Source organism: Acinetobacter sp. AC1-2 (genome assembly GCF_016124155.1).
GTDB classification, from domain to species: domain Bacteria; phylum Pseudomonadota; class Gammaproteobacteria; order Pseudomonadales; family Moraxellaceae; genus Acinetobacter; species Acinetobacter calcoaceticus.
The window spans coordinates 461,372-576,714 of record NZ_JABFFO010000001.1; the positions used below are offsets into that span (position 1 = coordinate 461,372).

Sequence of the window (115,343 nt, forward strand, 5' to 3'; positions counted from 1 at the left end):
TTGAAATTTCATATTAATAATCATTGGGTTGCCAGCCACCACCCAGTGATTTATAAACTGCTACGGCAGCAAGGGCTGAATCGGTTTGTGCCTGTACTTTTCTATCTGTGAATTGCAAAGTATTTGAATCTGCTTGTAATACTTCTATTCGACTGTTAATTCCTTTTTGATAGGCAATTAAAGCGATTTTCTGTGCATGGTGTAGCGCATTTTCACCATCTTGAAGTGCTACAAGTTGTTCTTGTCTTTTAGATAAAGTTGATAATGAGTTCTCTACATCTTCCGCTGCATGTAAGACGGCTAATTGGTAGGCTGCAAGTTTTTCGGCTTCTTGCCCCTTAGCTAAGCGAATTTCTGCATTAATTCGACCAAAATCAAATAAACGCCAACGTAAGCCTAATAAGCCAGCAGCCTGATTGGCACCACTTGAAAATAAGTTTCCACTTGCTGTGGTTGCGCTACCTATCAAACCGCCTAAAGAAACCTTTGGGTAATATTCTGCAATCGCACTGCCAATGCGTGCATTTGAAGCTGCCAGTTGCCTTTCAGCCATGATGAGATCTGGTCGTCTACGTAAAAGATCGCGGGGTGTTCCTGTTCCTGTTTCTGTAATGTTAGGAATAACAGGAATTGGTTTTAGTTCTGCTAGTTCAGCTCGGTGAGTTCCTGGTACGGTTCCAAGCATGACGTCAAGTGCATTCATGGCAATGTCTAGATTCATTCCAAGTGCGGGAACTACAGCTTGAATTTGAGCAACATTCGCTTTAGCTTGTTTGACCTGAAATTCAGATGCCAATCCTTTGCTATATAAAAGTTGAATAATTGAAAGAAGTTTTTGTTGCGTTTGTAATTGTTGCTGGGCAATGTCTAATCGAGATTGTAATCCTCGAATATTAATATAAAGATTTGCTGTTTGCGCTGCGACCATTAAACGAACTGCTGATGCTCCTGCATTCGAAGCCTGATAGTTTGCTAGAGCACTTTCACGGTCTCTTCGAAGGCCTCCGAAAATATCTAATTCCCAAGTGGCACTTAGGTTTGCCTCATAAGAACTACCATGTCGGTCAAAATTAGGTATTGAATTTAAAACTTGCCCCAGTGGAGTTTCAACGGATTGGTAAGCTTTAGCTGCTTGTGCGTCAACACTACCTATTGGGCGTAAAGAAGCATTGACTGCCGATAAGCCTGCTTGAGCTTGAGTCACACGGGTATATGCTTGGGTCAGATCCAGATTTTGTTTTAATGCTAATGTGACATATCGAGTAAGTTGGGGGTCATTAAAACTTTTCCACCATACTTCAATATCTGCTTTGGTTTCGTCACTTGGTGAGTTTAAGGGAGCGCCAAGATATTGCTCGGGTAGAGATATGCTAGGACGTTTATAATTAGGACCTACGGTACAAGCAGCAAGAATGCTGGTGAGTATTGGTAGGAGAACGATAGATCTAGATAACATATTTTCCCCAAGGCGAGATTTTGAACAATGGCTTAATTGTGACTATAATACAATTTAGTCACTTGTTGTCAATATCAGGGGTCAAGAGTTAAACTACAACTTTCACACAAAGGTTTAAATTGAAAATATGAGTAAAGAAAAAAGTAGTTATCCTGTTTCAAAGCGAGGACCGGAAGATCATGAGGTAAGGGACCAAATCGTGGTTGCTGCTACAGAGCATTTCAGCCGCTATGGTTATGAGAAAACTACAGTTTCTGATCTTGCAAAATCTATAGGCTTTTCTAAAGCTTATATTTATAAATTTTTTGAATCTAAACAGGCAATTGGCGAGATGATTTGTGCCAATTGTTTGCGTGAAATTGAAGATGAAGTTAATGCTGCCATTCAAGAAGCTGAATATCCTGCTGAAAAATTGAGAGTGCTTTTTAAAGTAATTGTGGAAGGGAGCCTTCGTTTATTTTCTCAAGATCGTAAGCTCTATGAAATTGCAGTTTCTGCAGCCTCTGAGAAATGGGATGCTGCGGTCGCTTATGAAAATCGAATTCTTAAAGTACTACAAAATATTATTCAAGAAGGTCGTCAAACTGGTGATTTTGAAAGAAAAACACCTATTGATGAAGCAGTTAAGGCTATTTATTTAGTTATGAGACCTTATCTACATCCATTACTTTTACAACATAGTATTTCATATAACGCTGATGCTCCAGTGTTGCTTTCTAGTCTTGTGCTGAGAAGTTTATCGCCATAATAAATTTGTGACTATTGACTAAATTGGTCACTTGATTAAAAATGAGTCTCCTGATTAATTTCTTCAAGGGGGGGACTCTAATATGCGTTATCGTCGCCTTATTCCATTTGCTGCAATATATTTATTTCCTTTTTTCTTGCTAGGTTGTGCTGAAAATACACAATCTGACCCCCGTACTTCGGCACCATTAGTACGAGTCGCAACTGTGCAAGAAGAAATTACTTCTGACTCAAGAGCATTTACAGGCACGATAGGCGCACGGGTAGAAAGTGATCTTGGTTTTCGTGTCTCTGGCAAAGTAATCAAACGGTTTGTTGAAGCCGGTCAGACGGTAAAACGCGGACAGTTACTGATGCGTATTGATCCGGTTGATTTGGAACTTGCTGCCAAAGCTCAGCAAGAAGCTGTAGGTGCAGCCAAAGCACGTGCTGAACAAGCAGAAAAAGACGAAGCTCGATATCGTGATTTGCGTGGAAGTGGGGCTATATCTGCTTCCGCCTATGATCAGATTAAGGCAGCAGCAGATACGGCGAGAGCACAACTAAGTTCAACGCAAGCTCAAGCTAAAGTCGCATTAAACGCCAGTCACTATGCCGACTTAACAGCCGATGGTGATGGCACAATTATGGAAACACTGGTTGAACCGGGGCAAGTCGTAAGCGCGGGTCAAACAGTAATTCGTTTAGCTCATTCTGGTCAAAGAGAAGCAGTTATTCAGCTTCCCGAGACTTTACGCCCTGCAATAGGAGCTATTGGTCAAGCCACTCTCTTTGGTAAAGAAAATATCAGTGTCCCAGCTAAGCTTAGACAGTTATCAAATACAGCAGATCAGCTCACTCGTACTTTTGAAGCACGTTTTGTATTAGACGGAGATTTGGCAAACGCTCCTTTAGGTTCAACCGTCACTGTACGTATTGGAGCTCAAAATCAGAGTTCACAACATTTTTTACAAGTACCGATAGGTTCACTACTTGATAAAGGAAAGGGAGCAGGAGTATGGGTAATTAATGGAAAAACTCAGAAAGTAACGTGGCGTTCTGTTGTTGTAAAACACGTTGATGATGAATATGCGTATGTAACTGGCAATATTCAGAGTGGAGATCAAATTGTTGCTCTAGGTGCACATTTACTTCGAGAAGGCGAGTTAGTCCGTATTGCATCACAGGCAAATAATCCTTCAATTGGAAATGAAGGAGGACAATCATGAGTGAGAAAGGTTTTAACCTGTCAGCTCTTGCTGTTCGTGAACGGGGTATCACTCTATTCCTGATTTTTCTAATTTCAATTGCAGGCGTTGTTGCATTTTTTAAATTAGGTCGAGCTGAAGACCCAGCCTTTACAGTTAAGGTCATGACCATTGTGACTGCTTGGCCCGGTGCAACTGCACAAGAAATGCAAGATCAAGTCGCTGAAAAAATCGAAAAACGGATGCAAGAGCTGCGTTGGTATGATCGAACAGAAACCTATACAAGGCCTGGGCTAGCTTTTACGACACTAACCTTACTTGATAGCACACCTCCATCTCAAGTTCAGGAGGAGTTTTATCAAGCGAGGAAGAAAGCAAATGATGAAATGAGTAATTTACCTTCAGGGGTAATTGGGCCACTTGTTAATGATGAATATGCGGATGTAACCTTTACTTTATATGCTTTGAAGGCAAAAAATGAAGCACAAAGATTGTTGGTGCGTGATGCAGAAACAATTAGACAGCAGCTACTTCATGTACCTGGGGTAAAAAAGGTCAATATTATTGGCGAGCAACCTGAACGTATCTATATTGAATTTTCACATGAGCGCTTGGCAACACTAGGCGTAAATCCACAAGATGTGTTTGCTGCACTTAATAATCAGAATGTACTTACTCCAGCTGGTTCTATTGAGACCAAAGGTCCTCAAGTTTTTGTCAGATTGGATGGTGCTTTTGATAAGTTACAAAAAATTCGAGACACACCTATAACTGCTCAAGGTCGTACCTTGAAATTGTCAGATATTGCGACTGTTAAACGTGGTTATGAAGATCCTGCAACATTCATTATTCGTAATGATGGAGAACCTGCTTTATTGCTAGGTGTAGTCATGCGTGAAGGGTGGAATGGATTAGATCTTGGTAAAGCATTAGAGAACGAAGTTGGCTCAATCAATGAAGATTTACCCCTTGGTATCAGCTTAAATAAGGTGACCGATCAAGCGGTAAATATTAGCTCGTCGGTAAATGAGTTCATGATTAAGTTCTTTGCAGCATTACTCGTGGTGATGTTTGTAAGCTTTATCAGCATGGGATGGCGAGTTGGACTTGTTGTTGCTATGGCTGTACCACTCACATTGGCTATTGTTTTTGTGGCGATGTTGGCAACGGGCAAAAACTTTGACCGAATTACACTGGGTTCTCTTATTCTTGCCTTAGGACTCTTGGTTGATGATGCCATTATTGCCATTGAAATGATGGTCGTCAAAATGGAAGAGGGCTTTAGTCGAATAGCTGCATCTGCTTATGCATGGAGCCACACCGCAGCACCTATGCTTTCTGGAACATTAGTCACAGCTGTTGGATTTATGCCAAATGGCTTTGCCCGATCTACGGCTGGTGAATATACCAGCAATATGTTTTGGATTGTCGGCATAGCCCTTATTGCTTCATGGATTGTTGCAGTCGTTTTTACACCTTATTTGGGTGTGAAGATGTTACCTGATTTTAAAAAAGTCGAAGGTGGACACCATGCAATTTATGACACACCAAGATATAACCGTTTCCGTCAAATTCTTGAACGTGTCATTGCACGTAAATGGCTTGTTGCTGGTAGTGTTATCGGATTATTTGTTTTGGCAATAGGCGGAATGACATTGGTGAAAAAACAATTTTTTCCAATCTCTGACCGACCTGAAGTACTTGTTGAAGTACAAATGCCTTACGGTACATCGATTACGCAAACTAGCGCTACTACAGCCAAAGTTGAAGCTTGGTTATCTAAGCAAAATGAAGCAAAGATTGTGACATCGTATATTGGCCAAGGCGCCCCTCGGTTTTATTTATCCATGGGACCTGAGTTACCAGACCCATCCTTTGCCAAGATTGTGATACGAACTGACAATCAAGAAGAACGAGAAGCCTTAAAACATCGTTTAAGACAAGCTGTTTCGAATGGGCTTGCTTCTGAGGCGCAGGTACGTGTCACACAACTAGTCTTTGGACCATATTCACCCTATCCAGTGGCTTACCGTGTTACAGGGCCAGACCTAGAAAAATTGCGTGTAATTGCAGCTCAGGTTCAGCATGTTATGAATGCTAGCCCAATGATGAGAACTGTAAATACCGATTGGGGAACTCGTACACCAGCCCTTCATTTCACATTACAGCAAGATCGCCTACAAGCAGTTGGTCTCACCTCAGCTTCAGTGGCACAGCAACTACAATTTTTGTTAACAGGTATTCCGATAACATCTGTGCGCGAAGATATTCGTACAGTACAAGTTGTTGCTCGTTCTGCGGGTGATATAAGACTGGATCCTGCAAAAATTGGTGATTTCACACTCACTGGGGCAAATGGACAACGTATTCCTCTGTCACAAATTGGCAAGATTGAAGTGCGGATGGAAGAGCCTGTCATACGCCGTCGAGATCGCGTACCAACAATAACCGTTCGTGGAGATATTGCTGAAGGATTGCAACCACCTGATGTATCTACAGCAATTACCAAACAGCTTCAGTCAGTTATAAAAAATCTACCGAAGGGCTATCGCATCGTTGAAGCGGGTTCTATTGAAGAGTCGGGTAAAGCCACTAAAGCTATGCTTCCTATTTTCCCGATCATGTTGGCAATGACTTTGCTCATTATCATTCTTCAGGTGAGATCTATAGCTGCAATGATTATGGTGTTTCTCACCAGCCCGTTGGGATTAATCGGTGTGGTACCGACGCTTCTATTATTCCAGCAGCCTTTTGGTATCAATGCCTTGGTTGGGTTGATTGCATTGTCTGGAATTTTAATGCGAAACACACTCATCTTGATTGGTCAAATTCAGCAAAACAAGCAAGCAGGACTCGATCCGTTGGATGCTGTTGTGGAAGCAACAGTACAACGTGCCAGACCCGTCATATTAACGGCTTTGGCAGCTATTTTGGCTTTTATTCCTCTGACTCATTCGGTGTTCTGGGGAACGCTAGCCTATACATTGATTGGTGGAACACTGGCTGGAACCATTTTAACTTTGGTTTTCTTGCCGGCTATGTACTCAATCTGGTTCAAAATCAGGGTCAAACCAACAGCTTAACCATCAGATTCTTAAGTTTAAAAATTATTCGGAGTTCATATGTCAAACTCACAAGTAGTGGTAATTACTGGTGTTTCATCAGGAATTGGTCAAGTCACAGCAGAAAAATTTGCTAAAAAAGGCCATAAAGTATTTGGAACAGTCAGAAATAAAGTCAAAGCCCAACCTATTGAAGGGGTTGAGCTCATTGAAATGGATGTGTCTGATGAGGACTCTGTCCAACTTGGGATTCATTCTATTATTGATAAGGCAGGGCGTATTGATATCTTAATTAATAATGCTGGAGCAAGCCTGACTGGGGCAATAGAAGAGACCTCTATAAAAGAAGCAGAATTTTTATTTAATACGAATGTATTTAGTATTCTCCGTACGATACAAGCGGTATTACCATATATGCGAATACAACATTATGGAAGAATCATAAATATTAGTTCGGTATTGGGTTTTCTTCCTTCACCTTATATGGGGGTATATTCTGCAACTAAACATGCAGTTGAAGGATTATCCGAATCTTTAGATCACGAGCTTCGTCAATTTGGCATTCGCGTGACATTGGTGCAACCTTCTTTCACCAAAACCAATCTAGATAAAAACGCACCTGTAGTAAGCTCTAAAATTCCTGAATATGACAATGAACGTAATTTAGCTGCACAGGCCATATCGAATCAGATTAATCATGCATCCCAACCGGATGGTGTTGCCGATACGATCGTTACGGCAGCATTGAATGATTGGCAAATGCGTCGTACACCATCTGGACAAGCGTCTTTGTTAAGTAAGTTACGTCGCTTCATGCCAAGTGGCCCTGTTGATAAAAGCATTAGAAAGACTTTCGGTTTGAAATAACTTATTTTTATCTTATAAAAACTAAGCATAAATTTTATGCTTAGTTTTTATTATTTTGAGTCGCTATTTAATTTTTGATTTTTAAATTCTGCCCATTCAATAAGTGCTTCCATTGAAGGACCAAGTGCTAATCCTATTTCACTAAGTTCATATTCAACTTTGGGGGGAACTTGTGGATAAACAGTACGCTTAATAATCCCATCTTGTTCTAATTGTTTAAGTTGCTGAATCAACATTTTCTGATTAACGCCTTCGATAAGTTTTTCTAATGCAGAGAAACGTAGGGGTTGTTTAGCTGCAAAAAGTTGACAAAGGATAATTATTTTCCATTTTCCTTCAATAGCTTTAAGGGCTTCAGAGGTGATTTTTGCCCATACTATCCGCTGTTGAGGATCTTCACAATTCCAGTCACGTGCTGCTTTCATACTTACCTTTTAGGAATATACTTACTTTTTTGTGTGTACTTCCTATTATCTCAGCTTGTCTTTAAACTTAAAAGTGTTAACTGTATTAAATTTCTCAAAAGGCTGATATATGAAAATAGGTATTGTTGGAGTTGGTAATATTGGAAAGACCCTTGCACGTCTTTTAAAAGAAGCAGGTCATACTATATATATTGCGAATTCTAGAGGTGTGGACGGTGTAAGAAAAATTGCGGATGAAATAAACGTAGAAGCAGTCGATATATATGGAGCTGTTAATTCTTCAGATGTTATTATTTTATCAATTCCTTTCCCAGCTATAAAAGAATTACCAACAGATTTATTTTACTCAGCAGCTACAGACAAAGTAATTATAGATACCAGTAATTATTATCCTGATTTCCGTGATCCGCATATTAAAGAAATTGATGATGGAATGACAGAAAGTGTTTGGGTATCCAAGCAGATTAATCGTCCTGTTATTAAAGCTTTTAATAATATTTTAGCTTATTCACTTGCAGAATTAGGCCAAGTTGAAGGAAGTAAAAATAGATTAGCGATAGCTGTTGCTGGAGATAGTGTACCTTCAAAAAATGTTGTTATGAGCCTTGTTAATGACATAGGTTTTGACTCTGTAGATGCCGGTAGTTTGGAGGATTCTTGGAGACAACAACCATGTACGCCAGCATATTGCTGTGATTATGATCAGCAAATGATGAGGAAAGGACTCGCTATTGCTCAAAAAGGAGAGGCCCAAAAAAAGCGTGATCGTTTACCTGAACTCTTCTCAAGCTTAGGGGCTAATCCAACGCATCAGGATATTGTTCAAATGAATCGAGATTTAAATCCAATACTCGATTAACTTTTAAAGATTATTTTCTAAAACTTAATTTTAAAAATATAAAGGGCTTATTTTTTATAATTATTAAATAAGCCTAATTGTTTGAATTAATAAAAATTCTCTATTTAATGGAGTCTGGTGGTAACTATCTAAGAATTAAAAATTTATTGGTGGTAAAGTTTTGAATAAATAAAGATTTTTTAAGAGGGCAGATTAATGCTTTTCGATTCATGATTCCATAAATTAAATATACATATTCTTGTGATGAACCAACTAATGCAAAAAGTTGATCTTGCTGATCAATACCAATAAGAATTTCATTGGTTAATTTTAACATATCAAAAGGTGAGGCATTTTTCTTGGCCTCAACAGATATATTGAAATTTTCAAAAGTTTTCTTGATATCAAGTAATGAATAATAGAAATTTTGCTGATTTCGTTGAGCTTGCAAATAAACAGCAATACGTTCTATATCTATTGGTTTATTGTGTTTTGCAGCAACTGCTGAAGCAAGAATAAAAGAAATGTTTGAAGTATTTGAGTCTATTGAGCCCACTTTAAGTTTAGAAATAGAACTCTGGATATTATCAGGTATATGTTTGACGGAAGCTGAGCACATATTTATTGACCTATAGACTGTGATAGCTTGGGCTGTATTCAGCCCTGCTAATAGTGGTATGAAAACCATGAGTTGTTTTAATTTAAGCGTCATATAAAAGCTTGTATGCAATTTTTACTTAGCAAAACTTTAAGTTCCCGTAGCAGTTTTTGATGCCTATCTGTCCAGAGTCAATAGGATTAATAATTAACTCTCTACCAACTAATCCTCCTAATGCCTCGCCAAGTCCTACATCGATCCGCTGTTGTGTTTCGATATCCGTGAGTAAAACTTTAGGTAAGGAAAGCCACCATCCTGGTTGAGCGGCAACTGTATTGTCGAAAGTTCCTGTACTTATTTTTTGCCAACGGATGGCCTCTTTTTGTAAGGATAGTGATGTGTCACTAGTAGGAATTGTTCCTGCTGCATCCTGAGCTAGTAAAATTTCATGGAAACCAGACAGCGGATAATCTTTTAATGTGGCATTACTGAGAGTTAAACCTAAAGGTAGATCTAAGAGACCTAATACTCTTAATGGACCAGTTTTAGCGACTACATTATCCAGCGTTGCTGTTGTAGAGCGGTTAAGAATAAGCGGTTTGTTATAATCATTAATATGTGCTTCTGTAGAGATCAATCCATTTTCAATCACTACATTCTTCAGAACAGTATTAGTAAGCGTTAAATTCAAATCACCAGATAAAGAGTTAATTCCTCCTGTGTCATCAGCTAATGTTGTTAAATCTGTATTTGATCCCAATCCAAGTTTGCCTAATATGCCTAATGCCCCAAGGCGAAAACCAACAATTTCTCGAGTAGAAGCACTGTCCGGCGATTTGATAGCAAACTCGATAAAAGGATTAGTAATAACGGCATCTGATCCTGCATAGCTACCATTTACGGGGAGGACACCTGCTAAACTAATATTTTCAATATCAATGTCACAACCCACTCCTTTAGTCCCACCGCAACCTAACTGTAAACTTTTAATATTTGCATTTAACTCTACTTGTGCTTCCATTCCGAGACGATAAAAACCTACATCTGTATTTGGATTACCATTTTGATTAGCTGCAATATTGGTTAGATTAAATAATGCTTGACCAGTTACACCAGATAAACTCTTATCATCTAAGAGGTTGAGTTCTGCTTTTACAAGTGAACTGACCAACATCAATGGTATTGTAAATAACAAAGCCTGTTTTATACTTCTAAAATTGTTCATATCAGTTCCTTTGCTTAAAGATGATTTAGCTCAAAGGAAAGTTTGCATTTCTTTATAAGCTCAATACTCTTTTGTTTTCATAGGCCTAGTATTATTAATGTCCTTTCCTAGGCAATATGGATATTTATAAGCAGCTCTATTGAACGGGAATTATGATTTGCTCTTTTGTGTGAATTAAACAACAATAAAGCATAATGTGTTCAGTGCACACATTATGCTTATAATATGTGCGCGGTGTCAACATGTCTTCTATACAATCTCAAAAATCAAATTATCATCATGGAAATGTGCGTGAAGAATTATTAGATGCAGGATTAGCTCACCTAAAAAATAGTGATGCCGAGAGCCTTAGTTTTCGAGAAATGGCGAGACAAATTGGGGTAAGCGGAAATGCGGTATACCGGCATTTCGAAAATAAAGAGAGCTTTTTAGCAGCATTGGCAGCCAAAGGATTTAAGCTCTTGCAAGAGGAGCAAAGCCAAACGTTGCAAGATGCTAATTCTCAGCCAGAGGCGTTAAAATTATTTGGTTTAGCCTATATTAACTTTGCAAAAAATAATCGAAATCTCTTTGCCTTGATGTTTAATCCTGACTTACAAAAGAATGAAGCACTTGAGTTAAAAGAGGCAGTGGGTAATACATATACTCAGTTACATCAATTAACTGCTTCAATATTGGGTGTGGATGAAAATGATGCTCAAGTTGAAGTATTAGCAATGTTGAGTTGTAGCCTTGTACATGGTCTATCTCATCTTTTATTAGAAGGGCGTTTGGCTGAATCAGAAGAAAAAGCGAATAATTTAGTCTTATTAATTATGAATTATGCTACGAGTTTGCTTACTGGAGCTGGCGTGGATAAGCATTAAAATATTAAATATAAATTTATTTTTGCCACCTAAAATTTCGGGGAGAAATGCCTTTCCAACGTTTAAAGGCTCTGGAAAATGCTGAAACTTCGGAATAGCCCAATTGAATGGCAACTTCTTCAACTGTTAAATTGGTGGTTTTGAGTAAGTCTTCGGCTAAGTCTTTACGAATGTCATCTATAAGCTGTTCATAGGTAACTCCTTCAATTGCGAGATGACGTTGTAATGTTCTGAGGTTGACCTGAAGATGGGCTGCCATTTCATCAATTCTGGGCATTTGTGAGGGTTGTTGGAGTAAAATATTTCTGACTTTTTGGCTATAGCTGCCTAGAGAACTTCTTCGCGTCCAAAGTTGTTGGCATTCTTCTTCATATCGTGCACGAATAAATGGGTCTGCTTGAGGTAATGGTAAATCAAGCAAACTGCTTTCAAAGATAATACAGCTACGTGGCTGATTAAATTGAATTGGATATCCTGTTAATTCGGGAAATTTATCGGCATACACAGGTGCAGGTAAGGCAATATTAATGCTCATTACAGGAAACTGTATAGGCAAGACATCTCGTTGAATTGATATAACAGTTATAAGATCTCTTTCAACCAGAAAACACGCTAAGTCATCAGGTAATTGACTATGATCAAAAATCAGTAATGTATATATATCTTCCTGAATAACTTCTAAATTGCAAAAAATGGAACTAAGTTGAAAGTATCGCATAGCAAAATGTAAAGCTTCTTTCATTGTCTGACTACTAAGAATGGCAAAACCCCATGCACCAAATGTGGTTGTATGGTGCCTTAGACCTGCTTCTATACTCAAGGGAAGTGTAGGATCTAGTAGTTTAAGTAAGTTTCGAATAACTAAAAATTCTTGTTCTGCTTTTACCTCAAAGTTAGGTTGCGATAAATCATTCAAAGAAATATGCGTGTTTTCTATACAAATTTCAGGTGTTAAACCATGTTGCTGACCTATCATAAGCAATATGCGAATAGCACTGATACTGCGAGGAAAATCCCAATATAATTGTATAGACATGCTTTATGTGTCATGAAATGTCAAGTTTGGTAGTATAAAGTCATTCTGCTAATGTTCAAAACTTTATATCTTTTCGGATAGGATTAAATCCGATAGGGATATATAAAATGCTAAATAATAAAGACGGCAAGCACGAAAGTTTAACGGCAGCTTTAAAAGCTTTATATGATCAAACTAAAGCAAAAGTTGGTGATGCAGACCTAGCACATATCAGAAATGTTGCCGCTTACTCTCAAGCGATTAAAGCGCGTAGTAATGAGTTGATCCAACAAGGTGGAAAACCTAATGCCATAATGCGTGGCGCGATATTAGGTGCATTGCATACATTACTTGAGTTTTCTGAACTTGGTCATAACATCATGCATGGTAGTTATGATCATTTGCCAAATGCAGAGTCTTTCCATTCTGAACGTTGGGTTTGGAATTTTATGGTGGATCCTTATGAATGGCGTGTGATGCACCATCAAAATCACCATCCTTTTACTAATATCGTTGGCGTAGACCATGATTTGGGATATTCCTTTTTACGTATTAAGCCAGGTCAGCCATGGTATGGTCACCATACTTTGCAACTTCCACTGTTGTGGGTTTTATTATTAACAACACCTAATCTTGTATTTTCTTTATTTACTGGAGCATCAGCTGCTAAAACAGAAGGGCGTAAAGTACTTAGTCGAACCACCATTGAACAAACCTTAAAACTGACAAAAAAATATATTACTCAGCATTTTTGGAAAGATCCTCTTTCGGTCTCTCCTCATCGGATATTGCCGACATTTTTGGGAAATTATCTGAGTACAGTTTTGGGCTATGATTTGACTGTTGCCGTCTTATTTCTGGAACACCATTCACCCAATGTTGAGTTATTTAGTGACCCGGGATTGAGTGAAACAGAAGAAGAATATTTTCGCCGTCAAATTTTAGCGACAAGTAATTTTACGCCTTATGCCCAACTTGATAATTATTTTAAAACATTGTTGGAAGAGGAAGTTGCATTCGATAATCCACCTGCATTTGATGTGTTTTATGGTGGATTGGACACCCACTTAGAGCATCATTTATTTCCAGACTTACCATGTAATCGCCAAAGAGAAATCCAGCCCTTTGTTAAAGAAATCTGTTTGCAGCATGGCTTACCTTACAATGTTATGTCTCTTGAAGATGTTGTGCCAGATATGATGGTCAATGTACTCAAATTGGCGAGTCCTGTAGGCGAGCAAGAAAGAGGAAATTTTTTTAAAATACTAAAAAATCCTAAGGAGTTATTACGCCGAGTTGTATATGGAGCCCAATATAAGCTGCCAGATAATATGACGTATTTAAATAAGCCTCTTTTTTATAATGTACCTGTTAAGGTCCTTGCTGTTTTTCCGCAAGCAGGAAATCAGGCATTAATGATACGTTTTGAAAAACCTCAAGGATGGGAGAGCGTAACTTGGGAAGCTGGTGCATTTATTTCCGTACGGGTGGAAGTCGAAGATGAAAGTCTGGTTCGACAATATAGTTTGTTAAGAGACAGTCACGAGGCTGATAATTGCTTGGAAATTGCTGTCAAACGTGTAGAGGGCGGACGTGTTTCGAATTATATCAATGATCATATTAAGAAAAATTCACATATGATTTTGGTAGGAGTACCGCAGGCCTCTCCCGATTTTATGATGAAAGAAGTACCTAAACAGATCGTTTTTCTTGCGGGTGGTGTTGGTATTACACCAATTTTGAGTATGTTACGTAAGGCACGACGTGAAGCTCCACATAGCCAAGTTAGGTTACTTTATTTTAACCGTAATGAGAGATCTATTATTTTTGAACATGAATTACGTGAAGTTGCCAACTTATCTGGTTTTGATGTGCATTTTATATGTAATGAGATAGACCCTAATTATCCAATTTCAGGGCAAATGTATCAGGCGAAACTAAGTGCTGAATTACTAGCTAAAGTTGTTCCCGATATAACAGCACATGAAGTGTATGTTTGTGCTCCACCAGGATTTATTACTGCCTCAAAATCTATATTACTGGATTTAGGATTACCTGAAATACAATTTCATACAGAGAGTTTCACTCCTCCGGTAGTAGAGCACCCAACAGATGGTAAAGATCATGTTATCCACTTTGCACGGAGTGGTATTGAGATTGTGGTTGATGGAGGGACAACGCTATTAGAAGCTGCACGTTTGGCTGGCGTTAATATTCCATCGGGATGTGAAAGAGGGTTATGCCGTGCTTGCGTCTGTAATAAGCTACAAGGTGTTACTACTTTAGATCAATATAAGGCACAACCAGATTTACGAATTACCACCTGCAACAGTTTGCCTCGTTCGGATAAGTTGGTACTGGATATTTAACATCTTTGAATATGGAATTATTAATTTTTACTTTAAAGCTTAAGAGTTAATCACCACAATAATAAAAACCAGCGTATGGCTTGCTAAGCTGGTTCCCAATATTGTTTAAACGAACTAACCTGAACGCTCAACTAACCAAGTACTTATTTCAGGCCAGACCGCTGTAGGTGCTTGGCTTCCGGAAACAACACCCATGTGTCCACCCGGTACGACCTTAAACGTTTTATCTTGGCTGCTAATTAAATCCATGAGTGGCTTAACAGCATCAGTGGTCACAATAATGTCCGTACTACCACCCAGTGCTAACACTGAACATTCAATATCTTTTAAATAGGCTGTAAGTTCACCGAATTTCACTACACCGTTGGATAATTCATTATCAATCCAGAAACGAAGGATGATGTCGCGCATGACTCCACCTGGATACGCCAGCATATTGTCGATAAATGAACTAGAAGTTGCGTGGTCAATAATAAATTCTCGGTTATCGAGGTTTTTAAAAAGTTCCCAATACGTTTTTAGATTTCCAATCGGGTCAGTTAATTTAAAGCCTAGTGTGTTTTGCCATCCATGAATATGAAATGCCTTACTTGGCACATGGTGGCGAATACGAAACGGCGTATGTTTGCGAACCCATTGTGCAGGTTTGGTTAAGCTGCCATAGAGTTTGCCCATATATCCGGCTTTATGCGTATCGATAGGGGAAGCTAAAATAATTAGGTTTTTAATATCTTTGTCTTTAAATAATGCGGTATAGCAGAGTGAAAGTGCACCGCCTAAACTCCAGCCATGTAAAGAAAGCTGTTGTTGACCACTGTGTACGCGGACCTGTTTTAACATTTCAGGCATAAAGACTTTAATGTAGGTGCCGAAATTGTATTTTGCTTGATGTCGGGTGGGTACACCCCAGTCAATTAAATAGACATCAAAACCTTGTGCTAAAAAGAAGCGGACAAAGCTGCGTGTAGGAAACAAATCATAAATGAACATGTTAACTGCTAGTGGCGGAACGATAACTAACGGTACGCGGTGTTTAGCTGTAGAGGTATTCATCTCATTTCTATAATGCCGTAAGCTAATAATTTCATGCTTATAAATCACGTCAAAGGGCGTTTTTCCTGACAACGCAATTTGAGGACCTCTAAAAAATAGATCCGATGCATTGATCAGCATGTGAGGTATTTTTTGACCAGCACGTGTCTGAAGAGATTTTTTAATGGACTGTAGCTGTGGAACGTTCTGTCGAACTTTAAGCAATAAACTCATTGAACATAAAACCTATAAAGATGTTGCCCAGAACAATAACGAGCTGGTCTTTTAAGGATATTAAAGGGAATGAGAGCTAAGTTCAGTGACTTAAAAGACAGGATTTTTTGCTTAAGGTATCAAAGCATAATTATTTTTAATTGAGAATATTTTTGGTTAAGATTTTGAAATTAAATGATTAAATTGATCTTGTGGGGTGATTTTGTATAAAATATTTAAAAATTTAAGTTTTTCTTAATAATGGTTGAGATTTAATGGTAGGGTAATTTTGTAAAGTTTGTTTGTGTTTTCTTTACATATTAAAAAATAAAATATAATTATTTTACAATCCGTTAGGAATGTAATTAGAAAGTAGTATATATGGAATTTGTTTTTAATGGTTTTTATACACTAATTTCGGCGGTCATCGTTCTATTGTTGGGCCGCTTTCTTGTCAATCGGATTGATTTTTTAAAACGCTACAATATTCCAGAACCTGTAGCAGGTGGTTTAGTTGCTGCGGTTATCTCGCTACTTGTCCATACCATATGGGGATATAGCATTGTTTTTAGTAGCGAATTACAAACCAGCTTTATGCTCGTATTCTTTGCTTCTATTGGTTTAAGTGCCAATTTTATGAAGCTTAAAGAAGGCGGTATGGCTTTGGTTATCTTCTTAGTCTGTGTAGCGTCTTTTATTGTTGTGCAAAATGCGGTGGGCATGAGTCTTGCGACGTTGCTTGGTCTTGACCCACTCATTGGCTTAATTGCGGGTTCAATTACCTTAACAGGTGGTCACGGTACAGCCGGAGCTTGGGGTGAAATTTTAGAAACTCAGCATGGTATTCAGGGTGCTCTAGCTTTAGGAATGGCGAGTGCGACTTTTGGTTTAATTATTGGTGGTGTGATTGGTGGCCCATTAGCAAAATTGCTTATCAATCGTTATAGCCTTGCTCAACCAAAAACTAATGCTGAAATCCAACAGCGTGATGGTCATCTTGAACAAAATTCGGATGATCTCGCACCGTTTGAAAACCCACATCAAGTACGTTTAATTACTGCCGATAATGCAATTACTACGCTAGGTATGTTTGCAGCGTGTTTGGCATTTGCTGAATTTATGACAGGCTTTAGTAAGGGTACTTGGTTTGAGTTACCAACCTTCGTTTGGGCATTGGGTGGCGGTGTAATTCTAAGAAATATCTTAGAAAGCGTGTTGAAAATTGATATTTTTGACCGTGCGATTGATGTTTTTGGTAATGCATCATTATCGCTTTATTTAGCAATGGCATTGCTTTCATTAAAGCTTTGGCAACTTGCAGATTTGGCTGGGCCACTTGTGGTGATTTTAGGTGCTCAAACCATTACGATGGCTTTGTATGCTGCTTTCGTGACCTTCCGTGTGATGGGCAAAAACTATGATGCAGCGGTGTTGTCAGCAGGGCATTGTGGTTTTGGTATGGGTGCAACGCCAACAGCAGTTGCTAATATGCAGGCGATTACTAACATGTATGGACCATCGCATAAGGCATTTTTAATTGTTCCGCTTTGTGGTGCATTCTTTGTCGACTTAATTAATGCGACAGTCATTCAGCTCATGTTGAAATTCGTTGTTTAATAAAAAAAAAGCCCGTAAGGGCTTTTTTTACGAGTGCTTATTTATGAATATTAAGATAAAGAGATATTTCGTTCGTATGTATCGGCTCAATTTTTATTTTCGGGTGATTTAAGTCATTTTATTTTTAGGATGCTTTTTCTCAAAAGTAATAATCGCCCTTAAACATAGTTTCACATAGAATAAATTGCAGATAAATAAAATGAGAAATGTATGAGCTCAGAAGCACATTCAATTAGCTTGGTTGCCCCTGTGGTTTTATTGGCAGCGGCTGTAATAGCAGTTCCTATTTTTAAACGTATTGGTTTAGGTTCAGTATTAGGTTATTTAATTGCAGGTCTGATTATTGGCCCATTCGGTTTTGCTTTTTTCCAAGATTCCACCGCAATTTTACATATTGCCGAGTTGGGAATTGTGATGTACCTATTTCTGATTGGTTTGGAAATGCAGCCGTCACATTTATGGAGCCTTAGACGCGAGATTTTTGGCCTTGGCACACTACAGATCATCATTTGTGCACTGGCTTTGACTGGTGTCGGACTGTTATTTGGTTTTACATGGCAAGTTGCTTTTATTGGTGCAGCAGGATTTGTACTAACGTCGACTGCTATTGTGATGCAGTTATTGGGCGATCGAGGTGACTTGACCCAATCTCGTGGGCAAAAAATTGTAGCCATCTTATTATTTGAAGATTTACTGATTGTACCATTGCTCGCTATTGTTGCTTTTATGGCACCTAATCATGTGGTCGAAAGCACGTCTGTACGTTTAGAAAATATAGGCATTGGTTTAATCGCAATTGCAGGTCTTATTGCGGCAGGTTATTGGTTACTTAACCCATTATTTAGACTCTTGGCTGCTGCTAAAGCCCGAGAAGTGATGACTGCCGCAGCATTATTGGTTGTGTTGGGTGCAGCGTTGCTCATGCAAGTCAGCGGTTTGTCTATGGCAATGGGTGCTTTCTTAGCGGGTGTGCTTTTATCTGAATCAACCTTTAGACATCAAATTGAAGCTGATATTGAACCATTCCGAGGAATCTTGCTGGGCCTGTTTTTCCTTGGGGTTGGCATGTCATTGGATTTATCAGTGGTTGCTCAAAACTGGCAGCTCATTGTCAGTGGTGTAATTGCCCTCATGCTTGCCAAAGCACTCATGATTTATATTGTCGCCCGAATAACGAAAAGCCCTCATACTGAAGCCTTGGACCGTGCCTTACTCATGGCTCAGGGCGGAGAGTTTGCCTTTGTACTTTTCTCTGCTGCATTAAGTGCCCAAGTCATTGACGGTACAATTAAATCTAATCTTACCGCTATTGTTGTGCTTTCAATGGTGTTGACTCCAATTGTAGGTATTATTTTTAAACGGTTTACTCAATTTAAAGCGAATGTTTCATTAGAAAACGTCAATATTGCCGAGGGTTTAAGCGGTAGCGTTTTAATGATTGGATTTGGGCGCTTTGGACAAGTCACCAGTCAATTATTATTGGCAAGAGGGGTAGATGTCACCATTATTGATAATAATACGGACATGATTCGAAACGCTGAAAAATTTGGTTTTAAAATTTATTATGGCGATGGCTGTCGCTTAGATATTCTACATGCTTCTGGTGCTGCAACAGCACAAGCGATTGTGGTGTGTGTAGACAGTAAAGAGACAACCAATAGAATTGTGGAACTCGTCACTCATGAATTTCCTTTAGCGAAATTATTAGTCCGTTCATATGACCGCGAGCACTCACTGCATTTAGTCAAACAAAAAGTAGACTTCATGATCCGTGAAACGTTTGAATCTGCGATTAAGTTTGGGGGAGTAATTTTACAAGAACTTGGTGTGGATGAAGACGAAGTAGAAAGAATTACCGAAGAAATTCGAGATCTTGATAATGAGCGCTTTGAAACTGAAATCGCAGCAGATGACGTAAATGCGGGAGTTGGTATGCAATATACACATACGCATCCCCGACCAACAGCACCATTGATTCGACCAAAACGGGAAGGGCGGATTTTAAATAAAGAAGGTAGCTCAGATAACGATTCTTGATGGGTAAAGAGTTCAGTAGAAGAACTTTTACTGAACAATAAACCTGATGCGCCTATCAATCAAACCATCTTAACTGAGTGAGATTAGATTTTTAGTCACATTATAAGCCTGACTACAAATGCTCTAAAGCTGTGCCTTTAACGGGGTTTCTACGCCAGTAATAAGGTTGCAAAAATCTAAGGAAAAGCTTCCACGGCGTGATCCAAGCGATACGTCGGTTGGCTTTTTTATTTTGAATAATTTGTTTTGCTAAATAAGCACAAACGACTTCAGGCGGATCAATCACAAAGAAAAATAACCGTTTCATCTTTTTCCAATTTTGGATGTTGCCATTGGTCCAAGAAGAAACTAACAGGTCTGTTGCAACCATGCCCGGGCTGAGTGTGCCGGTTAAAATAGCTGTCGATTTTGTCTCTTTATAAAGTGCTTTACTGAAATAACTTACGGCCCGTTTTGTGGTTGCATAAGGCGTCATGCCTGCACTCCATTCGCCGTTGCTTCCCCAACCTTCCATATTAAAGATTTGACCATAACCTTGTTTAAGCATTCCCTTTAAAGCCACTTGCGAGCCCAACATTGTGCCTAAAATATTAGTTGAAACAGCCGCGTTTAACTCTTCTGGCTGAAGGTCAACAAAGTCTTTGGTTGGATGACAGCTTCCTGCATTATTAATCCACACATCGACTTGCCCGAAGCGCTCAATTGCACCATCCCATAGGGTTTGCACATCAGAAATTTGAGTCACATCGCAACACAGGCCAATGAATTTTTCTTTATTGAAATGAGTATCTAAGTGGGTGAGGGCATGATTTAAGTGCTCAGCGTTACGTCCAGCAATCACAACTGAACATTCCAGCTTTAAAAAAGCTTCTGCGAGTGCTAAGCCAATACCCTTTGTACTTCCTGTAATGACCACACAGTAAACTTCAGTTTTGGGTAAACTCATTGCACTCTCTATATAAAATCTTTAAAAATAGTTAAATGAATGGCTGTAAGTTAATTTTGCTCACTTAATAAGATGAGATAGACAATAGATAAACTTATCATTGAAAGATTCATTACGATAGGGTTGTAGGGCAAGATAAGCGTAGAAGGTATTAAAAAACCAATTAAAAGAAGCAGCCCAAGCAAACCCAAAATACTTAAATAGTGAATATATTTATGTGCAGTAAAGAGAAAACATAAACCAAAAATTATTTCAGTAATACCACTCGCATGGCCTGCAAGTTTTGCATGTTCAAGTGAGAGCCCTAGCCATTGCCACACAAAGATTTCATCAGAATTAAGAAATAGAAATTTCGGAACGAGACCTTGATAGATCCATAAAAAGGCCAGCACAAGGTTTATAAATTTGAAGATATTAATATTTTTCATGCAAATTACTTTAAGAGTTTAAAATTTTCTTTAGATCAAGCTTATTATATTAACTCATCAGATATAGTATTGAAGTAATTCACTATAGAACAATTTAGAATATTTAGAAAAATAGTAGGGCTGAAGTATTTATAATGTCTTATTCCAATTCTTATTCGAGTAGGGCGGGCAATTGGTTCTTTTGGAGTAGTATTCAATAGGTGAGTTCAGATGTTTTTTAATTGAAATGTCATAAAGAAAGGTTAATTTAAACCCATAAGAAAAATTGATGAAAATTGTTGCGAACAATAAAATCAAAAACAATTTTTAAAGACGTGGTCATGAGGTAATTAGAGCTAATTCGAAAGAGTTGGCTTTTTTGTTTTAGTGCATTTGCTTAGATCAAGATGTCCTTTATTAACATTCAATTGCAAATTATCAAGTTCTAATATGGAACTTCATTTTTTAAGTAGATAAAAATAAAGGATCTTAAAAATGCTAATCTCAAGCCATAGATTACCGAAGAGTCTTAAAGACAAAGCCAATCAAAAAGTTGCTAAACTTTCAGGGTCATTGTTAGGAGCTGTTACACCAGAGCGGCAATCGGTATTGCCAAAAGAGTTTGAACTTACTCCTCATACTCTTTATAAACGCTTTGGGAGCACACATTACGGGATCATGGTACCTGACTTACCTGAACCATTTCGATATTTATCTTGGGCTTCAGTTTTAGGTTATGTAGGATTTACGATTACAGATACCAACTATCAAATGTCTAAGGATGGAAAAGGGGATACAGCTTCGTTAGTGCATGGAACAGCCTTATCGACAACTTCTGAAGCTTACAGAACATATTCAATTAAAAATGATATTAAATTTAGCCAAAATCCTTTTGCGATTAATTTTGACAATCAAACTATCATGCATGAGCAAGGCGATGGATTCTTACTCATTACTAAAAGAGAAGATTTAGAGCTAGAACTTTATTTAAAGCCCACAAAAGCTATTTCATGGTTTGCCTATAGTGGCCTGTATAAGCACTTTAGTGTGCTCATGCAATATGAAGGTCATATCAAACAAAAGGGAAATAGTGAAACCGTTCAAGGACTTTGCACGTTGGAGTCTTGGAAAGCTGTAGCTACCTCAATGCTCAAAAACAAATGGTTAGTTGAGAATATTCAACTTCCTGTAAAAGTCTTTAGCTATCAAGTTATTAATATTGACCACGAACAGCAGTTATTGCTGGCTTTTATTTGCTATGAAGGCCAACCCATTTTGACTTCTGTTTACTATCGTCATATTGATGGAACGTCAATTCAATATAATGGAGATATACTTTTTGAAGTAACGAGTCTTCAAGAAGAACCGCAGATTACTCCCGATAATTTTTCAATGAATGTACCAAATACTTTTCGCTGGGTTGCTTATCACAACAATCAAAAAGTTTTAGATATTTCAGCACATGTAGATACCCCGTATTGTTTCGGATTGGCAGCTGGTTTTGTTTCTTCATATGCATGGCAAGGTGAATTTCATGATCAGGCATTGGTTGGCAGAGGTTATCTTGAATATATAGACCGAAGATAAAATTACTTTAAAGCTTAATCTTTATCTAAGGCTTTAAGCGAATTGGGAAAATATCTGATTTATAAACCTAATTTAACAATAAGTTATTCATTATTTATCCTTACTTTTTAATGATCTATTTTAAAACAAATGTCATTTTGCATGCTTGACTGCAATAGGGTAGAGCACTATCCTTTGCCTGCTGACCTACATTGTCAGCCGGCTTTGACAGGCTGATTTAGACTGCATCAGAATTATTCCTTCTGAGGAATAGTTTTGTGTGTAAGCTCCTCGTCTCCTCCCGTTGCGGTAGGACGGGAGAGGGACACCCTCGGGTGTGCTGGCGTCTAACCAGTCTGTCAACCTTCTCTCGTTCTGCCACCATAATTATTTGACAGTAATTCGGTAGAACTTCTTTAGACATGAGGAGTCCTCTATGCATACTATTTCTTCTTATTTTTTGGCCTTTGCCAAGCTCTTTCTATCCATACCGCTCAACTGGTCTTTAAAACGGTTTAAACATTTATAGGTTTAGCCTTTAGATCGTTACGACTAAAAAATCATATCAACAATAAAGCTTGAGATAGGCTCGGGCACGGTTTCGTGCAACTGATTTGTCCGTTTTTATCGCTCATTTTAAGAGTGACGGCCTTTCTATCTCTTTTATATACAACAAAAAATTATCTTTGAGCAGAATGTTTATGCCAAATTTAGAAAATTCATTTAGAGCATTAAGAGTGCTCCACGCGGCAAGAGATCTATTTAATCAACATGGTTTTCATAATGTAGGTGTCGACCGAATTATTGCTGAAGCCAGAATTTCAAAATCCACTTTTTATAATGATTTTCACTCTAAAGAAAAGCTCATCGAGATGAGCCTAACTTTTCAAAAAGATGCATTAAAAGACGAGGTGTTTTCAATTATCCATTCATATCGTGAACTTATGTTGTTTGATAAGCTCAAGAAAATTTTCTATTTACATGCAGATTTAGAGGGCTTTTACCATTTGCCATTTAAAGCAATTTTTGAAATTGAAAAGCTTTATCCAAAGGCCTATAAGGTCGTGATTGACTATCGACACTGGTTAATTCAAGAAATTTATAAACTACTTTTAACGTTAAAAGTTACGGCTTCAATTGAAGATGCGCACCTGTTTTTATTTGTGATTGATGGCGCTATGGTTCAGCTTTTGGGGGAAAATCAAGTAGATGATCGAGATAGATTATTAAACTATTTTTTAACTATGGTTAATTAAGAATCGGCGAATGAAAAGCTCCTTATTTAAGGAGCTTTTTTAGATCTGAATTTATATATTTCATGAAAATATGCATTCGGCTTGTATTTATTTATGGTGAATTCAAGCTTTTCAAATAAAGATCAGCACGTTGTGCATGACCAAAGCACCAATCTTCTGCACTATTTTGCACAATCACAAACATGACATCTTGTTCTGGAACATCAAATTTTTGTTTAAGCTGTGCTGTAACATGCACCATTAAATCTGATTTTTGTTGCGCCGTTCGGGGCTTGCCTGAGGTGATATAAAGCAAGATGAACTTTTCAGTACGTGCAGTTTTAACCCAATAATCAGGGTCAACAAAAACCTGTCCTTGCGGTATTTGTTCAAAAATATGAAAACAATCATTTTTAGGCGTATCGAAATAGTTTTCCATACAAGATTGCACAACTTTAGATATTTGCGCTTTTTCTAAATCGGTATATGGATAGCTGGTTGTAAAACGAATCATGGGCATGACCATATCTCCTCTGGCATATGTTCAAGTGCTGAAATAGCGGTGGGCAGTCCTGCATAGAAAGCAAGATGGGTAGTAACCTCAATAATTTGTTCCTTAGAGATCCCTTGGCTTAGGGCATTTTTGATATGCCATTCGAGCTGTGAATAGCGACCCTGCAAAATAAGCGCCGAGATTGTAATGAAACAGCGTGTTTGAGTATCAAGGATTGGTCTTTGCCAGATATCTGCAAACAAATAATCCTTGCCGAGCTCATAAAGTTTGGGAGCGACAGTTTCTAAATTGTTGATATCAATTTTTCTAAACATCTTAAAACTCTGCGTTGGGGGATGTTGTAGTGACTATGGCAGTTTGTTATATTTTAAAAAATCAAAACTTTTTGAACCTATAGTTCAGTTTTTATGAATGATTATGCCAAAGTACCCACTAACCTTGACTTAGATGCCTTACGGGCATTTGTAAAAGGTATAGAGCTAGGCAGTTTTTATTTGGCTGCTCAAAATTTATGTCGGTCTCCGGCTGCGATTAGTGCTCAATTAAAAAAATTAGAGCAGCAGACTGGCTGCCAATTATTAAGAAAAAACGGAAGATTGTTAGAGTTAACGCCGAGCGGTGAATTATTATTTAGTCATGCAAAAAGTGTGTTGGCAATGAATGACAGGGTACTTCTACAACTTCATCAGACTCAAGCGACAGGGGTTATTCGCTTTGGATTACAAGAAGATTTTGCTGAAGGTACGCTCCAACAATTAATTGCTCAGTTCATGTTGCAATATCCTAAAGTGCAGTTTCAAATTCAGGTCGATCGAAATCTTAATTTATTAGAAAAAGTACAAAAACAAGAGCTGGATTTAGCGCTTATCTGGCAACAAGATGAAGCCCGTGAAAATTTTTATGAATTGCAGAATGTAGAAACAGAGTGGTTATTTTGTTCTCATCCACACATCCAGCAGCTTCTTGAAGCTGGAACTTCGATTCCATTAGTTGTTTTACAGCAGCCTTGTATTCTAAGACAAATGGCAATTCAGGCGCTTGAAGAGAAGGGCTTGGAATGGCACATTGCCTATGAGTGCAATTCTGTTCAAGCTTTGTGGCCTGCGGTACGTGCAGGCATTGGAATCAGTTTAAGGACATTATTTCAAATACCTTCAGATATCAAAATTTTAAAAAGTGCTGAATTGCCTCAACTTAAATCTTTATCGTTTGGGCTTTATTCCAATTCAAAATTAGAATCGGGTCATACTGTTCAGCAATTTCAAAAATATATTGAACAGCATCTTCAATAATTTTTCTGTCTAAAAAGTTGAATTTAATTAGATAGTCTTTGGTTTAATTTATATTTTCATTTAACTTGGTAGCAAAGAGATTCTCTATAAATTATTTTGGGTAGCAGTAAAATAATCAAAATTTTCATTTTTCTTCTATCTTTCTTAACTTGAATGTTGATATACCAATGCTATAAGTTAAATTTTTGGAATAATATTTGCGTGTTAGGAGTCATTGTTTTAGGTAAAACAAGCTCGTTGAAGGATGTAATACAAATTATAAATTTCAGAGTATCACTATGAAGCTTAAAGAATTAGCAGGTTGTGAGGAGTGCGATACAGTCTATCGTAGAGCTCCGCTTGCTTATGGAAAAAGGGCTTATTGTGTTTGCTGTGGCGCAGAACTCTATCGGCACACCAAAACTTTTTCAACATTGTTAGCTTTGATTTTAACTGCCTTAATTGTATTTATTATTGCCAATAGCTTTCCCATCGTAAAAATTGAATTACAAGGAAATACTTCCGAAACGACTTTACTCGGTGCTGTATGGGTCATGTTTCACTTTGATCGGGCATTCGTTGGTGTACTCATCTTAATTACCACTTTTATTGTGCCGCTTTCCTATCTTTTATTACTTAGCTATGTGCTCGGTACAGTGAGTATATTGAAAAAGAGGCCAACGTTTTTGGTGATGGCCTTACGCACACTTTTCTTTATGAGAGTGTGGGGAATGGTTGAGGTGTTCTTAATCGGAATTTTGGTCACGCTTGTAAAGTTGGTTGGAATGGTCTTGGTGATTCCCGAAATTGCTTTATGGGCATTTGCGATCTTAAGTGTATTGTTGGTCTATATTACTTCCATAAAGGTAAGTGATATATGGAACGAAATTGATAGGTCACTGCCATGAAAACAATAAAAAATGTGACCCAAGCAAAAAGCTCGCAACATGGATCGGTACTTAAGCAATATCCAAGAGCCAAAGATCTTTCATTAATTGTGTGCCATTGCTGTGGGGTCGTAAATTCTGCTCAAAATGAAAAAAGACGACGAGATAAAAGCCATCAAGTTTTACGTTGTATTCGCTGTAATAGCGTACTGCATTCACGTAAACCAGCGAGTTTAAATCGAACCTTTGCTTTGGTAGTTGCTGCAACAATTCTCTATATTCCAGCCAATGTACTTCCAATGACTGTGACTGACTCACTTTTAGGTAGCCAGCAAGATACGATCATGAGTGGGGTAATTTACTTCTGGCAAAGTGGAGACTATCTGGTTTCAGTCGTTATTTTCATGGCCAGTATTTTTATTCCCATGTTGAAACTGCTGATTTTGTATTTTTTATTATTTGCTGTATATCTACAGAAATCGGCAGGTTGGAAATTTTTACCCGAGCAATGCGTTAAATTATATCGAATTGTCGAGTTTATTGGGCGTTGGTCAATGATTGATGTTTTTGTGGTGGCACTTTTAACAGCCCTCATTCAGATTCAATCGCTTGCTACAATTTTAGCAGGGCCGGGTTCGATTGCTTTTGGCGCGGTTGTAGTGTTAACCATGTTCGCATCACTTAGTTTTGATCCACGTATTATTTGGGATAACTTCTATACATCTCAAAATACAAACAAACCGTCTTCTGTTGCTTCTGAAAAAACAACGATTATTCAGGCAGAACATCCGCCGTTGAATAATGATTCTATTAATCCCAGTCAATAAAAGAACAATGAGTATGTCTGAAAATGAAATAACCACTGGTAACTCAGATCGTCGTGATACAGATATTGAACTGGATAGCATGAATGATTTACCAGAGCCTCAAGAAAAGAAGAGTCGGTGGAAGCCTTTATTAATTTGGCTTATTCCATTGATCGCGCTTTTAATCGCACTGTCATTAGCTGTAAAAGCGCTATTGTCTCATGGCCCTACAATTGATGTGTCTTTTAGAACGGCTGAAGGGTTAGTCGCTGGTAAAACAACAGTCCGTTATAAACAGGTGGATATTGGTGTAGTACGGCAGATTGATCTTTCAGATGACCGTTCACACATTATTGCCAGAATTGATTTGCGTAAAGGTGCGAGTAACTTTGCAGCAAAAGATTCACGATTTTGGGTTGTGCGACCACGTATTGGGACGAGTGGAGTTTCAGGAATAGACACTTTATTGTCAGGTTCATATATTGAAGTGGATGGCGGTAAATCAGCAGAGGATAAGTTTGAATTTACTGGATTAGAAGTGCCGCCCGTCATATCTTCAGATGTTCCCGGAAAAGTATTTTTCTTAAATGCAGATGATCTTGGTTCGTTAGATATAGGTTCTCCAATTTATTATCGTCGAATTAATGTAGGGCAAATTACAGCCTATAAATTGTCCGATGACGGTAAAAATGTTGAACTACAAACGTTTATCCGTGCACCGTATGACAAGTTTGTAACCACCGATGCACGTTTTTGGCAGGCGAGTGGGATTGATGTGACCTTAAATGCTTCGGGCTTTAATTTAGATACTCAATCGTTGGCAAGTATTGTCGCAGGTGGTATTGCTTTTGGAATCCCTGAAAGCTCGCGTGCTACTACAGCGGCGAATCATAGTCGCTTTAATCTTTGGGACTCAAAAGGTGACGCATTAAAAGAACCTGATGGTCAACCACGTGGCGTGATTATGTATTTTGATCATTCATTACGCGGGCTTACTGTCGGTGCACCGATTGATTTTATGGGTATTGAAATTGGTAATGTTAAATCAGTAAATGCCGAGTTTTATGACCACTATAAACAGATTCGTATGCGTGTTGAGGCAGTCATCTATCCTTCACGAGTTGAAAATGGTCAAGCACTTAACCCAAACAGTGAAATTTTTAAAGATTTTATTGAACATGGATGGCGTGCTCAAATGAGAACAGGCAACCTTCTTACGGGACAAAACTATATTGCTCTAGACAAGTTCCCTAAAGCTAAACCAGCCACATTACAGATTCTAGGTGATAACCGTGTGGTGATTCCAACTACACCAACCGAACTGAGTGGCTTACAAGCACAAGTTTCTCAGATTGCAGACAAGTTAACGAAATTCCCGTTAGTTGAAATTGGGCAAGATGTGCGTAAAACGCTTAACAATATGAACACAGCGATTGAGTCTACCGACAAGCTGGTTAAGCAGTTAGATGGTAAAGTTGCACCTGGTTTACAAGCAACTTTAGACGATGTTCGTAAAACTGTAAGGTCATCTGAGTCTATTTTGTCGAGTGATGCGCCGTTGCAACAAGACGTACGTAAAGCATTACAGCAAATGACACGAGCTGCTGCCTCTTTACAGTTAATGTCAGACTATATTGAACAACACCCTGAATCAATTATTCGTGGTAAGACCCCAGAGGCCGATGATGAAAAATAAAAACAATCGATCTTTTCAACATTCTAAAGCAGCCAAATGGCTACTTGGGAGTGGCTTGTTTTTAACGGCAGTTGCTATGACAGCATGTTCGAGTTCACCAACGCCAAACTACTATACGCTTACACCTAAAGTCACTCCGGTCACCAACTCAACTGTGCAGGTGATTGAGGTGTTGCCAGTCGGGATTCCAGACCGCTTAGACCGTGCGCCTTTGGTGCTACAAGACAGTAGTGGTAAGTCTACGGTGCTAAACAACGAACGTTGGACATCGACCATGGGTACGCAATTACGCGATACCTTATCGGCGGGTTTACAACAAAAGCTAGGCGCAATTGACAGTTATAGCAGTGGGCTTGCTGGAAACAATCAACCATTATATCGAGTTTCTACGGACTTTTCTCATTTTGATATTGTAGATCATAGCAATATTAATATTGCTGTGTCTTGGGTCGTAAAGCGTCAAATACCACCCACTCAATTAGAGTCAGCTAATGCAAAAGTAATCACTAATAGAGGATCTCAGCTGAATTGCAGAATTGCTTTTAAGCAGCCAATTGATCAAAAAGCTAAAAAAATGGAAGCCATTGTAAGTGCATCAAGTGAGGCGATGACTCAAATTATTAATACGGTTTCTTCTTCAATCGTGGCGCTGGATTCAAATAAAAAATCGGTGATTAGCAATGGGGTTTGTTCGTAAACCAAATCGCTTTGAATTAACCCCTTTATTTGTGCAAAACAGATAAAGGGGTTTTTCTTTTAATTACCTCGATAGGTTGAATAACCATAAGGGCTAAGTAGTAGAGGAATATGGTAGTGATTTACGCTTCCATCCACTTTAAAAATAACGGGTACTTCGGCAAAAAAAGTTTGTTGTTTATTCTTTTTGAACCAGTCTTCAGTTTTAAAAGTAACTTTATAAACACCTTGTTCTAGTTTTTTATTTTCTGGATAGAGCGCATTAATACGACCATTTGAATCAGTCACTTGCTGGTTGAGTTTAACCCACTGGTTATTTGTGTTTTTTTCTAAAACGACTTCAACCTGAGAAGAGGGCAACCCCGTTTCTAGATTTAACACATGCACACTTAGCGGATTAGTTTGTGCAAATGTAGCTGAAGCTATAAATAAAGAAGATAAAGCAACAAATGATTTAGTCATGGTGAACTCCTTATGAATGAAAAATGGTTTCAATGGCTTTGCTTGCACATTGATTGTCATTTTGTGCGCCGCCAGCACCTGCAACACCAATCGCTCCGATCACTTGGTTCTCAAAACGAACAGGTACGCCACCACCTAACAAAAGTAAATTTGATACGGTAGTTAAATTTTTTGCATCGGGGTTTTGATTACTGTTTTGGCTTAAAACCAAGGTCGATGTTTTGGTAGATAGCGCCGTATAGGCCTTTTTTTCAGCCGCCATTAAATTATGTGGACCAACCAACTCATGCCGTTCGGCAGTTAAAGGGTTACCACCACGGTCAACAACAACGACCGCAATGTTTTGATTTAATTTTTTGCATGCCTCTTTAGCACTGTCTGCTAGTAGATGCGCAGTTTTAAGATCTAACGAATAGACTTGATTCAAAGCAGGGGGCTGTGCAAAAGTACTATTACCCAATAGCACGGCTGTTAGCATCAGCCATTTCAATTTGTTCATGATGATTGCCTCTATGTCGCTTTGAAAATCTTAAACAAATTGAATAATTTCAAGCATGACAATCACATTACAAAGTTGTCATCTTTCAAATGAGTTTCTAAAAAATGCGTATCCTTATTATTGAAGACGAGATCAAAATCGCCACTTATTTGGTCAAAGGATTAAAAGAGTCTGGATATCAAGCGGAGTGCGTTCATTTAGGGCTTCAAGGTTTGGAAATACTAAAGAGAGATCAATATGACTTGCTTATTCTTGACGTCATGTTGCCTGACATAGACGGCTGGAGCGTATTACAGGTCCTACGCCAGTTTTCAAAAATTCCGGTTATTTTCTTAACGGCAAAAGATCAGGTGATGGATAGAGTTAAAGGATTGGAATTGGGTGCAGATGATTACTTGGCTAAACCTTTTTCCTATATTGAACTGTTGGCACGTATTAAAAGCCTGTTAAGAAGACAGCAATATCTGCAAGAAAATGAACTTTCTATCAGTGATTTAAAAATGGACTTGGTCGGACATAAAGTATGGCGTAACGGAAACTTAATTGAGCTGAGCAAAACCGAATTTAATTTATTGCGCTATCTATTGATCAATAAAGAGCAAATCGTGACGCGCAGGCAAATTGGTTCCGAAGTTTGGAATATTAACTTTGATACCGATACCAACTTTATTGATGTCGCTGTACGCCGTTTACGAAGCAAAATTGATGAAGGATATGAATTAAAACTCATTCATACCATCCGTGGCTTGGGCTATAAAATTTCGGTTAGCTTATGAACTTTAAATTTCTACGTTCTCTTGAAGTCCGTATTACATTACTGGTCACGCTCTGTTCTGCCTTAATTTTATGTTCCGTCGGCTTTATGACCTATTTAGGTATTAACCAAATTTTATTAAAGCAGCAAGATAAAGCTTTAGCAGACAGAATTAACCGTTTGGAAATTTTGCTACAAGATAGCGAAAATGTAGAGCAAATTATTGCGCGGCCAAAGCTGTACCAAAACATGCTCGGCAACCAAGACAATTTGTTTCTGCTTATTCATAAAGACAAAGCTTTAATTAATATTAATCCGCTCCATATTCAGTTACCTGAGCTTGCACAGCGCAACAGTCTTCAATTTCAAGATTTAGCTAACAACCCATATCCAACGCGAATTGCTTGGAAAAGCATAAAAATTAATGACGAGCCTTATCTGCTCATTGCAGGTAAACAATGGTCAGAACGCATCAATATTCTTTTACCTTTTCAAGAAAGTCTCTTGATGTATGTGGTAGGAGGCGTGTTTGCAATCTTTGTGCTTTGCATTTTAGCGTGTCACCTAGGTTTAAGGTCGCTACAACAACTTCGCAAGCAAACTCATTCTATTAACGTAAATCAGCTACAGAAAAGATTAAATCTCTCAAATTCACCTTTAGAAGTTGAGCTACTTTCAAAAGATATAAATCACATGCTTGAGCGTATTGAAAAGGGTTATACGCAGCTCAACCGTTTTTCTGAGGATATTGCTCATGAGTTCCGTACGCCTTTAAATAATCTAATTGGGCAAACCGAAATTGCTTTAACTGGCGAACGCTCAGTTGAGCAATATGAAGATTTGCTGGTGTCTCATTTGGATGATTACCACAGATTAAAACGCATGATTGATAGCATGCTTTTTTTAGCAAGAGCCGATCAGAAAATGGTTCTTGTAAACAAACAAGAAATAAACGTCCAAGATGTTATAGATAGGCTAGGCCAGATTTTTGAATATCAGGCCGAGGAACAAGAGTGTCATTTTAGTTTTAACTTAGAAGCCCAAAAGCTATTTGCAGATCCAGAGTTATTTCAAAGAGCCGTTTACAACCTTGTTTTAAATGCGCTGGTTCACGGTGGAAATAACCGAATTATCTATATTTCAAGCCAACATAAGATGATTGAGCATAGGCAATGGGTCAGCCTGACTGTGGTAACGGGAGGTATTTCAATTGCTGAACATCAACTCGAATATGTCTTTGAAAGATTTTACCAATGCCACTCAAGTCGAAGTGATGAGAACCAGACAGGTGGATTAGGGTTATCGATTGTCGCTTCAATTATGGATCTACATCATGGCCTCTATCGAGTTTATAACACGGTCGAAGGTGTGTGCTTTGAGCTTGATTTTCCAATTGCAGGTGCCCCAAATAAATACAATTAAATCCTTATTAATGTTCTTTAATTTTTAAAATTCACACTTTGTTCACAACCCTCTGGCGTATGTTTAAACATATGAAATAAATAGAAGAGGGTCGTTATGAAATTATTATTTAAGTCACTTGTCATCAGCAGCAGTCTTGCAGCGGTTAGCTTAACGCTTCCTTTGAGTACCTTTGCCGACACAAATACGAAACCAGTGGCTGTTGAATCTATTGATATTAATAAATACGCAGGTAAGTGGTATGAGATTGCGCATTTACCTATGTTTTTTCAGCGTAATTGTGTAGCCAATACAACTGCAAACTATTCCATTAACGCGGACAAAACCGTTGGTGTTTTAAATAGTTGTACCAACAAAGATGGCAAAATGATTTCATCTGAAGGTGTGGCCTATTCGCAAAATGAGGGCAACAGTAAATTAAAAGTGAGCTTTTTGCCTTCAGGCCTAAGATGGATTCCTTTTACAAAAGGCGATTATTGGGTTTTAAGAGTTGACCAAGATTATCAGGTCGCTTTAGTGGGTGGCCCAAGCCAGAAATATTTATGGATTCTTTCTCGTAGTCCTCAAATTGATGAAGCGACATATCAGTCTTATCTGCAAACCGCAAAAAGCTATGGCTACGATGTTTCTAAACTCGTTAAGACAACACAGTCTAAATAGTGAAGTTGCTGGTTATGTAGATTCTTATATTTATCTCGTAATCGTGTGAACTTCACATAAAATTCATTGCGCATTTTCTAAATTAGAACCAAAAGAAATGCTTTAGATCAGGAAGAATCAATGTCTAAATTTTTTCTGCGCTGGATCGATAGCTGGTCAGATTCAGAAAATGCGCAAGTGGGTACTTCTGGCGAATATGTCATTGAAAAGAAAATTCAATGGTTAAGAATAATTCCTTTTATTTTATTGCATATCGCTTGTTTAGCTGTGTTTTGGGTGGGCGTATCTTGGTTTGCAGTTGTCTTCATGCTAGGTTTTTACGTTCTTCGCATGTTTGCAATTACTGCTTTTTTTCACCGCTATCTTTCACATAAAACTTTTCAAACATCACGTATTGTCCAGTTCATTTTTATACTGATCGGAACCATGAGTGCACAGCGTGGACCGTTATGGTGGGCAGCGCATCACCGTTATCATCATCACTTTACCGACACCGATCAGGACCCACATTCAGCGAAAGCAGGCTTTTGGTATTCCCATGTAGGCTGGTTTTTGAATGAGCAGAATTTTGCTATTCGAAAAAAAGTGATTAAAGACTGGTTGAAATATCCTGAGCTGATTTGGCTTGACCGATTTAGTTTGCCTATTGTGATTTTTACAGCTTTGGCAATTTATGGTTTTGGTTCGTGGCTTGCGCAACATTTCCCTGAGCTGGGAACTAATGGTTTACAGCTTTTGGTGTGGGGATTTGTGATTTCTACCGTTCTCTTAACGCATGCAACCTTATGTATTAATTCACTCGCGCATCGTTATGGTTCACGAGAGTTTAATACCCCAGATGACAGCCGTAATAACTTTTTACTTTCTTTAATTACCTTAGGTGAGGGATGGCACAACAACCATCACTTTTACGCGGGTAGTGTGCGTCAAGGTTTTTATTGGTGGCAGATTGATGTCACCTTTTATGTGCTCAAACTGATGTCTTTATTTGGTTTGGTGTGGGGACTAAAGCCAGTACCAGCGAAGGTGTATCAATATAAAAAGATTAAAGATCTACCGATAGAAAAAATTGAAAATGGGGAAGTGTTATGAAAATTGCCATTGTGGGTTCGGGTATATCGGGACTTTATGCTGCATGGAAATTGTCAAAACAACATCAAGTTACCGTATATGAAAAAAATAACTATTTTGGTGGTCATACTGACACTCATGAGTTGGATATAGAGGGTTCTAAAGTTTCGGTAGATAGTGGTTTTATTGTGTTTAATGACTACAACTATCCCTTATTTACCGACATGCTTAAAAATTTGGGAGTTGAAACTCAAAGCAGCGACATGAGTTTTTCGGTGAATAATCTGGTCAGTGGGCTTCAATATAACCCCTCAAAAAAATGGTCGCTCTTTGCCCGTCCGCAGAACTTTCTAAACCGTAAATTTCTACAAATGCTCTCAGATTTGCTACGTTTTTATGATGATAATAAAAATATTGATGTAGCAGATTTTGACCCTAATTTATCTATTGAAGACTATTTAGACCTACACAAATACAGCCATGAGTTTCGTTATGAGCATCTTTATCCGATGTGCGGGGCATTATGGTCGGCTCCGGTTGAGCAGGTAGGTCAGATTCCATATCGATTTGTCGTAAGTTTTTTTCAGCATCACCGCATGCTACAGCTAAAAGAGCGGCCACAATGGCAAACAGTCAAACACGGTTCAGCAAGTTACATTCGTGCTATTCAAAAGAATTGCCCATCCATTGAGTGGAAGTTTGCAGAAGTAAAAGCTGTGAGCCGTTCGCACGAAACAGTTTTGATCGAAACGGTTGAAGGGCAAACACAATATGACTGGGTGATTTTCGCAAGCCATGCGGACGATAGCCTAAGTTTAATTAAAGATGCTTCATCGCTTGAACGAGAAATACTAAGTCAATTTAGCTATCAAGATAATCACATGGTGGTTCACCGTGACACTTCAATTATGCCTAAAAGTCGTTTGCAGTGGGCAAGTTGGCATGTACATGTAACGCCAACATCGCAAGTTCAAAGCAATGAGTCCGACATACATTATGGTTTTACCTACTGGATGAATAATTTGCAGAATTTACCCTGCAATACTCAAGTTTTTTCTACTTTAAATCCGAATATGAAAATTAAAGCCGAAGACATATTGGTTGAACGCCAATATCGTCATCCTGTGTTTGATACTAAAGCGATTCAAACTCAATCTCGTTGGCAAGAAATTAACGGACAAAACAGAACTTCATTTTGTGGAGCGTATTGGGGCTGGGGTTTCCATGAGGATGGTGCTCGCAGTGCAGCACGTGTTGTAGAGCAAATTTTACACTTTTAAAAATAGGTAAGGAGCTTTTCAAATGTTATTAAATAAACTTGCTATAGCTCCTACACTTATTCGTCACCGACGCTATAGCCCCAAACAGCATCAATTCACATCGACCTTAAATTACTTATGGTTCGATCCAGATCAATTAAATGAGATTGCAAAAGATTGCTCACTTTGGTCAACCAATCATTGGAATGTCTTAGAACTATCCAAAAATGATTTTTTAAATATGTATCACGGTTCTATAAAGGAAAAAGTAGAAAAAGCGATACTGCAAAATAACAACTTACATATTAGGCCAGACTGGCAAATCAGAGTATTGGCTTTACCTCGTTGTTTGGGTTTTCGGTTTAATTCGGTCATCTTTTATTTTGTTTTAAATAAAGCCGGAAAACCACTATTTATTCTTAGTGAAATCACCAATACCCCATGGAATGAACGAAAAGTTTACATACACGACTGTATGAATCAACACTCCCATGTAGGCGGTTATGAAAGTTTTGATTTTAACTTTGAAAAATCATTTCACGTCTCGCCGTTTATGCCCATGCAGTTGACTTACCGTTGGCGATTTAGTTTTTCAGACCAGCAAAATGTCATTCACATGCAGCTCTTTGAAGAACAAAAACAAGTGTTTGATGCAACTATGCGGTTTGAACTTGTGCCCATCACATTTCCTTCACAGCAGTATCGATATGCTCTTATGAACAGCCTAGCCCCTTTTAAAATGTTGTTTTCAATATATTTAGAGGCATTTAAGTTGTGGCGAAAAAAAGTTCCATTTTATCGTCATCCTAAAAAGATCAAGGTAGATAAGACATGATAAAAACATTTCTTTATGGTGAAGATGACTCACTACCGTTACTGCTCAAGAGTCTTCTCAAACTACGTCATGGACAGATCACTTTTCAGGGCGCGTGGAGTGGTACGGTTGGCGAGGTTTCAGACTTACATGCTGTGATTGAAGTTCGCAATCCTTTGCTGATGGATCTCATTTTAAAAAATGGTGTTTTAGGAGCAGCTGAAGGCTATATCCGTGGTGATTGGAGCAGCGAACAACTTGTAGAGTTGGTTCAGATCTTGGCACGTAATCGAGATGTATTAGACCAGTTTAACCAGAATGTTATTGCACAGGCGAGCCAGTTTTTTCTGAAGGGTTGGTATAAAAATAGAAAAAATTCTATAAGCGGGAGCCGTAAAAATATTGCTGAGCACTATGACTTAAGTAATGACTTTTTTAAATTATTTTTAGACCCGTCTTTAATGTATTCGAGTGCTGTTTTTGAAAATGAAAACATGTCACTCGAAGACGCATCTGATTTAAAAAAAGAGCTCATCTGTAAAAAGTTAGATTTAAAACCAATGGATCATTTGGTTGAAATTGGAAGTGGGTGGGGCGGTTTTGCAATTTATGCAGCCCAACATTACGGCTGTAGAGTGACCACCATTACCATTTCACAAGCTCAATACGATGAAGCCGTTACTCGTGTAAGTGAAGCTGGGTTGGCACATCGAATTGATGTGCAATTAAAAGACTACCGCTTGCTCGAAGGAAAGTTCGATAAGTTGGTTTCAATTGAAATGGTTGAGGCCGTAGGTGCGCAGTATTTATCAACATATTTTGACCAATGTAAAGCGCTGTTAAAACCGAAAGGTTTGGCATTTATTCAAGCCATTACCATTGAAGATTTTCGTTATAAAAAAGCATTAAATACAGTCGATTATATTAAGCGTTATATTTTCCCTGGTAGCTTTATTCCTAGTGTGAGTGTATTGACTCAAACCGCCTCTGAAAGTGGTTTAAGGCTAAAGCATTTAAATGACATCGGTTTAAGTTATGCAAAAACAATTCATCACTGGCGAGCACGGTTTTTAATCGCGCGAGAGGAAGTATTAGCTCTGGGGTTCGATGAAAACTTCATTCGCATGTGGGATTTCTATTTATGTTATTGCGAAGGTGGTTTTAAAGAAGGCGTGATAAGCAATGTTCACTTGTTGTTTGAAAGTACCAGTTACTAACTCAAAACACATCAAGCAAGGAGACTGCTCATGTTTTGGAATTTACTGATTCTAGATTTAATGATCATGTTGTTGAGCTGGCTACTTGCCACAGCAAATGGTCGAGCTGGAATTGTAGATGCCGCATGGAGCTTCTGTCTGGCAGTAAACATTATTGTGTCTTCTTTACTCATTTCAGTTGTTCCAGTTGAAGTGCGACTTTTTGTCGGTATTTTTAGCGGCTTATGGTTTTTAAGATTATTTTGGCACCTGTTAAGACGTTATCAATCTGAACACAAAGAAGATGGTCGTTACGCGAACATGCGTCAAGCCATGGGTAAGTTCCAGCACGTTGGCTTTTTATTATTTTTTATTTTTCAAACCCTTTTGGTGCTTTTGTTCTTTTTTCCGATGTGGACGCTACTCAATGTAGAAGCAATTGAATGGAGTGGTGGATATAAAATCGCTTTAGTGATTGCTGCTGTCATCATGGTGATTGCCTTTATTGGAGAGCAGCTCGCTGATCAGCAGTTATACCGATTTAAATTAAATCCGGAACATCATGGCAAAACGATGGATCAGGGTTTATGGCGTTATTCACGTCACCCAAATTATTTTTTTGAATGGTTACACTGGTTTGCCTATCCAATCATTGGTTTAGCTGCGGGCCAATATTTATTGTGGATTTATCCGTTACTGATGTGGCTATTTTTATACTACGTCACGGGTATTCCATTTAGTGAAAAACAAGCAATTAAAAGCCGCGGCCAAAACTATCTTGATTATCAACAAAAAACATCAATGTTTATTCCGCGAAAACCCAAAAAATAGGTGCGCATATGGATTTTATTGTTCATCAGTCTTTAAAAATTGTTGAAAGTGGTGTGATTCCAGATCATGCAATTCGGGCAGCAATTCGTGCTTTAAGCAAAAAACGCTTAATTCAAGAAGGGCGTTATGACCCTGAACAAGGGGCACAGCGCTATATGGATGTGCTTAATATGCTGAAACGGAGCGAAATCGCCGTTGAAACGGACAAGGCAAATGAGCAGCACTATGAATTGCCGACTGAGTTTTTTCAGGCAGTGCTTGGAAAAAGACTCAAATACAGTGCTTGCTATTTTCCTACTAAAACAACAACTTTAGATCAGGCAGAGGAGCTCGCACTTCAGCTTTACTGTGAAAGAGCACAACTTAAAAACGGCCAACATATTTTAGAGCTAGGCTGTGGATGGGGTTCTCTAACATTATGGATGGCAGAAAACTATCCGCGCTCACAGATTACTGCTGTTTCAAACTCTGCAACCCAGAAAAAGCATATTCTTGGGCAAGCAAAGTTGAAGGGTTTAACGAATCTTGAAGTGCTCACATGTGATGTGAATGTGCTCGAATTAGACCAAGATCAGTTTGATCGGGTTGTATCGGTTGAAATGTTTGAACACGTTCGTAACTATCAACGTCTTTTTGAGAAAATTCAGGGATGGTTGAAGGCAGATGGGCTACTTTGGTGTCATATTTTTTGCCATCGCTTTTTACATTATCCTTTTGAAGTAAAATCAGATTATGATTGGATGTCCAAGTATTTCTTTACAGGCGGTTTAATGCCTGCGACATCAACTTTTTTGCATTTTCAAGAGCATTTAGAGTTGTCTCAACAGTGGCAGTGGTCGGGTGAACATTATATGAGAACTGCAAATGCTTGGCTTGATAATATGGATAATCAAGAAGTTGAATTGAAGCCTCTGTTTAAAAAAATCTATGGAAAAGATGCCAATATTTGGTGGCAACGTTGGCGTATTTTCTTCATGGCTTGTGCTGAGCTGTTTGGTTTTGAGCAAGGACAAGAATGGGTAATTGGTCACTTTTTATTTAGAAAGAGATCATTGTAATTTCTACAGCCTATCCCGGCGATAAAGATATGATAAGAACTCGACATGATGGCAAATCTAGTCATCCATTAGCCAAAATGTTCAATCGATATTATTGGTTGCAGATTGGTCTGATTGCATTATCGATCGTGGTCGGGTTGGCTTGTAGTGCATGGGTCATTAAAGGCTCTTTACTTAAAACCGCTTTAGAGCAGGAAATGGAGCATTACTGGTTACGCATAGAACGTGACCCAAATGCAGATTTACCGGATACGAAAAATTTATATGGATATCGGTGGAATACAGAGATTGCACCTCAACCATTTCGGGGCATGCATTTAGAAAGTGGGGTGCACCGAGTATTCGTTGATGGTAAAGAGCGAATGACAGTTTATGGTGAGCATAATGGTCAACATGTTCTGTTGGTATTTGGCGAGAGCAATGTCAATAAGCTGATCTGGCTATTTGGACTGGCTCCGCTCATGTTTAGTTTGTCTGTGCTATATAGCTTTTTATGGTGGTCAAATCGAAAAGCCAGACGCTATTTTTCCCCAATTACACGCTTGGCAAATGCTTTAGAAAATATCGATTGGGCACATCAAGATACCCAAGCATCTCCTTTTAGAGATATTAATACCAATGGCAACATGGAAGCAGAATATCTCAAGCAAGCCTTGGAAAAATATCATCAAGTTTTAAGTGATTTTATTCGACGCGAAAGGGAATTTACGGGAGATGTGAGCCATGAGCTGCGTACTCCGCTTACGATCTTGAAAGGTAATGTGCAACTTTGTCAGGCGAGATATGGAGATGATAAAGCCTTAATTCGTCTTCATAATACGATTGAGGATATGCAGTTATTAGTTGATACCTTACTGGCGATTGCACGTAATACAGTAAAAAGCTTACCGTCTGAGAAGAATTTTTTATCTAGAATTGTGAAGGATTTAGTCGAAAGTTTACAAGCAGTGAGTGAGAGTAAGGGAATACATATTCATATTCAACCCGACCTTTCTGAACAGCCGCGCTGGTTATATCCCTCTATGACTAAAATGGTTTTAAGCAATATTTTACGTAATGCGCTGAATTATTCTCAAGGCTCACAAATTGACATTATTCAACAAAAAAACAGCCTAATTATTGCTGATAATGGAATTGGAATTTCTCTACCTAATGATGTGAAAGTACAAGAGCTCAGTGACTCCCAACTTTCTTTAAAAGTTAAAGGCCACGGAATTGGTTTGCAATTGGTGCAAAAGCTTTGCAAACAATTAGGATGGCGAGTGGAGTTGTTTGATCGGCAGTACTATTTAACTACTCATCCTGAGTTGGACTTAGAACAGGCAACAGGTTTAATTGTTGTGGTCTATTTGAGCTAACTTGCAGAACTGTCTAAAGCAATTTTTAAACCGACGCCTGCCACTGTATGTAATAGCTTAGGGTCAAAAGGTTTATCAACCATTTTTCTTAAATTATAGATATGACTACGTAACGCATCACTTTCAGGTTCTTCATCGCCCCATAACTCCATCATCAGTTCTTGTTTGGTCACCACTTTTGGAGATTGACGCATCAAAATTTTTAATAATTTAAATTGAATAGGCGGCAATTCGATATTATTTCCGGCACGAATAACTGTTTGGGTTGCGCTATCAAGAATTAAATCATGAATCTGAATTTTATGGTGAGTAACTTCGCCAGCTGCTCTTTTAATTAATGCACGAATCCGCATGACTAATTCGTTAAAATCAAAGGGTTTAACCAAATAATCATCTGTTCCAGCGGTAAAGCCTTTAAGTTTGTCATCTAAAGTATCTCTTGCTGTCAGCATAAGGACAGGAATATCAACACCCTGTTCGGTGCGCAGCCAGTTGCACAGATCATAACCTGAACCATCGGGCAAATTTATATCAAGCAGCAAAAGATGATAATGCTGCGATTTGAGGAAAGTCCGTGCAGCATCTAAATTACGCGCATGATCGATGATATAACCATGCACTTCAAGAAATTCGCAGACGGTTGCTGCAAGTTCAAAATGGTCCTCAACCATGAGGATAAAATGATTACCCATAAGATTTTATTAAGCCATTAATTTAATAATTGTTGTTTTAATTTAGCATTAAATGGTTCGCTACCAAACCAGATTTTAAAATATTGATTTGCATTCGGATTGTTTAAAGAACCGAGTAGCTTCTGGTTTAATTTTAGTTCTAGTTTTTGATTTTCATGTTGGTAATACAAACTATATAAATCTCCATTTTTGATGGGTCTATAAAGTTCATTAATATGATTAAGCGGAGATTTTGCATCAAATCCACTAATATTCTTTTTCAAATAATGGGTTGCTGCACGTTTAAAAGCCCACTCGGGAATATCGCGGTTATAGCTAAAGTCCATTTTGATGCTTTGACTCTGCCAATTTTTTAAGCAATCTTCAGCAAAGTAACTGACATTTCCCACTTTCTTACTCGTTACCATCAAAGGTGCTGAACTACATTTTTTCAGTTCAGCCGCGTTAGCTTGAGATACGATCAAGATTCCCAGAAATATTAAGACTCGACTTTTTTGAACGGTAATATCCATTTATAGACTCCTCCAAAGATTGGTAAAGAACGGTAGAGACCATTCGCCGGATCCCAATAATCTTGCTGGAAAATAATTTTTTGCTGATCATTAATCTTAATTTGACTCATTCCATAAGAAGCCATGGTTTTAGAGCGGCCTAGCATTTTAAAGTCATAGGTCATGTACCAATGGATATAGGCTGTATCTTGGTGATGAGTTGCACTAATGAGTTTTACAGTGACATTACTTACTCGGGCATTCATGCCTTCAAAATGTTTGATCAGATCTGTTTTCTGAGAGAACTGCGAGAGTGTGTCATTGATATACAGCTGATCAGCGTAAAGTTTACTCGCGTTATTCACAAAAGAAGGGGTGCCAAGCGTATTAAATGCGGCAACAAAACGATTGCCAATATCTAGCGCTTGTTGGTCATTTAATTCTATTCCAGTAATTTTTTGTTCGGCTTTGCCGTAGTCACCTGAGTAGCTAGGCACACTTTTACACGCTGTTAAACCTATCAAGGTAATCAGCCCTAAGGCTGTAGTTATAATTTTCATGTCTATATCCGAGCCAACTTTATAAGATTAAATTAAAGAGCTGGTCGTGAAGTTTGCGTGAATTCTTATGTTTTATGATTTGGGGTTAATGGAGAGAGTTTTCTGTTTTGGAAATTTCATAAACTAGGTCTATATCAACTTAGAAATTTCTCTGGACGTCACAGCTTTTCATATTAATAAATAGAGTAAGCTAGAAAAAATTTAATAAAGCAATTTTATTCTAGCTGCACTTTACCCATAAGAGATATAGATTACATTTGAATAAATAGAAGGATTCAATAATGAAAACAATCGGCTTATTAGGTGGAATGAGTTGGGAATCTACAGCGCTTTATTATCAACAAATTAATAAAATGGTTCACGGTAAATTAGGAAAACTGCATTCTGCTAAAGTGATTATTAATAGTGTTGATTTTGAAGAAATAGCAGCCTTGCAAGCAAAAGGTTTGTGGCAAGAAGCGGGTGCATATTTAGCCGAGCAGGCGCTAAATTTAGAGAAAGCAGGGGCAGAGTGTATTTTAGTGTGTACCAACACCATGCATAAAATTGCACCGCAGATTGAGGCTGCTATTACGGTTCATTTTATACACATTGCCGATGCGACAGCAAAAGAAATTGTGAGTCAAGACATTGGTAAAGTCGCACTGTTGGGAACAGCTTTTACAATGGAGCAAGATTTTTATAAAGCTCGATTACAGGATCATGGAATTGACGTGATTATTCCAAATGAAGCCGACCGAAAGATAGTACATCGTATTATTTATGAAGAACTTTGTTTAGGTGTGACTAACCCAGATTCACAGCAAAAGTATATTGCTATTGTAGAGGCGCTGATAGCTGAAGGCGCAGAAGGAATTATCTTGGGTTGTACCGAAATTTGTATGTTGATTGGTGAGCTTAAATTCTCGGTTCCTTTATTTGATACGACTACCATTCATGCAAAAGAGGCGGTGAGTTTTAGCTTAAACGAAAATAAAAACTCTAAAAGCGCCAATCTACGCATGACTGCTGCGAATATTCTTTAGCAATATTTCAAATATCCTTTGTCATTAATCGTTAAGCCTGTGTCGTCAAATGTAAAGTGGCCCATATCCTTCTTATTGTAGTTTTAGTTATTGCTTTTATAGGCACTTAATAAAAAACCAAAATATGGGATAGGACATGACGTTGACGAAAGCTATACGTTTCTATGGAACAGGAACGCCAGAAGTAATGCGCTACGAAGATGTAGAAGTAGGAGATCCAAAAGCTGGAGAAGTACGCCTACGTCATGTGGCAGTCGGCCTAAATTATGCCGATACATATTTTCGTAATGGAACGTATAAAATTCCAATGCCTAATGGCATGGGCGTCGAAGCTTCAGGTGTCGTCGAAGCTTTAGGCGAAGGAGTGACTCAGCTTAAAGTAGGTGATCGAGTTACTTATACAGGTTTTTTAAATACGTTAGGTGCATATAGTACCCACCGTCTAATTCCAGCAAATGCTTTAATTAAATTACCCGAAGAAATTTCTTGTGAAACAGCGGCAGCCATGACCATGAGAGGGTTGACCGCTGCTTATCTAATGCGCCGTATTTATGACTTTAAAGCTGGCGACTCGATTTTATTACATGCAGCTGCAGGTGGAGTTGGGTTGATTGTTTCTCAGTGGGCTAAATTACTTGGCTTGACTGTTATCGGTACAACGTCTTCAGAAGAAAAAGCTGCTGTAGCAAGAGCTCATGGTTGTGATCATGTCATTAATTATAGCCATGAAAATGTTGCTGAACGTGTACGCGAGTTAACAGGGGGCGTTGGTGTAAATGTCGTTTTTGATAGTGTCGGTCAAGCCACTTTCATGAGTTCATTAGATTCCTTAAAACGCCGTGGTTTGCTGGTCTGTGTAGGAACTGCGTCTGGTCCAATTCCTGCTTTTGATCCGGTATTACTTGCTGTGAAAGGTTCATTGTTTGTGACTCGTCCAGCTTTGGCTGATTACATTGCAGATCCTGCTGAGAAAAGGGAACTGGCAAATGAATTATTTGAGCACGTTCGACATGGACGAATCAAAATTGAAATTAATCAGCGTTATGAGCTAAAGGATGCTGTACAAGCTCATCGTGATTTAGAAGCACGTAAAACAATAGGTTCATCAATTTTTGTAATTTGAAAGGATTCCTTATGCAAATTGAACAACTAACTTGCAATATTGGCGCGGAGCTTAGTGGGGTAAAACTCGCTGATGCAATTTATGACGATGGTTTATTTGCTGAAATTCGCACTCAACTGCTTAACCATCGTGTTTTGTTCTTGCGAGATCAACATTTAACCCGTCAGGATCATGTCGCATTTGCAGAAAGATTTGGGCAGTTAGAAGATCATCCAGCGGTTGGGAGTGATCCTGATCATCCGGGTTTAGTGCAGATTTACAAACATCCGGAAAGCCCAGTCAATCGTTATGAAAATGCTTGGCATAGCGATGCAAGCTGGCGCAAGGCCCCACCTATGGGATGTGTGCTGCATTGTGTTGAATGTCCGCCTGTAGGTGGAGATACGATGTGGACCAATATGGTCATGGCCTATGAGTCTTTACCTGAAGATATTAAGGATAAGATTGCTGACTTACGTGCTTACCACAGTATAGAAGCGAGTTTTGGTGCTGCGATGCCACTCGAAAAACGCTTGGACTTAAAAGCAAAGTTCCCCGATGCTGAGCACCCGGTGGTACGTACTCATCCTGAAACGGGCGAGAAAATTTTGTATGTAAATGCATTTACAACACACTTCAGTAACTATCACACCAAAGAACGTGTCAGGTTTGGACAAGATGCCAATCCGGGCTCAGCTGAACTACTACGTTACTTAATTTCTCAAGCCTATATTCCAGAGTTTCAAGTGCGCTGGCGTTGGAAGCCTAACAGTATTGCAATTTGGGATAACCGCAGTACACAACACTATGCCGTGATGGACTATCCGCCGTGTCATCGAAAAATGGAACGGGCAGGCATTATTGGTGACGCAACCTATTAAGGCTATAGGCTAAATCATTTTATCTATTTGAAAATTCTAAAAATATATAAGGAGATGCACATGCAATTCTTTGATGACTCATTGCACCCAGAAAATATGGAAAAAGTAGTCATTACCGTTGCGCCGTATGGTCCAGAGTGGATGCCTGAAGACTTTCCAGAAGATATTCCTGTGACCATGGATGAGCAAATACAAAAAGCGGTCGAATGCTATGAAGCGGGTGCTACGGTGTTGCATTTACATGTCCGTGAGCTTGATGGTAAAGGCTCTAAACGCCTCTCAAAATTTAATGAACTCATCGCAGGCGTTCGTGAAGCTGTACCTGACATGATTATTCAGGTGGGTGGTTCGATTTCATTTGCACCAGAGAGTGATGGTGAGGCGGCACTATGGTTAAGTGATGACACTCGACATATGTTGGCTGAACTTACACCAAAACCTGATCAGGTCACGGTGGCAATTAACACCACACAAATGAATATTATGGAGTTGCTCTATCCTGAATATTTAGAAGGAACTTCATTGGCACATCCGGCGACTCAGGCAGCATATGCAGAGATGACTGTGCCAGCCGGTCCTGCATGGGTAGCCGAACATCTTAAACGCTTATGTAAAAACAATATTCAACCGCACTTTCAATTAACGGGAATGCATGGTCTTGAAACCCTAGAACGTATGGTGCGTAAAGGGTTGTATATGGGGCCGTTAAACTTAACTTGGATTGGAATTGGTGGTGGTTTTGATGGTCCAAACCCATTTAATTTCTTTAATTTTATTCATCGTGTACCTGATGGATGTACTTTGACATCCGAATCTCTGCTCAAAAATGTATTGCCCTTTAACACCATGTCGATGGCAATGGGGTTACATGCTCGTGTTGGAAATGAAGACACGATCATTGATCATCACGGACGCCGTTTTTCCTCTGTAGAGCAAATTAAGCAAACCGTTCGAATTGCCCATGAACTAGGTCGTGAAATTGCATCAGGAAAAGAAGCCCGTGAAATTTACCGTATTGGGGTGCAATACAACAGTATTGAAGAAACCCTAATCGCAAATGGTATGGCACCCAACCGTCAAGCTGGGCAAAAAGGCATTCCCCAGCGTAAATAATGTGACAAGGTCTAACGGAGTTTAGACCTCAATTGTAGTGCAGCTTATTTGCTTTGATTTTAAAGACGCAATGCTGCACTAGCTAAATAGAAATTATAAAAAATACAAGGAGGTCTTATGAATGCGCATCAGTATTCAGATCAGATGAGCGATGTTGATACGTCAATCAGTATACCTCGTCGTTATGCATGGCTTGTTTTTGCTTTGACTTTTGGCTTGCTCATTTCCGATTACATGTCACGGCAGGTATTAAACGCTGTCTTTCCATTGCTTAAAACGGAATGGTTACTCAGTGACAGTCAGCTTGGTTTGCTCAGTGGCATTGTCGCCTTAATGGTAGGTTTATTGACTCTGCCGTTATCTTTATTAGCAGACCGTTTTGGACGAGTTAAAAGCTTAGCCATTATGGCGACATTATGGAGTTTGGCGACTTTAGGGTGTGCACTGGCTGAAAACTATGAGCAAATGTTTATTGCTCGTTTTATGGTTGGTGTGGGTGAGGCGGCCTATGGCAGTGTTGGTATCGCAGTGGTTGTTGCTGTTTTCCCTAGAGAAATGCGTGCAACACTCGCAAGTGCTTTTATGGCTGGCGGTGTATTCGGTTCATTTTTGGGTATGGCTCTAGGTGGTGTTCTGGCACAGCACTTTGGCTGGCGTTGGGCTTTTGGTGCCATTGCTTTATTTGGCCTCATTTTAGCTTTTCTATATCCAGTTCTGGTCAAAGAAAAAAGAATAGCTTCTTCACATCAAAATAAAAATCGTAGCAAAACCCTGCACATTCGAAGCCCTTTAAAAACTTTATATTCAAGTCGTTCAGTCATTGCTACTTATATTGGTAGTGGCTTGCAATTATTTGTTGGCGGCACAGTGATTGTCTGGATGCCGAGTTATCTCAATCGCTATTACGGCATGAGTACCGACACGGCTGGTGTAATGGCGGCGGTCATTGTGCTGTGTAGTGCGGTGGGCACAATTTTATGTGGCATGTTATGTGATTATTTGGGCCGTAATTGTCCTGATCGTAAGGTCAGTTTAGCTATTACATACTGCGTGGTTAGTTGTGTTCTTTTATTAATTGCTTTTGCTGTGCCTGCGGGACGTAACCAGTTGCTTCTCATTTGTCTTGGAATGTTTATTGCCTTAGGAACCAATGGTCCATCCAGTGCCATGGTGGCCAATCTCACACATAACTCAGTTCATGGCTCTGCTTTTGCAACGCTCACCTTGGCTAACAATTTTCTTGGCTTAGCTCTTGGTCCTCTGGTCGTTGGCAAAGTATCTGATGTGATTGGTTTACATAGCGCATTTCAACTGATGCCATTGGTCAGTATTTCAGCCGCTGCCGTATTTTTTTATGCCAAACGTCATTATCACAAAGATATTGCACGCTTTGAGCAGCAAGGAATGACTGAACTTAAAAATCATTCAGATAACCAAATACAAAAATGCAGGATGAATAATAAATGATGATTCGGCAATTACACATTGATGTATTTTTTGACTTTATTTGTCCTTGGTGTTTGATCGGCAAACGTCAGTTACTGATCGCTATAAATAGATTTTATCAGCTTCACCCTAGCGTCAAAGTTGTCGTGCATTGGCGAGGTGTTCAGCTCATACCGGACTTGGCAGCTGAAGGCGTACCTTTTCAAACGTTTTATTTGAAAAGATTAGGTAGCTTGACAGCAGTTCGCATGAGACAGGAACAAGTCAATAAAGCCGCAAATAAAGTTGGACTCAAGATCGATTTTGAACAAATTAAACGCATGCCAAACACGGCTAAGGCTCATCGCTTATTTGATAAAGCTTTAAAAATCGGCACTCCTGAGCAGTGCAATATGTTGTTAGAACAACTCTTTGCCGCATATTTTTATGATGGATTAGACATCGGAAATACCACCACTTTATACAAAATTGCAAAACGTTGTGGCTTCCCACCTGAGCTAATCAAAAACTTACTTATTCAAGATCATCAAGATTTTATCTCTGCAAGTACAGGCGGTAATGGTGTGCCTTACTTTATTTTTGATCGGGCTTCTGCATTAGTTGGAGCGCAATCAGCAGATTCACTTTATCAAGTAATGCATGAGGCCCTTGTTGTTCAGGGAGAATTAATGTGACTACTCGATTTGAAGTGCCCCTAGAAAAAATACCGAATGTAGGTGAACGGGCTTTTTTTAAAATTGGAGATAAAACTCTCGCGCTATTTAATATTGCGACTCAATTTTATGCAATTGATGACAGTTGTCCTCATCAGGGGGCATCGCTATTTAGCGGACGTTTGGAAGGACGAGTAATTCAGTGCTGTGCCCATGGTCTACGCTTTGATTTAACAAATGGCTGTTTACTTAATTCTTCTCAGCTCAAAGCTGCAATCTATCCCGTAGAAGTGATTGAGGAAAAAGTATTTATTGTGATGGGTTCTGGGGAAAATCATGACTAGCTTAGTTTTGAAAAATTTTACCCAGCGCACAAGAGAATTAGCACCGGGTTTTGTGGTCAGTTCGGTCGTTGCTGCGGCTGCCTGTTTTTTATCAGAGCACTATGGTGCCCCAGTCATGTTATTTGCCTTACTGCTAGGTATGAGCCTAAATTTTTTAGCAGCTGAGAGTAAATGTAAAGCAGGTATTGAATTCACCGCACGTACTGTGCTTCGAATGGGTATTGCCTTACTAGGCATGCGTATAACTTTAGGACAAATCACTGCACTAGGGTGGCAGCCTGTAGCCTTAGTCATAACTCTGGTTGTTGTAACAATCGCCGTCTCTGTGATTGCAGCTAAAATTTTAGGTTTCCAAAGACTATTTGGTATGTTGACCGGTGGATCAACCGCAATTTGTGGTGCTTCAGCTGCGCTAGCATTGTCAGCTGCCTTTCCGAATCATCCCCAAAAAGAAAAAGCGACCTTGTTTACAGTCATTGGGGTCTCTGCACTTTCAACATTAGCAATGATTGTCTATCCAATGATTGCGAAGTGGTTAGAACTATCGCCACAAGCTGCTGGTGTCTTTCTCGGAGCTACCATTCATGATGTAGCGCAAGTGGTGGGAGCTGGTTATAGCATGTCTACCGAAACAGGTGATACTGCGACTGTGGTTAAGCTCATGCGTGTGGCAATGTTGCTCCCAGTGATTGTTTGTGCAGCAATGATTACCCGCATGCAAGGTGCAGATTCAACGGGAGAACGACCACCATTACTGCCTTGGTTTGCAGTTGGCTTTTTAATACTCGCTTGTATTAACAGTACAGGATGGGTACCAGTAATGATTCAAAATGGAATAAACGATTTATCACGCTGGTTTTTAGTCATCGCAATTAGTGCTTTGGGTATGAAAACTCAGTTGAAAGAATTGGCATCTGTCGGGATTAAACCAATTCTTCTCATGGTCGGCGAAAGCATATTTTTAGTGGTATTAGTCTTAGCATTAATGCACTTTTGGTTTTAACTTAATCTTAAATCTTTAGAGGAGGTTTTGGGTTATTCACAAAACTTCTTCTTTTATTTAAAGCTGCGTTTGAATCAATTCATCTTCTTTACTCTAAATACACACGTGCTTAATTCAGTAGCGATTTGTTATGACTACGCCACATATTTGGTGACATCCCAAATTGACTAATGAACCAACGAGTAAAAGAACTCGGCATTGAATAACCTAAAATATCAGACACTTGAGCGAGTGAATAATTTAGATTTTTTAAATAGCGAAATACTAGATCTTTACGTACTTCATTGATTAAATCACTAAAACTCGTTTGTGCTTCTTCTAAGCGACGCTGTAAGGTCCGGACATGAATACCATGGGTTTGGGCCACTTGATCAATCGTAGCGCGGCCCATTGGTAAAAGAAGATAAATACTTTTACGAATATCAAAAATCATGGTCGATTCATTACTATTCTGCAAAATATCTAAATAACGCTGTGCATGGTTGGCCATAGCCAGATTTGCTTGAGGATTAGTTGTATCAAGTTCGGCCGCCGTACAAACAATGCCATTAAAGTCACTGCCAAATTCTAAGGCACAGCCAAAAATCCGCCGATGGAGGGTTAAATCGCTTGGTGGATTATGGGTGAAGTGAACACTTAATGGTCGCCATTTTTGCATCAGTAACGCTGCACAAAAACGATGGGTAATTCCTAAAGCAAGTTCAGTGGCTTGGCGACTATATCCGCAAGTTGTGGTCACCACCTCTTCTCGAATAACCACCGTATCGTCAACTTCCTCAATATAAATCTCAAGTGAGTTATTGAGTAAATTCCTATAACGAACAATCGTTTGTAAGGCATCTCGTAAAGTATGCTGATAATTTAACAAAAGGCTAATTTCACCAAAATCTGCAATTTCGCGTTGCTCTGCCATATGTAAACCGAAAACATCGCAACTACTCATTTGGGCTGAGTCTTCAAGCAAGGTAATGGCTTTATCTACAGGAATGCGTTGTTTAAGATCATTCAATTGAGTTTGGCTAAGCCCAACACGTGATAATAAATGGTAGGGGTTTAGATCTAATTGTTGAGCAACTGCCAAATAATTTTTTAAAGAGGCCGTATGCGCAAGAGGTACCATTTTATTATCTCCTTGTTCTTAATCAGCCATATTCCTTATGGCTCATCTTTACTTATAACCAAAATATACACATTACAAAAGCTTTTATTTAAGAGCTTAATTGTTAAGCACGCTTAAAGTGAAACTTCTTGTTTTAACTTAATTGTAATTACAAAAATTATTTTAATGAATTTAAGAAATTTTAAAAAGATGTGTCGTCAAATGAAAAGTCCGTGACGCCTTATGTACACCATTAACTGAAATGAGCCTTTATTGTGAGTGGAGTTTTATAAAAATTCTTATGCATCCTAGATGGCAAAGTTCACAGGCGTCGAAATGGAAAAAATACAAACCAGAGCAACAATTTTAATTATTCCGGGCTTACGCGACCATGTTCCCGAGCATTGGCAAACGATCTTAGAAACAAGACTAGCGAAGGTTCGCTCTGTACCACCTGTACAAACCAATAAACTCAATTGTGAAAATAGAGTTGCCGCAATACAAGCACAACTCGAACAAATAAACGGGCCTGTTATTTTGGTTGCACACAGCGCGGGTGTTCTGATGACTATACACTGGGCTGCTAAACATCAAAGACCAATTCAAGGTGCTCTACTTGTTGCTCCACCTGATTTAAACGAAAGTTGGCCTGAAAATTATCCGAGCCCAGCTGTACTTCATCAAGAAGGGTGGAGTCCTTTACCTAATCAAACACTACCTTTCCCTAGCATTTTGGCTGCAAGCACCAATGACCATTTAGCTCGCTATGAAGCTGTAAGTGAAATGGCAGAAAAATGGGGTAGCCAACTTGTAAATTTAGGTGCGGTGGGACATTTAAACCCTGCATCTGGCTTTGGGTATTGGCCTTTAGCTGAGCAATTTATTCAACAGTTAGATCAGGTGAAACAACCTGCATAGTACGAAAAAACATCTGCTTATATAAACCATTTAAAAGCCAATGGATGGCTTTGAGTAATAAGCAATAAATAAGAAAAATCATATTTATAGGGAGATAATATGATGAGTCATTACGTATATTTAAATCAAACAAACCAACATATTTTATATATTCAAAAAATAGGTGTTTCATTAAGTCTGATTTTATTTATGTCTAAAGTGAATGCAGTTAGTTTTGATGTTGATAAAGACTGGAAGTTCGATACAAAAACGACATTAAGCTTAGGTGCTAGTTGGAGTACACAAGATCCATCCGTTTCATTACTTTATCGGCCTGATGCAAACAAAATAGGGAAACAAGGCGCTAGCATTGATGTGAATGGTGATGATGGGCGAATGAATTTTAGTAAATATGATGCCATTTCACAGATTATCAGAGGCATAACTGAAGTTAAGTTAAATGGAAAACAGCAGGGTGCGGTCATTAGCACTAAATACTGGTATGACCATGCCTATGAGACAGGAGAAGGAGACTTTAAACCCTTTAATGATTCAGCGTGGCCAAGGCTCGCAAAGTTCAAAGGAATTGATTTATGGAATGCCTATATATGGAAAGATTTTGAACTTAACGATGGACGAACCATAAATTTAAAATTAGGCAAACAGACTTTAAATTGGGGGAAATCTCAGTTTTTTCAAAACGGTTTAAACTCGGTGAGTGCATTTGATTTTGCTGCAATCAACCGACCAGCTGGTGATGCAAAAGAAAGAATCATTCCAACTGAAATGTTTTCATTCGATACAAGCATTAATAAAAATTTGAAAATAGAAGGATTCTATCAATTTAAATTTAGGCCTTCAGTTGTTGATGGCAGCGGGACTTTCTTTGAGATTTCAGACTTTGTTCCCGAAAACGCGGGACCAGTTCTGATTGCTGGAGGGGGAGATAAGTTATCTGATACTGCAGTGCGTTTAGGTAGTTATATTCCACGTGCAGAAAGCAGAAAAGCAAAAGACAACGGTCAATATGGTATTGCTTTAAAACAGACATTATCAAATCTCAATAATGCCGAACTGGGTATTTACTATGCTAACTACCATAGTCGCAATGCAAACTTTGATGGCACAGCTGTAACAGCACGGGGGCCAGAGCACTTTAATACCGCAAGTTATTTTTCTATTTATCCTGAAAATATCAAAATGTTTGGATTAAGTCTGGCTGGTAAAGTTGGCACAACAACAGTTTTTAGTGAATTAACCCACAAGCCCAATCAACCTTTGCAATTAAATGGTACAGATATTGTCTATGCTCAAGTGTTATCGGAAGGCACACCATTTGCACCGCCGGGGGAAACTGCTGACTTAGGTCAATATATTCAAGGTTATGTACGCTTACCTGTAACACAATTTTCGCTCGGAGCAACTGACAGCATATTTAATATTTTGGGCGCAAATTCGATGACATGGTCTACAGAGTTTGCCTTAAATCATATCGCAGATATTGGTAATCATCGGATTGGTCGGACAGGAGCATTTGGCCGTAGTGAGCTTTCAACAGGGGCGTATAATCCAGAGACAGGAGCATTTAAATGTACGCCGTATGGTACAGCTCATCTTACAAATGCAGAAATTGACAACTTAAATGAACGTTTTTGTAATAAAAATGGATTTTTTAATGAATGGTCATTTGGTTACCGATTACGTGGCGCATTAAGCTATCAAGATATTTTACCTTCTACAGTGATTACTCCAAGTCTTAGTTTCCGACATGACGTTTATGGTTTTAGTCAAAACTTTCAAGAAGGGCAAATGAGTGTAAGTGCGGCGTTATCTATGACTTATCAGCAAAAATATACAACTGAGATTGCCTATAATAACTTTTTTGGTTCTAATGAGTTTAGTACTATAGATGATCGAGATTTTATATCTTTAACATTTAAAGCTAATTTTTAGTTCAATTATTTTCTTAAAAAAATTATAGAAAGACCCGTTATAAATGAAATTTTAGAATGGAGGATAACTTTTGAAATTTAGATCAAAAATTGATTGGTGGCTTTTATTAATATTTATTGTTACTACTGCCATCATTGTTATGAAAATTTATGAAGCAAATCATAATTATTCTTTAGCTTCAAATTTTCCGCATCTCATTATTTATAGTTTAATTATTTTTGTCATTTGGCTTCCAATTTTTAATACTTATTACGTAGTAGAAAACGACACATTAATTATTAAGAGCTTGGTATTCCGATGGAAAATTAATATTAATGATATTACTCAAATAGAACCTACTCATAATCCACTTTCATCTCCAGCGCTCTCATTAGATCGACTCAAAATTTATTATATGAAGAATGGAGAAATTACTTCAGTGATGATTTCACCAAAAGATAAAGAACGTTTTTTTCAAGCCATAAACAAAAGACTCCATTAAAGTTGCTTGTTTAATTGCAAACATAAATTACGCTATTTCCATGACGACAAAAAATAAATGGAGATAAACCATGCTTACACGTTTTTTACTGCCAATTTTCGGCACTACGGTTTTAATTACATTAGCTGGATGTGCTTCATCCTCTCAATCTCCTATTACCGAGAGCTATGGCCCTGAACCAAAACTGCCTGAGCCTAAATCAAGTTTATTTCCAACTGTGAATATAGCACCAGCAGAAGGCTGGCCGAGTGGTGTTATGCCAACACCAGCAGAAGGTTTGAAGGTAAAAGCATTTGCAAAAGGGCTTGAACACCCGCGTTGGCTTTATGTGTTACCCAATGGTGATGTATTGGTTGCTGAAACAGATGCCCCCCCTAAACCCGAAGACGGTAAAGGGATTAAGGGTAAAATTATGACTTTCGTGATGAGACGTGCAGGATCATCTCATCCGAGTGCCAATCGTATTAGTTTGCTTCGAGACACTAATGGAGACGGAATTGCCGATCAGAAAACGGTATTCCTTCAAAATTTGAATTCCCCATTTGGTATGGCATTGGTCGGTAATAACCTGTATGTCGCCAATACGGATGCACTTGTGCGTTTTCCTTATCAAGAGGGCGAAACTCAAATTACAGCAAGTGGAACCAAAGTATTGGACTTACCAGGCGGTCCTTTAAATCACCACTGGACCAAAAATGTGATCGCTAACCCAGCAGGAAGTAAGCTGTACATTACTGTCGGTTCTAACAGTAATGTTGCTGAAAATGGTATGGATAAAGAAAAAGGTCGAGCACAAATTATGGAGTTTGATATTGCAAGTGGTCAGTCACGTCCATTTGCAACGGGACTACGTAATCCGAATGGTATGGCTTGGCAACCTCAAAGCGGCAAACTTTGGACGGTTGTTAATGAGCGCGATGAAATTGGCAGTGATTTAGTACCTGACTATATGACTTCGGTTCAAGACGGTGCTTTTTATGGCTGGCCTTATAGCTACTATGGTCAACATGTGGATGTACGAGTAAAACCACAAAATCCAGCAATGGTTGCTCGTGCAATTAAACCTGACTATGCGCTAGGCAACCATACTGCTTCTTTAGGCCTCACATTTTATGCAGCAGAACTCATGCCGCAATTTAGAGGAGGGGCATTGATCGGTCAGCATGGTTCATGGAACCGTAAACCGCACAGTGGTTATAAAGTAGTTTATGTACCATTTAGAAGTGGTCAACCCTCTGGTCCTCCACAAGATGTTTTAACAGGGTTTTTAAGTGACAAAGGCAAAGCTTATGGGCGCCCTGTAGGTGTAGCAGTTGATTTTTCAGGTGCCGTGTTAGTTGCAGATGACGTGGGCAATACGATTTGGCGTGTTTCACCAGTTGCTGAAACGACTTATGAAGCTCCGATGAAATATGCTATTGGAACCCCGCCAGGCACACCATAAAGTATATTAACGATCATTTATTAGTATGGGCGGCCTTTAAGCTTTATAGAGGCTCGTCCAACTGGCTATTATTTAATTTTTAAATAATTGAACGAAAAAAATACTAATTGGACTTTATAAGCCAACTTCTCAAGAATGAATATGTGAAAACAACAATGATGTTTAAGGATAAAACACATGAATACACATATTCGAATTGCCGTGGTTGGTGGCGGTATTGCTGGTCTGGCATTGGCAAGTAATTTAAGTAAACACGCTCATTTAGATGTACAAATGTTTGAATCTGCACCTCAGTTTTCTGAAATTGGAGCTGGTATTTCTTTTGGTGCCAATGCAGTTAAAGCGATTGAACTGTTAGGTTTAGCCAATGAATATCATGCAATTGCAGACAAGGTATCTGCACCATTTCAAGATGTTTGGTTTCAATGGCGTAATGGTTATAACGATGAATATTTATCTGCATCGGTAGCGGCAGGTGTAGGGCAGTCTTGTGTTCATCGTGCAGACTTTCTAGATGCCATTATTCCTCACATGCCTACGCAAAATGTCCACTTTTCTAAACGACTTGAGTCTATTGAAGAACAAGAAAATCAAGTCATTTTACATTTCAATGATGGCAGTCGGCACGAATGTGATTATTTGATTGGGGCTGATGGTATTCGCTCTGTTGCTCGCCAATATGTTTTAGCTACTTATCATTTACCACCTGTTCATCCACGCTTTTCAGGAACTTGGGCATATCGTGGCATCATTTCATACGCCTCATTTAAAGAAGCTTTGCAGCAAATGCAAGGTGATACAGACCTAGCAGATATTCCACAAATGTTATTGGGTAAAGATAAGCATATTTTGACGTTCCCAATTCGTAAGGGGGAGCAAATCAATATTGTTGCCTTTTGCTCAAATCGTGAAGATACGGTACTACCAACAGATACACCATGGACACGTCCTGTCGATAAAGCTCAAATGCTTGCTGACTTTTCTGATTGGAGTGAGAGTTGTCAAAAGTTACTGGGTTTAATTGAGCAACCCACCATTTGGGCTTTACATGAAATTGAGGAGCTTTCGACTTATCAAAGTGCCTCGGGTCACGTGATTCTTATGGGTGATGCCGCACATGCTATGTTACCTCATCAAGGTGCCGGAGCAGGGCAAGGTCTCGAAGATGCTTTAATCCTTGCTGCCTTACTGGCGACAAAAAACTTACAAGTAGACCAGCTAACCGATGTGTCTTCAATTTATGAAAAGCTCCGTTTAAAACGAGCTTGCCGTGTTCAACAAACATCTCGTGAGTCTGGCGAAATTTATGAGTGCTATTCAACTCAGTACTCAACGTTTGCAGAAATTGGCGAGCACCTTGAACATCGTTTTGACTGGTTATGGCAACACGATTTAGAACAAGATGTGACGGATGCACAGCAACAATTAAAACAGCTAGGAATGGCGACTATTTAAATCATGTGATGCTTTATAAACAATTTGCTAAGGAAAGCAATTATGGAAAAACTAAATGCAAATCAACTCATTGATGAGGCAAAGTTAACGCCATTGCATTGGCGAGTGATTTTGCTGAGTGCACTTATTATTATTTTTGATGGATATGATCTGGTCATTTACGGTGTTGCATTGCCTAAGCTCATGCAGCACTGGCAGTTAGATAGTATGACTGCTGGGCTTTTAGGTAGTGTTGCACTATTTGGCATGATGTTTGGTGCAATGCTGTTTGGAAGTTTAGCGGACAAATTAGAATCTTATGGCTTTAGTCGTAAACGCCTTATTATGTTATGCATCATGATTTTCAGCGGTTTTACTGTGTTATGCGGTCTTGCCGATAGTCCAAAAGCGTTTGCAATTTACCGTTTCATTGCGGGTTTAGGTTTAGGCGGTGTAATGCCCAACGTTATTGCCCTAATGACAGAATATGCCCCAAAAAAGTTAAGATCTACCTTAGTTTCACTGATGTTTAGTGGTTACGCCATTGGTGGCATGGGTTCGGCACTTTTAGGCATGTGGTTGGTCCCTAATTTTGGTTGGCAAATCATGTTTATTTTGGCAGGCATTCCGTTGGTTCTATTACCGATTATTTGGAAATATTTACCCGAATCGATTGATTATCTAATTCGCCAGAAGAAGTGGGATGAAGTAAGACATTTACTTCAACAATTGGCCCCAGAACAAAATATAAGTGTCCAGACCAACATTGTTTTACATCAGGAAAACCAACAAGTTGCTGCTCGTCCTTTGGTTGCCTTGTTTACTGAAAATCGTGCTCTAGTGACCATCTTTTTTTGGCTCAGTGTCTTTATGGCTTTACTTATGGTGTATGCCCTAGGTAATTGGATACCAAAGTTAATGGTAGAAGCAGGCTACGATCTCTCAACCAGTTTAGTATTTTTACTGGCATTAAATTTAGGGGGAATGCTGGGCGCAATCGGTGGTGGTTTCTTTGCTGATCGTTTTCATTTAGGTAAAGTCATTTGTTCACTATTCTTAGCGGGTGCAATTTCACTTTACTTATTAAGCTATGCGTTACCTATGGTCATTTTATATCTCTGCATTGCTGTTGCAGGTGCAGCTTCTATTGGAGGGCAAATTTTATTACTGGCTTATATGGCTCAGTTTTATCCCTCACCAATTCGAAGTACAGGCATTGGTATGGCGTTAGGTGTGGGGCGTATTGGCGCTATTCTGGGACCGATTTTATGCGGCTGGCTTTTAAGTTTGCATTTACCAATTGAATATAATTTTATTGCTCTAGCCATTCCGTGTGTACTTGCCACATTGAGTGTTATCGCCATAAGTATTTGCAGTAAAACTAAACGAGTACTACTCAATTCAAGCATATCCCCATAAGTGTTAAGCATTTTTTATCCCGATAAAAGGAACTAAACTCTAAACAAAGAAGCTAAAGTCTTTGTTTAGAGTATTTAAAGGATCAGAACCATGGATTTAGGTTTGATTAAAGTTTTTGTCTGTATTTATGAGTCTCGTCATATTAGTAAAGCTGCCGATAAATTAAATTTAAGCCAGCCTTCGGTGACTTATAATTTGAACCGATTACGCCGTCAGTTAAATGATGAGTTATTTACCCGAAGTCGAGGAGGAGTGGAGCCAACAAAAGTCGCTCATGAACTCTATCCAATTTTCCATCAAGCGATTTTTAATATTGAATCGGCGATTGCTCAAGCACAGGAATTTCATCCTGAAAACTCGAATAAAACGTTCAGAATTGGACTGTCTGATGCAGGGGAAATTTGTCTTTTGCCTAGCCTTATGGCTTTTTTGCAAAAAGCAGCCCCACATATTCAAATTGAAATTGAAGAGATTCGATCAGATAAGGTTGAGCAGTGGCTCATTGATGGTTTTTTAGATCTGGCTGTCTTTAATAGTACGCAGACAATAATGCCGAAAATAGAAACACGTACTTTATTTGAAGAAAGATATGTATGTATTGCCAGAGCTGACCATCCGAGGCTACAACAGCAACTGACTTTAGAGCAATATTTGCAAGAAGACCATGTTGCCATTAAGTCATCGACAGGGCATATCCAAGTTGAGCAATATTTAAAAACAATGGATTTGAAGCGACGTATTCGTTTAGAAGTTCCACATTTTAGTGTTTTGCAAGGCGTTTTACAGAGTTCCGATATGTTGGTGACATTACCATCACGAGCAGCTCGACATTATCTCGCTCATGGTAATGTCCAAATGTTTGAATTACCTTTCGCTATGGATTCTTTTAAAGTGAGCTTGAACTGGTTTAATCGTAGTGATGATATTATTGCCAGAAAATGGCTCATTCAATCTGTCGGTCAAATATTTGAAGTTTTATAAAGCTATTAATATCTGTGTTGAAAATTATATTTAAAATTCAATTTTCAGGTTAATGGATCTGATCTGAGAAGTTAAAGTTCTTTCCAATTTATTATTAAATTTTGATAGCATTCGCGATATACACAATAAGAACTGTTGATACGAATTATGACCGATCAATTAAGAGCAAAATTTGAAAATTTAGAACTTAACGCAGGTTTAGGGAAAATTAGCGCCTTTATTTCAATGTCACTCAGCTTGCTTTGCTTATTTGGTGCTTTATGTTTTTTATTTCCCAGTGTATTAACCACCCCAGAACTTCGTCCTCTTTACGCAAAGCACTATAATCTTTTCTATTATGGCCTGATCACTGGCATTGTGATTAGTGCTGGTTTTGGTGCATTTAGCGCGATTGTTCGTCAAAACCGATATGGGTTCTATGGGCTATGCTTTTCACTTGTGGCAGCAGTTTTGGGTTGCGGTGTAATTGAAGCTCCCGTTTTACCAAATGTACCGTTTTATGCGGGTATCGATTATTTTGTACTAACCCTATTCATTTTAGCGTTTGTCTTTATTCCACTTGAAGGCTTTTTTGCTAAAAATCCTGAACAAAAAATATTAAGAGTCGGTTGGGTGACCGATATGAAATATTTCATGGTCAGCCATGTTGGGATTCAACTATTCAGCTTTTTAACGGTTATGCCAATTCAATATTGGATTACGCACCTGCCTGATAACCCGATTGTACCTTATGTACAAGCTCAACCAATTTGGCTTCAATTTATTGAGTTACTGATTGTGGTGGATTTTACGGTGTATTGGTTGCACCGTGCTATGCATGAGGTTAATTTCTTATGGCGTTTTCACGCGATTCATCATTCGACAGAATATATGGATTGGTTAGCATCTTCTCGTTTACACGTAATTGAAGTATTAATGACTCGCTTTATTGCGACTTTACCAATTTTCCTATTAGGTTTTCATACTTCAGCTGTTTTTGCTTATTTAGTTTTTATTTCGTTTCACGCTATTTTTATTCATTCCAATGTACGTTTTCGCTTTCCATATTTGCGCTGGATTATTGCAACACCAGAATTCCACCATTGGCATCACTCTTCAGAAAAACCAGCTATTGATAAAAATTACGCTGCTTTTATCCCACTCTATGATGTTATTTTTAAAACAGTCTATATGCCTAAACATTTGGCAAGTGTATATGGAACGGTTGGCTATAAAATTCCAAATAGTTTTGTAAAACAGTTTACTTGGCCTTTTAAAAAATATGTAAAGCGGTTTTTAAAACCTTGGCGTGATCAGTAAATCTTAAGTTTTAGCTTAATAAATGTAGAATGCTTAAATGACATGTTTAAGCATTCTTCTTCGCATCTGCCGCTGCAAAATGAGCCATTTGGTCAGCATATGCTTTTTGAAAAGAAGGACGTATAGTCGCTCTCTGAACATATGCGAGACAATGGGGGAATTCTGTCAACCCATCAAATTTATTCACCAAACGTAATACGTCAGCCATAACAATATCGGCAATAGAAAACGACTGAGCTAGCCATTCCCGTTCTGCAAGAAATGACTCCATATGTTGAAGGCGAGACTGAAGAAAGGCATCAAATTGTTTGTGTGCGGGAGTATCTGTCTGAGCATTAGAAAATCTTAATAAAGCCCAAGGAAGACTCGCCATTTCTACTGAATTAAGTGCTGCAAATAACCATTCTATAACTTCATTACGCTGTTTTGGATCTGTAGGTAAAAGTACACGACTACGTTCACCCAAATAAAATAAGATAGCGCCACTTTCAAAAATTGAAATATCACCATCTGTTAACCAAGGAACTTGCCCAAAAGGTTGGTGAGCAAAATGATCAGCTCCTCGCTCATAAAAAGATACGCTATTTATTTTATAGGGCATTTTTGCCTCTTCTAATGCCCATCTTATCCTTATATCTCTTACAAAACCTCGTGGTAATTCTGGAACCCAGTCAAAAGTTGTCAAAATGAAATTATTCATAATAAATTTCCTTATATTTTATAATGATAACTAAAACGTACTTTTGAGCCTGTTACTTATTTTCATCTAAATTCATCTTGCGATTGAATCTTGATATTAAAAATAGTCTAACGAATTTGAATAGATATGAATGTAGCAATCAGAAGCTAAATTATTTATTTAAGTATTATTTGTTTTTAATTGTTTAAGTCAGCTTCATTTGAGGCTGACTTTTTAACAAATCATTATTTGCTTTTAATATTTTTAAGAATCATTACAAGGGCAATCAGAGCAAGGCCAATAATTAAACTCATATAAATATTAGCACTGTTCATAAGTCCAATTTTACCCACAAAATAACCTGCAAGAATTGCCGGAATACTAAAAGCCAAATAGCTTTCAACAAAAAATGCAGCCATAAGACCTGCGCGTTCTTCTGGTAACGCAAGCGGCATGACTGTGCGAATTGCTCCCATAAAAGCGGTACCAAAACCTACTCCAGTAATAATAGAGCCTAAAAATAAAACCACTGCGCTTGTAAAATTAATCGCTAAAAATAAAACGGTTGCTCCAATAATGATGGATAAGGTACCCGTGAGCAAAATACGAAAATTTGTAGATTTTCTTAGGGTTAAAATGCCTGCTGCACCTGAAAGTGCAAGCGCCATAAACATAATCCCGTTTAACCATGCAGAAGAGGTTTGAAAAATCTTTGCGAGTAAAGAGGGCATAAGTGATAAGAAAAAACCACTGACCATCCAAAGTGCAATATTAATAGGACTAATACTTAGTAAAGCACTTCTCGCTTGATGAGGAATAGCCATGTTGGGTTTTAAAGAAGCAAGTGCACCCGATCTTTTTTGTGCAGTTTCAGGATTAAAAAAACTTAAAATGAGTTGAAATGCAAAGAGAACACATAAAAGCTCAAAAACGAGCTGCAAAGGTTGAGCTGAGAATTGCAAAATAGTACATGTAATAAAGATGCCAGCTGCCATGCCGACCATTGGAGCAATACTATTAATCAGGGATCCTTGATGCTTGCTGAAATCTAAAATTGCGGCTCCTATGGCAGAAACGGCAAGTCCGGTCGCGATGCCTTGCAGACCACGTGCAATAAATAGCATAGAAACATCTGAGGCAAAAAGGAAAAAGCTCATTGAAACAATTTGCAGAAAAATCGCTGAAAGAATGACAGGTCGACGTCCAATATAATCAGATAAAGAGCCAATAATGAGTAAAGAGGCAAGTAAGGTAAACGCGTAGGTCGCAAAAATTAAGGTTAATGTAACAGGCGAAAATTGCCATGCTTGCTGATACAAGCGATATAGAGGAGTTGGTGAGCTGGACGCGGCCATAAATGTCATGAGCGTGATCGTGTTTAAGGTCAACGCAACTCTTGAATCTAACCGAAAACCAGATCTAGACAGTTTCGAACTTGAATTGTTCATATAAGATGAATAACATAAAAGCGAATATTTAGCTTTTATACATTATTTTCACACTAAAGCAAATCCTTAGCTTTAGTGTATTTTGTATATGCAAATAATATTTTAATTATTTTTATTGAAGTAGAGCTGATTAATGGCAAAAGTTGTTACTGGGTTACGACCGGGCGGCCGTAGTGAAAGAATTCAAACTGCGGTACACCAAGCAGTCAAAGAGCTTCAAAAAACATTGGAGCAAAGCCAAATCACCATACCCATGATCGCTCATGAGGCAGGAGTAACACCTTCAACAATTTATCGCCGTTGGGGAGACATTAATCAGTTATTTTCAGACGTTGCTCTAAATGAACTCAAACCTGATATGGAGCCAAAAGATTTAGGTTCATTTCAACTTGATGTTACCGCTTGGGTCGAACAGTATTTTGAAGAGTATTCTTCTGAAGTGGGACAGGTCTTACTACGTGATGTGTTATATGCAGCTGAATCTTCAAATGCCCGACAATGCGAAACCTTAATTATTCAGCAACTCGATATTATTCAAGCTCGATCAAAACTACGTCATGAACCAACCATATCGAATCAAGAAATTATCGAAGCAGTCATTGCTCCAATGTTGTTTAGAATCTTATTCACTGACCGCACCTTATGCTTAGACTATGTCCATATTTTATTAGAGCGGTTATTTAAGGCTCACCCCAATTTTAGTTAATTTATAACGGCCTATTAGTCTAAATATTTAACAAGAAATAGACACGGTTTCTTATTAAAAAATCATATATCAGTTTTTCTTATTATTTTTAAAATAAATTTTCATAATTTATAATTCATATGTTTTACATAAAATCATTTATTTAATAAATGGTTGGCTTGGGGGGATAAACAAGTACCCATGGCGGGTTTTATCACTTTTTATGGTGTAAAATTTTAATATAAATAATAACTTATTTAAAAAATTAACTATTTTTATGATATTTAAAGCTTAAAAATAAAAAGTATTCTATACAATTTAATGCATGATTTTTGAATTTAACATTTTTTAAATTTATGACACAGGATGTTTTTTATTCTTTACAATGGCTTTTCCTTGTTAAAGCAGCTTGTGGTGCTTGCTTTATATTTTATTTTTTTATCCCCATCGAAAAGGTATTTAGATAATGGATTTCAATACCCTTGACCAAGAAGCAGTACAGAAAAAACAGAAATTTCACCAAATTTTGTATGTACAGGTCATTTTTGCAATTATTTTGGGCATTTTAATTGGTCATTTTTACCCAGAACTTGGCGAAAGTTTAAAACCACTTGGTGATGCATTCATCAAGATCGTTAAAATGATTATCGCTCCCGTCATCTTTTTAACTGTTGTTACAGGCATTGCCAGTATGACAAACATGAGCCGAGTCGGCCGTGTAACTGGTAAAGCTATGCTTTATTTCCTTACCTTCTCAAGCTTGGCGCTTGTGGTTGGTATGATTGTGGCAAATATTATCCAACCGGGTAAAGGCCTTAACATTGATCCAGCTACCTTAGTCAACGACAAAGTAAATACTTATGTTGAAAAGGCACATGCAACAAATATTACTGACTTCTTCATGAATATTATCCCGCAAACATTGGTCAGTCCTCTGGCTGGTGGCGAGATTTTACAGGTGTTATTTGTAGCGGTACTATTTGGTATTTCTTTGGCTGCTTTGGGTGACCGAGCACGTCCAATTACCGATTTTTTAAATAACTTAACAGCTCCAGTTTTCTACTTGGTTGGTATGTTAATGAAGCTTGCCCCAATCGGTGCTTTTGGTGCAATGGCTTTTACGATCGGTGCGTATGGAATCGAATCAATTGGTAATTTATTACTGTTAATCATGACGTTCTACATTACTGCTGTGTTATTTATTCTAGTAATTTTAGGTGCAGTAGCTCGTTATAACGGTTTTTCAATTATTCATTTAATTCGTTATATCAAAGATGAACTTTGGTTGGTTTTGGGAACAAGTTCTTCTGAAGCAGCTTTGCCATCTTTAATGGACAAAATGCAAAAAGCAGGTTGTGAAAAATCAGTTGTAGGTTTAGTCATTCCAACAGGTTATTCATTTAACCTTGATGGTACAAATATTTATATGACTATGGCGGCTCTGTTTATTGCACAAGCTTGTAATGTAGATTTATCAATTAGTGAGCAAATCGCATTGCTTTTAGTGGCAATGGTCAGTTCTAAAGGGGCAGCAGGGGTGACTGGTGCAGGCTTTATTACTCTAGCTGCAACTTTATCGGTTGTGCCAGCTGTTCCTGTCGCAGGTATGGCTTTAATTCTTGGTATTGACCGCTTTATGTCTGAGTGCCGTGCTTTAACAAATCTAGTGGGTAATGCATGTGCAACAATTGTTGTGGCACGTTGGGATAAGGCTTTAGATAAAGATCTTCTTGATAAAGCATTAAAGAACCCTAAAGCAGATTAACCTTACAAAAAAATCTGTAGCTAAGGGCAATTTGGGAGAGTAGCCCTGCTACAGATTTTTTTAATAACTAAAAAAATATATTTTAATTAAGCCATTCTAAAGTTCTGCAACATTACTTATCTTTCAATAAAGACCAGACAGTAATTTAAATCAAGCCGTGAAAAATTATGCTTTTAAGTGATCCTCAAACTCTTCACCTAATTGCATAGCTAATGAATTACCTGCTAACTCACAGGTCACCAAACCATATTCTTTTTTAAAACTAAAAGTAAAACCTTTCCCGTCAGCGAGATTTTTAACTGAATATCCTAACTTTTCTAACCAAATACGAAACGCAATCAAATTTTTAGCTTTAACAACCTTTTTCACGTGAGAACTCCTTCTATCCGTGGCATTACATCTTATTTATTAATAGGGTTTTAATTAGATTTTTTAAAGGGGAAAAACTTTTTTTTATTTTTCAACTTGTAAAAAAGTAAGAAAATATTTTATTTTTATAAAATGATAAGTGTGTTATGTAGCTAAAAAATAATAACTTTTTATTGAAAGAGCTATTTTCTTGAGTGTTTTTAAAAAATATAAATTCAACGTTGTTTTTAGAATAATGAGCAAATAAAAAACAGAGTAAATGTAAAAAATAATTACAGGCACAGGTAATAAGCAAAAAGATATAGTTCTTAAATGAAACCATATCTTCTTTGAAAGCTTAATTTTAGAAATTATCTTTAAGAGCACGCAGATGGGCGAAGTCTTCAACACTTTCTGCGCGAAGAAAGGGGTTGGTTGCTAATTCAAGTTCAATCGTGCTTGGTAGGGTGATTAATCCTTGTTTACGTAGCTCACGGACTTCTTCAGCTCGTTCTGATAAGGCATGGTTATGCGGTTCTACCGTTAAGGCAAATTCGGCATTTGAAAGCGTGTATTCGTGCGTGCAATATACTTTTGTATGGGTTGGTAATGCTGCTAAACGGCTCAGTGAGTGATACATTTGTTCAGCTGTGCCTTCAAATAATCGACCACATCCCATTGCAAATAAGGTATCACCGCAAAATACAGCCTCTAATTCTTCAATAAAATATACAATATGCCCTAAGGTATGACCTGGGGTTGCAATAATCTCTACTTTTAAATCATTAAATTTTAGATGATCGTCATGTTGTAAGGGGTGAGTAATTCCCGGAATTTTTGTGAGCTCATCACGTGGGCCATACACAGTAATATTTTGGGCAGCAGTTAAATCAGCAACACCACCGATATGGTCTTTATGCCAATGAGTAAGCCAAATTTGTTTTAAATTTAACTGATGGTTCTGACAAAATTGAGTTACCAGTTCTGCTTCTGTTGGGTCGACTGCAACAGCTTCTTGGGTTTCAGTATCTTCTAAAATCCAGATATAGTTTTGGAGGGCATTCTGCACATCAATAAAATGAATTCTATAACGCATTGTTTTATCCTGAAACTAAATCCAAAGAGTAAATGAATAATGACTAATTCTGATCATACCAGAAAATGGTATTGAGCCATGCTCTCAACTGTCTTTAAGAACAGGGTGATATAAAACAAAAAAAGCCCCCTAAACGAGAGCTTTTTTGTATGGATGATTTAACGGAGCTTGGCGAGCCAGTTTCCTAGCGTTTGTACAATCTGTACTAATAGCAATAGGATAATGACTGTTAAAATCACAACGCTAGTATCAAAACGTTGATAACCATAAGAAATCGCTAAATCACCAATACCACCTGCGCCAACTGCACCCGCCATGGCGGTTGCACCAATAAGACTGATTGTCGCTGTGGTAAGGTTTAAAATGAGTGAGCTGCGTGCTTCCGGCAAAATAAAGCGAGAGATAATTTGCCAAGGTGTAGCACCCATCGCTTGAGCAGATTCAATAATTCCTTCATTTACTTCAAGCAATGAAGTTTCAATCAGACGTCCCATATAGGGGCCGACGTAAATAGTCAATGGAACAATAGCTGCCCACGTACCAATTGAAGTACCTACTAATAGCTTAGTAAGAGGAATCACTGCAATGAGTAAAATAATAAAAGGAAGAGAGCGTAAAGCATTTACAATTGGATTAAGTAAATGATAAATCACTTTATTGGGTAAAATGCCTTCTGGACGGGTAACTAATAAAATAATTCCCTGAATAAATCCCCAAATGCCGCCAAACAAAAGTGCAAAGAAAACCATATGAAAGGTTTCTTGCAAAGCTGTAACGAACTGATCAATAGAAAGGGAACTGTGCCAGAAAGGTTGAGTAAGTTCAGTTAACCACTGTACGATTAAATCTCTCATACTTGATCTCCTGATTGAACTACACCTACTTCATTTTGTTCCAAAAACTCAATAGCCTGTTTAATGAGCTGAGGATCACCTAAAAGCTGCACAAACATTTGACCAATGACTGTGCCATTAATTTCAGTCATGTTGGCAAATAAAATATTTAAGCTAATATCGAATTTTTTAATCAATGACTGAATTACAGGCTCTTGAGCAGAACGCCCTAAAAACTGTAAACAGTAAATACTATGATGATGCTGGTTTTCGAGCTGATTTAAAATATTCACAGGCAACTGTTGATGTAAAACAGTTTGAATGAAGTTTTTAGTGGTTGGATGTTGAGGTTTACTAAAAATATCAATCGTTGAACCTTGTTCAATGACTTTACCTGCTTCCATCACGGCCACATGATCACAAATAGTTTCAATGACATCCATTTCATGGGTCACCATAACAATCGTGATTTTTTGCTCTTGATTAATTTTCTTGAGTAGTTCTAAAACTGACTTGGTTGTTTGCGGGTCTAGGGCAGAGGTTGCTTCATCACATAAAAGAATCTTTGGATGATTTGCCAAAGCACGGGCAATACCGACACGTTGCTTTTGTCCGCCAGAAAGTTCATCTGGATAAGCATCTTTTTTATGCTTAAGATCAATGAACTCCAACAACTCATTTAAGCGCTTTTCACGTTCTACTTTATTGTAATTCAGTAGTCGCATTGGCATTTCAATATTTTCAGCAACCGTCTTGGTTTGTAGCAGATTGAAGTGCTGAAAAATCATGCCAATACTTGCACGTTCCTGACGTAATGAGCGTGCATCCAAAGCGGTGAAATCTTTCTGATTAATAATGATTTGACCTTCTGTTGGTCGCTCAAGTAGGTTGATCAGGCGGATTAAGGTACTTTTACCTGCACCACTATAGCCAATGATGCCAAAAATACTGCCCTCTGGAATCTCTAAATTGATTTGGTCGAGTGCGCGTATGGTTTGACTTTTGAGCTGATAGTGCTTTGAAATGTTTTTAAATTGAATCATATCGTCAGAAGCTATGCTGGAAAGAAAAAACAGGCAAAGAGAGTTTGCCTGTTTCACGTTTCCGCTATTATATTACTATTTAGCTTCTGAGAGATAGCTGATTGGTTGATCTACGTCAACTTTTGTTCCACCAAAACGCTCTGTTACATACTTTTTAGCTGCTGCACTGTGATATAGCTGTCCAACTTTTTGCAAAACAGCATCATTTTTACGTGAATCAGCAGTTGCAAGAACGTTAACATTAAGTCGTGTGCTTTGATCAACAGGCTCATAGAAAATAGAATCTTTGAGTACGTTCAAACCACCTTCCATTGCTAAGGTGTTACCTAATACAACGGCATCAACTTCGTCTTTAATACGTAATGCAGTTGCCATTTGGATTGGTTTGATATCGATCTTTTTACTATTTTCGATGATATCGTTTGGACTGCCTTGAGCTGGGTTAAAATCAGCTTTAAGTTTGATTAAGCCAGCTGTTTGTAATAAAAGTAAAGCACGAGCTTCGTTGGCAGCATCATTTGGGATTGCAATAATTGCACCCTCTGCGAGCTCATCAATTTTTTTATGTTTACTTGAATAGATACCCATTGGTTCAAGATATGTGGTAGAAACCGGTGCAATTTTATCTTGGTTTGATTTGTTAAATGCAACAAGATAAGAATAAGATTGGAAAGCATTCAGATCTACTTCTTTGTTTGCAATGGCTGCATTCATAGAAACATAGTCTGTGAAGTTTTTCACTTCTAACTTTAAGCCAGCAGCTTGGGTTTCAGGCAAAGTTGCGATATAACGCCAAATATCAGCATCTGAACCTGTAGAGGCAATTACTACCGTTTGTAATTGGGAGCTATCATTGTTTTGGTTTGTTTGTGGAGCACTTTCTTGTTTACCACATGCTGCCAATAATACTACTGACATACTTAAAAAAAGACTGATCAGCTTTTTCATTTAAAAAAGTCCTGATTGAGGAGATATAGAAAAATAAGTATTGATCTATATCTATATGAAATGGGAGGAGTTGGAATTACAACTGGTTTAAACTCTGGTATCTTTTGGTGGGGTTTCATAATTTGCTTGCATATTTTGGCGGTAGGAGAGGGTAATTGTTTTATAAACAAAAACTGTTTCCCCAAACAGTTAATCCCCAAACATTAGCCAAACGAGTGTTCATAAACTTAGAACATTAAAAAACTCTCTACAGTTATAATGTGTAGAGCAAGTCGCTATGAAAATTATTAAAACAGCAGTGTTTATTGACAGTTCCAACGTTATGCTAATCATATCAATAAAAGTGTGCTTGATATAGGGGGCTTCTTTTTTATTTATTGATATCTTTAGAAATATAATAAAGATTTATACGATTTGCTTATATTGTGTCACATGATAGAAAAGCCTCTATATAGAGGCTTTTCATTAAAATTTTAAACTTGTGAAGTTTTTAAGCTTTTTCACGTGCAATTGCGCGGTAGCCAATGTCGCTACGATATTGCATACCCGTAAAGTTAACTTGTCCGCATACTTCTAGTGCGTTAATTTGTGCTTCCAGAACGCTGTCGCCTAATGCTGTTACACAAAGAACTCGACCACCAGAAGTCACGATGTGACCATCTTCACGAGTTGCAGTGCCTGCATGGAAAATTTTAGTATCTTCAGGTGATTGTCCGATACCTGAAATTACATCGCCTTTGCGTACACTATCAGGATAGCCTTCTGCTGCGAGTACAATACCGATTGACTTGCGTTCATCCCATTCAGCTTCTTTTGGTAAGTTACCAGCAATACCAGCTTCTACCAATTCAACAAGAGATGACTTTAAACGCATCATGATCGGTTGGGTTTCAGGGTCACCAAAACGACAGTTAAACTCGATCACACGTGGTTGACCTTGCTCATCAATCATTAAGCCAGCATATAAGAAACCAGTGTAAACATGTCCATCAGCAGCCATACCTTCTACGGTTGGGTGCATGATTTCAGACATAACGCGTTCGAAAATGTCAGAAGTTACAACTGGAGCAGGAGAGTAGGCACCCATACCGCCAGTGTTAGGACCTTGATCGCCTTCAAAAATACGCTTGTGATCTTGTGAAGTTGCCATTGGTAAAATATTTTTACCATCAATCATACAAATGAAAGAAGCTTCTTCACCTGCAAGGAACTGTTCAATCACAACGCGTGAACCAGCATCACCAAATTTGTTGCCAGCAAGCATGTCATCAATTGCTGCAAAAGCTTCTTCGTTGGTCATTGCAACGATTACACCTTTACCAGCAGCAAGGCCATCAGCTTTAATTACAATTGGTGCACCATTTTTTTCAACATAAGCTTTAGCTGCATCTACTTCAGTGAAAACGTCATAGAAAGCGGTCGGAATGTTGTGACGCTTTAAAAAGTGTTTGGCAAATGCTTTTGAGCCTTCAAGCTGTGCTGCATATTGAGTAGGTCCCCAAATTTTTAAACCTGCTTCACGTGCAGCATCTACCACACCATTAACTAATGGTGCTTCTGGACCAACAATAATAAGATCAACATTATTTTCTTTAGCAAAAGCAATGATTGCTGGGTTGTCTAAAATATCAAGTTGAACATTAAGACATTTGTCTTCTGTTGCAGTTCCAGCATTACCTGGTGCAACAAAAACTTGAGTAACATTGGTATCTTGCGCAATTTTCCATGCTAAAGCATGTTCACGACCACCACTACCTAAAACTAAAATATTCATTTTTAATTTGTTCCTTAACTTTAATCCTTTTTCATCCCCCTCTATCCCTCAAGGTGGAGAGTTAGCTCCATTATTGTGGAAAACCCTCCTGAATGAAAGGAGGGTTAGGGAGGACTAAATTTAAATTAGTGGCGGAAGTGGCGCATACCAGTGAAGACCATTGCAATACCAGCTTCATCAGCTGCCGCAATAACTTCCTCATCACGCATAGAGCCACCTGGTTGAATAATGCATTTAATGCCAGCTTTAGCCGCATTATCAATACCGTCACGGAACGGGAAGAATGCATCAGATGCCATTACAGCGCCTTCAACAACCAAACCAGCATGTTCAGCTTTAATGGCAGCGATACGAGCTGAGTTAACACGGCTCATTTGACCAGCACCTACACCAATAGTTTGGCGGTTTTTCGCATAAACAATTGCATTTGATTTTACATATTTCGCAACTTTCCAAGCAAAAATGAGGTCATCAATTTCTTGTTCAGTTGGTGCGCATTTGGTTACTACTTTAAGATCATCTTTAGTAATCATACCTAAGTCTTGATCTTGAACTAATAAACCGCCATTAACGCGTTTGTAGTCAAGTTGTGGTGCACGTGCGTCAATCGCAGGTAATTCGCCACAAACTAAAACACGTACGTTTTTCTTAGCGCCAGTAACTTCAAGCACGCCATCAGCAATACTTGGAGCAATGATTACTTCAACGAATTGACGCTCTACAATTGCTTGAGCAGTTGCAACATCTAACTCACGGTTAAATGCAATAATACCGCCGAAAGCAGATTCTGGGTCAGTCGCATAAGCTAAATCATAAGCAGCTTTAATGCCGTCTAAAGAAACAGCAACACCACAAGGATTAGCGTGTTTTACAATCACACAAGCAGGTTTTGCAAATGATTTCACACATTCAAGTGCGGCATCTGTATCTGCAATGTTGTTATAAGACAATTCTTTGCCTTGTAACTGTTTTGCCGTAGAAACTGACGCTTCTTTTGCATTTGCTTCAACGTAAAATGCAGCAGATTGATGTGGGTTTTCACCGTAACGTAAATCTTGTGCTTTGTTCAATTGAGTATTGAACGTACGAGGGAATAAGTCAGCTTCGCCTTCGGTCTTACCAACGCGAGCACCTAGGTAAGAAGCGATCATGCCGTCATATTGAGCTGTATGTTCAAATGCTTTAACAGCTAAATCGAAGCGTGTTTCATAAGAAAGTGAACCAGCAGCTTTTAATTCAGTAATAACTGTATCGTAATCTGAAGCATTTACAACAATACCGACAGAAGCGTGGTTTTTAGCAGCAGCACGAACCATTGTTGGACCGCCGATGTCGATATTTTCGATAGCATCAGCAAGTGAACAGTTAGGTTTTGCAACTGTTGCAGCGAATGGATAAAGGTTCACAACAACAAGATCAATCGGATCGATGTTGTGTTCTTCCATTACTGCTTCGTCTAAACCGCGGCGAGCGAGAATACCGCCATGAATTTTTGGATGTAATGTCTTAACACGACCATCCATCATTTCAGGGAAGCCAGTATGTTCAGATACTTCAACCACAGCGATATTATTATCTTTAAGCAACTTGTATGTGCCGCCTGTAGATAATAGTTCTACCCCTAAAGCCGCAAGGTTTTGAGCAAATTCGACAATTCCTGTCTTATCAGATACAGAAATCAAAGCACGTTTAATAGTCATGATGTTTAATTCAACAATTTCAAGTCTACGGATTAAAACCAATAAGCATAAAAAAATGCCCACGACGTCGTGAGCATTTTATCATTTATTCACTCATCAAACCGTGAGCTTTTAACTTTTTGCGTAAAGTGCCACGGTTGAGTCCAAGAATCTCTGCAGCACGGGTCTGATTACCACGTGTATATTCAAGAACTACAGATAAAAGAGGTTTCTCCATTTCTGCTAGCACCATGTCATATACCTGAGATGGCTGCTCACCTTGCAATTGTGCAAAATAATGACGAACTGCGCGATCCACGTGGATGCGAAGAGCAACATCAGATTGTGCAGTAAAAATAGGAGATTTGCTATTCATGCGAGTTAATCCGAAAATCAAATACTAGCTTGGATAAAGTAGTATATAAATGTGGTCTAAAAATACGGAGCCCTGTTTTAGATCCTAAAACAGTGACTCTAAAACATAAGAACAATTAGCTTGCCATATTTCTTCGTATTGAATAAAAAATAAGCGTAACAATAGTTAAATATTTGTTACAGCTCCCTCAAAAACAAAAAAAGTTAGGCTATGTGCTTAATGTAGAAAAGCACACATGCTTAACAGTATTTTTTTTGGATTGAGAGCGAGGAGTATACGAGTCAAAGCTTTCGTGGCGCGTATCATACCATTGTCTAGGAAAAAGTGAGCAAATTAACTGCATTTTTTTTTATTTTTTTTTCACTTTTTTTACATTTTAGGGGTGGACAATTTCTAATCGATAATTTAGTAGGCTTTTTTTGCTTCTGTTTAGCTCAAATTGGAATCGGAAAGGGGTATTCGAGGGAATGCGCTGGATACCTCGTAAGTTTTCAACAAGATACTGTTGAGGAGTCAATATAATTTCTTCTGTTTTGTTTGACTCTGTTGCGAAACTCAACTTTAAGTTAGGAAGTTCAATACTTTTATCATTCTGATTAAGCAATATGCCTGAAAATTGCGTATGACTTGTGTCAACTTTGCGGAGTTTTAACTTTTCTATATAAATAAGTTGATATTGTTCAGCTGACTTATTGCAGTGCAGTATTTCACATACATAATTAAATGCATGGCTGACGGTTGGGCTTGCATGCATGAGCTTAGGGTTAAACCAGAGAATTTGAAAAGTGAAGACTAAAATTAAAATAAGGTTGGCAGAGCTCCAAAGCGTGTAGTACAGCCAACTATGCTTTTTATTATTGTCTTGTTCTTGTGAAGATGCTTGTTCAGCTAAATTAAGATTTGGTAGAGCGTTAATAGGTTCGTTGTGAAAATAATTTAAGTTGTTGAGATAGGTTAAAAGATCAATATTCGAATTCTCAACTTTTTGATCAAAGATATCTAACACGTGAGAATGTGTCATATATCTAGTTTGCATTGAACCGTTGATTAATGTAGATGAGTTAACCATAACAGGCTGTTCAATATTAATCAGATGGGTGAGTGCATTAAAGCTCGAATCACATTTAGGGCAACAAACCATACCCTGAGCAACAGTTAATTGAGTAAGAGACACTTTATAGACTGTTAAGCATTTAGGGCAGCGGGTTTGTTTTTCATTCATGAGTTAAAAAATCTCAATTTATTGTTTTACGTTTTCCTGAAATGCGACACCAATTTTCTTCGCGTTTTTCGACATCTAATATATCAAAAAATTCAGAATAAACACGTGAAACATCAGCAACTTGCTCTTCAATTACACCTGCAAGTGCGAACTCACCGTCAGATTTAAGTAAATTTGCAAACTCCGGCGCAAGTGCCATTAATGGACCCGCTAAAATATTTGCAACTAAAACATCTGTCTGTTGAGGTTTGAACTCTTGATCAAATTCTTCAGGAAGACCTACATATAGTCGATCTAATACGCCATTAAGTTCAGCATTTTGTTTTGTTGCTAAAACAGCCTGAGGGTCAATATCAGTGGCATATACTTTTTTAGCGCCTAATAATAAAGCGGCTACACCTAAAATGCCTGAACCACAACCATAATCAATGACAATCTTATCTTTAACGTCAGTTTTACCTAACCATTGTAAACATAAGAATGTACTTGCGTGGTTACCTGTACCAAACGCAAGACCTGGGTCTAGCTTAATATTAGTTGCATCAGCTTCTGGTGGCTCTAGCCATTCAGGTACGATCCAGAACTTTTCCCCAATTTGAATTGGCTCGTAATAGTCCATCCAAGCGCGTTCCCACACTTGATCTTCAAGTTCTTCATGACGGATAGGAGCGTCTGGAAGTTGAGCTTTTAAGAAAGCTTCTAAAGTGTCGACATCAATAGGGTCTTGTTCGTCTTGTTGATAAATGCCTGTCACAATCACTTTATTCCATAAAGGTGTTTCACCTGGTAATGGTTCAAGTAAAGCCTGATCTTCAGCATCATCCAGAGTTACGCTTACCGCACCTAGAGACATTAAAAGTGTTTCTGTGAACTCAACTTGTGCTTGATCAACGGTAATGTGTATTTGTAACCACTTCACGAAAAGGACCTAAAAATTTTATTTAAAGGAGCATTGTAGCTGACTAGACAGTTTTAAAAAAGAAAGCGGCCCATCTTTAATGGACCGACTTTAAAAATACTGAGAGGGCATAGCGGAAAATAAATTGCTTCTTCTATACCTCATGTCGAAACAGATTAAGGAGCAGGGGCTTTAAATTGTAACTTACCATTTTCATTTGGTTGGCAAGTACCATTAAAGATTACGCCGTTATGGTTGTAAGCTACCCATTCACCTTGACTTTTTTTAGTACAAGCTCTCAGCTGTTTTTGCATCTCTGATTTGCTTGACTCAGCAGCATGATGAGCTGTTTTGCTTGATTTAGCCATATGAGTCGATTTAGCAGTATGATTAGTCGCAGCGTGGGTCAACGTTACGCCTGAAAAACAAAGTAGAGATGCGGTTAAGATTTTTAACATAGTCGTTTTCATTTTGTATTCCTTCTTGTTGCGTTAATTTTAAAGTTATAGAAGTGCTGTACATTTTTTATTCTAAGATGAATTTGTTTTAATAACATTCACTTTGTATTGAGTTCATGAAACAAAATGTCAAATCATGTGGCGTACCGTAAATTATGTGAAGATGATTTTGTAATTATGTACATCAATAGACAGATAATTTTGCTATAATGTTCCGTCTTTTTTTTTCTGGTGTTTTGTACTCATGCACTACCCTAAAGTTTATGATGTTATCGTTATCGGTGGCGGTCACGCAGGTACGGAAGCGGCCCTTGCTGCTGCGCGTATGGGACGACAGACTTTGCTTTTGACCCATAACATTGAGACTTTGGGTCAAATGAGTTGTAACCCAGCAATCGGTGGTATTGGTAAGTCACATTTAGTACGTGAAATTGATGCACTTGGTGGTGCAATGGCTTTAGCTGCTGATAAAGGTGGTATTCAGTTCCGTATTTTAAATTCACGTAAAGGTGCGGCAGTACGTGCAACACGTGCTCAAGCTGACCGAGTTCGCTATAAAGCTGCCATCCGCGATACTTTGGAAAATCAAGCAAATCTTGATATTTTCCAGCAAGCGGCTGATGACCTGGTTGTTGAAGGTGATACGGTTAAAGGTGTTGTTACCCAAATGGGGATTCGCTTTGACGCTAAAACTGTTGTGTTGACTACGGGTACATTCTTGGGTGGAGTAATCCACGTTGGTTTAGAAAAATCAAGCGGTGGTCGTGCAGGTGATCCTCCTTCAATTGCACTTGCTCAGCGTTTACGTGAATTAAAATTACCTGTGGGTCGTTTAAAAACGGGTACACCACCACGTATTGATGCACGTTCGGTTGATTTTTCAGTCATGATTCCACAGCCGGGTGATTTCCCATCTCCGGTTATGTCGTTCATGGGTGATGCTTCTATGCACCCTGAACAAGTAAATTGTTATATCACGCATACCAATGAAAAAACCCATGACATTATTCGTGGTGGTTTAGATCGTTCACCAATGTATACCGGTGTTATTGAAGGTGTAGGGCCACGTTACTGCCCATCAATCGAAGATAAAATTCACCGTTTCGCAGATAAAGATTCTCATCAGGTATTCTTGGAACCAGAAGGTTTAGATACACACGAACTTTATCCAAATGGTATTTCGACTTCGCTTCCATTTGATGTTCAGTTCGAGCTGGTTCGTTCTATTCGTGGTATGGAAAATGCGCATATTTTGCGTCCAGGCTATGCTATTGAATACGATTATTTCAATCCGCAAGCTTTGAAATTCACTCTTGAAACTAAAGCTATTAACGGGTTGTATTTTGCTGGCCAAATTAACGGTACAACAGGTTACGAAGAAGCAGGTGCTCAAGGTTTACTTGCTGGTTTAAATGCCGCACGCCGCGCGTGGGAGCAAGAAGAGTGGACACCTAAGCGTGACCAAGCTTACATGGGTGTATTGGTTGATGACCTCATTACTTTAGGTACTAAAGAACCATACCGTATGTTTACCTCACGTGCTGAATACCGTTTGATGTTGCGTGAAGACAATGCAGATCAGCGTTTAACGACTGTTGGGCGTGAACTTGGTTTGGTTGATGATGTGCGTTGGGCTGCTTATTGTGAAAAAATGGAAGCGGTTGAGCGTGAAACTTCTCGTTTACAACATTTGTGGGCAGCACCAAATAACCCTATGGGTAAAAAATTCGTTGAGATGACTGGTGCTGACTTAAGTAAAGAGTGTAGTGCGATTGATTTGCTTAAACGCCCTAATATTAACTTTGGTCAAATTGCAGAACTTACTCGTTCTGAAGTTTCTGAGCAAGTTGGTGAGCAAATCGAGATTGCTGTGAAATATGAAGGTTATATTAACCGTCAGCATGAAGATGTGGCTCAGTTAAAGCGTCTTGAAGAAACCAAAATTCCTACCGATTTTAATTATGATATTGTGTCTGGTTTATCTCGTGAAATTACCCAGAAATTAAAAACGGTTCTTCCGGAAACATTAGCTCAAGCAAGTCGTATTCCTGGTGTTACACCAGCAGCTGTTCAGCTTGTAATGATCACAATTCGTAAAAATAATATGATTAAGAAAACAGCTTAATCTTTTAAATGCAAAAAAGCCCAGTTAAGACTGGGCTTTTTTATTTTCTGTTCAAAAATATATGAAAACTTCCTAAGGAAGAAAATAGATTTCGCTTCCTTTTTTTCTTATTTCACATATTTCAAGCAGCCAGTTATATTAAATTCACGTTCAAACAAGAGGGCTTTAACCATGACAATGAAATCAATTCGCTACAATAGAGATGAAATGGCATGCCAATGCTTATGTTCAAAATAGCGCAAAAGAAAGAGCAGGTCAGTTTTGTAGGGGGAGAACACATTGATCTGAAAACAAGTATAAATATAAGAGCCAATATAAAATTAAGAAAATTATAATTCAAAATCCAAAGAGAACCTTATGGTTCTCTTTTTTATATCTATTTATTCTCAGACTCAATTTCTCGTACAGCATTGTGTACTTGAATAGGCTCGATATGCAGTAACTTCTTGCCAAAACTACGCAACCACCACACCAGTTGAGATGTAAAAGGTACGGTCGCCGTAACTTCTACGATATTTTCTTCAAGTGGAATTATAGTTTGGTCCTTACTTAACTGACTTTCATAGAAAGTTCTAGCAGTTTGCTCTGTCATGGTTAATGTGAGTTGAATTGACTCAGTTGGTTGCTTGTAGTCCACTCTAAAGCCTAAAGCGCCTGAATCGATATAATGATCAATATCAAAATTGACAGGATGCAGTGCTCGACTATCTAAGACTTTTGCTGATTTAAAACGGTGCAAGGCAAACGTTTGAACTTCAGTTTTATCATGTCGTGTGCAAATTAAATAAATTACCGCACCTTTTTGTACCAAAGCCAAAGGATTTAAAATATAAGTTTTATCCTCGCCCTGATTGACTCGTGCTCGATAAATACATTCTATTTGTTTGTCTTGGAGTAGACCTTCATAAATTGCTTGTTGGGCATTTCGGTCTACTACAGGAGGAATAAGAGGTTGGCTTGCTGGTACGATGCGTACTCGGTTAATCCACTGCCTAACATTATTTTGTGTAGAGAGACTGCGTTTAGCCAAATCAAACCAAGGCCCCATCTCATCAAGCAGACTTGGTGGAAGTAAGTGTTTAAGATGCTCCTCAACCATCATAAATGTTACTGCCTGAGAGCTAGTCATGTGCGGTAAGCTCTGAATAGGCGCATCGGATTGCCATCGCCAGCCCTGAGGTACGGCTTTATTGCTTTCAATTGGAAAGCGCTGAGCAATTTGATTTAAATCACGCTGAATTGTCCTTAAACTGATATCAATACCTTCACGTTCAAGCATTTCTTGTAACTCCCGCGTCCCGATCCACTTACCGGTAGGGAGGCGAGATAAAATCTGCCATTGGCGATATAAACTATTTGAAGTTTCTTTTTCTATTACAGACATAAGCGTAATACATCTATATCCAACTGCTTTGGTGTCAACACAATAAAAAATCTTTACACATTTAGCAAGTTTGTCAGATTCGGTTTATAGGTCCTTTTACAATCAATGTTAAGATTTAGAAGAAGAAAGTTATAACAAAGCACCGTAAAAATATTAAAGATATATAAATGGCACTGAAATTGCTTATTTAAAAATGAAATATAGATAAATGATAAGACGAGGTGGTTATGTCAGAACAAGAGCATGAATTACATATAGATAATGATTTTTTTATACAAGAGCAGTCAACTAAGGCGATCATTAACTCAACCTCTTTTTTAGAACATATTTCCGTACAAACCAATCTATTTGAGCAGCTAAAATCACAGTTTTTTAATGAGATGCTTGATGATGTAACATCAAATGGTGCGGCTTCTAAAAAAATTGAGCAATGGTTGAGTATCCGTACTTTAGATGAATTAAAAGAATTGAATGCTCAAGCGAAGCAACATTTTCTTTATCACGGCATTACTTTTAACGTATATGGTGATAAAGAAGGTGCAGAGCGAACAATTCCTTTTGATTTAATTCCAAGGGTCATTGAGAAAAAACAGTGGGAGAAAATAGCTTCGGGCTGTGCACAGCGCGTTAAAGCTTTAAATTACTTTTTAGATGATATTTATCATGGACAACATATTTTAAAAGAACAGCTCGTTCCCGAAGAGCAAATTATGGGAAATGATGCTTTTCAGCCACATATGCTTAAACATTCTCTGAAAGGTAAAATTTATTCACAAATTAGTGGAATTGATATTATCCGTGATGGTGACGGAGAATTTTTTGTATTAGAGGATAATTTAAGAACACCTTCTGGCGTGTCTTATATGATCGAAAGCCGAAAAATTAGCCAAGAATTGATGCCGGAGCTATGTGCAACCAATAATTTACAGGGAATTGAGCATTATCCAAAACTTTTAAAAGAAATATTGCAGGAGAATTCACCTGCGGACAGACCTTTTATTGTGGTGCTAACACCGGGACGTTTTAACAGTGCTTACTATGAGCATGCTTTTTTAGCACGTGAAATGGAGGTGCCACTGGTTACAAATCGGGATTTATTTGTAGAAAATGATCAAGTTTTTGTCAAAACCATTCGTGGGCGTCAAAAAGTAGACGTAATTTATCGCCGTTTAGATGATGATTTTCTGGATCCGTTAGCATTTCGACCAGACAGTGCTTTAGGTGTAGCAGGCCTTATGTCTGCTTATTTGCAAAAAAATGTTGTTATTGCAAATGCGCCTGGAACAGGTGTGGCTGATGATAAATCTATTTATCCTTATGTGGATCAAATGATTCAATATTATTTGGGTGAAACACCAATTCTAAAAAATGTACCTACTTACCAGTGCCGTAAAGATGAACACTTAGATTATGTACTTTCTAATCTGGACCAGTTAGTCGTTAAAGAAGCACAGGGTTCAGGTGGTTATGGCATGTTAATTGGGCCTAAAGCAAGTTCGTGTGAAATTGATGACTTTAGAAAAAAATTGATCGCCACACCTCATATGTACATTGCACAACCTACCTTGGCCTTATCTGTTGCTCCAACTTTAACTACATCTGGGGTAGCTGAACGTCATATTGACTTACGTCCATTTGTATTGAGTTCACCTTATCGTACAGAAATAGTGCCGGGTGGCTTAACGCGAGTGGCCATGCAGGCTGGCTCCTTAGTCGTAAATTCGTCCCAAGGTGGCGGCATAAAAGATACATGGGTTGTCGAAACATTACATTCCTAATTGTGGGTTAAAGAGGAACTTTATGGTTTTACTCAATTCGAGTGCGCATCAAATATATTGGTTGGGTCGATATTTAATGCGAGTTAAATTTGCAGCCTCTCATTTACCCTTTACACAAGATGAGAAAGCAACAAAATTTGCAGCAGCATTTGGTTTGGTAATAGAAAATGCTGAATTACTAAATCACTATATGTTAGACAAGAAGCAAACATTTTCATTACTGAACCAGCTCGTTATTGCTAAAGATAATATTCAGGAACTAAGAGGTATATTGTCATCAAATGCTTATGCAGAATTAAATAATGTTATTAACACGCTTCAAGCCCAACCTGAGGCTCTGAGAAAAGCTGTTGAACAATGTACTCATATACTAGAAGCGGAGAATGACGATGTTTGTTTATTTCTGCATTTAGGTCAAAAAATAGAGCAATTTGATATAGAACTACGTTTTGGGCAAGATTTATCAGGCCTTGTATCAGAGCTAGATGTTGTGGTGCAACAGCTTGTTAGCTTAGGTTGGGAGAATATAGATCAAAATTGGCAAGTACTAAAGCATCAGCTAACGTGGGACGCTTATTATACTTTTACACAGCAGCTGGAAAATATGTTTGAGGTCTGATTATGAAATTGATGGTTAATCATCAAACGCATTATAGCTATACTGAAACTGCTCAAAACAGTATTCAGTATATTAAAATGATGCCTCAAACATCACCGCATCAACATGTTATGAATTGGGCGATTAGCGTGCCGGGTGACAAAACGATAAAAAGGGACATATTTAACAATGTATGGATGACAGCTAGCCAGCGTTATCAATACCAACATCTTACATTTATGGCTCAAGGAATCATTGAACTTCAAAATGTAGAGCTAGGTTGTGTAAATCTATCTACACCGACAAATTTGTTTTTGCAGATGACAAGTGCAACCCGATGTGATTTGGCAATGTTGGACTTTGCTAAAAATATTGTGGTGGTCAAAGACCGACAGCATATTGCATTATTAAGTGAACATATTTTGCAGAAAATACTCTATCAGCCTGAAAGTACTTCGGTTCAGACAACTGCAACTGAAGCATTTCACGCTGGACAGGGTGTATGCCAAGATCATGCTCATGTTTTAATTGCGATGTGTCGTGCGCTACAATTACCGGCACGTTATGTTTCTGGTTATCTATTTGATCAAAACTATCCGCACCTTGCCAGTCACGCTTGGGCGGAAGTATTTTTAGAAAATCAGTGGTATTGTTTTGATGTAAGCAATCAGTTGTTTACACCCAAACATCATATCTACCTTGCAGTAGGCCGTGACTATCTTGATGTGGCACCAATTCGTGGTGTAAGAGAGCAAGGTGGGGTAGAAAACATGATGTCTGTGGTTCAGGTGTTGGCATGTTGAATGTAAAGAGAATGAAATGACCTATTGTTGTGCGCTTAGATTGGAACAAGGTTTAGTGTTTATTAGTGACACGAGAACTAATGCAGGAGTTGATCATATTTCTGTGTTCCGAAAATTGCATACTTTCGGCGTTACCGGAGAGCGTTTCATGGCCTTACAAACAGCAGGTAATTTGGCGACAACACAAGCTGTTATAGGTCATTTGCAAAATGCTCTCACTTTGCAGCAAGAACCTAACTTATATAGTGTCAATACGATGTTTGAGGCGGCTGAACTGATTGGTAAAACCTTAAAAAGTGTTTTAGAAGATATTAGTTCAGACACTCAAGAACAAATGAATTATGCGTGTAGTATTTTAATAGGTGGGCAAATTAAAGGCGGTGAAATGCAGCTTTATAATATTTATCCGCAAGGTAATTTTATTTGTGCAACTACGGATACACCCTATTTTCAAATAGGAGAAAGCAAATACGGAAAACCTATTTTGGATCGTGCTCTGTATTATGCGATGCCGCTAGATGATGCATTACGTTGTAGCCTGATTTCTTTTGATTCAACCTTGCGCTCAAATGTTTCTGTTGGCTTGCCGCTTGATGCATTGGTTTACAATAAAGATAGTTTCATTATTCCGGTGGGTAAACGAATTACCGAAGATGATCCGTATTTTTCACAAATTAGTAAACAATGGTCCGATACTTTACGCCGTGGTTTGCAAGAATTGCCAAAACCGACTGATGATTACTGGCGATAAAATTTTTAAAAGCTAAAAAAATCCAAGCATGCTTGGATTTTTTTATATTTTATTATTTAACTGCTTTTACGAATAGGGCGATTACTTAAGCGACAGAGTAATTCATATCCTATCGTTCCGTTTGCATCGGCGACATCATCAACTAAGCGGTGTGCTCCCCAAAGTTCGACTTGAGAACCTAATTTAACTTGAATAGCTGTAACGTCAATTGCAAGCATATCCATGCTGACTCTGCCGACTACAGGACATAATTGCCCATTAATCGCTACATAATTTTGTTTAATATAAGCTCTCGGGTATCCGTCACCATAGCCAATAGAAACTATTGCAATATCCATTTTTTGTTGCGCACAGAAGGTTGAACCATAACCTACATGTTCTCCAGCTTGAATATGATTCAATGCAATCACTTCTGCTGTAAAGGACATGACTGGTTTTAGGTCAAGATCATGTACTGTTTTATCTGCAAAAGGCGAAGCGCCGTAAAGCATAATGCCTGGGCGAACATAGTCAAAATGTAATTCTGGCCATTTATAAATAGCAGCAGAATTACAGCAAGATGCTAAAACTGGATCACAAGCTTGCTTAACCTGTAAAAATTGTTGTTTTTGTTGCTCGTTGAGGGGATGGTCCACATCTGCATTTGCGAAATGCATTGCCAGTACACAGGTAAAGCCTTCAGATTTTAAAGTTTTAATGACCTCAATAATTTCAGGAACTTTAAATCCTAAACGGTTCATGCCGCTATTGAGCTTAATCCAGACTTTTAGGCCTTGAGCGATGTATTCTTGCTTATGTTTAATTAACCATTCAAACTGCTGTTGATGGTGAATCACACATTCAAATTTTTGCTTAATTGCAATAGGCATTTCATCTTCAGAAAATGCCCCTTCAATTAAAGTAACAGGTTGTTGAAATCCAAGTTCGCGAATTTCTAAACCTTCTTGTAGGCAGGCGACACCAAAGGCATCTGAGGCATTTAAGGCTGCTAAACAGTCTTTGATTCCATGTCCGTAAGCATTAGCTTTCACCATACTTACAATTTTTGAATTTGCTGCGAGTTGTTTGACACGGTTTAAATTATATTGAAGCGCATGGCGATCAATATAAACTGTTGCTTGGCGCACCCTCATTTACTCCTTTGGGCTAGAGATAGAGTTTATTCTTCATCATCATATTGGCTGTAATACTCAGGAGAGAGATTACTAAATCGAGTATATTGACCTTCAAAGGCAAGACGAACTGAACCAATTGGACCGTTACGCTGTTTACCAATAATAATCTCTGCGGTACCGGCTTCTTTCGACTCTTTGTTATAAACCTCATCACGGTAAATAAACATAATCAAGTCGGCATCCTGCTCGATCGCACCAGATTCACGTAAGTCTGACATTACTGGGCGTTTATTTGGTCGGTTTTCCAGACTTCGGTTGAGCTGGGAAAGTGCGATAACAGGGCAGTGCATTTCTTTTGCTAAAGCTTTCAAGCTACGTGAAATTTCTGAAATCTCACCCACACGGTTATCACCCATGCCAGGAACTTTCATGAGCTGTAAATAATCGACCATGATACAGCCGATTTTACCATCATGCATTTTGGCAATGCGTCGAGCACGGGCACGAAGTTCCGTTGGAGGTAGGGCAGATGAGTCATCAATATACAAATGCATTTGTTGAAGCTGCAAAATTGTGCCAGTAACTTTGGTCCATTCATCCGCATCTAAGTTCCCCGAACGTAAATGTCCTTGGTGAACTTTACCCATTGCAGAAATAAGACGCATCGCAATTGAGTCTGCTGGCATCTCCATTGAGAATACCAGAGCGGGTAGCTTGTTATATTGTAGAACGCTTTCAACCAAATTCATGGCGAAAGTGGTTTTACCCATAGATGGACGTGCAGCAACAATAATTAAGTCACCAGCTTGCATACCAGATGTTTTATTATCAAGTTCTAAGAAGCCAGTGGTTAAACCAGTAATATTGCCATCAAGTTTTGAAAGCTCATCAAGTTTACTAATTACATCGGCAGTTACAGAGCTAATAGATTTAGGACCTGCATCTTTTTTATTGTTATTGTGCTGTTCTGCTAGAGAGAAAATACTGGTTTCTGCTAGATCTAGAATTTCACTAACACCTCGACCTTTCGTGTCATAAGCATTTTGTAAAATTTCAGTACTAACTTTGATCATACTACGAAGCGTAGAGAATTCTTTAATTTTGGTGGCATACGTTTCCAAGTTGTAGAAACTTGATGGTGAATCAGCCATAAGCTGCATTAAATATTCTTCGCCACCAATAGCATCAAGTAAATTTTGTTTTAAAAGCCAATCGTTAACTAAGACTGCATCATAAGGTGAATTTTCTTGTGCGAGTTTTTCGATCGCACGGTAAATATATTTATGGCGAGTCGCATAGAAATCATTTTCTTTTAACATGTCACTAACTTGCTCGAAAGATTCGGCAACTGTCATTAGTGCAGCAAGTACAGCTTGCTCAATGGCTAAATTGTGTGGGGGAGTGCGAAACTCTTTAAGTTGGCCTGATTCACTCGTCTTATTTTCTGTTGGAGATGAACGGGTTAAAGAACTGGCATTCGCCTGAGACATAATTAGACCTGATGATAAAGAAAGGTTACGCAAATAGCCTGTGAGGCCGAGAACTATCTTAAAACAAAATTAAATAAACTACCTAATTAAAAAACCAATTAAACTAAAGAACTGATCAGGAATTAATATATCTTATTTTAAAAATAGGGCACATAAAAAAAGAGCATGCAAAAGCATGCTCTTTTTTTGATGAGAAATTACTCAGATACGATAGTAACGAGAACTTCTGCAGCAACATCATGATGCAATTGGATTGCGATGTTGAATTCACCAGTGTGACGAAGCGCACCATTCGGTAAACGAACTTCTGCACGGTCAACTGTAAGACCAGCATTCGTTAAAGCGTCAGCGATGTCGCGAGTACCGATAGAACCGAAGAGTTTACCTTCGTCACCAGCTTTAGCAGTGATAACGATGTTAACTTCATTCAATTGTTCAGCACGTGCTTGAGCAGCAGCTAAAATTTCAGCTTCTTGCTTTTCAAGTTCAGCGCGACGAGCTTCGAAAGCAGCAGTGTTAGCTTCAGTAGCTGCAACTGCTTTACCTTGAGGGATAAGGAAGTTACGGCCGTAACCAGCTTTAACTGATACTTTATCGCCTAATTTACCAAGGTTTTTAATGCGTTGTAATAAGATAACGTCCACAGATCACCTCACTTATGGTTGTCAGTGTACGCAATCAAAGACAAGTAGCGAGCTTGCTTGATAGCAAGTGCTAATTGACGTTGATAACGAGCTTTAGTACCAGTGATACGGCTAGGAACAATCTTGCCGTTTTCAGTGATGTACTGTTTTAAAGTGTCGATATCTTTGTAGTCGATGTACACAACATTCTCAGCTGTAAAGCGGCAGAACTTGCGACGACGGTAAAAACGTGCCATTGATGTTCTCCTTATTCAGCTTCGTGAGTAACTTGCTGTGCTTCTTCGCGTTGAGCTTTACGCGCACGCTTTTCTTCAGCACTTTTAGCAAGCAATGACTCTTCAGTGATTGCGTGTTCACGACGGATGATAAGGTTACGAATGATCGCGTCGTTATAACGGAATAATTCTTCTAGCTCATCAAGCGTAGTTTGACCACATTCAACATTCATAAGAATGTAGTGTGCTTTGTGAATTTTGTTAATTGGGTAAGCCAATTGACGACGGCCCCAATCTTCTAAACGGTGAATTTGACCTTCAGCTTCTTTGATCTGAGAGATATAGCGTTCAACCATACCTACAACTTGATCGCTTTGATCTGGGTGTACTAAAAGTACGATTTCGTAATGACGCATTGTCAGCTCCTTACGGTTTAAACAGCCCCTAATAAATAAAAAATTAGAAGCAAGGAGTCATAACTTAATAAGTTATGTCGCAAAATTTGCGAAGGCTGAATTATAGGTAAAAATTCGACTAAAAACAAATTTTTTGATGAGAAAAGTAAAATTTCTTTACTATAAGGAGGAAATCCTCCCTTATTTAAAAGAGAGGAAGATTTGGAGCAGGGGATTGATAGGTAAAGCTAAAGCTCAAACTTAACAAGGTAATTAATATGACCGAGTAAAGGAAAAAACGTTTAGCCCAAAGTTGGTCATTTTCAGCTTTAAATCCAATAATTGATAAATATAACCAATATGCTGTTAATGCATTAAAGGTTACTAGAAAAAATATATTGGTATAGCCAAAACAATATAAACCATTCAATACGGCTGCAAACAACAGAATATAAATGACACACTCTACTTTCGTGCGATAAATAGAACGTGCAACTGGCAGAATGGGGATTCCCGCATTTTTGTAATCGTCAAAACGATAAATAGCAATTGCCCATGAATGTGGCATTTGCCATAGCGCATAAGCCAAAAACAAAAGTAAGGCGGCTACATCAAAATGATGAGTTACTGCTGTATAACCAATAACAGGAGGACTCGCTCCGGAAATACTACCAATTACGGTTTGATGGATTGAGGTACGTTTTGTCCACAAACTATAAAAACCGACATAGACAATAAAACCAATTATTGCAAACAAAAAAGCGTAAGCATTTACACCGAACCACAAAATACTAAAACCGATAAATCCCAGAACAAATGCATATATAAGTGCAACAGTAGGAGAGATGGTTTTTTTGACCAATGCACGGTTTTGCGTGCGCTGCATTTTGATATCGATATCTTGGTCTATAACATTATTTACAACACAACCAGAAGCTACAACTAAAGTTGTTCCAAGTAAGGTGAGTAGTAATAATAAGATGTCTATAGAGCCTTGGGCGGCTAAGAAAAAGCCGCCCAAGGTGGTAATGAAATTACCGAAGAGAATTCCTGGTTTAGTCAGGAATAGATATTTTTTCAACATGACAATCAGTTTAGATCATCATATTGTAGTGAAGGTAATTCATAATCCACACAGAACCGATTAAAAGTACAGCGATACATAAGATTGTGTAGATGAATGCAATCATATTCCAGCGTTGTTCAGATGATGTATTCATGTGTAGGAAGTACACAAGCTGTACAAGAACCTGAGCAACGGCAGCGATTGCAATTACTGTAACTAAGATGCCACGACTGAAACCACCCGCCATCACCATCCCGAACGGGATGATCGTGAGGATAACAGAAAGGATAAATCCAACAGTGTATTGCTTAAAGTTACCGTGTGACGCACCTGCAGCATTATGGTCATGACTACTCATTAGAGAACTCCCAGTAAGTAAACGACGCTGAATACACAGATCCAAACGATGTCAAGGAAGTGCCAGAACAAGCTTAAGCAAGCTAGACGACGTGTATTCGGTAATGTCAAACCTTTAGTTTTGATTTGATACATCAAGACCAACATCCACACTAAACCAGAAGTTACGTGGATACCGTGTGTACCAACCAAAGTAAAGAACGATGATAAGAATGCACTGTGAGTTGGACCATGACCTTCATGTACAAGGTGATGGAACTCATAAAGTTCCATTCCAATGAACGTTGCACCAAAAAGGAATGTAATAAATAACCAAGTGATGACTTGATTTACATTCTTTTTATAAGATGCAAGTACAGCAAAACCGAAAGTTACCGATGAAATCAATAAGGCAAATGTTTCAGTTAACACGTAGCCTAATGAGTCATGGAACAGGTCATATGCACTTGGAGTTCCTGGTGGAATATGACTGCTTAATACAGCGAACGCAATGAAGAGTGATCCGAAAAGAATCAAGTCACTCATCAAGTATGTCCAGAAACCAAAGACCGTTAAGTCGGTATCATCATGTTCATGATGACCATCGTGGCCGTGGTTGTCGTGATGAAGTACTTCAGCCATTTCCTTAGTCCTTCTTCAAGTGTTTTTCAAGTAAAGCATAGCGTTCGTTTTCAATACGCTCAACTTCAGCAGCCGGAACATAGTAATCAACATTCTTAGTGAATGAGCTTACGATCAAGCTAACAACAGCTGAAACGAATGAAACAACAACAAGCCACCAAATATGCCAAATGAGTGCAAAGCCAAGGATCGTAATGAACATTGCAATGACAAAACCAGCAGCACGATCAGTCGGCATGTGGATGTCTTCATATTTAGTGTTACGTGCGTATGCTACACCATTTTCTTTGTCAGTCCAGAAACGGTCAATACCGCTTGCATCTGGTTCATGCGCAAAGTTATAGAACGGAGCAGGGGAAGAAGTCGCCCATTCAAGCGTACGTGCATCCCATGGATCGCCTGTAAGGTCCATGTTGTCTTTGCGTTGTAAGAAACCAACAATGATTTGCATTAAGAAACATGCAATACCAATCGCAACGAGAACAGCACCAAATAATGCAATTGCAAGGTAAGGATCCCATTCTGGGTTGTCATATGTATTCAAACGACGAGTCATACCCATGAAACCAAGGATATAAAGTGGCATGAATGCAAAATAGAAACCGAAGAACCAGAACCAGAACGCAGCTTTACCCCATGCTTCATTGAGCTTCCAACCAAACATTTTTGGCCAGTAGTAAATGATGCCGGCAAACATACCAAACACCACACCGCCGATAATTACGTTATGGAAGTGAGCGATCAAGAATAATGAGTTGTGTACAAGGAAGTCCGCAGGTGGAACGGCCATAAGTACACCAGTTAAACCACCGATACCAAATGTTATAAGGAAGCCAAGCGTCCACAACATTGGAGTAGTAAAGGTGATGCGACCTTTATACATGGTGAATAACCAAGAGAAGATTTTCACACCAGTAGGAATCGCAATAACCATGGTCATGATACCGAAGAACGCGTTAACGTTCGCACCAGCACCCATGGTAAAGAAGTGGTGAAGCCATACAACGAACGCAAGAACAGTAATCGCGATAGTTGCATACACCATAGACTTGTAACCGAACAACGCTTTACGAGAGAAGGTTGCAACGATTTCTGAGTATAGACCAAATGCTGGTAATACTAAGATATATACTTCAGGGTGACCCCATGTCCAGATCAAGTTCACATAAAGCATTGGGCTACCGCCAAGCTCATTTGTGAAGAAATGGAAGCCGAAGTAACGGTCTAGAGTTAACATTGCAAGTGTACCTGTTAATACAGGGAACGATGCAATGATTAATACAGCCGTACAAAGTGAAGTCCACGTAAAAATAGGCATATCCATCAATTTCATGCCAGGTGCACGCATTTTGATGATGGTAACGAAGAAGTTAACACCAGATAAAAGCGTACCTAGACCAGAAACCTGAAGTGCCCAGATATAGTAGTCAACACCTACACCAGGAGAATATTGAATGCCAGACAGAGGAGGGTAAGCCATCCAGCCAGTCGCAGCAAATTCACCTAATACAAGTGAAAGCATCATCAAACCAGCAGCACCAGCGAATAACCAGAAGCTTAACGAGTTCAATAATGGGAATGCAACGTCACGAGCACCAATCTGTAAAGGTACAGAGATGTTCATCATACCAACAACGAGACCCATTGCTACGAAGAAGATCATGATTACACCGTGTGCGGTGAAGATCTGGTCGTAATGGTCTGGATGTAGATAACCTTCGCCGCCGCCTTTAGCGAGGAAAAGTTGTAGACGCATCATAATTGCATCGGCGAAACCACGCAAAAGCATGACCACAGATACAAGAATGTACATGATACCAATTTTTTTATGGTCTACCGTAATAAACCACTCATTCCACAAATATCCCCATTTTTTGAAATAGGTGATACCGCCAAGCACAACAATTGCACCAAGTGCCATAAGGACCATGGTGACAAGCACGATTGGCTCTGTCGGGATAGAGTCCCAACCCAGTTTACCAAAAATCATATCCATGTCTTATTCCCCTTGAGCAGCGTGTTCAGCTGTTGCATGCGCAGCAGAGTGGTCAACACCATGATAGTTACTCATATAATGGTTGATAATTGTTTCAAACAATTTTGGTTCAACTGAAGAGTAATAAGTCACAGGGTGTGGCTTAGTCGGGAACGGTTTCATAGCTTCAGCTTTAGCAAGCGCTTCTTCGTCACCAGCAGCTTTAGCACGATTTACTAAATGCTCGATTTGGTGCTTAGAACGATCGCCATCACGTAAGGTTGCTAATTCAGCTTGGTCAAGCGTAGTTTTTTGAACTGCTTCTGGATTAATAGTAGAACCATTACCTGCTTTTACAGCTGCTACCCATTCGTTGAACTGTTGCTCTGTAACACTATGCGCCTTGAAACGCATTTGAGAGAAACCGTAACCTGAGTAGTTAGAAGAGAAACCACGATATACGCCAGGTTCATTTGCTAACAAATGAAGATGAGTTTGCATACCTGCCATTGCATAAATCTGGCCGCCTAACTGTGGAATGAAGAATGAGTTCATTGTAAAGTTAGAAGTGATTTTAAAGCTTAACGGAGTTTTTTCAGGGAAACGTACTTCGTTAACTGTTGCAATGTTTTGTTCAGGATAAATAAAGATCCATTTAAACTGCTCAGCAACAACTTGAATAGTTAAAGGTGCTTTATCTGATTCTAAAGGACGGTATGGGTCATACTTGTGGGAACCCCACCAAGTTAACCAAGCTAAAATACCAATAATAATGACAGGGATACCCCATACTACAACTTCAATTGTAGTTGAGTGTGCCCATGTAGGTTTATAGTCTGCATCTTTATTTGACGCGCGATATTTCCAACCAAACCATAATGCCATGATGATTGAAGGAATCACCACAAGTAACATTAAATAGATCGCAGTCATCATAAGGTCACTTTGACCTTGACCAACTGGACCTTTAGAGTTTAGAAGTACCATATCACCACCACACCCAGTCAAAAGTGCGGCAAGCGTTGATAAAGACAATACAGCTAAAATCGTTTGTCTCATTTTACAACCTCGGTGAAGAGTCCCATTCCCTAATTAAATATGGGATAGCGATTAAAGTGTCGCATGATTGAGAACGCTAATCCTTAAATTTAGACTTCTCAATTATATGACACCGCTACGTTGTAGGGCATTATGCCTCATATCGACAAACTAAGCTATACATAAAGTAGCCTGAAATAATTGTTTTAAAACCCGATTTTTTTTGTAGGGTATCTAATCTCTATAGAGCTTTTATTTAAATATCAACTCTCTATAGAAAAAAGGAGGCGGGGTGCCTCCTTTTTTTTTAGACCTTAAATGAATGAGTCATTCGCTATCATTTGATCACTTTTGTTCTTGCAATTTTGTCATGTAGCGCTTGTCGCTTTTGCCCTAATGCAAAAGCATAGTCAATAATTGTACTAATAGGCATAAACAGCAAGTTGAGTATGATGAAAACAATGCTTCTTAATAAGAAGATGCGAGTTAAATTAACTTTACCATTGCTCTCGGCATCTACGATTTTAATTCCAACAATTTTCTTACCTATACTTTGCCCATATTTTGTTAAAAGAAAGGCTTGAATTGCAAGCATGATTACGACGTAAACAAGCATAGAATGCCAAGCTTCAATAGGAATTAAAGTAAAAAGTTGATGTTGTAGCTCTGCTGCTTTAGTTGAAGCAACTTCAGTTGATTGCATTTGTTTTTGCAACTCAAATAATTGCTTATACTGAGATTCATTAAAGAAAAAAGAAGGAATCGCAGCTATTGGTAACCAAAGTAATAAATCAATAATTTTTGCCAAAGCTCGAGATTGAATAGAGGCAAGTTCGTGAATTTTAGGCTCTACACGAATTTGACGAATCGTTTCATTAGGTGAGCTGTTGGTGTTTATGACAGGTGCAGAATAACCGATAGGTTGATATACAAGTTTACCTTGGGTTAATTCTCCTAAAGCTTTCCATTCTGTCATGCCTTCATGCCAAGCTAAATCAGTTAACAAAATTTGTTGGCTAGCCAACATTTGATTTACTTGCTCTAAGGTGTAAGGCCCAGCTTGTTGATTATTACGTGCCAAGTAAATTTGCATAAATAAAAATTCTCTGTTCTAAAGATGAAAAAAGACCCACGGATGGGCCTTTTTTTATAACATATTAGATTTGTTTGATTTTTTCTTCAGCAAGGAAGAACCATGTATCTAAAACTGAGTCTGGGTTAAGAGAAACAGACTCAATACCTTGTTCCATTAACCATTTTGCAAGATCGGGGTGATCTGAAGGACCTTGACCACAGATACCTACATATTTACCCGCTTTACGGCAGGCATGGATTGCCATTGAAAGAAGTGCTTTAACTGCTGCATCACGCTCATCGAATAGGTGTGAAACAATACCTGAGTCACGGTCAAGACCTAGTGTTAACTGAGTTAAATCATTCGAACCGATAGAGAAACCATCGAAATGCTCTAGGAATTGTTCAGCTAACAGGGCGTTAGTTGGTAATTCACACATCATGATTACTTTTAAGCCGTTCTCACCACGTCTCAAACCATTTTGTGCTAGTAACTCAATAACGCGTTTTGCTTCAGATACAGTACGTACAAAAGGAATCATGATTTGAATATTGGTTAGACCCATTTCATCACGAGCTTTCTTAAGTGCACGGCATTCTAATTCGAAACAGTCACGGAAGTTATCAGATACATAACGGCTTGCACCACGGAAACCGAGCATTGGGTTTTCTTCTTCAGGCTCGTATAACTTACCGCCAATCAAGTTTGCATATTCATTTGATTTGAAGTCAGACATACGAACAATAACTGGCTTGTCACCAAATGCAGCAGCAAGAGTCGCAATACCTTCAACCAATTTTTCAACATAGAAATCTACAGGTGAAGCATAACCAGCAGTACGAGTCAGAACTGCAGCACGAGTTTCACGAGGTAGGCTATCAATGTTGAGTAGCGCTTTAGGATGCACGCCGATCATACGGTTAATAATGAACTCAAGACGAGCAAGACCAATACCTTCATTTGGAATTTGAGCAAAGTCAAACGCGCGGTCTGGGTTACCTACGTTCATCATAATTTTGAACGAAAGCTTAGGCATAGATTCAATTGAGTTACGTTGAACTTCGAAATCTAAAGCGCCTTCGTAAATGAAGCCAGTGTCACCTTCAGCACAAGAAACAGTTACTTCTTGACCATCAGTCAATACTTCTGTTGCGTTACCACAGCCTACAATAGCGGGTACACCAAGTTCACGTGCAATAATTGCCGCGTGACATGTACGGCCACCACGGTTAGTAATAATTGCCGCGGCACGTTTCATTACCGGTTCCCAATCAGGGTCGGTCATATCTGATACAAGAACGTCGCCTTCTTGAACTTTGTCCATTTCTTTAATTGAGCTAATAATGCGGACTTTACCAGAACCAATACGTTGACCAATTGAACGACCTTCACAAAGAACAGTGCCTCTTTGTTTAAGAAGATAGCGCTCCATTGTGCCTACATTTTGACGGCTTTTTACAGTTTCAGGACGAGCTTGAACAATATAAATTTGACCATCATCGCCATCTTTTGCCCATTCGATATCCATTGGCGCACCGTAGTGCTGCTCAATAATAAGCGCTTGTTTAGCTAGCTCTTGTAACTCATGATCATTTAAAGCAAATTGTTGGCGCTCTTGTTTCTCAACATCAACAACTACAACAGATTTACCAGCAGAACCTTCTTCACCATAAATCATTTTCTGGTGTTTTGAACCAAGGTTACGGCGTAAAACTGAATGTCTACCTGCATTTAATAGTGGTTTAGATAAGTAAAATTCATCTGGGTTAACTGCACCCTGTACAACCATTTCACCTAAACCATAAGATGCTGTGATAAACACAACTTCGCGGAAACCAGACTCGGTATCAAGTGTAAACATTACACCCGCAGCGCCAGTTTCAGAGCGAACCATACGCTGAACGCCTGCAGAAAGTGCAACGACGTCATGATCAAAACCTTGATGTACACGGTAAGAAATTGCACGGTCATTATATAAAGAAGCAAATACTTCTTTAATCGCAATAAGAACGTTATCAATACCGCGAATATTCAAGAAAGTTTCTTGCTGACCTGCGAATGAAGCATCTGGTAAATCTTCAGCAGTTGCAGATGAACGAACGGCAACCGCGATTTCTGGGTTGCCGTTAGAAAGTGTTGTAAAAGCGGCGCGAATTTCTTGTTCTAGGCTTGCAGTGAGTGGAGTCTCTACAATCCATTGACGAATTTTAGCACCTGTTTCTGCAAGAGCATTTACGTCATCAACATTGAGTTGAGCAAGTTCTGCTTGAATTCGAGCGTTAAGACCGCTTTGATCTAAGAACTCACGATAGGCATCAGCAGTAGTTGCAAAACCGCCTGGTACCGATACACCAGCATTTGCTAAATGACTGATCATTTCACCCAAAGATGAGTTTTTCCCACCTACGAGTTCGACATCGTGTTTCCCTAATTTTTCTAGACCGATTACGCGCGCTTCCAAAGTTTTCACTCCACTTTTGCAGTATTAATGTCTATCTTGGCATGAAATTATAAAAATAAAGTGCTTAGTTGAGAATTATACTAAGCGACAGTCATGTAAGATCAGTTTACTATAAAGATTATATAGTACTAAGACAAATGTTTAAGGAGAATTTTAATGTCAGAAAGTAAACAATTTAAGCGAAGCGTTTTTTTTATTTCTGATGGAACTGCAATTACTGCAGAGACTCTTGGACATTCGTTATTAGCACAATTTCCCAATGTAGATTTTGATATTCATATCATGCCGTATATTGCAACCGAAGAGGCTGCAATGGAGATTGTAGTCGAGATTAATCGATGTCAAACCAAAGATGGTTGTCTGCCTTTAGTATTTGATACTTTAGTTGATCCACATGTGCGAGAAATCATTAATACTGCTAAAGCAGTTAATCTTGATGTATTTGAAGGTTTAATCAGTAAATTAGAACAAGAACTAGGTACGCCACCCACCACATTAGTTGGACAGACACATGCCGTGACTGATTCTGAGTCTTATAAAGCCCGTATTGATGCTGTTCATTTTGCGCTTGATAATGATGATGGAGCGCGTACTCGCCATTACGATAAAGCCGATTTAATCTTAATTGGAGTTTCTCGTTCGGGTAAAACGCCGACCTCTATTTACTTGTCTCTTCAATTCGGTATCCGTGTTGCAAACTATCCATTAACAGAAGAAGATTTGGATGATAACCGTTTACCAGCAGTACTAAGACCACATCGTAATAAATTGTTTGGTTTAATGATTGATGCTGAGCGATTAGTTGCGATTCGTAGTGAGCGTAAGGCTAATAGTCGTTATGCAAGTTTTAGTCAATGCCAAATGGAACTTAGAGCAATTGAAGGAATCTATATTTCAGAAGGGATTAAATATTTAAATGTGACTGAAATGTCGATTGAAGAAATTTCAACGCGTGTTTTGCAGATGACAGGATTAAAACGTCGTATTGGTTAATTTAATCAACTGCTTATTTTAACCATTCGATTTATGTATATTAATTTATAAATAAATTGAGTGGTTTTTAAAAATATAAATACAATAAAAATAAAAGTTTTAAATATAAAACCAAACATTATTAAATGTTTTTATTGGTTACAAACCTGTACTTATTTTGCAATTCATTTGTAAATTTAAATAATACTATTGAAAAGAAGTGTATGTATTTTATTGTGCTGAAAAATAGTAATTATTTAATTTTACTAAATATTTTTAAAAAACAATCAAAAAAAATCCATAATTCAAAAATGTTAACTAGATCACACTATTTTGCTGTTGTGTGATTATTTATTTATTTTTAATTATACTTTCCCACCTCGATATGGGACTATCCGATTATCAAAATGCTAAAAAAATGTGTTTTTTCATTGGTATACATCTTGCCTCTCAATTTATATGCTGCTCAAGTGGATGAATTGAGAGAGCAGGCTATTCACACTTATAAAACTGGACAAACTCACCAAGCAATATTTCAACTGGATCAATTGCTAAAAACTTATCCGCATGATCAAAAATTGCTAGCTGATTATTTAGTTGTAATGTCAAATGAAAAAAAAGATCTAGTAACTTTTTCTCAGCATTTAGCCAATATTAATTCGGTTACTTTTCCACAATATGGACAGTTACCTTTAATACGTAATTTTCGTGATTTTAAACACTTTAAAAATGCGATTGATTGGTCGAATAAATTTAATATTCAAAAAACACTTGATGGGCAGATTTTGTTAGCTGTTTTATACGCTGAAGCTCAGGATGTTGTAAATGCCAAAGCACAGTTAGCAAAAATTAATAGTAAAAATCTGAAGACTGATCAGCTGGTGCAAATAGCTTACGCCTATCGTCTTATCAATTTACCTGTAGATGCTTTATCTGCAATTGAACAAGCATATAAGCAGCAGCCCAAGTCTTTCGTAGTTTTGCAAGAATACAGTTATGACTTAGCGGCTATGGGGGCTTATAACAAGGCTCAGCAGTTATTGCTTGCCAGTGATAAAAATGCAGAAATAGAATCGTTACAACACTGGCTACAAGTCAGTGAGTTTTCTCAACGTGTAAATAACGCAATTGCTCGCTATAAATATTTAAATCGAGAAGGCATGTCAGATAGCGAAGGCTTTGCTGAGCTTGATGCTGTGTTGAAGCAAGGCGAGCAAATGCAGCCTTTGATTCAACCGTCAGATCCTAATTATTTAAGATTCCATTATGACTATATATATGCGTTAGATTTCCGTGGGCGTACTCGTACAGTCCTGGATCAATTTACTAAATTAAATATACCTTTAGAAAAACTACCTGCCTATATTCGCCATGCAATAGCTGATAGTTATTTAGCTGAAAGACAGCCACAGCAAGCTGAACTTGCCTTTAAAACCTTGCTTACGGAAAAAAACTATCCAGATATGACGGTATATACTGGACTGTACTATTCATATATTGAACAAGAAAAATATAAACAAGCTGAACAATTTTTGAGTGAGGTTGATCGACTTGTTCCAATGTATAAATATAGTCAGGCAAAAGGGGTAGACAAAACAAGTCATCCCGACCGTGATGACTATATTACTTTACAGGGTATGCACTTAGCTTATGCAAATCATCTTGATCAAGCAGAAAAGCATTTTCAAAAACAAGTAGATCTTGCACCTGCCAATGAAGGTCTAATTAATAATCTGGCTCGTGTTGAGCGTTGGAGAGATAAACCTCTACAGTCCAAGCAAACTATTTCTCGTTTAAATGGTTTAACACCAGTTGCCAAAGACACCCGAATTAACCAGATGCAAAATGCTCAGGCTTTAGGGGATATTCCAGAATGGCGTAAAAATACAGAAAGTCTTTTGGAATATTACCCTGAAGATGGTGGAGTAATTAAAAGTCGAAAAGAGTTAGATGACCGCAATAGACCGACAATTTCTCACTCAACTACTTGGGGGCAAAGTAAGGCAGATAGTAGTAGCGATTCTGTGAGTGGTCAGAATGGTTTAAAAGATCGTGAAATGGAAACTCGTCTTAATAGCCCATGGATCAAAGATAATTATCGCCTATTTGCGTGGCATCAAGATCGTTACGGAGAGTACCGTTTTGGTGATGTGCATGACCAACGTTATGGTGTTGGTGCTGAGTGGCAAGCAAACCGTAAGGCGTTGTCGGCGATTTTGTCGCAAAGTACAGATGGTGGGCAAGCAGGTGTTCGTCTTGATTGGTCGCAATGGTTAAATGACCACTGGCAGTATCAATTGCAATATGACAGCCAAGCTAATATTCCATTACAAGCAATTGATGCTGGTGAAGATGGACAAGCCTACCGTGCTGCTTTGACATGGCAAAAAGATGAGTCACGACAAATTGGGGCGAGTTATGGCCTAACTGATATTAGTGATGGTAATAAACAACAAGAATTTTCAACTTTTTGGCGCGAACGATTATTTGATGCGCCGCACCATATCACCTACGGAACCGTTCGTGGATTTTATGGCAGCAATAGCCAAGATCAGACTGCCTACTTTAGCCCCAGCAACCATTACAGTGCTGAGCTTAATTTAAGTCATGACTGGGTAACTTGGCGAGAATATGAGCGCTCATTTAAGCAGCATTTTGAAGCTGGAGTGGGACTTTATAAACAAGCAGATTACTCGGCTAGACCAACTTACTCTCTGCAATATCAGCATCAATGGCAGCTCTCGCGGACTTGGCAACTTAATTATGGAATTGGTTGGCAATATCACCCATACGATGGTCATGATGAACAGCATACCTATGGTATTTTCGGATTTGAAGGGCGTTTTTAATGAATAATATGATGTCAAAAATGTTGAGCTGTGTGTTTGCTTCAACATTATTACCCGTACAATTTTCCCATGCCCGCATTGAAACTGAACTACCAAAAAATCATACGGTTTCTTTAACTTTTCATGACGTACGAGATGATGTACTAAAGGAGGGAGATCGAGATGTTTATGCAATTCAGACAAATAATCTGGCACAGTTTCTAGATTGGCTGAGTCAATCTGACTGGAAGCCGATTCGTTTAAAAGACATTGAGGAAGCTCGTAAGCAAGGTAAAGAATTGCCTCATAACTCTATTCTACTTACTTTTGATGATGGAGCTTTGAGTAGTTATAGCCGAGTATTTCCATTACTTAAGCAATATCAGATTCCGGCAGTTTTTGCTCTTCCAACCAGTTGGATAAATGGCAATACACAGGCAGGTTATGAAGCTTATGGTCAGGGTAACTTGATGAACTGGGCTCAAGTGCGCGAAATGCAAGCGTCAGGTTTGGCCGAATTTGCAAGTCATAGTGACGATTTACATCATGGCATATTGGCCAATCCTCAAGGCAATGAGCAACCTGCTGCGACTTCGTATGCATATTTAAAATCGCAATCACATTATGAAACGGATGCAGAATATCAACAACGTATTTTGCAAGATTTGAAAAAATCCTACGCAGTTTTGAAAAAAGAAGTCGGTGTTAATCCCAAAGCAATTATCTGGCCTTATGGCGCCGTGAATGAGCAATTGGAAAAACTAGCGCAGCAGGCAGGTTTTGAGTTTTCTTTCAGTTTGGGTCGTGATGGTATGAATCGGGTGAGTGATTCAACTTTTAAACGAAGCTTGGTTATAAATAACCCTACAGCTGAACAGCTCACCGAAGGCATGTTAAATATTTTGAACTTTGAAGAGTCAGATTTATTTAAACAGCCTCGTCACTTTGTGAGTATGGATTTAAAGCAGTTAGCAGCCCCACAAAACACCCAAACAGATGAAAAATTAGGGCAGCTATTATCAAAACTGTATAGCTTAAAAAACAATGCTTTAATCTTAAAACCTTTGCAAGACAAAGATGAAGATGGGCAATATGATGTTGCTTATTTCCCTACAGATAAAATGTCTGTTCAACAAGATATTTTAAACCGTAGTTTATGGCAGGCTCAAACTCGTGCGGGTCAAGCGGTAATATTAGAGTTACCTGCTTATCCTCAGAAAGATAAGCCATTTTTAGCAGTAGATTTGGCTAAAGATATTGCACGCTTAAATAGTAATTTAAGTGGTATTCAGCTTAATGCGGGCACATCTTTAAATTGCGAAATGCAAACAGTAACTGCGCAAGAGAATAGCTGTATTGAACAATCAAAACATCTAGCTCAACTCAGCCAGCTTACTAAAAAAGCTGTAAAGCCTTATTTAAATATGAGTAACCAAGGGCAATTTATTTTATTGCTTACTCCTGATTTAGATCGTGTAGAAAATCTACCAGCGCTTTTAAAAACACTTTTATCGCAACATGATTTAGTCAATTTAAAGTTCGACATGATTGGCAAGAAAAAGCAATTTAATCAGTTGTTAGCACTTTTAAACACGCTTGATGAAAAAGATAAGCAAAGAATTATGCTGACTTTAGTGTTGCCGGAAAATGCTTCAAAGACGAGTTGGGAAGAAGTACAGCAAGGGCTCTTTTCGATTCAGCGTATAGGGATTCAGAAGTTCGGTATAGATGGTTATAGTTTTGAAAAATCAAAAGATGTACATCAGTATTTATATAATCCACTTAGTTTGAATTATAGCCCTGTCATGTATCAGCCTTTTGCTGGATTAGTAGAGGGGAAAAAGTAATGAGAGTATTACTCGATATTCTATTTGCTTTTGCCTTTTTATATCCTTTACTCATGGCTTGGACATGGATGGTAGGAGGACTTTGGTTCTTTTTTAAAAGGGAATATCGCGAACAGACTCTTCCTGAACCAACGAGTGAAGGGTGCAGTATCATTATTCCGTGTTTTAACGAAGAAGCTCAAGTACGTCAAACGATTCGTTATGCACTGCAAACTAAATATCCTAATTTTGAAGTGATTGCCGTCAATGATGGAAGTAGTGATAGAACAGCTGAAATCCTTGATGAATTGGCAGCGCAAGATTCACGACTTCGGGTTGTACACTTAGCAGAAAATCAGGGTAAAGCCGTAGCGTTAAGATCGGGAGTACTGGTCAGTAAATACGAATATCTTGTTTGTATTGATGGGGATGCATTGTTACATCCGCATGCTGTACTTTGGTTAATGCAACCATTTATTAACTTCCCGCGAATTGGTGCTGTAACGGGGAATCCACGAATTTTAAACCGATCTAGTATTTTAGGAAAATTACAGGTTGGCGAATTTTCTTCGATTATTGGTTTAATTAAACGTGCACAGCGTACATATGGTCGTATTTTTACAGTGTCTGGTGTTATTGCAGCATTCCGTAAAACAGCGCTCGTTCGCGTTGGGTTTTGGTCTGATGATAAAATTACCGAAGATATTGATATTTCATGGAAGCTACAACTGGACCATTGGGATATCCAGTATATTCCACAAGCGCTTTGCTATATCTATATGCCCGAGACATTTAAAGGCCTATGGAAACAACGCCTTCGCTGGGCACAAGGTGGGGTAGAGGTTCTTTTAGAATATATTCCACAAATGTTCAAATTACGCGTACGTCGTATGTGGCCAGTCATGCTTGAGGCTCTAGTCAGTATTATCTGGTCTTATGTGATGATTATGATCTTCACTCTGTTTTTTGTGGGATTGTTTGTTGACTTACCTCTGCAATGGCAGATCAAAACGCTTATGCCACAGTGGTATGGCGTGATATTAGGCGGAACCTGTCTGATACAGTTTTTGGTTAGTTTGTGGATTGATCAGCGTTATGACCGTGGTCGCTTCTTTAGAAACTATTTCTGGGTTATTTGGTACCCGTTGTTTTTCTGGTTACTTACTTTATTTACAAGTGTTGTCGCGGTACCAAAAACTTTATTTAACACTAAAAAACGTGCTCGCTGGGTGAGCCCAGACCGAGGCTTCCGTGGAGATAACCCATGAAACCTGAAGAAAATAAGGATATAGAGCCTTTAGATATCCCCGAATATATTGACCAGCCGGAATACGTCAAAAATAAAACAGCAAACTATACCTTACAAACCATTGGTTGGTTTTGTTTGATGTGGTTGCTATTTCCGTTGGTTTCACTGTTTCTATGGGTTTTTGAAGGGCACCTAATTTATGATTATGTCTGGGTCGATCATTTATCAGAAGTTAAGACCTTACTTCATTTAGCATTATTAATCGGGATTAGCGCGCTCATTTTAATTTTGTGGGCGAGTTATAACTGGATTCGGTTCAGTGGTGAAGACCGACGCGCTAAAGCGCCGAATAGTTCTGTTGAACTGTTAGCAGCGCAATTTTCGGTTAGTCCCGAGATCTTAAGTGAATTGCAAAAAAAACAACGCATCATTTTGCATTACGACGATCACGGCAATTTGCAAAAATATGAGTAAATGAGAAAAAGCATGGTCTAAAACCATGCTTTTTATTTTTATGCCGTTATTCTGATAATGATGTCGATTGGTTGTTCTATACCATCCATGCTGTGAATTGATGTATTGGTAACTTTAACAATGGGCCAAGTTTGTAATTTACAGTTGGCTTTTTGGAGTGCAGCATAATAACTATCAGATTTAAAAAATACTTTTTTAGTCGTTGCAGTATTGGGTGTTAAAAGGCGTTTAAGCCATGTTTCATTTACTTGAGTCTCAAGAAAACGTAAGGCCAAAAGACTTTTTACACGATTGTTAAATAATCTCCGGTTTTTAATAATGAGTGGATGCGTAATTAACTTGTGTGTGCCCATTTGACTATGGGGCAAAATAAAGTGAGGTGTAATTTGAAATACAGTCACAAATTTTGCTTGTTGGCAGATTTTTTCAAGATGGGTCACAGTATCTTGATTTGTACCAATAATCGCGACAGATGAATGTGAAAAATCAAACTCTTTAATTGAGGTTGACGGAATAACTTGACCAGCAAAGTCTTCAAAATCTTGAGCTGTATTTTGAAAAATTACTGATTTTGAAGCGTTATTTTTAATATTAATACTCATTTTCCAAAAGTCCTTTTGGTTTTTCAATCATGATGTTTTTATCGTTTTAATATAAATAACCAAGCAGGAAGTTGGGGTAAAGTCTTTTCAGATAGATGGTCACCCCATACTCGAAATCCATTCAAGTATGGGAAAGTGAAGCAGAGTTTTAATGTTCTGTTTTTACATTCATGAGTTGCGTAAAACTGTCTAGACGCTTCGCTGTATCGTATATATCACATGTAAAAATAAACTCATCAACATCGTATGTCGTTAAAAGTTTTTGTAAACCAGTGCGAACAGTCTCAACCGAGCCAATCTGTGCCATTGCATAGAAGTTTTCAACGGAAAGCTGTTCTGCTGTATTCCAGAGTCCCTGCATTGATTCAACTGGTGGTTTCAGCTTTAAGCTTTCACCACGAATTAAGCCTAATACACGTTGGTATGCACTTGTTGCTAAAAACTGTGCTTCTTCATCAGTCTCTGCTACAACAACAGGTACACCCATAGAAACGTAAGGTTTATCTAAATAAGCAGAAGGCTCAAAGTTCTCACGATAGAGTTGGATGGCTTGACCTAACATACGTGGTGCAAAATGCGACGCAAATGAGTAGGGTAGACCAAGTTTTGCAGCCAATTGCGCACTAAAAAGGCTAGATCCAAGTAACCAAACAGGCACATGTGTATTTTGCCCTGGCGTTGCAATAATTTTTTGTCCTGCTTGCGGTACATCAAAATATTTTAGGATTTCGACAACATCTCTTGGAAATTGATCTTCTGTTTCTTGATGCCCACGACGTAAAGCTCGCATAGTGAGTTGATCTGTACCAGGAGCACGACCTAAACCCAGTTCAATACGATTTGGATATAAAGTAGCAAGTGTTCCAAATTGTTCTGCGACAACTAAAGGAGCGTGGTTAGGAAGCATAATGCCGCCTGAACCTAAGCGAATATGCTGTGTATGTGCTGCAATAAAACCGAGTAAGACAGCCGTAGCAGAGCTCGCGATTCCATCCATGTTGTGATGTTCTGCAAGCCAGAAACGTTCATAACCTAGTTTTTCTGCATGTTGTGCTAATTCTAATGCGTGACGTAACGAAAATTCGATGGTTTTATCATTACGAATAGGAGCAAGTTCCAAAATTGAAAACTTGGTATCTTGAAGTGATCGCATGCGATATTCTCGAATAAGGGTATATCGAAATACTACGATATATAGGGATTAATGTATATCGTTTTTTTTCGATATTGGGTTTTATCTCTCAATAAAAAAGCACCCGAAGGTGCTCTTTTGATTCATATATGAATTAGCGGTTTTTGTACCAGCCGCGATGTAAACCATTGTCATGACGGCGATGGCCACCTTTACTATAGTAACGACGGTCGCCATCGTCATATCTACGATCATCTCGATCATAACGACTACCACGATCATAGCGATCATTGTAGTTACGATCTTCAGAAACTTTACGACCTAGCGCTGAACCACCCGCAGCACCTACCGCAGCACCAATGTAACCACCGTTGGTACCGCCCATGTTTTTACCGACTGTATAACCAGCTCCACCACCTAAAGCACCACCAATCGCAGCTTCTGTACGATTGCGACGGTCACTCGCTGCGGCTGCACCACCAGCACCACCTAAAGCCGCACCAATTGTAGCGCCTGTTGTGCCACCCATGCTTTTACCAATTGCTGTACCAACCACACTACCTAACGCAGAGGTTGCAGCAACACGGGTACCATTATCTGCATGTGCAACTGTCACCATAGACGATGTTGCAATTAATGCACTAGCTAACCAAATATTCATTTTCATCTTGCAGCTCCATGTCCTTTTTACTGAGAAGGACAGTATTTTTATCTTGAGATAAATGTAATCAAAAATTTCGTGATAATTATGGAGAACCCCAAAGGCGATACGCTAGTTTTGTGTCTGTTTGTATTGTTTCTATTAATTTGTGGATAAATCCTGAGCAAAAGAGAGATGGTGAATATTTGTTGATCCTAATAAAAAAGCACCCGAAGGTGCTTAGTAACGTTTCATCAAATTTGATTAGTGATGACGACGGTGTTTTTTCTTCCAGTGCTTAGAAGATCTGTCAGCATCACGGTCTTTAGAAATCTTATTACCTAGAGCAGAACCACCCGCAGCACCTAACGCAGCGCCAACGTAACCACCATTTGTACCGCCCATGCTTCTACCAACGGTATAACCAGCACCACCACCTAAACCACCGCCAATTGCAGATTCTGTGCGGTGACGACGGTCACTTGCAACTGCTGCACCACCAGCACCACCTAAAGCAGCACCAATTGTTGCGCCAGATGTACCACCCATGCTTTTACCAATTGCAGTACCAGCGACACTGCCTAAAGCAGAAGCGGCTGCTACATGTGTTGTATTGTCAGCATGAGCTACAGTAACCATAGAAGTTGCTAAAACAGCGCTACATAACCAAGCATTTAATTTCATTTTTTACTCCGTGTCCTTAGCAGCAGGACCCTATATCTTTTGTTACGGCAAATGTAACAAAACACGTTTCTTAAAATATGGAGAACCATCAATTCATTATTGTAGTTTAGTGTCAGGTTTGTATGTTTTCTATTAAAATAGAATGTTTAATACTCATATAGATAAATATGAGTCTCATTTAGTTTTAATGAGTTCATTATTCGCCATCTGAACAGAGAAAATTGATCAAAGCTCTTGTAGCAGAAGACATATGTTTATGTTGTGCGTACAGTAAAGAGAAGGGACGTGTGTGACCTGCATAAGCCTCGAGTAAAGGTTGTAATTTTCCTTGTCGAATTTTTTCATTAACAATAAAGCTATAACTCTGACATATCCCTAATCCACTTTCAGCAAGAGAAACTACGCCTAAAATATCTTCTTTTACTAAAATCCGATTTGTTGGTGTCCACTGAATTTCTTGATCTACATCTTTAAATAACCATGGGGTTATCTTGCCACTACTTGGTAATTCAAAAGCGATACATTGGTGATGATTTAATTCTTCCAAAGTTTGAGGAATACCCATACGTTTTAAATAATTAGGTGAAGCAACAAGTTGAAGAGGGGCAAGTTCCAGCGGTCTGGCTACAAGAGAGCTATTAGGAAGATGGCCTTGGCGAATTGCTAAATCGAAACCTTCAGCAATTAAATCAACATTTCGGTTAGAGATGCTGATTTCAATATGAATGTCAGGATATTGCAAAAGAAATTTTTCTAATAAGGGTGGTAAACGATAGTGTCCATAAGTTGTAGGAACACTTAATTTGATTTTCCCAGAAATTTGCAGTTGTTCGCCTTGAATTACACGTTCTGCATGGTCGATTAACTGAAAAGCGTGCTGCATTTTCTCATAATAAAGTTGACCTGCTTCAGTCAAGCTCAGATGTCGAGTTGTTCTTCTAAAAAACTGGATACCCAATTTTTTTTCTAAACGTGTAATTGTTCTACTAATGACTGAAGGCGTTGTGGACAAATAAATTGCAGCTGCACTAATAGAAAGCTTTTCAGCCACAATTAAAAACACTTCAACATCGGCAAGATGGTCAAATTGACGAGACATTTTGTCCTCAAACGCAAAAAAGATTTGTAAATGTGGTTATTTTTCTACCTTGCTGGCAAAAATAGAATATATCCATCCTAGTTATAAATCCAGCATAAGGCTGGAATGAAGGTTGAATAATGAAATCTCTAAATAAAATAATGCTTGCAGTAGTGACCGCTTCAGCAGCATTAAGTGCAAATGCTGCTCATGTATTAGTTATATTGTCTGATGAAGGGCAGTTAGAGCTGAAAAATGGTCATATTTTTAAAACAGGCTTTTATTTAAATGAGTTGATGCAGCCTACAAAAATGCTTTTAGATGCAGGGCACACAGTAACTTTCGCTACACCAAAAGGAAAAGCCCCGACGTTAGATGAGTCATCAAATAGTGCGATGTACTTTAATCAAGACGAAAAAGCATTAAAGCAATATGCGGGTTTATTGCATGATCTAAAGTTAACATCGCCTCAAGATTCTCCAGTTTTGAGTTTGTCGCGTATTGAGCAAATTGGTATTGATCAGTTTGATGCTATTTATATTCCAGGTGGGCATGCACCTATGCAAGATCTATTAAAAGATAAACAGCTTGGGACAGTTTTGACGGCTTTTCATAAAGCTAAAAAACCTACAGCACTAGTTTGTCATGGTCCTATAGCTTTGATGTCAACATTACCTAATGCTTCTGAAGTCGTTCAGCAACTTGAGCAAGGCAAAACCGTAAAAACTGGAGAGTGGATTTATAAGAACTATCGGATGACTGTGATTAGTAACCAAGAAGAAGAACAAGCGAAGGCTCTGTTAAAAGGTGGTGAAATGAAGTTCTATCCACAAACGGCATTACAGTCAATTGGTGGTAAATATCAAAGTAATACGAATGCTTGGACTCCAAATGTAGTGGTGGATCGTGAACTTATTACGGGACAAAATCCAGCCTCAGCTGTTCTGGTGGGTAAAACATTATTAGAAAAATTAAAATAAATAGACATGGTAAAGAGGTTTTATGAATAAAGCCTCTATTGCCGGATTGGGTGAAAAAGGTGACGTATTAATTTCTATAAAAAAGCTAAATTATAGGCGAGTAAATAAATCTCATCTGAAATCATTATATTTATAAGTTGCCACTTACTGTGAAAGTTGATGAATTGGCTGATTATATATGTCATTTGAGCGGCATAATCTGTAAACTATGCGCTATTTTTACGATTTTGCTTATCTTCTATATTTACATAGCGTTCGATAAGCTTTTTGGACTTTTGAGATATTTCCTCTTATGAAAGCGTCACTCCGTTTACGACTTGATCAACTCTGTGATCGACATGAAGAACTTACCGCGTTGCTTGCAGATGTGGAAGTCATCTCCGATAACAAACGTTTCCGTAAATTGTCTCGTGAACATAGTGATTTATCTGAAATTACCGAAGTTTGGGGCAAATACCGTCAAGCAGAAGAAGATATTGAAACTGCTGAATTGATGAAGTCTGACCCTGACTTTAAAGATATGGCAGAAGAAGAAATTCAAGCGAATAAAGAGTTGCTTGGAGAATTAGAAAGCCAGCTCAATATTTTGATGATTCCAAAAGACCCAAATGATTCTAATGCGGCTTATTTAGAAATCCGCGCCGGAACAGGTGGTGATGAGGCTGCAATTTTCTCTGGTGACTTATTCCGTATGTACAGTAAATATGCCGAAACACAAAATTGGCGTATAGAAGTACTTTCTGAAAATGAAGGTGAGCATGGTGGCTTTAAAGAAGTCATTTGCCGTGTGGACGGTGATGGAGTATACGGTCGCCTAAAATTTGAAAGTGGTGCACATCGTGTGCAACGTGTGCCTGCAACTGAGTCACAAGGTCGTGTGCATACATCGGCTTGTACAGTTGCGATCTTGCCTGAGATTGATGTTGATACAAATGTCGAGATTAATCCAGCAGATTTGCGTATTGATACTTACCGTGCATCTGGTGCAGGTGGTCAGCACATTAACAAAACGGATTCGGCGGTACGTATTACCCACATTCCAACAGGTACAGTTGTTGAATGCCAAGAAGAACGTTCACAGCATAAAAACAAAGCCAAAGCGATGGCATTGCTTGTGTCACGTTTAGAAAATGCGAAACGTGCGGCGGCGGATGCAGCGACTTCTGAAATGCGTCGTGACTTAGTGGGGTCTGGTGACCGTTCTGAACGTATTCGTACTTATAACTACCCACAAGGGCGTATGACGGATCACCGTATTAACCTCACTTTATATAAGTTAGATGCCATTATGGAAGGTGATTTAACTGAATTACTTGATAGCTTACATCGTGAATATCAGGCAGATCAGCTTGCAATGCTTGCACAGGAAAATGGCGGCTAATGAATATTGCTCAAGCGCTTGCAATTCGTGGTGAGCCTGACAGTTATGAACGTCAGGAAAATGCTTGGTTACTTGAGCATTTTCTAAAAATCAATTCGCTTGAATTAAAGTTTAAACTTGAGCAAGAGTTAACAGTTCAACAAGAGCAAGACTACTTGGCTGGGCTTGAACGTATTCAAAATGGTGAACCTTTAGCTTATGTAACAGGTTCACAGCCATTTTGGACACTCGACTTAAAAGTGACTTCCGATACTTTAGTTCCACGTCCGGATACTGAGGTTTTGGTTGAAACCGTTTTAAATCTAAATTTGCCAAAGAATGCGGATATTGTTGATTTGGGAACGGGCACAGGTGCGATTGCACTTGCATTAGCGAGTGAACGCCCAGATTGGCAAGTAACGGCAACTGATATTTATGCACCTACTTTAGAAGTTGCAAAAGAAAATGCGCAAACCCATGGATTACAACAAGTAAAATTTGCTTGCGGTCCTTGGTTTGATGCACTGGAACCACAGAATTTTGATTTAATTGTTTCTAATCCGCCATACATTGACCCTGAAGATGAACACATGCAGGCATTGGCAACAGAACCACGCCGTGCATTGGTCGCAGATCAGCAGGGTCTAGCTGATATTGAAATTATTATTACTCAAGGCAAAAACTGGTTAAAACCACAAGGTTGGATTGCACTTGAACATGGTTATGATCAGGGACAGGCCGTTCGAAATATATTTGCTGAGCATGGTTTTAGTGAAATTAAAACCATTCAAGACTACGGCCAAAATGATCGAGTCACTTTGGCGTGCTGGATTTAAAGTTATTTTTGTAGCGTATCTCGCCAACGTAATAACCAGTTTTCTATAAGTTTCATTAAGCTATCCGTTACTTTACCCAATAGGGCTAATAAAATAATCGCAATAATGACAATATCAGGGCGGGATGTTTCTCGACCATCACTTAATAAATAACCGATTCCTTGAGTGGCTGCAATCAGTTCAGCTGCAATCATAAACATCCACGATAAGCTTAAGCTGTTGCGTAAACCGGTTAAAATTCCCGGAGATGCTGCCGGCAAAATAATAGATACAATACGTTGAAAAGCATTGAGCCGATAAACTTTTCCAACTTCAATGAGCTTTCTATCTACGTTATGAATTGCTGCAACTGTATTGGTATAGGTTGGAAAAAATGCGCCGATTGCAATTAGCGTAATTTTAGAACCTTCATCAATTCCTAACCAAAGTAATAACAAAGGAATCCATGCAAGACTTGGAATTGATTTAATTGCTGAAAAAGTTGGTTCCAAATAAGCTTCGGCCTCTTTACTTAATCCAACCCAAATTGCAAAAATTAACCCTAAACCACTCCCTACAATGAAACCTACTAAAACACGCCATGTACTAATATAAATATGGGCAAAAAGATCACTGTGAGCTAAATCCAAAAAAGATTGCCACAAACTACTTGGCGCGGGTAGTAAATAAGCATCGATATAGCCATTTCTGACTAAAAACTCACAACCTACTAAAAAGATTACGGGAATGAGCAGTGCTTTAAACCAACGTGTAAATTTATTGTTTAAATGCTTTTTCTGAGATTTTAAAGCTTGCTGAGCTAAGAAATGATTTAGCTCAGCTTTGTTAAATGAATCACTCATATATTATTTCACGACTTTTTGAGCAAAACGTGGGTCTAACAACTGGTCAACCACTTGATTGACGTTGGTGCCTTTTCTAACCAAGTCTTCTTCTGTCAAAATTTTCCCCGAACGTTTCAGTGCTTGTGCTTGAGTTGCCGATGGAATGCTTTGATCAAAGTTGGTTCGGCTCAATTGTAGTTTAGCCACAGGTAGGGGAAGTTTTGATTCTTGAGCTAAAAGTGCTGCCACTTTATCAGGATTAGCTTTTGCCCATTTTCGGGCTTGTTCATAGGCTTTAAGCACTGCTTCAACCGCTTCAGGACTTTGCTTTGCAAAATCTTCTTTAACACTCAGTACGCTATAGCTGTTAAATCCAACATTACGATAAAGTAATTTGGCGCCTGATTGTATTTGAGCCGCAGCCATTAACGGATCAAGCCCAGCCCAAGCATCTACTTGACCACGTTCTAATGCAGTTTTTCCGTCAGGATGTTGTAAATGAACCAGTTGTACATCGCGTTTACTTAGGCCTACTGTGTCTAGCGCTTGTAGTGTAAATAAGAATGGATCGGTTCCTTTGGTGGCTGCAATTTTCTTACCTTTTAAGTCTTTTAGATTTTTGATTGGTGAGTCTTTTGCTACCACAAGAGCGGTCCATTCTGGCTGGCTTTGTACATAAACAGTTTTAATTGGGCTGCCATTCGCTCGACTTAATACAGCTGCTAACCCAGCGGTAGACGCAAAATCGATACTATTACTGTTGAGATACTCTAATGAACGGTTACTGCCTTGGCTAAAAACCCATTTAATTTGAGTATTTGGTAGTGCTTTCTCGAGAAGTTTTTGATCTTTTACGACTAAGCTGGTTGGTGCATAGTAGGCATAATCAAGTTTAAGTGTGGTCGGAACTGCTGCAAAGGCAGATGATGCAAATACAAGCCCCAATGTTGATGCCAACAAAGTCTTTGATAGAGATAATTTTGATTTTAAAGACATAATAAAAATAGAACCAGAATAAATAATAGATCATCCTTCCATGGGTTTGATAGCTTACAAACTTAGTTATTTTGATTTATAAATCAGATTGAAAGATAAAAGTTTAGATAAAATTATAACTCACTGTTTTTATAGTAATTGTTGAATTTAAAATAATGTGCTTATCTGAAATATTGAATTTAAAAGATATAAATATCATAAGCTTAAGCATTATTTTTTAAGCTTGTGATATTTATATTATTGCTTGTGTGAAGTTAAATTATTTCGATAAGCGCCTGGGCTGACGCCAGTCCATTTTTTAAAGGCACGGTGAAACGCGCTTGGATCTTGGAAGCTTAAGTCTTCACTAATATCTTGAATTGAATCGTTAGTTTTACTTAAACGTTCAACAGCAATATCACAGCGAATTTCATTTTTAATTTGCTGGTAGCTGACGCCTTCATGTTTCAGTCGGCGTTGAACTGTAGCTTCAGAAATATTGAGCTGTTGTGCAACATCTTTAAGTTCGGGCCATTGTGCGGGATGAAGTTTCAATAAATGACGACGAATAAGAAGGCTCAGTGCATTTTCATTTTTAAAGCGAACTAAAAGATTTTGCGGTGTTTGCTCTAAGAAATCATAAAGTGCTTTTTTATCTTTTTTAATTTTAATATCTAAATAGTGAGCATCGAATTCAACTTGATTTATCTCGGCATTAAATTTTATATCTTCACCAAAACGTACGAAATAGTCCTGAATATCTTGGGGTTTAGGACAACGTAGCGATATATTATTCAAGCCAATTCGCTGATCTACCAACCAGCACATGAGTCCATGCACTAACATTAAAAAGGTCGCGTAGGTAAACATACGTTTGGGTTGTTCACGATCACGAATGACTAAATAGGCTTTTTGCTGGTCCCGAATTAATTCACCCTGTAGATCATCTAAAATAAAGTTAAAAAATTTCAAAATATCGTAAAGCGCCTTTTCTAAAGTTTCCGCCGTACTGACGAGTTTAGCGAGTAATTTATAGCTACCACGACGCATAGGGTGGCTATCCATACCAAAAAACTCATCGTTCATGGTATTGGCAAGTTCTATCCACAGTTGCGCATATGTCGTAACAGGCACACGTGCCTTGGGAGACATCAGTAATTCGGCAGGAATTCCCGCTTTATTTAGAATTAGTTGAGTATTTAGCCCTTTGGTATAAGCAGCACCTAGTGCTTCATGTACCAGTGCAATCGAAATAGTTCCTTTACTTAAAGAAGATTGGACAACCATGTCAAAGACTCATATTTTTTTCATATATTTCAAGTGAAATATTTCATATTTAAAATTTGGATTGATCAAAAGCTGCAAACATTTTGAGGCTTTTTGAAATTGTATCGGAAAACAACAACTTTTACTCTCACTACTAAGTTTAAAGAACATTTCTATAGGACGTTACATAATGAAAATTCAAGGGAAACATTTCGTGATTACAGGTGGTGGCTCTGGTTTAGGTGCTGCAACAGCTGAATATTTAGTAAAGCAAGGTGCCTCTGTCACATTGGTAGACATGAATGTAGAAGCAGGTGAACAGCAAGCAAAACAATTAGGATCAAAAGCTGACTTTGTAAAACTTGATGTAACCGATGAAGCTGCTGCTGAACAGTTATTTAAGGATGTTTTGGTCAAACATGGCAGTTTGCATGGTTTGGTTAACTGTGCTGGTATTGGCCCTTCGGCTAAAGTGGTTGGCCGTGAAGGTGTCCATGATTTGGCGTTATTTTCAAAGACTCTGCAAATTAATGTCACTGGTACATTTAACATGCTGCGCTTTGCGGCAGATGCGATGAGTAAAAATACAGTTGAAGCAGGGGACGAGGACCGAGGTGTAATTGTAAACACAGCCTCAGTTGCAGCATTTGATGGTCAAATTGGTCAGGCAGCTTATTCAGCATCTAAAGGCGCTATTGTTGCCATGACATTGCCAATTGCTCGTGAGCTTGCGCGACATGGCATTCGAATTATGACGATTGCACCGGGAATTATGGAAACTCCGATGCTTAAAGGTATGCCACAAAATGTTCAGGACGCTTTGGGACAAATGGTGCCGTATCCGTCTCGTTTAGGAAAACCCGAAGAGTTTGCTCGTTTAGTTGGGCATATTGCTGAAAATTCATATTTAAATGGTGAAGTCATCCGTTTGGATGGTGCAATTCGTATGGCAGCAAAATAATAAAAATAAGGATGTTGAAATGATTTTAAGTGCTGAACAAAGTATGGTTCAGGAGATGATGCGTGATTATGCGCAAAATCAGTTAAAACCTACAGCTGCTCATCGGGATAAAACCCATGAGTTTCCTGCTCAGGAATTAAAAGATTTAGGTGCTTTGGGGGCAATGGGTATGACCGTTCCAGATGAATGGGGTGGTGCAGGAATGGATTATGTATCTTTAGTGCTCGCAATTGA

The 115,343-nt window shown here is 38.5% G+C and carries 109 protein-coding genes (1 of these 109 cut by a window edge); 59 read left to right on the forward strand and 50 right to left on the reverse strand.

Going from position 1 to position 115,343, the window contains the following annotated elements; translation table 11 throughout:
• Positions 1 to 13 precede the first annotated feature (13 nt).
• A complete protein-coding gene (locus HL290_RS02125; protein WP_198495450.1) occupies positions 14 to 1,456 on the reverse strand; it encodes an efflux transporter outer membrane subunit in 1,443 nt (480 codons plus the stop codon).
• A 127-nt stretch (positions 1,457 to 1,583) separates the two neighbouring features.
• Here HL290_RS02125 and HL290_RS02130 point away from each other — a divergent pair, with 127 nt between their 5' ends.
• From HL290_RS02130 to HL290_RS02145, 4 genes are all read left to right on the forward strand, one after another.
• Positions 1,584 to 2,204: a TetR/AcrR family transcriptional regulator gene (locus HL290_RS02130; protein WP_198495451.1), complete on the forward strand. Its 621-nt coding sequence runs from the start codon at positions 1,584 to 1,586 to the stop codon at positions 2,202 to 2,204.
• Positions 2,205 to 2,286: 82 nt separating this feature from the next.
• Positions 2,287 to 3,411 carry an efflux RND transporter periplasmic adaptor subunit gene (locus HL290_RS02135; RefSeq protein WP_198495452.1) on the forward strand — a complete coding sequence of 375 codons (1,125 nt, stop codon included), beginning with the start codon at positions 2,287 to 2,289 and terminating at the stop codon, positions 3,409 to 3,411.
• Positions 3,408 to 6,473: an efflux RND transporter permease subunit gene (locus HL290_RS02140; RefSeq protein WP_198495453.1), complete on the forward strand. Its 3,066-nt coding sequence runs from the start codon at positions 3,408 to 3,410 to the stop codon at positions 6,471 to 6,473. Before HL290_RS02135 ends, HL290_RS02140 begins: the two co-directional genes overlap by 4 nt.
• Before the next feature lie 39 nt (positions 6,474 to 6,512).
• Positions 6,513 to 7,319: an oxidoreductase gene (locus HL290_RS02145; RefSeq protein ID WP_198495454.1), complete on the forward strand. Its 807-nt coding sequence runs from the start codon at positions 6,513 to 6,515 to the stop codon at positions 7,317 to 7,319.
• 50 nt (positions 7,320 to 7,369) lie between these two features.
• Here the strand turns inward: HL290_RS02145 and HL290_RS02150 are convergent, their stop codons facing one another.
• Positions 7,370 to 7,744: a winged helix-turn-helix transcriptional regulator gene (locus HL290_RS02150; protein WP_013197269.1), complete on the reverse strand. Its 375-nt coding sequence runs from the start codon at positions 7,742 to 7,744 to the stop codon at positions 7,370 to 7,372.
• A gap of 109 nt (positions 7,745 to 7,853) precedes the next feature.
• Between HL290_RS02150 and HL290_RS02155 the strand changes: the two genes are divergently transcribed.
• Complete coding sequence (locus HL290_RS02155) at positions 7,854 to 8,603, forward strand: NADPH-dependent F420 reductase (protein WP_198495455.1); 750 nt, start codon at positions 7,854 to 7,856, stop codon at positions 8,601 to 8,603.
• Between the two features lie 124 nt (positions 8,604 to 8,727).
• Here HL290_RS02155 and HL290_RS02160 read toward each other — a convergent pair whose 3' ends face one another.
• Together HL290_RS02160 and HL290_RS02165 are read right to left on the reverse strand one after the other, a co-directional pair.
• Positions 8,728 to 9,201: a hypothetical protein gene (locus tag HL290_RS02160; protein ID WP_004643411.1), complete on the reverse strand. Its 474-nt coding sequence runs from the start codon at positions 9,199 to 9,201 to the stop codon at positions 8,728 to 8,730.
• Positions 9,202 to 9,319: 118 nt separating this feature from the next.
• Positions 9,320 to 10,405, reverse strand: coding sequence for a hypothetical protein (locus HL290_RS02165; RefSeq protein ID WP_198495456.1), 1,086 nt, complete (start codon positions 10,403 to 10,405; stop codon positions 9,320 to 9,322).
• Positions 10,406 to 10,647: 242 nt separating this feature from the next.
• Between HL290_RS02165 and HL290_RS02170 the strand changes: the two genes are divergently transcribed.
• On the forward strand, positions 10,648 to 11,271 hold the full coding sequence (locus HL290_RS02170) for a TetR/AcrR family transcriptional regulator (RefSeq protein ID WP_080027453.1): 624 nt from the start codon (positions 10,648 to 10,650) through the stop codon (positions 11,269 to 11,271).
• Between the two features lie 16 nt (positions 11,272 to 11,287).
• Here HL290_RS02170 and HL290_RS02175 read toward each other — a convergent pair whose 3' ends face one another.
• Positions 11,288 to 12,307: an AraC family transcriptional regulator gene (locus HL290_RS02175; protein WP_198495457.1), complete on the reverse strand. Its 1,020-nt coding sequence runs from the start codon at positions 12,305 to 12,307 to the stop codon at positions 11,288 to 11,290.
• Positions 12,308 to 12,414: 107 nt separating this feature from the next.
• Between HL290_RS02175 and HL290_RS02180 the strand changes: the two genes are divergently transcribed.
• Entirely contained in the window at positions 12,415 to 14,655 is a 2,241-nt protein-coding gene (locus HL290_RS02180; protein ID WP_198495458.1) for a fatty acid desaturase, read from the forward strand.
• A 114-nt stretch (positions 14,656 to 14,769) separates the two neighbouring features.
• Here HL290_RS02180 and HL290_RS02185 read toward each other — a convergent pair whose 3' ends face one another.
• The gene (locus HL290_RS02185; RefSeq protein ID WP_198495459.1) at positions 14,770 to 15,921 is read right to left on the reverse strand and encodes an alpha/beta fold hydrolase; all 1,152 of its coding nucleotides are present in this window, start codon (positions 15,919 to 15,921) and stop codon (positions 14,770 to 14,772) included.
• 360 nt (positions 15,922 to 16,281) lie between these two features.
• On the opposite strand from HL290_RS02185, the gene gltS reads away from it, so the two are divergent.
• Both gltS and HL290_RS02195 read left to right on the forward strand, forming a co-directional pair.
• Positions 16,282 to 17,517 carry a sodium/glutamate symporter gene (gene gltS / locus HL290_RS02190; RefSeq protein ID WP_198495460.1) on the forward strand — a complete coding sequence of 412 codons (1,236 nt, stop codon included), beginning with the start codon at positions 16,282 to 16,284 and terminating at the stop codon, positions 17,515 to 17,517.
• Positions 17,518 to 17,727: 210 nt separating this feature from the next.
• Complete coding sequence (locus tag HL290_RS02195) at positions 17,728 to 19,554, forward strand: monovalent cation:proton antiporter-2 (CPA2) family protein (protein WP_198495461.1); 1,827 nt, start codon at positions 17,728 to 17,730, stop codon at positions 19,552 to 19,554.
• A gap of 112 nt (positions 19,555 to 19,666) precedes the next feature.
• Here HL290_RS02195 and HL290_RS02200 read toward each other — a convergent pair whose 3' ends face one another.
• Together HL290_RS02200 and HL290_RS02205 are read right to left on the reverse strand one after the other, a co-directional pair.
• The gene (locus HL290_RS02200) at positions 19,667 to 20,500 is read right to left on the reverse strand and encodes an SDR family NAD(P)-dependent oxidoreductase (RefSeq protein ID WP_198495462.1); all 834 of its coding nucleotides are present in this window, start codon (positions 20,498 to 20,500) and stop codon (positions 19,667 to 19,669) included.
• A gap of 50 nt (positions 20,501 to 20,550) precedes the next feature.
• Positions 20,551 to 20,928: a DoxX-like family protein gene (locus HL290_RS02205; RefSeq protein ID WP_198495463.1), complete on the reverse strand. Its 378-nt coding sequence runs from the start codon at positions 20,926 to 20,928 to the stop codon at positions 20,551 to 20,553.
• A 474-nt stretch (positions 20,929 to 21,402) separates the two neighbouring features.
• Here HL290_RS02205 and HL290_RS02210 point away from each other — a divergent pair, with 474 nt between their 5' ends.
• Complete coding sequence (locus tag HL290_RS02210) at positions 21,403 to 22,494, forward strand: DUF6670 family protein (RefSeq protein ID WP_198495464.1); 1,092 nt, start codon at positions 21,403 to 21,405, stop codon at positions 22,492 to 22,494.
• Between the two features lie 680 nt (positions 22,495 to 23,174).
• Complete coding sequence (locus HL290_RS02215) at positions 23,175 to 23,729, forward strand: TetR/AcrR family transcriptional regulator (RefSeq protein ID WP_198495465.1); 555 nt, start codon at positions 23,175 to 23,177, stop codon at positions 23,727 to 23,729.
• Positions 23,730 to 23,820: 91 nt separating this feature from the next.
• Here the strand turns inward: HL290_RS02215 and HL290_RS02220 are convergent, their stop codons facing one another.
• Positions 23,821 to 24,228, reverse strand: coding sequence for a tautomerase family protein (locus HL290_RS02220; RefSeq protein ID WP_198495466.1), 408 nt, complete (start codon positions 24,226 to 24,228; stop codon positions 23,821 to 23,823).
• Complete coding sequence (locus tag HL290_RS02225) at positions 24,219 to 24,536, reverse strand: carboxymuconolactone decarboxylase family protein (protein WP_004643395.1); 318 nt, start codon at positions 24,534 to 24,536, stop codon at positions 24,219 to 24,221. Before HL290_RS02225 ends, HL290_RS02220 begins: the two co-directional genes overlap by 10 nt.
• A 93-nt stretch (positions 24,537 to 24,629) precedes the next feature.
• Between HL290_RS02225 and HL290_RS02230 the strand changes: the two genes are divergently transcribed.
• From HL290_RS02230 to HL290_RS02250, 5 genes are all read left to right on the forward strand, one after another.
• On the forward strand, positions 24,630 to 25,514 hold the full coding sequence (locus tag HL290_RS02230) for a LysR substrate-binding domain-containing protein (protein WP_198495467.1): 885 nt from the start codon (positions 24,630 to 24,632) through the stop codon (positions 25,512 to 25,514).
• 278 nt (positions 25,515 to 25,792) lie between these two features.
• Positions 25,793 to 26,401, forward strand: coding sequence for a paraquat-inducible protein A (locus tag HL290_RS02235; protein ID WP_056481073.1), 609 nt, complete (start codon positions 25,793 to 25,795; stop codon positions 26,399 to 26,401).
• The gene (locus tag HL290_RS02240; protein ID WP_005039492.1) at positions 26,398 to 27,207 is read left to right on the forward strand and encodes a paraquat-inducible protein A; all 810 of its coding nucleotides are present in this window, start codon (positions 26,398 to 26,400) and stop codon (positions 27,205 to 27,207) included. Before HL290_RS02235 ends, HL290_RS02240 begins: the two co-directional genes overlap by 4 nt.
• A 7-nt stretch (positions 27,208 to 27,214) precedes the next feature.
• Positions 27,215 to 28,882, forward strand: coding sequence for an intermembrane transport protein PqiB (locus tag HL290_RS02245; protein WP_198495468.1), 1,668 nt, complete (start codon positions 27,215 to 27,217; stop codon positions 28,880 to 28,882).
• Positions 28,872 to 29,579: a membrane integrity-associated transporter subunit PqiC gene (locus tag HL290_RS02250; RefSeq protein ID WP_198496370.1), complete on the forward strand. Its 708-nt coding sequence runs from the start codon at positions 28,872 to 28,874 to the stop codon at positions 29,577 to 29,579. Before HL290_RS02245 ends, HL290_RS02250 begins: the two co-directional genes overlap by 11 nt.
• Before the next feature lie 59 nt (positions 29,580 to 29,638).
• Here HL290_RS02250 and uraH read toward each other — a convergent pair whose 3' ends face one another.
• Together uraH and HL290_RS02260 are read right to left on the reverse strand one after the other, a co-directional pair.
• Positions 29,639 to 30,040: a hydroxyisourate hydrolase gene (uraH, locus tag HL290_RS02255; protein ID WP_198495469.1), complete on the reverse strand. Its 402-nt coding sequence runs from the start codon at positions 30,038 to 30,040 to the stop codon at positions 29,639 to 29,641.
• 10 nt (positions 30,041 to 30,050) lie between these two features.
• Positions 30,051 to 30,518, reverse strand: coding sequence for a GlcG/HbpS family heme-binding protein (locus HL290_RS02260; protein WP_198496371.1), 468 nt, complete (start codon positions 30,516 to 30,518; stop codon positions 30,051 to 30,053).
• 125 nt (positions 30,519 to 30,643) lie between these two features.
• Here HL290_RS02260 and HL290_RS02265 point away from each other — a divergent pair, with 125 nt between their 5' ends.
• The 10 genes from HL290_RS02265 (at position 30,644) to HL290_RS02310 (ending at position 40,962) form a co-directional block, all read left to right on the forward strand.
• Positions 30,644 to 31,315 carry a heavy metal response regulator transcription factor gene (locus tag HL290_RS02265; RefSeq protein WP_198495470.1) on the forward strand — a complete coding sequence of 224 codons (672 nt, stop codon included), beginning with the start codon at positions 30,644 to 30,646 and terminating at the stop codon, positions 31,313 to 31,315.
• On the forward strand, positions 31,312 to 32,715 hold the full coding sequence (locus HL290_RS02270) for a heavy metal sensor histidine kinase (protein WP_198495471.1): 1,404 nt from the start codon (positions 31,312 to 31,314) through the stop codon (positions 32,713 to 32,715). Before HL290_RS02265 ends, HL290_RS02270 begins: the two co-directional genes overlap by 4 nt.
• 96 nt (positions 32,716 to 32,811) lie before the next feature.
• Positions 32,812 to 33,375 carry a lipocalin family protein gene (locus HL290_RS02275; RefSeq protein WP_004643384.1) on the forward strand — a complete coding sequence of 188 codons (564 nt, stop codon included), beginning with the start codon at positions 32,812 to 32,814 and terminating at the stop codon, positions 33,373 to 33,375.
• 120 nt (positions 33,376 to 33,495) lie between these two features.
• Positions 33,496 to 34,467 (forward strand): acyl-CoA desaturase, encoded by a 972-nt coding sequence (locus HL290_RS02280; RefSeq protein ID WP_198495472.1) that lies wholly within the window; start codon positions 33,496 to 33,498, stop codon positions 34,465 to 34,467.
• Complete coding sequence (locus HL290_RS02285; protein WP_198495473.1) at positions 34,464 to 35,726, forward strand: NAD(P)/FAD-dependent oxidoreductase; 1,263 nt, start codon at positions 34,464 to 34,466, stop codon at positions 35,724 to 35,726. Before HL290_RS02280 ends, HL290_RS02285 begins: the two co-directional genes overlap by 4 nt.
• Positions 35,727 to 35,748: 22 nt before the next feature.
• A complete protein-coding gene (locus HL290_RS02290) occupies positions 35,749 to 36,540 on the forward strand; it encodes a DUF1365 domain-containing protein (RefSeq protein WP_198495474.1) in 792 nt (263 codons plus the stop codon).
• The gene (locus tag HL290_RS02295) at positions 36,537 to 37,736 is read left to right on the forward strand and encodes an SAM-dependent methyltransferase (RefSeq protein ID WP_005039510.1); all 1,200 of its coding nucleotides are present in this window, start codon (positions 36,537 to 36,539) and stop codon (positions 37,734 to 37,736) included. Before HL290_RS02290 ends, HL290_RS02295 begins: the two co-directional genes overlap by 4 nt.
• 30 nt (positions 37,737 to 37,766) lie before the next feature.
• The gene (locus tag HL290_RS02300) at positions 37,767 to 38,546 is read left to right on the forward strand and encodes a DUF1295 domain-containing protein (RefSeq protein ID WP_198495475.1); all 780 of its coding nucleotides are present in this window, start codon (positions 37,767 to 37,769) and stop codon (positions 38,544 to 38,546) included.
• An 8-nt stretch (positions 38,547 to 38,554) separates the two neighbouring features.
• The gene (locus tag HL290_RS02305) at positions 38,555 to 39,604 is read left to right on the forward strand and encodes an SAM-dependent methyltransferase (protein WP_198495476.1); all 1,050 of its coding nucleotides are present in this window, start codon (positions 38,555 to 38,557) and stop codon (positions 39,602 to 39,604) included.
• 29 nt (positions 39,605 to 39,633) lie between these two features.
• Positions 39,634 to 40,962 (forward strand): sensor histidine kinase, encoded by a 1,329-nt coding sequence (locus HL290_RS02310; RefSeq protein ID WP_198495477.1) that lies wholly within the window; start codon positions 39,634 to 39,636, stop codon positions 40,960 to 40,962.
• Here HL290_RS02310 and HL290_RS02315 read toward each other — a convergent pair.
• The 3 genes from HL290_RS02315 to HL290_RS02325 are packed head-to-tail and all read right to left on the reverse strand — an operon-like array spanning position 40,959 to position 42,705.
• Positions 40,959 to 41,654, reverse strand: coding sequence for a response regulator transcription factor (locus HL290_RS02315; protein WP_003652559.1), 696 nt, complete (start codon positions 41,652 to 41,654; stop codon positions 40,959 to 40,961). The genes HL290_RS02310 and HL290_RS02315 overlap by 4 nt on opposite strands.
• 17 nt (positions 41,655 to 41,671) lie before the next feature.
• Positions 41,672 to 42,166, reverse strand: a complete 495-nt coding sequence (locus HL290_RS02320) for a chalcone isomerase family protein (RefSeq protein ID WP_004643374.1) — start codon at positions 42,164 to 42,166, stop codon at positions 41,672 to 41,674.
• Complete coding sequence (locus tag HL290_RS02325) at positions 42,133 to 42,705, reverse strand: nuclear transport factor 2 family protein (protein ID WP_198495478.1); 573 nt, start codon at positions 42,703 to 42,705, stop codon at positions 42,133 to 42,135. Before HL290_RS02325 ends, HL290_RS02320 begins: the two co-directional genes overlap by 34 nt.
• Before the next feature lie 281 nt (positions 42,706 to 42,986).
• Between HL290_RS02325 and HL290_RS02330 the strand changes: the two genes are divergently transcribed.
• The 8 genes from HL290_RS02330 to HL290_RS02365 all read left to right on the forward strand — a co-directional run bounded on the left by HL290_RS02330 (position 42,987) and on the right by HL290_RS02365 (position 50,272).
• Entirely contained in the window at positions 42,987 to 43,730 is a 744-nt protein-coding gene (locus HL290_RS02330) for an aspartate/glutamate racemase family protein (protein WP_198495479.1), read from the forward strand.
• A 136-nt stretch (positions 43,731 to 43,866) separates the two neighbouring features.
• Positions 43,867 to 44,853: a quinone oxidoreductase family protein gene (locus HL290_RS02335; RefSeq protein ID WP_005046238.1), complete on the forward strand. Its 987-nt coding sequence runs from the start codon at positions 43,867 to 43,869 to the stop codon at positions 44,851 to 44,853.
• 11 nt (positions 44,854 to 44,864) lie between these two features.
• Positions 44,865 to 45,713, forward strand: coding sequence for a TauD/TfdA dioxygenase family protein (locus tag HL290_RS02340; RefSeq protein ID WP_005046240.1), 849 nt, complete (start codon positions 44,865 to 44,867; stop codon positions 45,711 to 45,713).
• A 60-nt stretch (positions 45,714 to 45,773) separates the two neighbouring features.
• Positions 45,774 to 46,826 carry a 3-keto-5-aminohexanoate cleavage protein gene (locus tag HL290_RS02345; protein ID WP_198495480.1) on the forward strand — a complete coding sequence of 351 codons (1,053 nt, stop codon included), beginning with the start codon at positions 45,774 to 45,776 and terminating at the stop codon, positions 46,824 to 46,826.
• A gap of 117 nt (positions 46,827 to 46,943) precedes the next feature.
• The gene (locus tag HL290_RS02350; protein WP_198495481.1) at positions 46,944 to 48,293 is read left to right on the forward strand and encodes an MFS transporter; all 1,350 of its coding nucleotides are present in this window, start codon (positions 46,944 to 46,946) and stop codon (positions 48,291 to 48,293) included.
• On the forward strand, positions 48,290 to 48,946 hold the full coding sequence (locus tag HL290_RS02355) for a DsbA family oxidoreductase (RefSeq protein ID WP_198495482.1): 657 nt from the start codon (positions 48,290 to 48,292) through the stop codon (positions 48,944 to 48,946). Before HL290_RS02350 ends, HL290_RS02355 begins: the two co-directional genes overlap by 4 nt.
• Before the next feature lie 14 nt (positions 48,947 to 48,960).
• Complete coding sequence (locus tag HL290_RS02360) at positions 48,961 to 49,269, forward strand: Rieske (2Fe-2S) protein (RefSeq protein WP_198496372.1); 309 nt, start codon at positions 48,961 to 48,963, stop codon at positions 49,267 to 49,269.
• Positions 49,262 to 50,272: a YeiH family protein gene (locus tag HL290_RS02365; protein WP_198495483.1), complete on the forward strand. Its 1,011-nt coding sequence runs from the start codon at positions 49,262 to 49,264 to the stop codon at positions 50,270 to 50,272. The genes HL290_RS02360 and HL290_RS02365 overlap by 8 nt, the downstream gene beginning before the upstream one ends.
• Positions 50,273 to 50,381: 109 nt before the next feature.
• On the opposite strand, the gene HL290_RS02370 is transcribed toward HL290_RS02365, so the two are convergent.
• Positions 50,382 to 51,392, reverse strand: a complete 1,011-nt coding sequence (locus tag HL290_RS02370) for an AraC family transcriptional regulator (RefSeq protein ID WP_045430413.1) — start codon at positions 51,390 to 51,392, stop codon at positions 50,382 to 50,384.
• Between the two features lie 291 nt (positions 51,393 to 51,683).
• Here HL290_RS02370 and HL290_RS02375 point away from each other — a divergent pair, with 291 nt between their 5' ends.
• The 8 genes from HL290_RS02375 (at position 51,684) to HL290_RS02410 (ending at position 61,279) form a co-directional block, all read left to right on the forward strand.
• On the forward strand, positions 51,684 to 52,289 hold the full coding sequence (locus HL290_RS02375; RefSeq protein WP_198495484.1) for an RBBP9/YdeN family alpha/beta hydrolase: 606 nt from the start codon (positions 51,684 to 51,686) through the stop codon (positions 52,287 to 52,289).
• 102 nt (positions 52,290 to 52,391) lie between these two features.
• Positions 52,392 to 54,221, forward strand: coding sequence for a DUF1302 domain-containing protein (locus tag HL290_RS02380; protein ID WP_198496373.1), 1,830 nt, complete (start codon positions 52,392 to 52,394; stop codon positions 54,219 to 54,221).
• Positions 54,222 to 54,291: 70 nt separating this feature from the next.
• The gene (locus HL290_RS02385) at positions 54,292 to 54,702 is read left to right on the forward strand and encodes a PH domain-containing protein (protein ID WP_198495485.1); all 411 of its coding nucleotides are present in this window, start codon (positions 54,292 to 54,294) and stop codon (positions 54,700 to 54,702) included.
• 70 nt (positions 54,703 to 54,772) lie between these two features.
• The gene (locus HL290_RS02390) at positions 54,773 to 56,146 is read left to right on the forward strand and encodes a PQQ-dependent sugar dehydrogenase (protein ID WP_198495486.1); all 1,374 of its coding nucleotides are present in this window, start codon (positions 54,773 to 54,775) and stop codon (positions 56,144 to 56,146) included.
• Between the two features lie 177 nt (positions 56,147 to 56,323).
• Positions 56,324 to 57,601, forward strand: a complete 1,278-nt coding sequence (salA, locus tag HL290_RS02395) for a salicylate 1-monooxygenase (RefSeq protein ID WP_198495487.1) — start codon at positions 56,324 to 56,326, stop codon at positions 57,599 to 57,601.
• A 42-nt stretch (positions 57,602 to 57,643) separates the two neighbouring features.
• Entirely contained in the window at positions 57,644 to 58,999 is a 1,356-nt protein-coding gene (locus tag HL290_RS02400; protein WP_004643351.1) for an MFS transporter, read from the forward strand.
• A gap of 90 nt (positions 59,000 to 59,089) precedes the next feature.
• Positions 59,090 to 59,980: a LysR family transcriptional regulator gene (locus HL290_RS02405; RefSeq protein ID WP_003652524.1), complete on the forward strand. Its 891-nt coding sequence runs from the start codon at positions 59,090 to 59,092 to the stop codon at positions 59,978 to 59,980.
• A 147-nt stretch (positions 59,981 to 60,127) separates the two neighbouring features.
• The gene (locus HL290_RS02410) at positions 60,128 to 61,279 is read left to right on the forward strand and encodes a sterol desaturase family protein (protein ID WP_198495488.1); all 1,152 of its coding nucleotides are present in this window, start codon (positions 60,128 to 60,130) and stop codon (positions 61,277 to 61,279) included.
• A 46-nt stretch (positions 61,280 to 61,325) separates the two neighbouring features.
• Here HL290_RS02410 and HL290_RS02415 read toward each other — a convergent pair whose 3' ends face one another.
• Both HL290_RS02415 and HL290_RS02420 read right to left on the reverse strand, forming a co-directional pair.
• Positions 61,326 to 61,979: a glutathione S-transferase family protein gene (locus HL290_RS02415; protein ID WP_045430435.1), complete on the reverse strand. Its 654-nt coding sequence runs from the start codon at positions 61,977 to 61,979 to the stop codon at positions 61,326 to 61,328.
• A 224-nt stretch (positions 61,980 to 62,203) separates the two neighbouring features.
• On the reverse strand, positions 62,204 to 63,406 hold the full coding sequence (locus HL290_RS02420) for an MFS transporter (protein ID WP_198495489.1): 1,203 nt from the start codon (positions 63,404 to 63,406) through the stop codon (positions 62,204 to 62,206).
• Between the two features lie 133 nt (positions 63,407 to 63,539).
• Between HL290_RS02420 and HL290_RS02425 the strand changes: the two genes are divergently transcribed.
• Together HL290_RS02425 and HL290_RS02430 are read left to right on the forward strand one after the other, a co-directional pair.
• Complete coding sequence (locus HL290_RS02425; protein ID WP_045125675.1) at positions 63,540 to 64,112, forward strand: TetR/AcrR family transcriptional regulator; 573 nt, start codon at positions 63,540 to 63,542, stop codon at positions 64,110 to 64,112.
• A gap of 445 nt (positions 64,113 to 64,557) precedes the next feature.
• Positions 64,558 to 65,856, forward strand: coding sequence for a dicarboxylate/amino acid:cation symporter (locus tag HL290_RS02430; protein ID WP_003652519.1), 1,299 nt, complete (start codon positions 64,558 to 64,560; stop codon positions 65,854 to 65,856).
• A gap of 165 nt (positions 65,857 to 66,021) precedes the next feature.
• Here the strand turns inward: HL290_RS02430 and HL290_RS02435 are convergent, their stop codons facing one another.
• The 11 genes from HL290_RS02435 to HL290_RS02485 all read right to left on the reverse strand — a co-directional run bounded on the left by HL290_RS02435 (position 66,022) and on the right by HL290_RS02485 (position 76,543).
• Entirely contained in the window at positions 66,022 to 66,225 is a 204-nt protein-coding gene (locus tag HL290_RS02435) for a hypothetical protein (RefSeq protein WP_003652518.1), read from the reverse strand.
• A 343-nt stretch (positions 66,226 to 66,568) separates the two neighbouring features.
• Entirely contained in the window at positions 66,569 to 67,300 is a 732-nt protein-coding gene (gloB, locus tag HL290_RS02440; RefSeq protein ID WP_017392059.1) for a hydroxyacylglutathione hydrolase, read from the reverse strand.
• A gap of 158 nt (positions 67,301 to 67,458) precedes the next feature.
• Entirely contained in the window at positions 67,459 to 68,154 is a 696-nt protein-coding gene (locus HL290_RS02445; protein WP_003652516.1) for a methionine ABC transporter permease, read from the reverse strand.
• Positions 68,151 to 69,176, reverse strand: a complete 1,026-nt coding sequence (locus tag HL290_RS02450) for a methionine ABC transporter ATP-binding protein (protein ID WP_003652515.1) — start codon at positions 69,174 to 69,176, stop codon at positions 68,151 to 68,153. The genes HL290_RS02445 and HL290_RS02450 overlap by 4 nt, the downstream gene beginning before the upstream one ends.
• 75 nt (positions 69,177 to 69,251) lie before the next feature.
• Positions 69,252 to 70,124 carry a MetQ/NlpA family ABC transporter substrate-binding protein gene (locus tag HL290_RS02455; RefSeq protein WP_005039576.1) on the reverse strand — a complete coding sequence of 291 codons (873 nt, stop codon included), beginning with the start codon at positions 70,122 to 70,124 and terminating at the stop codon, positions 69,252 to 69,254.
• 490 nt (positions 70,125 to 70,614) lie between these two features.
• The gene (gene purD, locus HL290_RS02460; RefSeq protein WP_003652511.1) at positions 70,615 to 71,898 is read right to left on the reverse strand and encodes a phosphoribosylamine--glycine ligase; all 1,284 of its coding nucleotides are present in this window, start codon (positions 71,896 to 71,898) and stop codon (positions 70,615 to 70,617) included.
• A 125-nt stretch (positions 71,899 to 72,023) separates the two neighbouring features.
• Positions 72,024 to 73,598 (reverse strand): bifunctional phosphoribosylaminoimidazolecarboxamide formyltransferase/IMP cyclohydrolase, encoded by a 1,575-nt coding sequence (purH, locus tag HL290_RS02465; protein ID WP_035361157.1) that lies wholly within the window; start codon positions 73,596 to 73,598, stop codon positions 72,024 to 72,026.
• A gap of 85 nt (positions 73,599 to 73,683) precedes the next feature.
• Positions 73,684 to 73,953: a DNA-binding transcriptional regulator Fis gene (gene fis, locus HL290_RS02470; protein WP_001086304.1), complete on the reverse strand. Its 270-nt coding sequence runs from the start codon at positions 73,951 to 73,953 to the stop codon at positions 73,684 to 73,686.
• A gap of 376 nt (positions 73,954 to 74,329) precedes the next feature.
• Positions 74,330 to 75,175 (reverse strand): zinc-ribbon and DUF3426 domain-containing protein, encoded by an 846-nt coding sequence (locus tag HL290_RS02475; protein WP_198495490.1) that lies wholly within the window; start codon positions 75,173 to 75,175, stop codon positions 74,330 to 74,332.
• 13 nt (positions 75,176 to 75,188) lie between these two features.
• Positions 75,189 to 76,094, reverse strand: a complete 906-nt coding sequence (gene prmA, locus HL290_RS02480; protein ID WP_004643339.1) for a 50S ribosomal protein L11 methyltransferase — start codon at positions 76,092 to 76,094, stop codon at positions 75,189 to 75,191.
• Between the two features lie 155 nt (positions 76,095 to 76,249).
• On the reverse strand, positions 76,250 to 76,543 hold the full coding sequence (locus HL290_RS02485; RefSeq protein WP_198495491.1) for a hypothetical protein: 294 nt from the start codon (positions 76,541 to 76,543) through the stop codon (positions 76,250 to 76,252).
• A gap of 232 nt (positions 76,544 to 76,775) precedes the next feature.
• Between HL290_RS02485 and mnmG the strand changes: the two genes are divergently transcribed.
• On the forward strand, positions 76,776 to 78,656 hold the full coding sequence (mnmG, locus tag HL290_RS02490) for a tRNA uridine-5-carboxymethylaminomethyl(34) synthesis enzyme MnmG (protein ID WP_198495492.1): 1,881 nt from the start codon (positions 76,776 to 76,778) through the stop codon (positions 78,654 to 78,656).
• Positions 78,657 to 79,032: 376 nt separating this feature from the next.
• Here mnmG and HL290_RS02495 read toward each other — a convergent pair whose 3' ends face one another.
• Complete coding sequence (locus tag HL290_RS02495) at positions 79,033 to 80,040, reverse strand: helix-turn-helix transcriptional regulator (RefSeq protein WP_003652496.1); 1,008 nt, start codon at positions 80,038 to 80,040, stop codon at positions 79,033 to 79,035.
• A 227-nt stretch (positions 80,041 to 80,267) separates the two neighbouring features.
• Between HL290_RS02495 and HL290_RS02500 the strand changes: the two genes are divergently transcribed.
• From HL290_RS02500 to HL290_RS02515, 4 genes are read left to right on the forward strand one after another with little or no spacing between them, the layout of a single operon-like run.
• Positions 80,268 to 81,818: a circularly permuted type 2 ATP-grasp protein gene (locus tag HL290_RS02500; RefSeq protein ID WP_198495493.1), complete on the forward strand. Its 1,551-nt coding sequence runs from the start codon at positions 80,268 to 80,270 to the stop codon at positions 81,816 to 81,818.
• A gap of 22 nt (positions 81,819 to 81,840) precedes the next feature.
• Entirely contained in the window at positions 81,841 to 82,437 is a 597-nt protein-coding gene (locus tag HL290_RS02505) for an alpha-E domain-containing protein (RefSeq protein WP_004643332.1), read from the forward strand.
• Positions 82,438 to 82,439: 2 nt separating this feature from the next.
• Complete coding sequence (locus HL290_RS02510; RefSeq protein ID WP_004643331.1) at positions 82,440 to 83,219, forward strand: transglutaminase family protein; 780 nt, start codon at positions 82,440 to 82,442, stop codon at positions 83,217 to 83,219.
• Positions 83,220 to 83,235: 16 nt separating this feature from the next.
• Complete coding sequence (locus HL290_RS02515; protein ID WP_004643330.1) at positions 83,236 to 83,970, forward strand: proteasome-type protease; 735 nt, start codon at positions 83,236 to 83,238, stop codon at positions 83,968 to 83,970.
• 56 nt (positions 83,971 to 84,026) lie between these two features.
• Here the strand turns inward: HL290_RS02515 and alr are convergent, their stop codons facing one another.
• The 12 genes from alr to ppsA form a co-directional block, all read right to left on the reverse strand.
• Positions 84,027 to 85,097, reverse strand: a complete 1,071-nt coding sequence (alr, locus tag HL290_RS02520) for an alanine racemase (protein WP_198495494.1) — start codon at positions 85,095 to 85,097, stop codon at positions 84,027 to 84,029.
• A 32-nt stretch (positions 85,098 to 85,129) separates the two neighbouring features.
• Positions 85,130 to 86,575, reverse strand: coding sequence for a replicative DNA helicase (gene dnaB, locus HL290_RS02525; protein ID WP_003652486.1), 1,446 nt, complete (start codon positions 86,573 to 86,575; stop codon positions 85,130 to 85,132).
• A gap of 197 nt (positions 86,576 to 86,772) precedes the next feature.
• Positions 86,773 to 87,219 (reverse strand): 50S ribosomal protein L9, encoded by a 447-nt coding sequence (gene rplI / locus HL290_RS02530; protein WP_003652485.1) that lies wholly within the window; start codon positions 87,217 to 87,219, stop codon positions 86,773 to 86,775.
• 8 nt (positions 87,220 to 87,227) lie between these two features.
• Positions 87,228 to 87,455, reverse strand: coding sequence for a 30S ribosomal protein S18 (gene rpsR, locus HL290_RS02535; protein WP_003652483.1), 228 nt, complete (start codon positions 87,453 to 87,455; stop codon positions 87,228 to 87,230).
• Between the two features lie 11 nt (positions 87,456 to 87,466).
• Positions 87,467 to 87,850 carry a 30S ribosomal protein S6 gene (gene rpsF / locus HL290_RS02540; protein ID WP_003652481.1) on the reverse strand — a complete coding sequence of 128 codons (384 nt, stop codon included), beginning with the start codon at positions 87,848 to 87,850 and terminating at the stop codon, positions 87,467 to 87,469.
• A gap of 184 nt (positions 87,851 to 88,034) precedes the next feature.
• Positions 88,035 to 88,913, reverse strand: a complete 879-nt coding sequence (gene cyoE / locus HL290_RS02545) for a heme o synthase (protein ID WP_005039591.1) — start codon at positions 88,911 to 88,913, stop codon at positions 88,035 to 88,037.
• 10 nt (positions 88,914 to 88,923) lie between these two features.
• Positions 88,924 to 89,253: a cytochrome o ubiquinol oxidase subunit IV gene (locus HL290_RS02550; protein ID WP_004643325.1), complete on the reverse strand. Its 330-nt coding sequence runs from the start codon at positions 89,251 to 89,253 to the stop codon at positions 88,924 to 88,926.
• Positions 89,253 to 89,873, reverse strand: coding sequence for a cytochrome o ubiquinol oxidase subunit III (gene cyoC / locus HL290_RS02555; RefSeq protein ID WP_004643324.1), 621 nt, complete (start codon positions 89,871 to 89,873; stop codon positions 89,253 to 89,255). Before cyoC ends, HL290_RS02550 begins: the two co-directional genes overlap by 1 nt.
• A gap of 4 nt (positions 89,874 to 89,877) precedes the next feature.
• Positions 89,878 to 91,869, reverse strand: a complete 1,992-nt coding sequence (cyoB, locus tag HL290_RS02560; RefSeq protein ID WP_003652474.1) for a cytochrome o ubiquinol oxidase subunit I — start codon at positions 91,867 to 91,869, stop codon at positions 89,878 to 89,880.
• Between the two features lie 3 nt (positions 91,870 to 91,872).
• Entirely contained in the window at positions 91,873 to 92,907 is a 1,035-nt protein-coding gene (cyoA, locus tag HL290_RS02565; protein WP_003652473.1) for a ubiquinol oxidase subunit II, read from the reverse strand.
• A 316-nt stretch (positions 92,908 to 93,223) separates the two neighbouring features.
• Entirely contained in the window at positions 93,224 to 93,979 is a 756-nt protein-coding gene (locus HL290_RS02570) for an RDD family protein (protein ID WP_198079875.1), read from the reverse strand.
• Positions 93,980 to 94,043: 64 nt separating this feature from the next.
• Positions 94,044 to 96,431, reverse strand: a complete 2,388-nt coding sequence (ppsA, locus tag HL290_RS02575) for a phosphoenolpyruvate synthase (protein ID WP_170834047.1) — start codon at positions 96,429 to 96,431, stop codon at positions 94,044 to 94,046.
• A gap of 147 nt (positions 96,432 to 96,578) precedes the next feature.
• Between ppsA and HL290_RS02580 the strand changes: the two genes are divergently transcribed.
• The 5 genes from HL290_RS02580 (at position 96,579) to pgaD (ending at position 103,771) form a co-directional block, all read left to right on the forward strand.
• Complete coding sequence (locus HL290_RS02580) at positions 96,579 to 97,415, forward strand: pyruvate, water dikinase regulatory protein (RefSeq protein WP_003652470.1); 837 nt, start codon at positions 96,579 to 96,581, stop codon at positions 97,413 to 97,415.
• Between the two features lie 386 nt (positions 97,416 to 97,801).
• The gene (pgaA, locus tag HL290_RS02585; protein WP_198495495.1) at positions 97,802 to 100,243 is read left to right on the forward strand and encodes a poly-beta-1,6 N-acetyl-D-glucosamine export porin PgaA; all 2,442 of its coding nucleotides are present in this window, start codon (positions 97,802 to 97,804) and stop codon (positions 100,241 to 100,243) included.
• On the forward strand, positions 100,243 to 102,069 hold the full coding sequence (pgaB, locus tag HL290_RS02590) for a poly-beta-1,6-N-acetyl-D-glucosamine N-deacetylase PgaB (RefSeq protein ID WP_198495496.1): 1,827 nt from the start codon (positions 100,243 to 100,245) through the stop codon (positions 102,067 to 102,069). The genes pgaA and pgaB overlap by 1 nt, the downstream gene beginning before the upstream one ends.
• Entirely contained in the window at positions 102,069 to 103,316 is a 1,248-nt protein-coding gene (gene pgaC / locus HL290_RS02595; protein ID WP_198495497.1) for a poly-beta-1,6-N-acetyl-D-glucosamine synthase, read from the forward strand. Before pgaB ends, pgaC begins: the two co-directional genes overlap by 1 nt.
• On the forward strand, positions 103,313 to 103,771 hold the full coding sequence (pgaD, locus tag HL290_RS02600; RefSeq protein ID WP_133746912.1) for a poly-beta-1,6-N-acetyl-D-glucosamine biosynthesis protein PgaD: 459 nt from the start codon (positions 103,313 to 103,315) through the stop codon (positions 103,769 to 103,771). The genes pgaC and pgaD overlap by 4 nt, the downstream gene beginning before the upstream one ends.
• A gap of 38 nt (positions 103,772 to 103,809) precedes the next feature.
• On the opposite strand, the gene HL290_RS02605 is transcribed toward pgaD, so the two are convergent.
• From HL290_RS02605 to HL290_RS02625, 5 genes are all read right to left on the reverse strand, one after another.
• A complete protein-coding gene (locus HL290_RS02605; RefSeq protein ID WP_198495498.1) occupies positions 103,810 to 104,373 on the reverse strand; it encodes a flavoprotein in 564 nt (187 codons plus the stop codon).
• A gap of 148 nt (positions 104,374 to 104,521) precedes the next feature.
• Entirely contained in the window at positions 104,522 to 105,526 is a 1,005-nt protein-coding gene (locus HL290_RS02610) for an LLM class flavin-dependent oxidoreductase (RefSeq protein ID WP_198495499.1), read from the reverse strand.
• 133 nt (positions 105,527 to 105,659) lie between these two features.
• Complete coding sequence (locus tag HL290_RS02615) at positions 105,660 to 106,172, reverse strand: hypothetical protein (RefSeq protein WP_003652460.1); 513 nt, start codon at positions 106,170 to 106,172, stop codon at positions 105,660 to 105,662.
• A gap of 237 nt (positions 106,173 to 106,409) precedes the next feature.
• Positions 106,410 to 106,829, reverse strand: a complete 420-nt coding sequence (locus HL290_RS02620; protein WP_005039626.1) for a glycine zipper domain-containing protein — start codon at positions 106,827 to 106,829, stop codon at positions 106,410 to 106,412.
• Between the two features lie 196 nt (positions 106,830 to 107,025).
• Positions 107,026 to 107,928, reverse strand: coding sequence for a LysR family transcriptional regulator (locus tag HL290_RS02625; protein ID WP_198495500.1), 903 nt, complete (start codon positions 107,926 to 107,928; stop codon positions 107,026 to 107,028).
• A 119-nt stretch (positions 107,929 to 108,047) separates the two neighbouring features.
• On the opposite strand from HL290_RS02625, the gene HL290_RS02630 reads away from it, so the two are divergent.
• The 3 genes from HL290_RS02630 to prmC all read left to right on the forward strand — a co-directional run bounded on the left by HL290_RS02630 (position 108,048) and on the right by prmC (position 111,083).
• A complete protein-coding gene (locus HL290_RS02630) occupies positions 108,048 to 108,887 on the forward strand; it encodes a type 1 glutamine amidotransferase domain-containing protein (protein WP_198495501.1) in 840 nt (279 codons plus the stop codon).
• 292 nt (positions 108,888 to 109,179) lie between these two features.
• On the forward strand, positions 109,180 to 110,268 hold the full coding sequence (gene prfA / locus HL290_RS02635) for a peptide chain release factor 1 (protein WP_198495502.1): 1,089 nt from the start codon (positions 109,180 to 109,182) through the stop codon (positions 110,266 to 110,268).
• Positions 110,268 to 111,083 carry a peptide chain release factor N(5)-glutamine methyltransferase gene (gene prmC, locus HL290_RS02640; RefSeq protein WP_198495503.1) on the forward strand — a complete coding sequence of 272 codons (816 nt, stop codon included), beginning with the start codon at positions 110,268 to 110,270 and terminating at the stop codon, positions 111,081 to 111,083. Before prfA ends, prmC begins: the two co-directional genes overlap by 1 nt.
• 2 nt (positions 111,084 to 111,085) lie before the next feature.
• On the opposite strand, the gene HL290_RS02645 is transcribed toward prmC, so the two are convergent.
• From HL290_RS02645 to HL290_RS02655, 3 genes are all read right to left on the reverse strand, one after another.
• Positions 111,086 to 111,925 carry an ABC transporter permease gene (locus HL290_RS02645; protein ID WP_198495504.1) on the reverse strand — a complete coding sequence of 280 codons (840 nt, stop codon included), beginning with the start codon at positions 111,923 to 111,925 and terminating at the stop codon, positions 111,086 to 111,088.
• A 3-nt stretch (positions 111,926 to 111,928) separates the two neighbouring features.
• On the reverse strand, positions 111,929 to 112,903 hold the full coding sequence (locus tag HL290_RS02650) for an aliphatic sulfonate ABC transporter substrate-binding protein (protein WP_198495505.1): 975 nt from the start codon (positions 112,901 to 112,903) through the stop codon (positions 111,929 to 111,931).
• 237 nt (positions 112,904 to 113,140) lie between these two features.
• Positions 113,141 to 114,169: an AraC family transcriptional regulator gene (locus HL290_RS02655; RefSeq protein ID WP_198495506.1), complete on the reverse strand. Its 1,029-nt coding sequence runs from the start codon at positions 114,167 to 114,169 to the stop codon at positions 113,141 to 113,143.
• A 169-nt stretch (positions 114,170 to 114,338) separates the two neighbouring features.
• Between HL290_RS02655 and HL290_RS02660 the strand changes: the two genes are divergently transcribed.
• The gene (locus HL290_RS02660) at positions 114,339 to 115,109 is read left to right on the forward strand and encodes a 3-hydroxyacyl-CoA dehydrogenase (protein ID WP_198495507.1); all 771 of its coding nucleotides are present in this window, start codon (positions 114,339 to 114,341) and stop codon (positions 115,107 to 115,109) included.
• A gap of 19 nt (positions 115,110 to 115,128) precedes the next feature.
• Positions 115,129 to 115,343, forward strand: the 5' portion of a protein-coding gene (locus tag HL290_RS02665; protein WP_080028301.1) for an acyl-CoA dehydrogenase family protein. The gene runs 922 nt beyond the window's last position; only the first 215 of its 1,137 coding nucleotides appear in the window; its start codon is at positions 115,129 to 115,131; the stop codon falls past the right edge of the window.

Coding starts and splice junctions, on each gene's coding strand:
- HL290_RS02125 (WP_198495450.1), bottom strand. CDS start 1,456: ATGTTATCTAGATCTATCGTTCTCCTACCAATACTCACCAGCATTCTT.
- HL290_RS02130 (WP_198495451.1), top strand. CDS start 1,584: ATGAGTAAAGAAAAAAGTAGTTATCCTGTTTCAAAGCGAGGACCGGAA.
- HL290_RS02135 (WP_198495452.1), top strand. CDS start 2,287: ATGCGTTATCGTCGCCTTATTCCATTTGCTGCAATATATTTATTTCCT.
- HL290_RS02140 (WP_198495453.1), top strand. CDS start 3,408: ATGAGTGAGAAAGGTTTTAACCTGTCAGCTCTTGCTGTTCGTGAACGG.
- HL290_RS02145 (WP_198495454.1), top strand. CDS start 6,513: ATGTCAAACTCACAAGTAGTGGTAATTACTGGTGTTTCATCAGGAATT.
- HL290_RS02150 (WP_013197269.1), bottom strand. CDS start 7,744: ATGAAAGCAGCACGTGACTGGAATTGTGAAGATCCTCAACAGCGGATA.
- HL290_RS02155 (WP_198495455.1), top strand. CDS start 7,854: ATGAAAATAGGTATTGTTGGAGTTGGTAATATTGGAAAGACCCTTGCA.
- HL290_RS02160 (WP_004643411.1), bottom strand. CDS start 9,201: ATGTGCTCAGCTTCCGTCAAACATATACCTGATAATATCCAGAGTTCT.
- HL290_RS02165 (WP_198495456.1), bottom strand. CDS start 10,405: ATGAACAATTTTAGAAGTATAAAACAGGCTTTGTTATTTACAATACCA.
- HL290_RS02170 (WP_080027453.1), top strand. CDS start 10,648: ATGTCTTCTATACAATCTCAAAAATCAAATTATCATCATGGAAATGTG.
- HL290_RS02175 (WP_198495457.1), bottom strand. CDS start 12,307: ATGTCTATACAATTATATTGGGATTTTCCTCGCAGTATCAGTGCTATT.
- HL290_RS02180 (WP_198495458.1), top strand. CDS start 12,415: ATGCTAAATAATAAAGACGGCAAGCACGAAAGTTTAACGGCAGCTTTA.
- HL290_RS02185 (WP_198495459.1), bottom strand. CDS start 15,921: ATGAGTTTATTGCTTAAAGTTCGACAGAACGTTCCACAGCTACAGTCC.
- gltS (WP_198495460.1), top strand. CDS start 16,282: ATGGAATTTGTTTTTAATGGTTTTTATACACTAATTTCGGCGGTCATC.
- HL290_RS02195 (WP_198495461.1), top strand. CDS start 17,728: ATGAGCTCAGAAGCACATTCAATTAGCTTGGTTGCCCCTGTGGTTTTA.
- HL290_RS02200 (WP_198495462.1), bottom strand. CDS start 20,500: ATGAGTTTACCCAAAACTGAAGTTTACTGTGTGGTCATTACAGGAAGT.
- HL290_RS02205 (WP_198495463.1), bottom strand. CDS start 20,928: ATGAAAAATATTAATATCTTCAAATTTATAAACCTTGTGCTGGCCTTT.
- HL290_RS02210 (WP_198495464.1), top strand. CDS start 21,403: ATGCTAATCTCAAGCCATAGATTACCGAAGAGTCTTAAAGACAAAGCC.
- HL290_RS02215 (WP_198495465.1), top strand. CDS start 23,175: ATGCCAAATTTAGAAAATTCATTTAGAGCATTAAGAGTGCTCCACGCG.
- HL290_RS02220 (WP_198495466.1), bottom strand. CDS start 24,228: ATGCCCATGATTCGTTTTACAACCAGCTATCCATATACCGATTTAGAA.
- HL290_RS02225 (WP_004643395.1), bottom strand. CDS start 24,536: ATGTTTAGAAAAATTGATATCAACAATTTAGAAACTGTCGCTCCCAAA.
- HL290_RS02230 (WP_198495467.1), top strand. CDS start 24,630: ATGAATGATTATGCCAAAGTACCCACTAACCTTGACTTAGATGCCTTA.
- HL290_RS02235 (WP_056481073.1), top strand. CDS start 25,793: ATGAAGCTTAAAGAATTAGCAGGTTGTGAGGAGTGCGATACAGTCTAT.
- HL290_RS02240 (WP_005039492.1), top strand. CDS start 26,398: ATGAAAACAATAAAAAATGTGACCCAAGCAAAAAGCTCGCAACATGGA.
- HL290_RS02245 (WP_198495468.1), top strand. CDS start 27,215: ATGAGTATGTCTGAAAATGAAATAACCACTGGTAACTCAGATCGTCGT.
- HL290_RS02250 (WP_198496370.1), top strand. CDS start 28,872: ATGAAAAATAAAAACAATCGATCTTTTCAACATTCTAAAGCAGCCAAA.
- uraH (WP_198495469.1), bottom strand. CDS start 30,040: ATGACTAAATCATTTGTTGCTTTATCTTCTTTATTTATAGCTTCAGCT.
- HL290_RS02260 (WP_198496371.1), bottom strand. CDS start 30,518: ATGCTAACAGCCGTGCTATTGGGTAATAGTACTTTTGCACAGCCCCCT.
- HL290_RS02265 (WP_198495470.1), top strand. CDS start 30,644: ATGCGTATCCTTATTATTGAAGACGAGATCAAAATCGCCACTTATTTG.
- HL290_RS02270 (WP_198495471.1), top strand. CDS start 31,312: ATGAACTTTAAATTTCTACGTTCTCTTGAAGTCCGTATTACATTACTG.
- HL290_RS02275 (WP_004643384.1), top strand. CDS start 32,812: ATGAAATTATTATTTAAGTCACTTGTCATCAGCAGCAGTCTTGCAGCG.
- HL290_RS02280 (WP_198495472.1), top strand. CDS start 33,496: ATGTCTAAATTTTTTCTGCGCTGGATCGATAGCTGGTCAGATTCAGAA.
- HL290_RS02285 (WP_198495473.1), top strand. CDS start 34,464: ATGAAAATTGCCATTGTGGGTTCGGGTATATCGGGACTTTATGCTGCA.
- HL290_RS02290 (WP_198495474.1), top strand. CDS start 35,749: ATGTTATTAAATAAACTTGCTATAGCTCCTACACTTATTCGTCACCGA.
- HL290_RS02295 (WP_005039510.1), top strand. CDS start 36,537: ATGATAAAAACATTTCTTTATGGTGAAGATGACTCACTACCGTTACTG.
- HL290_RS02300 (WP_198495475.1), top strand. CDS start 37,767: ATGTTTTGGAATTTACTGATTCTAGATTTAATGATCATGTTGTTGAGC.
- HL290_RS02305 (WP_198495476.1), top strand. CDS start 38,555: ATGGATTTTATTGTTCATCAGTCTTTAAAAATTGTTGAAAGTGGTGTG.
- HL290_RS02310 (WP_198495477.1), top strand. CDS start 39,634: ATGATAAGAACTCGACATGATGGCAAATCTAGTCATCCATTAGCCAAA.
- HL290_RS02315 (WP_003652559.1), bottom strand. CDS start 41,654: ATGGGTAATCATTTTATCCTCATGGTTGAGGACCATTTTGAACTTGCA.
- HL290_RS02320 (WP_004643374.1), bottom strand. CDS start 42,166: ATGGATATTACCGTTCAAAAAAGTCGAGTCTTAATATTTCTGGGAATC.
- HL290_RS02325 (WP_198495478.1), bottom strand. CDS start 42,705: ATGAAAATTATAACTACAGCCTTAGGGCTGATTACCTTGATAGGTTTA.
- HL290_RS02330 (WP_198495479.1), top strand. CDS start 42,987: ATGAAAACAATCGGCTTATTAGGTGGAATGAGTTGGGAATCTACAGCG.
- HL290_RS02335 (WP_005046238.1), top strand. CDS start 43,867: ATGACGTTGACGAAAGCTATACGTTTCTATGGAACAGGAACGCCAGAA.
- HL290_RS02340 (WP_005046240.1), top strand. CDS start 44,865: ATGCAAATTGAACAACTAACTTGCAATATTGGCGCGGAGCTTAGTGGG.
- HL290_RS02345 (WP_198495480.1), top strand. CDS start 45,774: ATGCAATTCTTTGATGACTCATTGCACCCAGAAAATATGGAAAAAGTA.
- HL290_RS02350 (WP_198495481.1), top strand. CDS start 46,944: ATGAATGCGCATCAGTATTCAGATCAGATGAGCGATGTTGATACGTCA.
- HL290_RS02355 (WP_198495482.1), top strand. CDS start 48,290: ATGATGATTCGGCAATTACACATTGATGTATTTTTTGACTTTATTTGT.
- HL290_RS02365 (WP_198495483.1), top strand. CDS start 49,262: ATGACTAGCTTAGTTTTGAAAAATTTTACCCAGCGCACAAGAGAATTA.
- HL290_RS02370 (WP_045430413.1), bottom strand. CDS start 51,392: ATGGTACCTCTTGCGCATACGGCCTCTTTAAAAAATTATTTGGCAGTT.
- HL290_RS02375 (WP_198495484.1), top strand. CDS start 51,684: ATGGCAAAGTTCACAGGCGTCGAAATGGAAAAAATACAAACCAGAGCA.
- HL290_RS02380 (WP_198496373.1), top strand. CDS start 52,392: ATGAGTCATTACGTATATTTAAATCAAACAAACCAACATATTTTATAT.
- HL290_RS02390 (WP_198495486.1), top strand. CDS start 54,773: ATGCTTACACGTTTTTTACTGCCAATTTTCGGCACTACGGTTTTAATT.
- salA (WP_198495487.1), top strand. CDS start 56,324: ATGAATACACATATTCGAATTGCCGTGGTTGGTGGCGGTATTGCTGGT.
- HL290_RS02400 (WP_004643351.1), top strand. CDS start 57,644: ATGGAAAAACTAAATGCAAATCAACTCATTGATGAGGCAAAGTTAACG.
- HL290_RS02405 (WP_003652524.1), top strand. CDS start 59,090: ATGGATTTAGGTTTGATTAAAGTTTTTGTCTGTATTTATGAGTCTCGT.
- HL290_RS02410 (WP_198495488.1), top strand. CDS start 60,128: ATGACCGATCAATTAAGAGCAAAATTTGAAAATTTAGAACTTAACGCA.
- HL290_RS02415 (WP_045430435.1), bottom strand. CDS start 61,979: ATGAATAATTTCATTTTGACAACTTTTGACTGGGTTCCAGAATTACCA.
- HL290_RS02420 (WP_198495489.1), bottom strand. CDS start 63,406: ATGAACAATTCAAGTTCGAAACTGTCTAGATCTGGTTTTCGGTTAGAT.
- HL290_RS02425 (WP_045125675.1), top strand. CDS start 63,540: ATGGCAAAAGTTGTTACTGGGTTACGACCGGGCGGCCGTAGTGAAAGA.
- HL290_RS02430 (WP_003652519.1), top strand. CDS start 64,558: ATGGATTTCAATACCCTTGACCAAGAAGCAGTACAGAAAAAACAGAAA.
- gloB (WP_017392059.1), bottom strand. CDS start 67,300: ATGCGTTATAGAATTCATTTTATTGATGTGCAGAATGCCCTCCAAAAC.
- HL290_RS02445 (WP_003652516.1), bottom strand. CDS start 68,154: ATGAGAGATTTAATCGTACAGTGGTTAACTGAACTTACTCAACCTTTC.
- HL290_RS02450 (WP_003652515.1), bottom strand. CDS start 69,176: ATGATTCAATTTAAAAACATTTCAAAGCACTATCAGCTCAAAAGTCAA.
- HL290_RS02455 (WP_005039576.1), bottom strand. CDS start 70,124: ATGAAAAAGCTGATCAGTCTTTTTTTAAGTATGTCAGTAGTATTATTG.
- purD (WP_003652511.1), bottom strand. CDS start 71,898: ATGAATATTTTAGTTTTAGGTAGTGGTGGTCGTGAACATGCTTTAGCA.
- purH (WP_035361157.1), bottom strand. CDS start 73,598: ATGACTATTAAACGTGCTTTGATTTCTGTATCTGATAAGACAGGAATT.
- fis (WP_001086304.1), bottom strand. CDS start 73,953: ATGAATAGCAAATCTCCTATTTTTACTGCACAATCTGATGTTGCTCTT.
- HL290_RS02475 (WP_198495490.1), bottom strand. CDS start 75,175: ATGAATGAAAAACAAACCCGCTGCCCTAAATGCTTAACAGTCTATAAA.
- HL290_RS02485 (WP_198495491.1), bottom strand. CDS start 76,543: ATGAAAACGACTATGTTAAAAATCTTAACCGCATCTCTACTTTGTTTT.
- mnmG (WP_198495492.1), top strand. CDS start 76,776: ATGCACTACCCTAAAGTTTATGATGTTATCGTTATCGGTGGCGGTCAC.
- HL290_RS02495 (WP_003652496.1), bottom strand. CDS start 80,040: ATGTCTGTAATAGAAAAAGAAACTTCAAATAGTTTATATCGCCAATGG.
- HL290_RS02500 (WP_198495493.1), top strand. CDS start 80,268: ATGTCAGAACAAGAGCATGAATTACATATAGATAATGATTTTTTTATA.
- HL290_RS02505 (WP_004643332.1), top strand. CDS start 81,841: ATGGTTTTACTCAATTCGAGTGCGCATCAAATATATTGGTTGGGTCGA.
- HL290_RS02510 (WP_004643331.1), top strand. CDS start 82,440: ATGAAATTGATGGTTAATCATCAAACGCATTATAGCTATACTGAAACT.
- HL290_RS02515 (WP_004643330.1), top strand. CDS start 83,236: ATGACCTATTGTTGTGCGCTTAGATTGGAACAAGGTTTAGTGTTTATT.
- dnaB (WP_003652486.1), bottom strand. CDS start 86,575: ATGTCTCAGGCGAATGCCAGTTCTTTAACCCGTTCATCTCCAACAGAA.
- rpsR (WP_003652483.1), bottom strand. CDS start 87,455: ATGGCACGTTTTTACCGTCGTCGCAAGTTCTGCCGCTTTACAGCTGAG.
- rpsF (WP_003652481.1), bottom strand. CDS start 87,850: ATGCGTCATTACGAAATCGTACTTTTAGTACACCCAGATCAAAGCGAT.
- cyoE (WP_005039591.1), bottom strand. CDS start 88,913: ATGTTGAAAAAATATCTATTCCTGACTAAACCAGGAATTCTCTTCGGT.
- HL290_RS02550 (WP_004643325.1), bottom strand. CDS start 89,253: ATGAGTAGTCATGACCATAATGCTGCAGGTGCGTCACACGGTAACTTT.
- cyoC (WP_004643324.1), bottom strand. CDS start 89,873: ATGGCTGAAGTACTTCATCACGACAACCACGGCCACGATGGTCATCAT.
- cyoB (WP_003652474.1), bottom strand. CDS start 91,869: ATGGATATGATTTTTGGTAAACTGGGTTGGGACTCTATCCCGACAGAG.
- cyoA (WP_003652473.1), bottom strand. CDS start 92,907: ATGAGACAAACGATTTTAGCTGTATTGTCTTTATCAACGCTTGCCGCA.
- HL290_RS02570 (WP_198079875.1), bottom strand. CDS start 93,979: ATGCAAATTTACTTGGCACGTAATAATCAACAAGCTGGGCCTTACACC.
- HL290_RS02580 (WP_003652470.1), top strand. CDS start 96,579: ATGTCAGAAAGTAAACAATTTAAGCGAAGCGTTTTTTTTATTTCTGAT.
- pgaA (WP_198495495.1), top strand. CDS start 97,802: ATGCTAAAAAAATGTGTTTTTTCATTGGTATACATCTTGCCTCTCAAT.
- pgaB (WP_198495496.1), top strand. CDS start 100,243: ATGAATAATATGATGTCAAAAATGTTGAGCTGTGTGTTTGCTTCAACA.
- pgaC (WP_198495497.1), top strand. CDS start 102,069: ATGAGAGTATTACTCGATATTCTATTTGCTTTTGCCTTTTTATATCCT.
- pgaD (WP_133746912.1), top strand. CDS start 103,313: ATGAAACCTGAAGAAAATAAGGATATAGAGCCTTTAGATATCCCCGAA.
- HL290_RS02605 (WP_198495498.1), bottom strand. CDS start 104,373: ATGAGTATTAATATTAAAAATAACGCTTCAAAATCAGTAATTTTTCAA.
- HL290_RS02610 (WP_198495499.1), bottom strand. CDS start 105,526: ATGCGATCACTTCAAGATACCAAGTTTTCAATTTTGGAACTTGCTCCT.
- HL290_RS02615 (WP_003652460.1), bottom strand. CDS start 106,172: ATGAAAATGAATATTTGGTTAGCTAGTGCATTAATTGCAACATCGTCT.
- HL290_RS02620 (WP_005039626.1), bottom strand. CDS start 106,829: ATGAAATTAAATGCTTGGTTATGTAGCGCTGTTTTAGCAACTTCTATG.
- HL290_RS02625 (WP_198495500.1), bottom strand. CDS start 107,928: ATGTCTCGTCAATTTGACCATCTTGCCGATGTTGAAGTGTTTTTAATT.
- HL290_RS02630 (WP_198495501.1), top strand. CDS start 108,048: ATGAAATCTCTAAATAAAATAATGCTTGCAGTAGTGACCGCTTCAGCA.
- prfA (WP_198495502.1), top strand. CDS start 109,180: ATGAAAGCGTCACTCCGTTTACGACTTGATCAACTCTGTGATCGACAT.
- prmC (WP_198495503.1), top strand. CDS start 110,268: ATGAATATTGCTCAAGCGCTTGCAATTCGTGGTGAGCCTGACAGTTAT.
- HL290_RS02645 (WP_198495504.1), bottom strand. CDS start 111,925: ATGAGTGATTCATTTAACAAAGCTGAGCTAAATCATTTCTTAGCTCAG.
- HL290_RS02650 (WP_198495505.1), bottom strand. CDS start 112,903: ATGTCTTTAAAATCAAAATTATCTCTATCAAAGACTTTGTTGGCATCA.
- HL290_RS02655 (WP_198495506.1), bottom strand. CDS start 114,169: ATGGTTGTCCAATCTTCTTTAAGTAAAGGAACTATTTCGATTGCACTG.
- HL290_RS02660 (WP_198495507.1), top strand. CDS start 114,339: ATGAAAATTCAAGGGAAACATTTCGTGATTACAGGTGGTGGCTCTGGT.